General features: G+C 67.7%; 111 protein-coding genes and 1 tRNA gene (2 of these 112 cut by a window edge). 49 read left to right on the top strand and 63 right to left on the bottom strand.

What is annotated here, in order from left to right; genetic code table 11:
- Positions 1-220, top strand: the end of a protein-coding gene (locus ACWFRF_RS13815) for an HNH endonuclease (RefSeq protein ID WP_378629923.1). It extends 494 nt beyond the left edge of the window; 220 of the gene's 714 nt are visible here — the last part of the coding sequence; the start codon falls outside the window, past its left edge; its stop codon occupies positions 218-220.
- A gap of 61 nt (positions 221-281) precedes the next feature.
- On the opposite strand, the gene ACWFRF_RS13810 is transcribed toward ACWFRF_RS13815, so the two are convergent.
- On the bottom strand, positions 282-851 hold the full coding sequence (locus ACWFRF_RS13810; RefSeq protein WP_101464034.1) for a helix-turn-helix domain-containing protein: 570 nt from the start codon (positions 849-851) through the stop codon (positions 282-284).
- 67 nt (positions 852-918) lie between these two features.
- On the opposite strand from ACWFRF_RS13810, the gene ACWFRF_RS13805 reads away from it, so the two are divergent.
- Positions 919-1611: an AzlC family ABC transporter permease gene (locus ACWFRF_RS13805; protein WP_378995562.1), complete on the top strand. Its 693-nt coding sequence runs from the start codon at positions 919-921 to the stop codon at positions 1609-1611.
- Positions 1608-1928 carry an AzlD domain-containing protein gene (locus tag ACWFRF_RS13800; RefSeq protein ID WP_378995560.1) on the top strand — a complete coding sequence of 107 codons (321 nt, stop codon included), beginning with the start codon at positions 1608-1610 and terminating at the stop codon, positions 1926-1928. Before ACWFRF_RS13805 ends, ACWFRF_RS13800 begins: the two co-directional genes overlap by 4 nt.
- 99 nt (positions 1929-2027) lie before the next feature.
- Here ACWFRF_RS13800 and ACWFRF_RS13795 read toward each other — a convergent pair whose 3' ends face one another.
- The 7 genes from ACWFRF_RS13795 to ACWFRF_RS13765 all read right to left on the bottom strand — a co-directional run bounded on the left by ACWFRF_RS13795 (position 2028) and on the right by ACWFRF_RS13765 (position 13755).
- Complete coding sequence (locus ACWFRF_RS13795) at positions 2028-2702, bottom strand: hypothetical protein (protein ID WP_379314295.1); 675 nt, start codon at positions 2700-2702, stop codon at positions 2028-2030.
- A gap of 4 nt (positions 2703-2706) precedes the next feature.
- On the bottom strand, positions 2707-3177 hold the full coding sequence (locus ACWFRF_RS13790) for an acyl-CoA thioesterase (protein WP_379314294.1): 471 nt from the start codon (positions 3175-3177) through the stop codon (positions 2707-2709).
- The gene (locus tag ACWFRF_RS13785; protein ID WP_387445199.1) at positions 3174-8060 is read right to left on the bottom strand and encodes an NAD-glutamate dehydrogenase; all 4887 of its coding nucleotides are present in this window, start codon (positions 8058-8060) and stop codon (positions 3174-3176) included. The genes ACWFRF_RS13790 and ACWFRF_RS13785 overlap by 4 nt, the downstream gene beginning before the upstream one ends.
- 233 nt (positions 8061-8293) lie before the next feature.
- On the bottom strand, positions 8294-9970 hold the full coding sequence (gene ettA, locus ACWFRF_RS13780) for an energy-dependent translational throttle protein EttA (RefSeq protein WP_378995554.1): 1677 nt from the start codon (positions 9968-9970) through the stop codon (positions 8294-8296).
- Between the two features lie 69 nt (positions 9971-10039).
- Positions 10040-10606 (bottom strand): single-stranded DNA-binding protein, encoded by a 567-nt coding sequence (locus ACWFRF_RS13775; protein ID WP_378995551.1) that lies wholly within the window; start codon positions 10604-10606, stop codon positions 10040-10042.
- A gap of 126 nt (positions 10607-10732) precedes the next feature.
- Positions 10733-11710 carry a serine/threonine dehydratase gene (locus ACWFRF_RS13770; protein ID WP_378995549.1) on the bottom strand — a complete coding sequence of 326 codons (978 nt, stop codon included), beginning with the start codon at positions 11708-11710 and terminating at the stop codon, positions 10733-10735.
- Positions 11707-13755 (bottom strand): cytochrome c oxidase assembly protein, encoded by a 2049-nt coding sequence (locus ACWFRF_RS13765; protein ID WP_452450185.1) that lies wholly within the window; start codon positions 13753-13755, stop codon positions 11707-11709. Before ACWFRF_RS13765 ends, ACWFRF_RS13770 begins: the two co-directional genes overlap by 4 nt.
- 136 nt (positions 13756-13891) lie before the next feature.
- Here ACWFRF_RS13765 and ACWFRF_RS13760 point away from each other — a divergent pair.
- Positions 13892-13968 (top strand) — tRNA-Arg (locus ACWFRF_RS13760).
- Between the two features lie 198 nt (positions 13969-14166).
- On the opposite strand, the gene ACWFRF_RS13755 is transcribed toward ACWFRF_RS13760, so the two are convergent.
- Positions 14167-14775, bottom strand: coding sequence for a helix-turn-helix domain-containing protein (locus ACWFRF_RS13755; protein ID WP_452450183.1), 609 nt, complete (start codon positions 14773-14775; stop codon positions 14167-14169).
- A 108-nt stretch (positions 14776-14883) separates the two neighbouring features.
- Here ACWFRF_RS13755 and ACWFRF_RS13750 point away from each other — a divergent pair, with 108 nt between their 5' ends.
- Positions 14884-15702, top strand: coding sequence for an MBL fold metallo-hydrolase (locus ACWFRF_RS13750; RefSeq protein ID WP_452450181.1), 819 nt, complete (start codon positions 14884-14886; stop codon positions 15700-15702).
- A gap of 118 nt (positions 15703-15820) precedes the next feature.
- Here ACWFRF_RS13750 and ACWFRF_RS13745 read toward each other — a convergent pair whose 3' ends face one another.
- Positions 15821-16792 (bottom strand): antibiotic biosynthesis monooxygenase, encoded by a 972-nt coding sequence (locus ACWFRF_RS13745; RefSeq protein ID WP_452450180.1) that lies wholly within the window; start codon positions 16790-16792, stop codon positions 15821-15823.
- A gap of 1 nt (position 16793) precedes the next feature.
- Complete coding sequence (locus ACWFRF_RS13740; protein WP_378995523.1) at positions 16794-17360, bottom strand: nucleoside deaminase; 567 nt, start codon at positions 17358-17360, stop codon at positions 16794-16796.
- 411 nt (positions 17361-17771) lie between these two features.
- Here ACWFRF_RS13740 and ACWFRF_RS13735 point away from each other — a divergent pair, with 411 nt between their 5' ends.
- From ACWFRF_RS13735 to ACWFRF_RS13720, 4 genes are all read left to right on the top strand, one after another.
- Positions 17772-18305: an OmpA family protein gene (locus ACWFRF_RS13735; RefSeq protein ID WP_378995521.1), complete on the top strand. Its 534-nt coding sequence runs from the start codon at positions 17772-17774 to the stop codon at positions 18303-18305.
- A gap of 275 nt (positions 18306-18580) precedes the next feature.
- Complete coding sequence (locus ACWFRF_RS13730) at positions 18581-19444, top strand: ABC transporter permease (protein WP_378995519.1); 864 nt, start codon at positions 18581-18583, stop codon at positions 19442-19444.
- Positions 19437-20270 (top strand): ABC transporter permease, encoded by an 834-nt coding sequence (locus tag ACWFRF_RS13725; RefSeq protein WP_266298325.1) that lies wholly within the window; start codon positions 19437-19439, stop codon positions 20268-20270. Before ACWFRF_RS13730 ends, ACWFRF_RS13725 begins: the two co-directional genes overlap by 8 nt.
- Before the next feature lie 2 nt (positions 20271-20272).
- Complete coding sequence (locus ACWFRF_RS13720; RefSeq protein ID WP_378995517.1) at positions 20273-21265, top strand: ABC transporter ATP-binding protein; 993 nt, start codon at positions 20273-20275, stop codon at positions 21263-21265.
- 2 nt (positions 21266-21267) lie between these two features.
- Here ACWFRF_RS13720 and ACWFRF_RS13715 read toward each other — a convergent pair whose 3' ends face one another.
- Positions 21268-21588 (bottom strand): hypothetical protein, encoded by a 321-nt coding sequence (locus ACWFRF_RS13715; protein WP_378629895.1) that lies wholly within the window; start codon positions 21586-21588, stop codon positions 21268-21270.
- A gap of 335 nt (positions 21589-21923) precedes the next feature.
- On the opposite strand from ACWFRF_RS13715, the gene ACWFRF_RS13710 reads away from it, so the two are divergent.
- Positions 21924-22454: a DUF4254 domain-containing protein gene (locus ACWFRF_RS13710; protein WP_378995515.1), complete on the top strand. Its 531-nt coding sequence runs from the start codon at positions 21924-21926 to the stop codon at positions 22452-22454.
- A 4-nt stretch (positions 22455-22458) separates the two neighbouring features.
- Here the strand turns inward: ACWFRF_RS13710 and ACWFRF_RS13705 are convergent, their stop codons facing one another.
- Genes ACWFRF_RS13705 through ACWFRF_RS13695 form a run of 3 tightly spaced genes read right to left on the bottom strand, consistent with a single transcriptional unit; the run spans position 22459 to position 25053 of the window.
- Entirely contained in the window at positions 22459-22776 is a 318-nt protein-coding gene (locus ACWFRF_RS13705; protein WP_378995513.1) for a hypothetical protein, read from the bottom strand.
- Positions 22777-23925, bottom strand: a complete 1149-nt coding sequence (locus ACWFRF_RS13700; RefSeq protein ID WP_379312841.1) for a fatty acid desaturase family protein — start codon at positions 23923-23925, stop codon at positions 22777-22779.
- Between the two features lie 36 nt (positions 23926-23961).
- The gene (locus ACWFRF_RS13695) at positions 23962-25053 is read right to left on the bottom strand and encodes a ferredoxin reductase (protein ID WP_378995509.1); all 1092 of its coding nucleotides are present in this window, start codon (positions 25051-25053) and stop codon (positions 23962-23964) included.
- A gap of 155 nt (positions 25054-25208) precedes the next feature.
- Between ACWFRF_RS13695 and ACWFRF_RS13690 the strand changes: the two genes are divergently transcribed.
- Positions 25209-25856, top strand: a complete 648-nt coding sequence (locus tag ACWFRF_RS13690; protein ID WP_379312844.1) for a TetR family transcriptional regulator — start codon at positions 25209-25211, stop codon at positions 25854-25856.
- Between the two features lie 52 nt (positions 25857-25908).
- Here the strand turns inward: ACWFRF_RS13690 and ACWFRF_RS13685 are convergent, their stop codons facing one another.
- A complete protein-coding gene (locus ACWFRF_RS13685; RefSeq protein ID WP_379312839.1) occupies positions 25909-27246 on the bottom strand; it encodes an MFS transporter in 1338 nt (445 codons plus the stop codon).
- A 109-nt stretch (positions 27247-27355) separates the two neighbouring features.
- Here ACWFRF_RS13685 and ACWFRF_RS13680 point away from each other — a divergent pair, with 109 nt between their 5' ends.
- From ACWFRF_RS13680 to ACWFRF_RS13670, 3 genes are all read left to right on the top strand, one after another.
- Complete coding sequence (locus ACWFRF_RS13680) at positions 27356-27910, top strand: PadR family transcriptional regulator (RefSeq protein ID WP_379312838.1); 555 nt, start codon at positions 27356-27358, stop codon at positions 27908-27910.
- Positions 27907-29937, top strand: coding sequence for an FAD-dependent oxidoreductase (locus tag ACWFRF_RS13675; RefSeq protein ID WP_452450177.1), 2031 nt, complete (start codon positions 27907-27909; stop codon positions 29935-29937). Before ACWFRF_RS13680 ends, ACWFRF_RS13675 begins: the two co-directional genes overlap by 4 nt.
- A 242-nt stretch (positions 29938-30179) precedes the next feature.
- Positions 30180-30458 (top strand): DUF4190 domain-containing protein, encoded by a 279-nt coding sequence (locus ACWFRF_RS13670; protein ID WP_378990714.1) that lies wholly within the window; start codon positions 30180-30182, stop codon positions 30456-30458.
- Between the two features lie 3 nt (positions 30459-30461).
- On the opposite strand, the gene ACWFRF_RS13665 is transcribed toward ACWFRF_RS13670, so the two are convergent.
- The 7 genes from ACWFRF_RS13665 to kstR form a co-directional block, all read right to left on the bottom strand.
- Positions 30462-31265, bottom strand: a complete 804-nt coding sequence (locus ACWFRF_RS13665) for an enoyl-CoA hydratase/isomerase family protein (protein WP_378631577.1) — start codon at positions 31263-31265, stop codon at positions 30462-30464.
- A 14-nt stretch (positions 31266-31279) separates the two neighbouring features.
- Complete coding sequence (locus ACWFRF_RS13660; protein WP_378631579.1) at positions 31280-32455, bottom strand: acyl-CoA dehydrogenase family protein; 1176 nt, start codon at positions 32453-32455, stop codon at positions 31280-31282.
- 71 nt (positions 32456-32526) lie between these two features.
- Positions 32527-33393, bottom strand: coding sequence for a metal ABC transporter permease (locus ACWFRF_RS13655; RefSeq protein WP_378990712.1), 867 nt, complete (start codon positions 33391-33393; stop codon positions 32527-32529).
- Positions 33393-34154, bottom strand: coding sequence for a metal ABC transporter ATP-binding protein (locus ACWFRF_RS13650; protein ID WP_378990808.1), 762 nt, complete (start codon positions 34152-34154; stop codon positions 33393-33395). The genes ACWFRF_RS13655 and ACWFRF_RS13650 overlap by 1 nt, the downstream gene beginning before the upstream one ends.
- 95 nt (positions 34155-34249) lie before the next feature.
- Positions 34250-35134 (bottom strand): metal ABC transporter solute-binding protein, Zn/Mn family, encoded by an 885-nt coding sequence (locus ACWFRF_RS13645; protein ID WP_452450174.1) that lies wholly within the window; start codon positions 35132-35134, stop codon positions 34250-34252.
- Positions 35135-35267: 133 nt separating this feature from the next.
- Positions 35268-37838 (bottom strand): trehalose-phosphatase, encoded by a 2571-nt coding sequence (gene otsB, locus ACWFRF_RS13640; protein WP_452450172.1) that lies wholly within the window; start codon positions 37836-37838, stop codon positions 35268-35270.
- A gap of 343 nt (positions 37839-38181) precedes the next feature.
- Positions 38182-38799 carry a cholesterol catabolism transcriptional regulator KstR gene (gene kstR / locus ACWFRF_RS13635; protein WP_378631587.1) on the bottom strand — a complete coding sequence of 206 codons (618 nt, stop codon included), beginning with the start codon at positions 38797-38799 and terminating at the stop codon, positions 38182-38184.
- Between the two features lie 147 nt (positions 38800-38946).
- Between kstR and ACWFRF_RS13630 the strand changes: the two genes are divergently transcribed.
- From ACWFRF_RS13630 to ACWFRF_RS13600, 7 genes are read left to right on the top strand one after another with little or no spacing between them, the layout of a single operon-like run.
- The gene (locus ACWFRF_RS13630) at positions 38947-41070 is read left to right on the top strand and encodes an acyl-CoA dehydrogenase family protein (RefSeq protein ID WP_452450171.1); all 2124 of its coding nucleotides are present in this window, start codon (positions 38947-38949) and stop codon (positions 41068-41070) included.
- A gap of 4 nt (positions 41071-41074) precedes the next feature.
- Positions 41075-42157, top strand: a complete 1083-nt coding sequence (locus ACWFRF_RS13625) for an acyl-CoA dehydrogenase family protein (RefSeq protein WP_379312350.1) — start codon at positions 41075-41077, stop codon at positions 42155-42157.
- Entirely contained in the window at positions 42142-43305 is a 1164-nt protein-coding gene (locus ACWFRF_RS13620; RefSeq protein ID WP_387446226.1) for an acyl-CoA dehydrogenase family protein, read from the top strand. The genes ACWFRF_RS13625 and ACWFRF_RS13620 overlap by 16 nt, the downstream gene beginning before the upstream one ends.
- 14 nt (positions 43306-43319) lie before the next feature.
- The gene (locus ACWFRF_RS13615; RefSeq protein WP_452450169.1) at positions 43320-44279 is read left to right on the top strand and encodes a bifunctional MaoC family dehydratase N-terminal/OB-fold nucleic acid binding domain-containing protein; all 960 of its coding nucleotides are present in this window, start codon (positions 43320-43322) and stop codon (positions 44277-44279) included.
- A gap of 20 nt (positions 44280-44299) precedes the next feature.
- Entirely contained in the window at positions 44300-44722 is a 423-nt protein-coding gene (locus tag ACWFRF_RS13610) for a MaoC family dehydratase (RefSeq protein ID WP_452450167.1), read from the top strand.
- Positions 44719-45909 (top strand): lipid-transfer protein, encoded by a 1191-nt coding sequence (locus ACWFRF_RS13605; protein ID WP_378990703.1) that lies wholly within the window; start codon positions 44719-44721, stop codon positions 45907-45909. Before ACWFRF_RS13610 ends, ACWFRF_RS13605 begins: the two co-directional genes overlap by 4 nt.
- Positions 45910-45934: 25 nt before the next feature.
- Complete coding sequence (locus ACWFRF_RS13600; RefSeq protein ID WP_449971597.1) at positions 45935-46372, top strand: NUDIX hydrolase; 438 nt, start codon at positions 45935-45937, stop codon at positions 46370-46372.
- Here ACWFRF_RS13600 and ACWFRF_RS13595 read toward each other — a convergent pair.
- Positions 46345-46983: a TetR/AcrR family transcriptional regulator gene (locus tag ACWFRF_RS13595; RefSeq protein WP_452450165.1), complete on the bottom strand. Its 639-nt coding sequence runs from the start codon at positions 46981-46983 to the stop codon at positions 46345-46347. The genes ACWFRF_RS13600 and ACWFRF_RS13595 overlap by 28 nt on opposite strands.
- A gap of 65 nt (positions 46984-47048) precedes the next feature.
- Here ACWFRF_RS13595 and zapE point away from each other — a divergent pair, with 65 nt between their 5' ends.
- From zapE to ACWFRF_RS13565, 6 genes are all read left to right on the top strand, one after another.
- The gene (gene zapE / locus ACWFRF_RS13590) at positions 47049-48182 is read left to right on the top strand and encodes a cell division protein ZapE (protein ID WP_452450163.1); all 1134 of its coding nucleotides are present in this window, start codon (positions 47049-47051) and stop codon (positions 48180-48182) included.
- Between the two features lie 138 nt (positions 48183-48320).
- Entirely contained in the window at positions 48321-49250 is a 930-nt protein-coding gene (locus ACWFRF_RS13585) for a DUF4129 domain-containing protein (protein ID WP_452450162.1), read from the top strand.
- A gap of 64 nt (positions 49251-49314) precedes the next feature.
- Entirely contained in the window at positions 49315-49809 is a 495-nt protein-coding gene (locus ACWFRF_RS13580) for a hypothetical protein (protein ID WP_101464691.1), read from the top strand.
- Between the two features lie 17 nt (positions 49810-49826).
- The gene (locus ACWFRF_RS13575; RefSeq protein WP_056818940.1) at positions 49827-50789 is read left to right on the top strand and encodes an AAA family ATPase; all 963 of its coding nucleotides are present in this window, start codon (positions 49827-49829) and stop codon (positions 50787-50789) included.
- On the top strand, positions 50786-52060 hold the full coding sequence (locus tag ACWFRF_RS13570) for a DUF58 domain-containing protein (RefSeq protein WP_452450160.1): 1275 nt from the start codon (positions 50786-50788) through the stop codon (positions 52058-52060). The genes ACWFRF_RS13575 and ACWFRF_RS13570 overlap by 4 nt, the downstream gene beginning before the upstream one ends.
- Positions 52057-52506 carry a hypothetical protein gene (locus tag ACWFRF_RS13565; RefSeq protein ID WP_378990697.1) on the top strand — a complete coding sequence of 150 codons (450 nt, stop codon included), beginning with the start codon at positions 52057-52059 and terminating at the stop codon, positions 52504-52506. Before ACWFRF_RS13570 ends, ACWFRF_RS13565 begins: the two co-directional genes overlap by 4 nt.
- A 7-nt stretch (positions 52507-52513) precedes the next feature.
- On the opposite strand, the gene ACWFRF_RS13560 is transcribed toward ACWFRF_RS13565, so the two are convergent.
- Both ACWFRF_RS13560 and ACWFRF_RS13555 read right to left on the bottom strand, forming a co-directional pair.
- Positions 52514-53344 (bottom strand): GNAT family N-acetyltransferase, encoded by an 831-nt coding sequence (locus ACWFRF_RS13560; RefSeq protein WP_452450238.1) that lies wholly within the window; start codon positions 53342-53344, stop codon positions 52514-52516.
- A gap of 69 nt (positions 53345-53413) precedes the next feature.
- Entirely contained in the window at positions 53414-53761 is a 348-nt protein-coding gene (locus ACWFRF_RS13555) for a winged helix-turn-helix transcriptional regulator (protein ID WP_379312357.1), read from the bottom strand.
- Positions 53762-53832: 71 nt separating this feature from the next.
- Between ACWFRF_RS13555 and ACWFRF_RS13550 the strand changes: the two genes are divergently transcribed.
- A complete protein-coding gene (locus ACWFRF_RS13550) occupies positions 53833-54585 on the top strand; it encodes an SDR family oxidoreductase (RefSeq protein WP_452450157.1) in 753 nt (250 codons plus the stop codon).
- Positions 54586-54688: 103 nt separating this feature from the next.
- On the opposite strand, the gene dmpG is transcribed toward ACWFRF_RS13550, so the two are convergent.
- From dmpG to ACWFRF_RS13535, 3 genes are read right to left on the bottom strand one after another with little or no spacing between them, the layout of a single operon-like run.
- Complete coding sequence (gene dmpG / locus ACWFRF_RS13545) at positions 54689-55738, bottom strand: 4-hydroxy-2-oxovalerate aldolase (RefSeq protein ID WP_387446239.1); 1050 nt, start codon at positions 55736-55738, stop codon at positions 54689-54691.
- Between the two features lie 14 nt (positions 55739-55752).
- Positions 55753-56658 (bottom strand): acetaldehyde dehydrogenase (acetylating), encoded by a 906-nt coding sequence (locus tag ACWFRF_RS13540; RefSeq protein ID WP_378990693.1) that lies wholly within the window; start codon positions 56656-56658, stop codon positions 55753-55755.
- 23 nt (positions 56659-56681) lie between these two features.
- Positions 56682-57467, bottom strand: a complete 786-nt coding sequence (locus tag ACWFRF_RS13535) for a 2-keto-4-pentenoate hydratase (RefSeq protein WP_378990692.1) — start codon at positions 57465-57467, stop codon at positions 56682-56684.
- Between the two features lie 172 nt (positions 57468-57639).
- Here ACWFRF_RS13535 and kstD point away from each other — a divergent pair, with 172 nt between their 5' ends.
- Together kstD and ACWFRF_RS13525 are read left to right on the top strand one after the other, a co-directional pair.
- Positions 57640-59343 (top strand): 3-oxosteroid 1-dehydrogenase, encoded by a 1704-nt coding sequence (gene kstD, locus ACWFRF_RS13530; protein ID WP_452450155.1) that lies wholly within the window; start codon positions 57640-57642, stop codon positions 59341-59343.
- Between the two features lie 125 nt (positions 59344-59468).
- Positions 59469-60329, top strand: coding sequence for a MaoC/PaaZ C-terminal domain-containing protein (locus tag ACWFRF_RS13525; RefSeq protein WP_452450153.1), 861 nt, complete (start codon positions 59469-59471; stop codon positions 60327-60329).
- A gap of 55 nt (positions 60330-60384) precedes the next feature.
- Here ACWFRF_RS13525 and ACWFRF_RS13520 read toward each other — a convergent pair whose 3' ends face one another.
- Both ACWFRF_RS13520 and ACWFRF_RS13515 read right to left on the bottom strand, forming a co-directional pair.
- Positions 60385-60762 (bottom strand): YdeI/OmpD-associated family protein, encoded by a 378-nt coding sequence (locus ACWFRF_RS13520; protein WP_452450151.1) that lies wholly within the window; start codon positions 60760-60762, stop codon positions 60385-60387.
- 48 nt (positions 60763-60810) lie between these two features.
- A complete protein-coding gene (locus ACWFRF_RS13515; RefSeq protein WP_452450149.1) occupies positions 60811-61407 on the bottom strand; it encodes a TetR/AcrR family transcriptional regulator in 597 nt (198 codons plus the stop codon).
- A 31-nt stretch (positions 61408-61438) separates the two neighbouring features.
- Between ACWFRF_RS13515 and ACWFRF_RS13510 the strand changes: the two genes are divergently transcribed.
- The gene (locus ACWFRF_RS13510) at positions 61439-62635 is read left to right on the top strand and encodes a saccharopine dehydrogenase NADP-binding domain-containing protein (RefSeq protein WP_452450148.1); all 1197 of its coding nucleotides are present in this window, start codon (positions 61439-61441) and stop codon (positions 62633-62635) included.
- A gap of 66 nt (positions 62636-62701) precedes the next feature.
- Here ACWFRF_RS13510 and hsaB read toward each other — a convergent pair whose 3' ends face one another.
- Genes hsaB through hsaA form a run of 4 tightly spaced genes read right to left on the bottom strand, consistent with a single transcriptional unit; the run spans position 62702 to position 66237 of the window.
- Positions 62702-63277 carry a 3-hydroxy-9,10-secoandrosta-1,3,5(10)-triene-9,17-dione monooxygenase reductase subunit gene (gene hsaB / locus ACWFRF_RS13505; RefSeq protein ID WP_378990686.1) on the bottom strand — a complete coding sequence of 192 codons (576 nt, stop codon included), beginning with the start codon at positions 63275-63277 and terminating at the stop codon, positions 62702-62704.
- 18 nt (positions 63278-63295) lie between these two features.
- Complete coding sequence (hsaC, locus tag ACWFRF_RS13500) at positions 63296-64201, bottom strand: iron-dependent extradiol dioxygenase HsaC (protein WP_378990685.1); 906 nt, start codon at positions 64199-64201, stop codon at positions 63296-63298.
- Entirely contained in the window at positions 64201-65070 is an 870-nt protein-coding gene (gene hsaD / locus ACWFRF_RS13495; protein ID WP_452450147.1) for a 4,5:9,10-diseco-3-hydroxy-5,9,17-trioxoandrosta-1(10),2-diene-4-oate hydrolase, read from the bottom strand. Before hsaD ends, hsaC begins: the two co-directional genes overlap by 1 nt.
- Positions 65071-65073: 3 nt before the next feature.
- Positions 65074-66237: a 3-hydroxy-9,10-secoandrosta-1,3,5(10)-triene-9,17-dione monooxygenase oxygenase subunit gene (gene hsaA / locus ACWFRF_RS13490; protein WP_378990683.1), complete on the bottom strand. Its 1164-nt coding sequence runs from the start codon at positions 66235-66237 to the stop codon at positions 65074-65076.
- A gap of 194 nt (positions 66238-66431) precedes the next feature.
- On the opposite strand from hsaA, the gene ACWFRF_RS13485 reads away from it, so the two are divergent.
- Positions 66432-67607: a Rieske 2Fe-2S domain-containing protein gene (locus tag ACWFRF_RS13485; RefSeq protein ID WP_378990681.1), complete on the top strand. Its 1176-nt coding sequence runs from the start codon at positions 66432-66434 to the stop codon at positions 67605-67607.
- A 1-nt stretch (position 67608) separates the two neighbouring features.
- Positions 67609-68031: a hypothetical protein gene (locus ACWFRF_RS13480; RefSeq protein WP_452450146.1), complete on the top strand. Its 423-nt coding sequence runs from the start codon at positions 67609-67611 to the stop codon at positions 68029-68031.
- Here the strand turns inward: ACWFRF_RS13480 and ACWFRF_RS13475 are convergent, their stop codons facing one another.
- The 8 genes from ACWFRF_RS13475 to ACWFRF_RS13440 all read right to left on the bottom strand — a co-directional run bounded on the left by ACWFRF_RS13475 (position 68032) and on the right by ACWFRF_RS13440 (position 76563).
- Positions 68032-68781, bottom strand: a complete 750-nt coding sequence (locus tag ACWFRF_RS13475) for a DUF427 domain-containing protein (protein WP_452450144.1) — start codon at positions 68779-68781, stop codon at positions 68032-68034.
- A 113-nt stretch (positions 68782-68894) separates the two neighbouring features.
- Positions 68895-70136 carry an MFS transporter gene (locus tag ACWFRF_RS13470; RefSeq protein WP_452450142.1) on the bottom strand — a complete coding sequence of 414 codons (1242 nt, stop codon included), beginning with the start codon at positions 70134-70136 and terminating at the stop codon, positions 68895-68897.
- Between the two features lie 17 nt (positions 70137-70153).
- The gene (locus ACWFRF_RS13465) at positions 70154-70606 is read right to left on the bottom strand and encodes a MarR family winged helix-turn-helix transcriptional regulator (protein WP_378990677.1); all 453 of its coding nucleotides are present in this window, start codon (positions 70604-70606) and stop codon (positions 70154-70156) included.
- Between the two features lie 128 nt (positions 70607-70734).
- Positions 70735-71784 carry an acyl-CoA dehydrogenase family protein gene (locus ACWFRF_RS13460; protein ID WP_452450140.1) on the bottom strand — a complete coding sequence of 350 codons (1050 nt, stop codon included), beginning with the start codon at positions 71782-71784 and terminating at the stop codon, positions 70735-70737.
- 132 nt (positions 71785-71916) lie between these two features.
- Complete coding sequence (locus ACWFRF_RS13455; protein ID WP_452450139.1) at positions 71917-72933, bottom strand: acyl-CoA dehydrogenase family protein; 1017 nt, start codon at positions 72931-72933, stop codon at positions 71917-71919.
- 49 nt (positions 72934-72982) lie between these two features.
- Positions 72983-74125 (bottom strand): acyl-CoA dehydrogenase family protein, encoded by a 1143-nt coding sequence (locus tag ACWFRF_RS13450; RefSeq protein WP_449967983.1) that lies wholly within the window; start codon positions 74123-74125, stop codon positions 72983-72985.
- Positions 74126-75001 carry an enoyl-CoA hydratase gene (locus ACWFRF_RS13445; protein ID WP_378990671.1) on the bottom strand — a complete coding sequence of 292 codons (876 nt, stop codon included), beginning with the start codon at positions 74999-75001 and terminating at the stop codon, positions 74126-74128. It lies immediately after the preceding gene.
- On the bottom strand, positions 74998-76563 hold the full coding sequence (locus tag ACWFRF_RS13440) for a FadD3 family acyl-CoA ligase (protein WP_379312272.1): 1566 nt from the start codon (positions 76561-76563) through the stop codon (positions 74998-75000). The genes ACWFRF_RS13445 and ACWFRF_RS13440 overlap by 4 nt, the downstream gene beginning before the upstream one ends.
- A gap of 79 nt (positions 76564-76642) precedes the next feature.
- Here ACWFRF_RS13440 and ACWFRF_RS13435 point away from each other — a divergent pair, with 79 nt between their 5' ends.
- From ACWFRF_RS13435 to ACWFRF_RS13415, 5 genes are all read left to right on the top strand, one after another.
- Complete coding sequence (locus ACWFRF_RS13435) at positions 76643-77830, top strand: acyl-CoA dehydrogenase family protein (RefSeq protein WP_379312271.1); 1188 nt, start codon at positions 76643-76645, stop codon at positions 77828-77830.
- Positions 77827-78648 carry an SDR family oxidoreductase gene (locus ACWFRF_RS13430; protein ID WP_452450138.1) on the top strand — a complete coding sequence of 274 codons (822 nt, stop codon included), beginning with the start codon at positions 77827-77829 and terminating at the stop codon, positions 78646-78648. The genes ACWFRF_RS13435 and ACWFRF_RS13430 overlap by 4 nt, the downstream gene beginning before the upstream one ends.
- A 46-nt stretch (positions 78649-78694) precedes the next feature.
- Positions 78695-79315: a TetR/AcrR family transcriptional regulator gene (locus ACWFRF_RS13425; protein WP_378990668.1), complete on the top strand. Its 621-nt coding sequence runs from the start codon at positions 78695-78697 to the stop codon at positions 79313-79315.
- Between the two features lie 46 nt (positions 79316-79361).
- Entirely contained in the window at positions 79362-80525 is a 1164-nt protein-coding gene (locus tag ACWFRF_RS13420) for an acetyl-CoA C-acetyltransferase (protein ID WP_378990805.1), read from the top strand.
- Positions 80526-80673: 148 nt separating this feature from the next.
- Positions 80674-82635: a molybdopterin-containing oxidoreductase family protein gene (locus tag ACWFRF_RS13415; protein WP_452450136.1), complete on the top strand. Its 1962-nt coding sequence runs from the start codon at positions 80674-80676 to the stop codon at positions 82633-82635.
- Between the two features lie 9 nt (positions 82636-82644).
- Here the strand turns inward: ACWFRF_RS13415 and arcA are convergent, their stop codons facing one another.
- From arcA to ACWFRF_RS13385, 6 genes are all read right to left on the bottom strand, one after another.
- On the bottom strand, positions 82645-83895 hold the full coding sequence (gene arcA, locus ACWFRF_RS13410; protein WP_378990664.1) for an arginine deiminase: 1251 nt from the start codon (positions 83893-83895) through the stop codon (positions 82645-82647).
- A gap of 27 nt (positions 83896-83922) precedes the next feature.
- Complete coding sequence (locus ACWFRF_RS13405; RefSeq protein WP_452450135.1) at positions 83923-85362, bottom strand: basic amino acid/polyamine antiporter; 1440 nt, start codon at positions 85360-85362, stop codon at positions 83923-83925.
- A 369-nt stretch (positions 85363-85731) separates the two neighbouring features.
- Complete coding sequence (locus ACWFRF_RS13400) at positions 85732-86817, bottom strand: NAD(P)H-dependent flavin oxidoreductase (protein WP_378990662.1); 1086 nt, start codon at positions 86815-86817, stop codon at positions 85732-85734.
- A complete protein-coding gene (locus ACWFRF_RS13395; RefSeq protein ID WP_378990661.1) occupies positions 86814-87560 on the bottom strand; it encodes a CoA-transferase subunit beta in 747 nt (248 codons plus the stop codon). Before ACWFRF_RS13395 ends, ACWFRF_RS13400 begins: the two co-directional genes overlap by 4 nt.
- Positions 87557-88447: a CoA transferase subunit A gene (locus ACWFRF_RS13390; protein ID WP_266297857.1), complete on the bottom strand. Its 891-nt coding sequence runs from the start codon at positions 88445-88447 to the stop codon at positions 87557-87559. The genes ACWFRF_RS13395 and ACWFRF_RS13390 overlap by 4 nt, the downstream gene beginning before the upstream one ends.
- Positions 88444-89208, bottom strand: coding sequence for an enoyl-CoA hydratase family protein (locus ACWFRF_RS13385; RefSeq protein ID WP_056818882.1), 765 nt, complete (start codon positions 89206-89208; stop codon positions 88444-88446). Before ACWFRF_RS13385 ends, ACWFRF_RS13390 begins: the two co-directional genes overlap by 4 nt.
- Positions 89209-89278: 70 nt before the next feature.
- Here ACWFRF_RS13385 and ACWFRF_RS13380 point away from each other — a divergent pair, with 70 nt between their 5' ends.
- From ACWFRF_RS13380 to ACWFRF_RS13360, 5 genes are all read left to right on the top strand, one after another.
- Complete coding sequence (locus tag ACWFRF_RS13380) at positions 89279-90055, top strand: SDR family oxidoreductase (protein WP_452450133.1); 777 nt, start codon at positions 89279-89281, stop codon at positions 90053-90055.
- A gap of 221 nt (positions 90056-90276) precedes the next feature.
- Entirely contained in the window at positions 90277-91188 is a 912-nt protein-coding gene (locus ACWFRF_RS13375) for an SDR family oxidoreductase (protein ID WP_378990659.1), read from the top strand.
- Between the two features lie 202 nt (positions 91189-91390).
- Positions 91391-92644, top strand: coding sequence for a hypothetical protein (locus tag ACWFRF_RS13370; protein WP_452450131.1), 1254 nt, complete (start codon positions 91391-91393; stop codon positions 92642-92644).
- Positions 92645-92655: 11 nt separating this feature from the next.
- Positions 92656-93171 carry an ImmA/IrrE family metallo-endopeptidase gene (locus ACWFRF_RS13365; RefSeq protein WP_378631659.1) on the top strand — a complete coding sequence of 172 codons (516 nt, stop codon included), beginning with the start codon at positions 92656-92658 and terminating at the stop codon, positions 93169-93171.
- Positions 93168-94202, top strand: coding sequence for a hypothetical protein (locus tag ACWFRF_RS13360; protein WP_379313932.1), 1035 nt, complete (start codon positions 93168-93170; stop codon positions 94200-94202). The genes ACWFRF_RS13365 and ACWFRF_RS13360 overlap by 4 nt, the downstream gene beginning before the upstream one ends.
- 129 nt (positions 94203-94331) lie before the next feature.
- Here ACWFRF_RS13360 and ACWFRF_RS13355 read toward each other — a convergent pair whose 3' ends face one another.
- Both ACWFRF_RS13355 and ACWFRF_RS13350 read right to left on the bottom strand, forming a co-directional pair.
- Positions 94332-94748, bottom strand: a complete 417-nt coding sequence (locus ACWFRF_RS13355; protein WP_019044759.1) for a helix-turn-helix domain-containing protein — start codon at positions 94746-94748, stop codon at positions 94332-94334.
- Between the two features lie 365 nt (positions 94749-95113).
- The gene (locus ACWFRF_RS13350) at positions 95114-96277 is read right to left on the bottom strand and encodes a steroid 3-ketoacyl-CoA thiolase (protein ID WP_378990655.1); all 1164 of its coding nucleotides are present in this window, start codon (positions 96275-96277) and stop codon (positions 95114-95116) included.
- 132 nt (positions 96278-96409) lie between these two features.
- Here ACWFRF_RS13350 and ACWFRF_RS13345 point away from each other — a divergent pair, with 132 nt between their 5' ends.
- Positions 96410-97699, top strand: a complete 1290-nt coding sequence (locus tag ACWFRF_RS13345; RefSeq protein WP_378990654.1) for a cytochrome P450 — start codon at positions 96410-96412, stop codon at positions 97697-97699.
- A 54-nt stretch (positions 97700-97753) separates the two neighbouring features.
- On the opposite strand, the gene ACWFRF_RS13340 is transcribed toward ACWFRF_RS13345, so the two are convergent.
- The 5 genes from ACWFRF_RS13340 to ACWFRF_RS13320 are packed head-to-tail and all read right to left on the bottom strand — an operon-like array spanning position 97754 to position 102233.
- The gene (locus tag ACWFRF_RS13340; RefSeq protein WP_379313556.1) at positions 97754-98176 is read right to left on the bottom strand and encodes a nuclear transport factor 2 family protein; all 423 of its coding nucleotides are present in this window, start codon (positions 98174-98176) and stop codon (positions 97754-97756) included.
- Positions 98173-99063, bottom strand: coding sequence for a TIGR03619 family F420-dependent LLM class oxidoreductase (locus tag ACWFRF_RS13335; RefSeq protein WP_379313557.1), 891 nt, complete (start codon positions 99061-99063; stop codon positions 98173-98175). Before ACWFRF_RS13335 ends, ACWFRF_RS13340 begins: the two co-directional genes overlap by 4 nt.
- Positions 99060-100229 carry a thiolase domain-containing protein gene (locus ACWFRF_RS13330; protein WP_379313559.1) on the bottom strand — a complete coding sequence of 390 codons (1170 nt, stop codon included), beginning with the start codon at positions 100227-100229 and terminating at the stop codon, positions 99060-99062. The genes ACWFRF_RS13335 and ACWFRF_RS13330 overlap by 4 nt, the downstream gene beginning before the upstream one ends.
- Positions 100226-101221, bottom strand: coding sequence for a thiolase domain-containing protein (locus ACWFRF_RS13325; protein WP_378632448.1), 996 nt, complete (start codon positions 101219-101221; stop codon positions 100226-100228). The genes ACWFRF_RS13330 and ACWFRF_RS13325 overlap by 4 nt, the downstream gene beginning before the upstream one ends.
- A 46-nt stretch (positions 101222-101267) precedes the next feature.
- Entirely contained in the window at positions 101268-102233 is a 966-nt protein-coding gene (locus ACWFRF_RS13320) for a Zn-ribbon domain-containing OB-fold protein (RefSeq protein ID WP_379313560.1), read from the bottom strand.
- Between the two features lie 60 nt (positions 102234-102293).
- On the opposite strand from ACWFRF_RS13320, the gene ACWFRF_RS13315 reads away from it, so the two are divergent.
- Both ACWFRF_RS13315 and ACWFRF_RS13310 read left to right on the top strand, forming a co-directional pair.
- The gene (locus ACWFRF_RS13315; RefSeq protein WP_378658154.1) at positions 102294-103331 is read left to right on the top strand and encodes an LLM class F420-dependent oxidoreductase; all 1038 of its coding nucleotides are present in this window, start codon (positions 102294-102296) and stop codon (positions 103329-103331) included.
- Between the two features lie 21 nt (positions 103332-103352).
- A complete protein-coding gene (locus ACWFRF_RS13310) occupies positions 103353-104885 on the top strand; it encodes an acyl-CoA synthetase (protein WP_378631673.1) in 1533 nt (510 codons plus the stop codon).
- Between the two features lie 13 nt (positions 104886-104898).
- Here the strand turns inward: ACWFRF_RS13310 and ACWFRF_RS13305 are convergent, their stop codons facing one another.
- Positions 104899-105897: a sigma-70 family RNA polymerase sigma factor gene (locus ACWFRF_RS13305; RefSeq protein WP_378990649.1), complete on the bottom strand. Its 999-nt coding sequence runs from the start codon at positions 105895-105897 to the stop codon at positions 104899-104901.
- A 150-nt stretch (positions 105898-106047) separates the two neighbouring features.
- Here ACWFRF_RS13305 and ACWFRF_RS13300 point away from each other — a divergent pair, with 150 nt between their 5' ends.
- Positions 106048-106464 carry a VOC family protein gene (locus ACWFRF_RS13300; RefSeq protein ID WP_449968013.1) on the top strand — a complete coding sequence of 139 codons (417 nt, stop codon included), beginning with the start codon at positions 106048-106050 and terminating at the stop codon, positions 106462-106464.
- Between the two features lie 51 nt (positions 106465-106515).
- Here ACWFRF_RS13300 and ACWFRF_RS13295 read toward each other — a convergent pair whose 3' ends face one another.
- Positions 106516-107298, bottom strand: a complete 783-nt coding sequence (locus ACWFRF_RS13295) for a crotonase/enoyl-CoA hydratase family protein (protein WP_378913823.1) — start codon at positions 107296-107298, stop codon at positions 106516-106518.
- Between the two features lie 61 nt (positions 107299-107359).
- Between ACWFRF_RS13295 and ACWFRF_RS13290 the strand changes: the two genes are divergently transcribed.
- Entirely contained in the window at positions 107360-109003 is a 1644-nt protein-coding gene (locus ACWFRF_RS13290) for an acyl-CoA synthetase (RefSeq protein ID WP_378990646.1), read from the top strand.
- A gap of 90 nt (positions 109004-109093) precedes the next feature.
- On the opposite strand, the gene ACWFRF_RS13285 is transcribed toward ACWFRF_RS13290, so the two are convergent.
- Positions 109094-110272, bottom strand: a complete 1179-nt coding sequence (locus tag ACWFRF_RS13285; RefSeq protein WP_379315300.1) for an FAD-dependent oxidoreductase — start codon at positions 110270-110272, stop codon at positions 109094-109096.
- Positions 110273-110371: 99 nt separating this feature from the next.
- Between ACWFRF_RS13285 and ACWFRF_RS13280 the strand changes: the two genes are divergently transcribed.
- A complete protein-coding gene (locus ACWFRF_RS13280; protein ID WP_379315299.1) occupies positions 110372-110956 on the top strand; it encodes a TetR/AcrR family transcriptional regulator in 585 nt (194 codons plus the stop codon).
- 79 nt (positions 110957-111035) lie between these two features.
- Here the strand turns inward: ACWFRF_RS13280 and ACWFRF_RS13275 are convergent, their stop codons facing one another.
- The 4 genes in view from ACWFRF_RS13275 to ACWFRF_RS13260 are tightly spaced (at most 52 nt apart) and all read right to left on the bottom strand, a layout consistent with a single transcriptional unit that may run on beyond the window.
- A complete protein-coding gene (locus ACWFRF_RS13275) occupies positions 111036-111425 on the bottom strand; it encodes a type II toxin-antitoxin system death-on-curing family toxin (protein ID WP_379315298.1) in 390 nt (129 codons plus the stop codon).
- Positions 111422-111661 (bottom strand): type II toxin-antitoxin system Phd/YefM family antitoxin, encoded by a 240-nt coding sequence (locus tag ACWFRF_RS13270; RefSeq protein WP_378990641.1) that lies wholly within the window; start codon positions 111659-111661, stop codon positions 111422-111424. The genes ACWFRF_RS13275 and ACWFRF_RS13270 overlap by 4 nt, the downstream gene beginning before the upstream one ends.
- Positions 111662-111713: 52 nt before the next feature.
- Positions 111714-112811, bottom strand: a complete 1098-nt coding sequence (locus tag ACWFRF_RS13265; protein ID WP_378990640.1) for an acyl-CoA dehydrogenase family protein — start codon at positions 112809-112811, stop codon at positions 111714-111716.
- A 22-nt stretch (positions 112812-112833) separates the two neighbouring features.
- Positions 112834-113375, bottom strand: the 3' portion of a protein-coding gene (locus ACWFRF_RS13260) for an acyl-CoA dehydrogenase family protein (RefSeq protein ID WP_378990639.1). The gene runs 652 nt beyond the window's last position; only the last 542 of its 1194 coding nucleotides appear in the window; the start codon falls outside the window, past its right edge; the stop codon is at positions 112834-112836.

The following is a 113375-nucleotide window of genomic DNA, read 5'->3' as shown; positions in this document are numbered from 1 at the left end:
CGTGATCCCCCGCAGTCGCGGCGGCGAGCACTCGTGGGAGAACTGCGTCGCCAGCTGCGCCCCCTGCAATCACCGCAAGGCCGACAAGATGCTGGCCGACCTGGGCTGGCACCTGCGCCACCCGCTGGTCTCGCCCAAGGGCCCGCATTGGCGGTTGCTGTCCACCACCGCCGATCTGGATCCGATCTGGTTGCAATACCTCGGCGAAGGGGCCGCCTGATAGGCACAGCCGCGCATGGCCGGAACGCAGGCGAGCTACGCCTGACCCGCGCTCGATCGGCTCAGGCGCTCTCGATGACCATCGTCGCCCACGTTCCCGGCTCGAGCGCTTCGAAGATGTGAGGGAGATCGCCCAGGTAGCGGATGTAGTCGCCGGGGCGCATCTCCACGGGCTCGTCCGCCGGGCCCGCCATGGCGCGGCCCGCCGCCAGGACGACATGCTCGACGACGCCCGGGCTGTGCGGATCGGAGCGACGAGTGTGGCCGGGTTCGGCCGCGATGCGGTACACATCACAGCGAGTGTGTGACTGGCCCGCTGCGAGCAATGTCACCCGATAGTCGGCGTCGGCCGAGGGGACGGGTGCGCCCTCGTCGGCGCGAATCACCTGAACATTGGCCCGCGGCGGATCGAGCAGCCGGGAGAACGGCATTTCGAGGGCGACGCACAGCGCCCACAGGGTTTCCAGGCTGGGGTTGCCGGTGCCCGATTCCAGTTGCGACAGCGTGGATTTCGCGACGCCCGCCCGATGAGCGACCTCGGTGAGCGAGAGGCCGGCGCGGGCGCGCTCACGACGCAGCGCCGCGGCGATCACCGCCTGGGGCGGTCCGACGACGGGGTCCTGCCGGTCCATCTACGCCTCCTGAGGGCTGGCGATACCGCGTTGACTTTACCCACCCCGTGCGTTCAATATAAACAACATGCGTTCGATTTGGCGAACACTCGACCGGAGAACCGTGGCTGCCGTAGCCGCGGCGTGCCTTGCCGTCGGCCTGTTCGGGGTGTCCTATGGCGCGTCGACGATCGCGGCCGGGTTCCCGATGTGGATGCCGATCGTGATGGCGGTCACGGTGCTGGCAGGCGGCTCGGAATTGCTGTTCTTCGGGATCGTCGCGGCCGGCGGTAGTCCGCTGGCGGCGGTGGTGGCCGGACTGCTGCTCAACGCGCGCCACCTGCCGTACGGATTGTCGGCGCCCGAGGTGTTCGGGCGCGGCTGGAAGCGAGCGCTCGGCATCCACGTCCTCAACGACGAGTCGGTCGCCTTCGCCACGGCCCCCGGTGATCAGGAACGCAAACGCGCCGCGTACTGGGCCTGCGGTATCGGCGTCGCACTGTGCTGGCCGCTGGGCGCCACCCTCGGCGCGGCACTGGGTTCGCTCGTACCCGATACCTCGGCGCTCGGCCTGGACGCGGTGTTCCCGGTGATCCTGCTCGCGCTGATCCTGCCCGCCCTGCGCGACCGGGCAACATTGCGGCCGGTACTGGTCGGTGCCGGGTTGGCGGTAGCGGTCGCACCGTTCGTGCCTGCCGGGCTCCCGGTGCTGATCGCCCTGGGCGGACTGGTCTTCGCTCTACGCCCACCGACCCCCACCGGCGAACCGGTGGCGGCATGAACGCGCCGTATCTGCTGCCCGCCATGTTGGCGCTCGCTGTGGGAACCTACGCACTGCGATGGACCGGCCCCGCGATGCGCCATCGGCTGCGGCTGTCCCCCCGGGCAATCCACCTCCTGGACACCGGCGCCCTCATTCTGCTCGCCGCGCTGGTAGCAACAGCCACGCTGCCGACCGGCTCCGGCCACCTCGGCGTCGCCCTACCCGCCGGTGTCGGCGTGGGCGGAGTCCTCGCGTGGCGGCGCGCCCCTCTACTCGTCACCGTGCTGGCAGCAGCCACGACAACGGCGCTGCTACGCCTCGTCGGCGTGCACTGACTCACTGCCAACCACGCTGCGCCACGACGGCACCCTCAGCCCGCCCCGCGACCCCTCGGGTGCGGGGTTACCGCGACCCGAGACTCTGATCTGCCCAACTCAACTGGGCGACAACGGAATCCCGCCACCCAATCGCCGCGCGACAGACCCGTACCGAGCATCCAACCGCAACCACGTCCGCGTAGCCCGCACCCGCACCAGCTCCGACGGCTGAATCCGACGCGACTCCGCCTTCTCCCCCGCATGCGGAATGAAATCCATCGCAGTGAGCGCGAAGACGACGCGCATCGGCACCTGCACCTCGAGATCACCGGTCCCGGTAACCGTAAGAACCGACTGGTCGAGAAGAGACGCGGGCGGCCCTTTGGGACCGCCGTGTTCGCGCGCCACATCCGCGCCACGTTCGGCCAGCTCCACCAGGGTGCGCGCCGGAACGTCATCCACATGCGAGAAGCCGTCGGTCGGCGGAAGGGCACCGCGCCAGGCGGAGTCCATCGAGTAACCGAGGTCGATCGGATGGCCGGTACCCAATCCCGCGAGCACCGTGTCCGCACCGACGGTGACATCGTCGACACCGAGTTCCGCGGTGATCGTGCGCACCGCCAGAGTCTCGAACCCCGTTGCCACCCACGCGGATACGAGACTGGAACCACGCCGCCGCAATCGGACGACAGCGGCCGGGTCCAGCCGGAGGGCTCGGCTGAGGAAGGTGGCCAGGTTTTCGCGTTCGGCCGGGTCGGGCGTGTGGAGCACCCGTTGTTCGGAGGAGCTCACGTAATCAGGCCCGCCACAGTGTCAGGTAGTCGCGCTCGGACTCGCTGAGCCTGCGCAGCCGCTGGGTATCGATGTCGAACGCGGCGAGCTGGGTGGTCGCGATCACCGCGGGCGGCGAATCGGGAGCCGCGCCGTTGGCCCGCACCTCGTAACCGATGGTGAAATCGACCGCGCGCAATTGCTTGACCCACATGGCGATGTCGAGCGGGGTGTCCTCGTGCCGCAACTGCCCGCGGTACTTCACATGCAGGTCGACCAGCACACACCCCTGCCGCCCCATCGACGCCGTCGGCTTGTCGTCGTCGAACAGCCACGGAATCCGCGCCTCTTCCAGCAGGGTCACCATCCGAGCGTGGTTGACGTGCTGGAACACGTCCATATCCGACCAGCGGATCTCGACCTTCGCGTGAAAACGCTGCGGCAACACCAGCTCCGGTGCGGGCGTGCCGGTGTTGCCGTTCGGCGAACTCGTCACCGTGGTACCTCCGATTGGGCGCCCACCCCGCTCACCATGCTCCGCACCTGTCGCGCGGCAACCGACAGTGTGGCGAGGTCGTGGGTCCCGGACTCGAACAGCTCCGACAGGGCCGCGCGCGCACGACCCAGCCTGGACTGGTTCTTCGACTCCCAGTATGCAATTTTTTCGTCGGGAGTTTCCTCCGGGTCACCCGCGGACAGCACATCGAGGGTGAGCGAGCGCAACGAACCGTACATGTCGTCGCGCAGAGCGAGCCGGGCCAGCGCGTGCCAGCGATCACCGCGTTCGAGATGGCTCACCGCCTCGAGCAGCCAGTCGATCTTGAGATGGTCGTTGAGCGCGTAGTACAGGGCGCCCACCTCGGCGCCGTCGCGATCGGTGATGTCGGCGATGTCGACGATGTCGAGCAGCGGGAACAACCCGAGCAGCCCGAACACCTCGGTGGCCAGGTCGGTCGGCGCACCGCGGGCGATCAGCTCGGCGGCGCCCTGGGTGAGGGAGGTGACATGGTGCCCGCGCAACCAGCCCGGCACCTGCGGCGCCAGTTCCTGGACCCGGCGGTGATAGCGGTTGATCTCGGCGCCGACCGCGATCGGCTGCGGCCGGTTGCTCAGCAGCCAGCGCGATGCACGGTCCAGCGTCCGCTTGGATTCCAATTCGAGCAGGTCACAGACTCCGGCGGCCGCGTCGGCGCCGCGGATGCGCGACCACACGTCATGGAGCTGGAAGATCTCGGTGGCCGCGGCGAACGCACGCACCGTATCGGTGGTGGTGGCGCCGACCTCTTCGTTGAGGCGGTGGGCGTAGGTGATGCCGCCGTAGTCGACGACCTCGTTGACGATCATCGTGGTGACGATCTCGCGGCGCAGCCGGTGCTTCTTGATGGCGGCGCCGAACTGCTCCCGCAGCGGCGTCGGGAAGTACAGGGGCAGCTTCCTCGCGAAGTAGGCGCTGTCGGGCAGGTCGGTGTCGAGCAGGTCGGCCTTGAGGCCGAGCTTCACGTGCGCGAGCAGGTTGGCCAGCTCGGGTGAGGCGAGCCCGGCGCCCTCCTCGCCACGGCGAGCCAGCTCGGCGGTCGACGGCAGCGCTTCGAGCTCCCGGTCGAGGCCACGTCGCTGTTCGAGGTCGGCGATCACACGACCGTGCACATTGAGCATCTGGGGCGCGTCGGTGCGGGCGATACCGATCAAGGTGTTCTGATCGACGTTGTCGTGCAACACCATTCGAGCGACCTCGTCGGTCATCGAGGCCAGCAGCGGATTGCGGTCGGCGGGTGCGAGACCGCCCGCGCTGACCACGCCGTCGAGCAGGACCTTGATATTGACCTCATGGTCGGAGCAGTCGACGCCCGCGGAGTTGTCGAGTGCGTCGGTGTTCATCTTGCCGCCCGCACGGCAGAACTCGATCCGGCCGAGCGCGGTGGCCCCCAGGTTGCCACCTTCGCCGATCACCTTGACCCGCAATTGGTTTCCGTCGACGCGCACCGCGTCGTTGGACTTGTCACCCACCTCGGCGTTGGATTCGGTGCTCGCCTTCACATAGGTGCCGATGCCGCCGTTCCACAGCAACTGCACCGGTGCGAGCAGGATCGCGCGCACCAACTCCGGCGGCGAGAGCGTCTGCACCGAGTCGGGCAGGCCGAGCGCCGTCCGTGCCTGCGGCGAGATCGGCACCGACTTCACGGTCCGTTCGAACACGCCGCCGCCCTCGCTGATCAGGCTCCGGTCGTAGTCGGCCCACGAGGATCGCGGCAGCGCGAACAAGCGCTCACGTTCGGCGAAGGAGCTCGACGCGTCGGGGTTCGGGTCGAGGAAGATGTGCCGGTGGTCGAACGCGGCGACCAGCCGGATGTGCGGCGAGAGCAACATGCCGTTGCCGAATACGTCACCGCTCATGTCGCCGACGCCGACCACGGTGAATTCCTGGCTCTGGGTGTCGATGTCCATCTCACGGAAGTGGCGTTTGACCGCTTCCCACGCCCCCTTGGCGGTGATGCCCATCGCCTTGTGGTCGTAGCCCGCCGAGCCACCGGAGGCGAAGGCGTCGCCGAGCCAGAAGCCGTAGCGGGTGGCCACATCGTTGGCGATATCGGAGAAGCTGGCGGTGCCCTTGTCGGCGGCGACCACCAGGTAGGTGTCGTCGCCGTCGCGGCGGACCACCCGATCGGGCGGCAGCACCGCGCCGGTGGCCAGGTCGACGTTGTCGGTGACGTCGAGCAACCCGGAGATGAAGGTGCGGTAGCAGGCGACGCCCTCGGCGATACTCGCCTGGCGGTCGACGGCCGGGTCACCGATCGGGGCGGGCGGACGCTTCACCACGAAACCGCCCTTGGCGCCGACCGGCACGATCACCGCGTTCTTCACCGCCTGCGCCTTCACCAGCCCGAGGATCTCGGTCCGGAAGTCCTCGAGCCGGTCGGACCAGCGCAGGCCGCCACGCGCTACCGAGCCGAACCGCAGGTGCACGCCCTCGACCCGCGGCGAGTACACGAAGATCTCGAATTGCGGTCGCGGCTTGGGCAATTCGGCGATCTCGCGCGGCTCGACCTTCAGTGCCAGGTAGTCGCGTGGGCGACCTTCGTCGTCGAGAACATAGTTGTTGGTTCGCAGCGTGGCTTTGATCAGGCCGAGGATGGCACGCAGGATGCGGTCGGCGTCCATGCTGACCACCTCGTCGATCCCGGCCCGCACCCGGGTCTCGAGCTCGACGGCGGCCTCGGCGGAGACGATGGCCGGATCGAAGCGGGCGGCGAACAGGTCGACGAAATCGCGCGCGACCTCCGGGTGGGCCAGCAGCACGCGGGCGATATTGACCTGGGAGTACGGGAATCCGGCCTGCTGCAGGTATTTCGCGTACGCGCGCAGGATCGCGACCGACCGCCACGGCAGGCCGGCACGCAGCACGAGTTCGTTGAGACCGTCGGCTTCGGCCCGGTCGTACCAGACGGCCTCGAAGGCGTCGGTGAACCGGGTACGCAGGGCGTCGAGCTGGCCGGGGGCCTCGAGCAGTGCGGCGTCGAGATCGCCGCCCAGTGCGTTGCGCAGCAACTCCGGGCGAGCCTGCAATCCGAAATCGTAGATCCAGCGCTCGGTGCCGCCTTCGTGTTCGAGCTGGTAGGGCCGTTCGTCGACCACCTCGACACCCAGGCTCTGCAAGACCGGGAGGACCTGGCTCAGCGAGACACCGGAACCGGCGATGTAGAGGCTGAAGCGCCACGAACCGGGCTCCGCTTCGGGCCTGCGGTAGAGGTGCTGCCTGATGCCGCCTTCGGTGAGTCGCTCGAGACGCACGATGTCGGCCAGCGCGCGGGCGGGCGCGAAGTCCTCTTTGTAGCTTTCGGGCAGCGCCTCCGAATACCGTTTGACCACAGCGGGATCGAGCACGGTAGAGGAGGCGACCGCATCACCGATCCGGTCGTCCCAGGTGTGGCTGGCAGCGTTGAGCAGGCCCTGCAAACGCAGCCGGTTGTCCTCGGAGGTGTCGGGACCTGCCTCGCCGGTGGCCTCGGCGGGCATCATCACCGTGAAATACACACTGGCGAGCTCACTTTCGCTCACCCGCGCCGAGTAGTCGATATCCACGCCACCGAGTTCGGCGACCAGGATCTCCTGCATCTCCAGGCGTACGGCGGTGGTGTAACGATCGCGCGGCAAATACACCATGCAGGCCACGAAGCGGCCGTAGCCGTCGCTGCGCAGGAAGAGCCGGACCTGCCTGCGCAGGCCGACGCCGAGGACCGCGACGGCGGTGCGGCGCATGGTTTCGGTGTCGGCCGAGAACAATTCGGTGCGCGGGAACGACTCGATCACCTCGAGCATCGCCTGCCCGGAGAAGGAGTCCTTGTCGAACCCGGCGCCCTCGATCGCGGTCCGCACCCGGCGATTGATCACCGGGATGTCGAGCACGTTCTCGTGCACCGCGCTGACGGTGAACACGCCGATGAACAGGTGCACCCCCACCTCGGCGCCCGTCTCGTCGACATCGGCGACACCGACGAAGTACGGGTACACCGAGCGGTGCACGGTCGCGCGCACCAGGCCCTGGGTGAGCAGCAGCAACGGGCGGTCTTCACCGTTGATGGGCACTTTGAAATCGGTGCCGACATCGGGCCGGAGCACACCCAGGCTCGCACCGGGCACCACGGTCGAGACCGTGTGGCCGTCCTCGACGCCGCGCCGGTAGCGGGCATACCCCAGCAGGGTGAAGTTGCCCGCGGCCAGCCACCGCAGCAGCTGGGCGCAATCGGCCACATCGACAGCGGGGAACGGCGTGGAGCCCTGGGCGGCGGACCGGTCGAGCGCGTCGGCCAGCGAGCTCTGCACCGCGGCCATGGCCTCGGTGTCGTCGATCACCTGGCGGACATCGTCGATCACCTCGGGCATGGTGCGTTCGATGTGATCGAGCTGGGCCCGGCCGGTCGACGGGTGCAGCTGCAGGTGCATCCACGATTCGGTCAGCCCGGTCGCGCCGTGGCCGTCCACCTCGTGCGCCGCGGCGCCGGTGAGGTGGCCCTCCTCGTCGCGGATGACCTCGAAGATCGGGTGGATCACCTCGGAGACGCTCACCTGCATCCGGCCCAGCGCCGCGGTGATCGACTCCACCAGCAGCGGCATGTCGTCGGTGACGACCTGCACCGCGGCGCCCATCCCGGTCCCGTCGTCGGGATGGTGCACCCGCACGCTGGCCTTACCCGGCATCCGCACGGCGGCCAATTCCATGTGGTGCCGGAAGATCTGGGTGATTCCGGGGATCGGGAAGTCCACGTCACCGGCATCGACGTGTCGGAAATACGCCTCCTCGAGGGTCGCGAGATCGCCGCGCAAGCTCTGCGGCATTCCCGCGGCCCACGCCGCGCTGGAGATTTCCGACGAGACCGTCATCGTTTAGCCCACTCCCATGGATTGTGGTTCGCTTCGATTTCGCAACGCAGGTGACGCATTTTCGAGACTAGCTCCGGGTACTCGAACACGCTGAGGGAATTCGGGCTTGCCGCGCCGGTAACTTGAAGAATGCTGGGTGAACGCCAGGGAGCACCGATCGGCACAACGCCGACGGCCCGGCGGAGCGACCGTTCACAGATCGTTCCACCGGGCCGTCGTGCGGGCCGCGCGTATCAGTCGCGCGTCAGCTTGCGGTGCGTAACACGGTGCGGGCGAGCGGCTTCGGCGCCCAGACGCTCGATCTTGTTCGCCTCGTACGCCTCGAAGTTGCCCTCGAACCAGTACCACTTGGCGTCATTGTCGCTGTCACCCTCCCACGCCAGGATGTGGGTGCAGGTGCGATCGAGGAACCACCGGTCGTGGGAGATCACGACGGCACAGCCGGGGAACTGATCGAGCGCGTTCTCGAGCGAACTGAGGGTTTCGACGTCGAGGTCGTTGGTCGGTTCGTCGAGCAGGATCAGGTTGCCACCCTCCTTGAGGGTCAGCGCCAGGTTCAGGCGGTTGCGCTCACCACCGGAGAGCACACCCGCCGGCTTCTGCTGGTCCGGCCCCTTGAAGCCGAACGCGCTGACGTAGGCGCGCGAGGGCATCTCCTGGTTGCCGACCTGGATGAAGTCCAGACCTTCGGAGACGACCTGCCAGACGTTCTTCTTCGGGTCGATGCCGCCGCGGTTCTGGTCGACATAGCTCAGCTTGACCGTCTCGCCGACCTTCACCTCACCGCTGTCGGGTGATTCGAGACCGACGATGGTCTTGAACAACGTCGTCTTACCGACACCGTTGGGTCCGATGACGCCGACGATACCGTTGCGCGGCAACGTGAAGGACAGATCCTTGATGAGCTGACGATCGCCGAAGCCCTTGTCCAGGTTCGACACGTTGACCACGATGTCGCCCAGTCGCGGACCCGCGGGGATCTGGATCTCCTCGAAGTCCAACTTGCGGTGCTTCTCGGCCTCGGCCGCCATCTCCTCGTAACGGCCGAGGCGAGCCTTGTTCTTGGCCTGCCGGGCCTTGGCGCCGGACCGCACCCAGGCCAGTTCGTCCTTGAGGCGCTTCTGCAGCTTCTGGTCCTTCTTGCCCTGGACCTCGAGACGCTGTGCCTTCTTCTCCAGGTAGGTGGAGTAGTTGCCCTCGTAGGGGTAGGCACGCCCGCGGTCGAGCTCGAGGATCCACTCGGCGACATTGTCGAGGAAGTACCGGTCGTGGGTGACGGCCAGCACGGCGCCCGGGTAGTCGGCGAGGTGCTTCTCGAGCCAGAGCACACTCTCGGCGTCGAGGTGGTTGGTCGGTTCGTCGAGCAGCAGCAGATCGGGCTTGCTCAGCAGCAACTTGCACAGCGCGACGCGGCGGCGCTCACCACCGGAGAGGTTGGTGACCGGCTCGTCCGGCGGCGGGCAGCGCAGCGCGTCCATGGCCTGCTCGAGCTGGGAGTCGACATCCCAGGCGTCGGCGTGGTCGAGGAACTCCTGGAGCTTGCCCATTTCGTCCATGAGCTCGTCGGAATAGTCGGTGGCCATCAGTTCAGCGATCTCGTTGAACCGATCCAGCTTGACCTTGACCTCGCCGAGGCCCTCCTCCACGTTGCCGCGGACGGTCTTCTCCTCGTTGAGTGGCGGCTCCTGCTGCAGGATGCCGACCGTGGCGCCCGAGCCGAGGAACGCCTCACCGTTGTTCGGCCGGTCCAGTCCCGCCATGATCTTCAGCACGCTGGATTTACCCGCGCCGTTGGGACCCACCACACCGATCTTGGCGCCGGGAAGGAAGTTCAAGTACACGTCGTCGAGGATGACTTTGTCGCCGTGTGCTTTGCGAACCTTGATCATCTGATAAATGAACTCAGCCATACGCGGAAGCCTATCGGTGGGAGAAACGGGGACGGGATACGGAAGGGTCGAGTGCCGCGGAAACGACCCTCATGCGTCAACCTGCTCGGCACCGTTGGTGCTCGACACCACGTCCGGCGATCGCGCGGGGACAGGATCCGCCACGGTCGTACAGGCTACGGCAACGGCCTCGGTCGACGCATACCCGGTGGCAGCGTCGTCGGCCTTCGGTAGGGCAGCGCCGCGGGCGTCGGAAATATTCCGCACCGCGGCATGCGGCAATGATCGCAGGCCCTCGGACCGGCGAACAACGCTCGCGTGGCAGCGCGCCAGATCGGGCCCGACCGCCACCGCGCGCATCTCCAGATCCCGCCGCTCGGTTCCGTCCTTGCCGCGGTACTCGTGCGAGCGGAGTTGCCCGTAGGCGATCACCGGGTCGCCACGATGCAACGATCGATCCACCCCTGCCACCAGCCTGCGCCAGCACGAGACCGTGAGATACAACGTGCCGTTGTCGGTCCACTCCCCCGTTTTGACGTCGAATCGCCGCGAATTACTCGCCATCCGGAACGTGAGCATCTGCTCACCGTTGCTGAGATCGCGCCGCACCGGATGGGTGATGACGGTCCCGATCACCGTCGCGTGTGCCTCGTACATCGTGCTCGCCCCCGCTCGAATCCACCGTTTTCGCTCTGACCACCCAAGAATGACCTGGCAAACGGGAGTGTGGGGCGCGCGCAGTCGATCTGTGGATGAATCGGGCAGTTGTGGACAACGTCGGTGTCAGAGCACGGGAAGCTCGGTGTTCGCTCCGCACAGCACCACGATCGGCCGTACGCCGGGCTCCGGTGTGTACACACCGCTCTGCACGGCGGCCAGCGCGGCGGCACCTTCGAGCTCGACCACCACGCGGAACTCCCGCCAGAGGTATTCGCGGGCGGCGGCGACCGCGTCGTCGGCCACCGCGATCGCGGGCATCTGGTGCCGCTGGGCGATGTCGAAGGCGATGTCGCCGACCCTGGTCGCGCACAGCAACTCGGTGGCGCACGAGGCCACGTCGATATCGACCGGCGCGCCCGCCGCGAGTGCCGCCGAGAGCACCGGTATGTGCTCGGATTCGATGCCGACGATCTCCCTGCGTTTGCCCAGTGCCGCCCCGAGGCCCGCGATCAGCCCGCCGCCGCCGACCGCGGCCAGCACCGGCGGCCTGCCGCGCACCTGTTCTTCCAGCTCGAGCCCGATGACGCCGGCGCCCGCCACCACGGCGGGCATGTCGTAGGCATGCAGATGGTCGGCCCCGCGCTCGGCGGCCAGGGTGAGCGCCCGGCGTTGCGCCTCGGCGTACGTCGTTCCGTGCCAGAGCACTTCGGCGCCGTGCGCCCACATCGCGGCCACCTTGGTGTGCGGCGCGGATTCCGGCACGACAACCGTGCATTCCTTGCCGAGCTGTGCCGCGGCCAGCGCCACCGCGATACCCGCGTTGCCCGCCGAGGCGACAACCACATGGTCGGCGCCGCTGCCGGCCGACAACAGGGCGTTGAGCGCGCCACGCACCGTGAATGTGCCGCCGTGCTGCAGGAATTCCATTTTCAGTGACACCGGCACCGGCCCGTTCGGCCCGTCCACACTCGTGTGGAACACCGGAGTCTTGCGTACCCGACCGGCCAGCCGCCGCCGCGCCGCCCGCACATCGGTGCGCAGCACCCGCTCCGGTTCGGCCCGCTCGGTCGATTCGCTCGACGGCACACCGAATCCGCTCACCGGCGGACCTCGCCGTCACGCCGCGCCAGCTCGGCGTACATCGCGTTGTAGGCGGTCAGGTCGGCGTCGTTGTCGCGATCGGCGGCCCGGTCGGTGCGCTTGGCCAGCTTGGTGTCGCTGCGTGACCACTGGATCAGCAGGGCGAGCATCACCACCACCAGCGGCACCTCACCGCTGGCCCAGGCGAAACTGCCGCCGTTGCGCTGGTCGGCGAGCAGGTCGATGTTCCAGCCGAGGTCGAGGGTGCGATAGAACCAGTCGCCCAGCACGGTGGTCATGCTCATCAGCGCGATGCCGAAGAACGCGTGGAACGGCAGCGTGCCGAACACCATCGCGAGCTTGGTCAGCGGTGCGACCTCGCGCGGCTTGGGATCGATGCCGATCACCACCCAGTAGAACAGGTAGCCGCTGAGCAGGAAGTGCGTGTTCATCATCAGGTGGGCGGCGTGCGAGTCGACGTAGGTGTCGAAGATTCCGCCCAGATACAGCGCGTAGAACCCGGCGACGAAGATCAGCGACGCCACCACGGGCTGGGTGAGGAACCGCGAGACCGGGTTGTGCACGGCCGCCAGAATCCACTCGCGCGGCCCCGGCACACCACCGCGGCCCGCGGGCGGGAGCGCGCGCAATGCCAGGGTCACCGCGCCGCCGAGGGCGAGCAGGATCGGCGCCAGCATCGACAACGCCATGTGCGCACCCATGTGCACGCTGAACATCGCCGGCGCGTAGCGCCCGACCCCCGACGACGTGGCCAGCAATAACACCAGGCAGCCACTGCACCAAGCGATGGTCCGCCCGATCGGCCAGGCATCGCCGCGCTTGCGCAGCCGGTGGACGCCGAGCAGATAGAGCGCGGCGAGCACGATCGCCAGGGTTCCGAAGATCAGGTCGAAGCGCCAGTCGAACAGCAGGCGACTCACCGTCGGCGGGCCCGCGAGGGTGTAACCCAGCTCCACTTCGACCGGCGTCGGCACCGTGGTCGGCGGCGGTGGCGGGGTGCGGCCGAGGCCGACTGCCAGGCCGATGGTCGCCGCGAAGATCAGCATCTCCACGCCGGCGAAACGGATGAGCGCGCCGCGGTCGCGCGAGTCGGCGGCCAGTGCGGGCAGCGCGGCCCGGCGCTGCAAGTAGCCGATGGCGCCCAGCACCAGCAGCGCGGCCGCTTTCGCGAGCACCAGCCTGCCGTACGTAGTGGTGAACAGGTCCGAAACGGGCACCCGCACCCAGGCATTCACGACGCCGCTGAGGCCGATCACCACGATCGAGATGGTCGCGGCCACCGAGAACCGGCGGGCGGCGATATCGGTGTTCGCGCCGCCACGCATCGCGTGCGCCAGCACCGCGATCAGCCCGCCCACCCAGACCGAGGCCGACACCATGTGCAGGATCAGGGAGTTGGTCGCCACGTCGTGGGAGCCACCGGAGGACGAGTGCCCGGTCAGCGCCAGCGGCATCATGGTCACCAACGCGCCTGCCAGCAGCACCGGTGTCCAGCCCCAGCGCAACGCGCACCGGCAGCCGATCGCCACGATCAGCGCGAACAACACCGTTGTCCGCCAGGCGCCCGCGACCTCGACCTGCGTGATCACCGGCCACAGCACTTCGGGTCGCCAGATGGCACTCACCGGCTGACCGGTCGTATCCGACACGGTCAACGGCACCAGCAGCGCCGCGCTCGCGGCCCACACCAGCGCGGCGTCGGAGGCGCGGCGCACCGCCCGATAACCGCCGACCTCGAGCAGCCCGCCGTCGCGCGGGGGCAGCAGGAACGCCGCGAACAACAGGGAGCCGACGGTCATCGCGGCGGCCAGATCGGCCACCGCGCGCAACGCGGGCAATCCATATGTTGTCAACGCCCCCGGATCGGGTATACCGAGCAAGCTGAGCGCGTGCGCCGCCGACAACCCGACCACCATGGCCGCGACAACCGCGGCGATACACCCGGCCACAACGCTGAGTACACCGAACGGCGCCGCCGGACCCGTATCCGCCGGCGGTCCGCCGTCGACGGCGGGTCCAGCGGTGGGGTCCTGCGATAACGACATGACAACGAGGGTAGTTCGACGTGCCCGGCGACGCCCCGAGGGGGCGCTCACCCGAGCCTGCGCTCGACGATCCGGTCGGTCGCTATACTTTTCGAGCTGGACAGCGTGGCCGACTTCGGCCAAGGTTGATGCGACTGCCTCCGTAGCTCAGTTGGATAGAGCAAGGGCCTTCTAATCCCTAGGTCGCAGGTTCGATTCCTGCCGGGGGCGCCAATGGCTCCTGACCCGCATAGATTGCCGGTCAGGAGCCTTCTTGATTCTCGGCACAATGCTTCAACAGCTAGGGACTTTGCAGGTAGATCGCGTGATGGCGAGCGAGAATTTCTGCTCGCAGATCTGCGAGCCCGAAGAATGCCGTGGGTGTGGCGATGCCCTGGCCAGCTTTGTCCGGGGCCCGCGAGCCGCGGCCGGTCAGGTTCTGCGCGAGATGACCATGATGTATTCGCAGGGCGCGTCCGTTCGGTTGGCGAAGCCGTGGTCCGCGTCGGCCTGGAAGAACAGGGAGTCGCCTGCATTCAGGATTTCGATGATCCCGCCGATCGCGACGGTGAGGGTGCCTTCGAGCACCACGAGCTGCTTCTCCGTACCCGGCGGATACGCGGGCAGCAACCCGGTAGAGACCTGTGCGGGGAGGTAATGGACAACCATCTCGCCGCCTCCCGCCCCCGGGGCCGCCGACACCATGTGCCGTTCGAAGCCGGTTTCCGGGTCACGGAAAACGGGGCGATCGTTCTTGCGCAGGACAACGGCGACACCGGACGCGGCAGCAGCTGCTCCACCGACCAGGTCCGAGAGCGACGCGTCGAGCGCGTGGGCGATCCTGGACGCGACACCAATTGTCGGGCTCTTCTCACCGCGTTCGACCTTGGACAGCATCGCCCGGCTGACCGACGACTGTGTGGACAGCTGTTCCAGCGTCAGGCCCGCTTCCTCACGGCGTCGCCGTACGTTACGGCCGAACGCGCCTGCCAGGTCATCACGATCCTGTGATTCGGCCACGTTTGCGTCTTGCTCGACCACCGTGCTCCTCGATCGATGGATACCTCGCTGCAGTGTAGACTTTCTCCTAAAGAAGATTTAGTCTTCCATCGGAGAGGCGCGATACGCGCCCAACACGATGGAGGCTCCATGCGTTTGATCTCGAGTGGCCGGCACCATGCCACGTTCGAATTCGGCGGTCTGCAGGTGATCTCGTTGCGAGACGGGTACATCGACATGCCACCGACACGGCTCCGCGGCGAGGACGGGCGCCCGCTCCCCGCGCTGCCGACCGCCGTGCCGCTGGCCGGCGACAACTTGCGGCTGTCGGTCAACGCCTTCTTCGTCACCGACGGCACGCGGTCGGTTCTCATCGACACCGGCGCGTCCGACGTCTGGCACGACCCCACCATGGGATTGATCTACGACGCACTCGCCGAAGCGGGAATCGACCGGGCGCAGGTCACCGACGTCGCCATCACCCACAACCACGAAGACCACGTGAGCGGCCTGATCACGCCGGACGGTTCGGAGGCGTTCCCCGAACTCGAGCGGGTGTGGATCGGCGCGGGCGACACCTCGGTGTTCACGGGGCGGCTCGAGCCGATCCGCGACCGGGTCGTACCCGTGTCCGAGAAAGTCACGATCAACGACTGGGTCACCGCGATTCCGACACCGGGCCACACACCCGGTCACACCGTCTACGACGTCAGCAGCGCCACCGGCCACCTTCTCGTCTGGGGTGACACCGTCCACGTCCCCACGCTCCAATTCGATCAGCCGAACGTGACCTGGGAGTTCGACGGCAACCAGTCCCAGGCCCGCGCCGCGCGAGCGGCCCTGCTCGAACAGCTGACTCAACCGGACCACTTCGTGGCAGGCGCCCACCTCGACTCACCCGGCATCGCCCGCGTAACCCCCTCCGGCGGTGGTTACGCGCTGGAATATCTCGCACCACCGATCGGCTGATCGAGCCTGTCGGCGCGGGGCCACGCTCGTCATGGCGGCCCAGGAGGCCGAACTCGCCTGCCAGCCGAGACGAACCGGGAACAGTTGGACTTCACCGGGCCTATTGACGAAATCGACGTCACGGGAGCGTCCAGAACACCCTTGTCACCAGATAGAAGAAGATCGCGGCGAGCGTCAGGAAACCGACCGAGCAGGCGAGACCGACCAGGTCGGTGCGGGGATCGGGGCGGGGGTCCGATCGCATCCAGAATCCCAGCGCGCGGGTGACGACCGGCATCACCACCCAGGTCAGCAGGCTGACCGACAGGATGTTCCCGACCAGCAGGCTGATCCACAGCTGCGCGCCGGGCCAGATCTCGGCGATGATCACGGTGAGGATCACGACCGTCGGATACAGCCCTACCAGGACCGACAGGGCCGTCTTCCACGATGCCGGACCGCCGTCCTCGCCGGTCCGGCTCGGCGGAAACCACGACCCGTAGGGGTTGGCGATTCGGTGAACCTCGAAGTCCCTGAAGTCCGGCGCCTCTTCGAGCAGGGCCTTGCGCTGGGGCGATTCGAGCCAATGGTCGAGATATTCGGCCGAAGCGAAGGAATAGATGATCGTCCAGTCACTCTGAACACCGGGGATCGGCCGGTGCAACCCGGATCCGCGAAAACCTCGAAATGTCCGTTCGACCTCGGTCATCCGGTCCTGCCACGCGATGAACTCCGTTTCGCGGTCGGCCGCCACGGGATGGGAGACGACGACGGTCGCTACCTCTTCGGCCGGCTCGTCGACCAGCACATGCTGCGTCGACGGCCGTTCGAACAGCCCGGTTCCGCGGGCGAGAAGTTCGTCGCGCGTATCGCTGGCGAGCCAGCGCTTGAGGTTGACGATGTCGTCGAACCGATAGACGACCGACCAGTCGGACTGAGCGTCGCCCGGTGGAGTCACGTCGGCACCGAGGAATCCGGGGAAGGCCGCCGCAGCGTCGTTCACTTCCGCCTGCCACCGCCGGAACTCGCTCTCGCGGCCGACTCGGGGCTGCTGAGTGATAACCACCGTCGCCGCGGCGGGCCTCGGCGACGGTGCCTTCGAGGCCGTCATGTCAGTACGGGTGCTTATCGGCCTTTTCGGCCCAGGTCTTGTACGCTTCAGCGCCCAGATCCCTGCGGAACTGTTCGATTTTCACGGACCGCTCGGGCAGGGGCCTGGTGAAGTCCTCGTATTGATACGCGTCGTCGAAGCCGATTTCGCTGGTGTCGGCCAGGTCGCTCGCGAAATGCACTGCGTCCAGACGTGCCCAATAGATTGCGCTCATACACATGGGACATGGTGCGCCGCTGATGAATATTTCCATCCCCATCAACATTTTCGCGCGTTCCGGGACCTTGTCGGGTGATCCTTCAGGTCGCGGGACCAATTCGAGCGTCGACTCGTTCTGATGCTCTTTGGAAATACTCGGGGCCTCGCCGTTGAGGACCTGGGTGGCCTTGCGGATGGTTTCTATTTCGGCGTGTGCGGTGGCATCACCGGTGAGCAGCACCCGATTCTGCCCGCGCGCGACGATCACTCCGTCCTTCGCGATCACCGCGCCGAACGGTCCACCCCAATCGTTGTCGACAGACTCTTTCGCCAGCCTGCATGCTTCTTCCATGAGTTCATCCGGTGTCATAGGTATTGCACCTCGAATTGTGGTTCGGACGCACTTGACAGGCACACGGCATATTCTCCCGGCGCCACACCTGACGGCTTTTCGATGCCGTCGCGGCCCGACCGCACACGCAATTCAGCCTCTGCCGCATATCGAATCTACCTCCGGCCCGACCGCTGCGGAACAGCGTGCGCAATGGCGACGCATTTGCCTGGTTTTGGACACCGCTCCGTGTCCTGAGGCAGGGCGCGGCCGACGGCGACCGTGCCGAGTTCGCCATGTTCGGCCGACTCACCCTTTTCGGGTGAGCCGCACACGCCGCCGCTGTGTGACTCTCGCCATCGCGGCACTGTTCTGCGATCCAGCGAACCGGCCGAACCGCAGCTCTTCCGCACGACCCACTGTCCGGCATTCACACACAAGGAGAATCCGTTGAAACTCAGAAACAGCGTCTGTGGGATCGCCTCGATCGCGGTGGTCCTGCTGATGACCGCGGCGTGTAGCTCCGATGACGACTCCTCCGCACCGGCAGCCACCACGACCACCCAGACCACCCAGACCGACGCCATGCGCAGCAGCGTCGCCGCGACGGCATCCTCGATGATGAGCACGGTGCGCGACACCGCGGAGCAAGCGGTGCAGGACGCGATCAACACGGTCTTGGCCGCCGCACCGATCACCTTCGACGCGGGTAGTTCCGATCTCAGCACGGCTGCCGTCGCGACTCTCAAAGCGGTAGCCGTCCCGTTGCGGGGCAACGACACCGAGATCCAGATCACGACCTACGCCGAGGATTCGAATACCGCCTCGGCGAAATCCCTGGCCGAGGCGCGCGGTGACAACATCGCGGCCGCCCTCGAGAGCGACGGCATCGACAAGTCGCGCATCACGGTGAAGGCCGACGCGAATCCCTCCGACCCGGAGGTCGACGCGAACGAGGCCGCGATCACCGTGGTCGACAAATAGCGGGCTGCCGCCGACCTCCCAGACACCGCCGTGACCTGCACTGATGCCGGTCACGGCGGTGCGATGCCGGGGTGGTGCCCCCGGCCGGGTAATCTTTCGCCCCATGTGGATCATCCTTGCCATCTCCGTGGTCAGCTCGGTCGCCATCGCGATCTTGTTCGCGACGGGCTTCCCCAAGGACTGAGCATGTGCCGATAGCCCGGTGCGCGGCGGGCGTCGGCGATCCGTGCCGTTCTCGTCCTGATTCGTGGCGATCGGCCTAGAGTTGACTGATTGTGCGGGGCAATGTGGCGGGGGATGGTGGGCTTGCCTTCGCGGTGCGGCGACGTCGCAAGCCCGGGGCTTTCCGGGTGTATTGGACGCTGGCGCGGGCGGGATTCAAGCGGCAGGCCCAATACAAGCTGGCGATGTTCGCCGGGCTGTTCACCAACTGTGTGTTCGGGTTCGTTCGTGCGGCGGTGATGGTCGCGGCGGTGCGTGCCGCCGGTGATTTCGGCGGGTACGACGAGGGCACCATCGGGGCCTATGTGTGGTTGTCGCAGGCGTTACTGGGCGCCACTCAGTTCATGGGACCGCAGATCGACCTGGTCGACCGGATCAAGACCGGTGACGTCGCGATCGATTTCCTGCGTCCGATCGACGTGCAACTCGGCTACCTGGCCACCGACATGGGCCGCGCCGCCTGCACGATCCTGCCGCGCGGGGTACCGAGCATCGTCATCGGCGCCGCCACCTTCGGTTTGTCGATGCCGAGTACGCCGGTGGCCTATCTGCTCGGTCTGATCAGTGTGCTGCTCGCGGTGGCTCTGTCGTTTCTGTGCCTGTTCGCGGTGGCGCTGATCGGGTTCTGGGTGGTCGAGATCCGCGGCATCCGGGTGCTGTATCAGATCGTCGGAACGTTCCTGGCCGGGCTTTTCGTCCCGGTGCACATGTTCCCCGACTGGTTGCGTGTCGTCGCCATGTCTACGCCGTTTCCCTCCATCCTGCAGGCGCCGATCGATACGCTGTCAGGGCGCGCCGCCGGGTCGGATGCCTTGATCATCGTTGCGATACAAGGCTTCTGGGTGTTGGTGATCGGACTGCTCGGCAGGGTGTTGCTGCGGGCGGGACAACGCAGGCTGGAGGTACAGGGTGGCTGAACCGGATTCCGCGCGCGTTGTTGCCGGGACCTGGTTCACTCCCTATCTCGCAGTATTGCGTTCGCGTGTGAAAGCACAGCAGGTGTACCGCCTTTCGTTCGCCACCGAGGTGTTCAGTGCCTTCCTGATCGGGCTGGTGGAGTTCGCCGAGGTGTGGGTCATCTTCCACAACGTGAAGACCCTCGGCGGCCTCGATGTGGATGCCGCGCTGCTGCTGTTCGGGCTGTCCAACACCTCCTTCGCGCTGGCCCAGGTCGCGGTCGGGCATCTGGATTCCCTGCCCTCGATGATCAGGATGGGCACCCTCGACGCGTATCACCTTCGGCCACAACCGTTGCTGTTGCAGCTGGTGACCAGTGATATCTCGTTACGCAGACTCGCGCGGGCCGCGGTCGCGGTGATCGTGCTCGGGATCGGGCTGTGGCGCAACGATATCGACTGGGGCATCGCCCCGGTTACCTTGATCGTGATCACCCTGATCAGTGGAATCGCGCTGTTCTGTGGCCTTTTCGTATGCGCGGCCGGACTACAGTTCTTCTTGATCGACGGTGCCGAGCTCACCAACAGCTTCACCTACGGCGGTTCGTTCGCCGCGATGCAGCCGGCCTCGGTGTTCCCGACACCGCTGAAACTGTTGTTCGGGTTCGCGATTCCCGTCGCGTTCACGGCATACGTGCCGACGATCGCCCTGCTCGGTTTGCCGGGCCCACCACTGTTGCCCGCGTGGTCGGCGTGGCTGACGCCACTCGCCGCGGCGTGGGTGTGGCTGCTCGCATCGGCGGCATGGCGGATCGGTACGAGGCACTATCAGGGAGGAGGGGGATAACGATGGACGAGCACGAGCACCAGGATCCGATCATCGACATCGATGACCTCACCCGGCAATTCACCGTCTATCGCAAGAACGGCAGCCGCTGGCGCCGACATCGCGACACCATCACTGCCGTCGACCGGATGAGTTTCCGGATCGAACGCGGCTCGGCGGTCGGCTATATCGGCGCCAACGGCGCGGGCAAGTCGACGACCATCAAGATGCTCACCGGCATCCTGGTGCCGACCACCGGAACCGTGCGTACCTGCGGCCTCGAGCCGGTGCGTCAGCGTAAGGAGCTCGCCTCGCGCATCGGCGTCGTGTTCGGGCAGCGTTCGCAGCTGTGGTGGGACCTGCCGCTGCACGAATCGTTCGCGATCCTGGCCGCGATCCATCGCCTCGATCCCGATATCGCCGACAAGCGGACCCACGAACTGGTGGAACAGCTGGAAATGGCCGACACCCTCGACACCCCTGTCCGCCAGCTCTCGCTCGGTCAGCGCATGCGCGCGGAAGTTGCGGCCGCACTGTTGCATTCGCCCGAGCTGGTGATTCTCGACGAGCCGACGATCGGCCTGGACGTGCTGTCCAAACAACGATTACGGGAGTTCCTGCGCGCCGAACGGATCGAGCGCGGCACCACGCTGCTGCTCACCACCCACGATATGGGCGATATCGAACGACTCTGTGATCGGGTGCTCGTCGTCGATTACGGCAGGCTGGTGTACGACGGTTCACTGGCCGGGCTCGGCGCCACCGTCGGCGCGCGCCGGGTGCTGGTGGTCGACCTGGCCGCTCCCGCACCGGATCTCGATGATCTGCCGTGTGGGGCACAGTTGCTGTCCAGCGAGGCGGGCGGCATGCGCCAGCGCCTGGCGTTCGACGCCGAGAAGACCACTGCCGCGGCTTTACTGGCGGCGGTGTCGGACCGGGCGCAGGTGCGCGATCTGTCGATCGAGGAACCCGATATCGAGGACGTGGTCCGCCGGATCTACGAGTCGACCCGCTGAATTCAGCTCGGTCCGTCCGGGTTTCCCGAGTACATGCTCACCTCGCCGCCCTCCCCCAGGAAGGCGTTGACCAGCATGATCCGCTGCGCGCGCAGTTCCTCGTCGTCGGGGGCTCCGGTGGTGATCGAAATCTGCGGGATGGCAGCCCAGTTCACGACGTAGCGCTCGGGGGGGCCGTCGTCGTCGGACAGGCGCGCGAGCCGGAACACCGACACCGCACGGCGTTCCATGAGGCCGCGCACGACATCGGCGATGCGCTCTGGGTCCTCCAGGGCGAACAGGAACCCGAAGGTCAGCTCGGGCGATGAGACGTAAGCGGGCACAATTATCGAGGTTAGTGCATTCGGCGCCGAAATGATTGCCGGAAATGTGCCACCGCGGTTACCCGGGAGTGCTCGTGGGGAGACCCGGCCGTAATTTTGGATAACAATTTCTGCCGACCACCGGGTTTGTCCACCACACTATTGCGCGTCGGCGCCGAATCGCGCTTTCCTGAAAGGGTCCCGATTTCCCCCGGGCCGTCTTCTCTACCCGCAGCGTCGCGGACTCTTGTCGACGTCCGGGCGGGGCTACGCCGGTGCCGGGGAGTGCACCCCCACACCCATCCTCCTCGGCTCTGGCGTATCCATGCACAACAGTGTTATCAGGGGGCGTGCCCATGCCGATCGATCACGGCCACCGTTTGGATGCCGCACAGCTGCCGACTCCTTCAGCGCTGTTGCGGGCCTTTCTGGAAACCGACCACCCCGACCCGGCACCGCACCGGGTTCTCGACGCCGCCCGCGGGCTCGCGAGCTGCCACGATCGCCGGCGCAGAGTGCTGGAGCAGGCACGCGACCCCGCCGCCTCGAGCAGCACCGGGGCGGCGTGCGCGCGCCTGGTCGACGACATCGACAACGACCGGGGTGCGCTGATCGCCCGCATCGACGGCTGGGTCGCCGCCCATGTGGAACACCGCGACGGCGCCTCGCTGCACACCGAGACCCTCGGCGCGGTGATCGACCGGATGGCGGCGAAATGGATCGCCGCCCAGCAGGCCATCGCAGGACCGGCCCCAACGACGACGACACCACGGCAGCGGGAGGCTCGCACCCATCTGCAGTGGTGTCGTCTTGCCGAATTGACCGACGGCTACCGGGATCTGATCACCGATGTCACCGAACACCGCAGGCGGTTGCCGGTGTGGTGAATGGTCAGGCCTTGTCGCCCGGCTCGGCGAACACGGGCGCCGAATCGAGATCGCCGTCGGTCGCGGTGTCGAGGTCGACCGGGTCGGTCTCGACATCGCGCGCCTTCGCGAACTCCGCCTCGGCCCGGTCCTGCGCCGCGTCGCGACGAGCGGCAGCCGCGGCTTCTCGCATCTCGATCGCGTCGGTGACGAACTCACCGATCTCCCGAGCGACCTCGGCGACCGTTCCGGTGATCAGAGTCGCGATCTTGCCGACCCGCTGGGCACCGGAGGACGTCAGTTCCTGGACCAGATCTTTATTGCTTTCGAATTTGCCGACCATTTACACGCCCACTTCGGTTGCCTTCCGATTACGCATAACGATAACACCGGGCTTGGGCGCCCTCTTCACGAAACGATCGGGCAGCGCGAGCTGGAAGATCTTGCCCCAGACCGAACCGATCTGCTTGGAGAAACGACCGGTGTTGTAGGGCAGGCCGTACTTCTCGGCCAGCGCCTTCACCTCGGGCGCGATCTCCGGGTACCGGTTCGCCGGGATATCGGGGAACAGGTGGTGCTCGATCTGGTGCGACAGGTTGCCCGACATGATGTGGAACAGCCGCGAGCCGTTGATGTTGGCCGAGCCGAGCATCTGGCGCACGTACCACTCACCGCGGGTCTCGACCTCGGTCTCCTCCTTGGAGAACGTCTGCACGCCCGAGGGGAAGTGACCACAGAAGATGATCGAGTAGGTCCACACATTGCGCACCAGGTTCGCGGCCGCGTTGCCTGCCAGCGTGTGCAGGAACAGCGGGCCGGTGAGCGCCGGGAACATCACGTAGTCCTTGAGGACCTGCTTGCCCGCCTTCTTGCCCTGCCCCTTGAGCAGCGGCTTGAGGTCGGACCACTTGCGCTTGCCCTTGATGATGTTGTCGGCTTCGAGGTCGTGCAGCATCACGCCCCACTCGAAGAACGTCATCAGCAGGAAGGCGTAGAGCGGGTTGCCCAGGTAGTAGGGGTTCCACTTCTGCGCCTCGTCGATCCGCAGGATGCCGTAACCGATGTCGCGGTCCATGTCGACGATGTTGGTGTAGGTGTGGTGCATGTAGTTGTGCGAGTGCTTCCACTGGTCGGCCGGGCAGACCGTGTCCCAGTCGAATTCGCGGGAGTTGATGCCGCGCTCACGCATCCAGTCGTACTGGCCGTGCATGACGTTGTGGCCGATCTCCATGTTGTCGAGGATCTTCGACACACCGAGGGCGGCGACGCCGGCCAGCCAGAACGGCGGCAGGAAGCCCAGGTACATCAGGCCGCGGCCGGCGATCTCGAAGCCGCGCTGGGTCTTGATGATGTTGTAGATGTAGTCGCGGTCGCGTTCGCCGAGATCGTCGACGACGCGGGCGCGGATCGCGTCGAGCGCGGCGCCGAGTTCTTCGACCTGCTCCGGGCTCAGGATGACCGGACCGTCTTTGCCTTCGGTGAGGATCGTCATGGCTGTATCTCCCCTTGCTGGTATTTCGGTGTCGTTCTACAGTGCGATGTCGACGTCGCCGACAGCTGTGTTGATGCAGACCTGGATCTGCTTGTCGGGCTCGGCGTCGAGTTCGCCGGTGCGGATGTTGCGGGTGCAGCCGGAGACCTTGGTCGCGGTGCAGGAGAAGCAGATCCCCATGCGGCAGCCGTATTCCGGGGTCAGGCCGGACGCTTCGGCCTGCTCGAGCAGCGTTGCTCCGGTGTTGTCGGCGGCGACGTCGCTGCCGGAGAAGGTGACGGTGCCGGTGGCCTCCGACGGATCCGACGGGACCGTGGTGAGCGTGAATTCCTCACTGAGCACCCGGTCTTGCAGACCCTCGGCCTCGAAGATCGTGTGCACCGCGCGCATCAGCGGCGGCGGCCCGCATACGAAGGTCTGCGCGTCGGCGAACCAGGGTGCCACCCGCTCGAGCTCGTCGTAGTCGAAGAATCCACTGCCGGTGGAGGTTTCACCGTCGATCACCGTGCCCGGCTCGACCGGGTAGCGGTATTCGATGCGGAAGTTGGCGCGACGCTGCGCGATCGAGGACAGCTCGGCCCTATGCGGCACCATCTCGGGCTGACGGGCGTAGTGCAGGAAGGTGACCTGCCCGGTGTATCCCTCGGCGTCGAGGGTCCGCAACATCGACAGTACCGGCGTGATCCCGCTGCCACCGCTGACCAGCAGTACCTTGTCGGGCCGACGCTCGGGCAGGTGGAACACACCGGAGGCGGGCGCCAGGTCGACGACCATGCCCGGTTTCGCGTTGGCGTGCAGGTAGTTCGAGACGAGCCCGCCCGGGTGCGCCTTGACGGTGAGCTGCAGGTAGCGCTCGCCACGACTCTCCGGGTCGATCGGCGAGTAGCAGCGGGTGTGGCGCACGCCGTTGATCGAGACGCCGATCTGCACGTACTGACCGGCGGCGTGGCCGCGCCACTGCCGCGAGGCGCGCAGGGTGAGCGTCACCGAGCCGGGCACCGCGTGGGAGACATGAGTGACCTCGGCGCGCAGCTCCCGAGCGGTGAGCCCGGGGCGGACGAGCTCCAGGTACCGGTCCAGCGGGTGCGGCGTCGTCAACGTCTGCACCAGATCGATCAGTCCCACCATGTCGTGTTGCCCCTTATTGCGAAGTACGGAGAAGTCCTGCGACGTGCGCTTCAAATTTCAGTGCACGTCTGTACACTCACCAGTGTGCCCGATGACCCCGGGCCACTGTCAACCGGCAATAATGTGAGGCGGACAACATCATGACGAAGGCCGCTATGGTGAACGGATGTATGCTCACCGATGTGACTGAGCAGGCAGGAACCCGCAACGAGCGCAAAGCGCATACCCGGGCAGCCCTCCTCGACGGCACCCTGGCCTTGGCCTCGGAGCGCGGATTCGCGGCATTGAGCCTGCGTGAGATCGCCCGTTCGGCCGGCATCGTGCCCACCGCCTTCTACCGCCACTTCGCCTCGCTCGACGACCTCGGCGCGACCATTGTCGACGAGGGCGTCACCGCGCTGCGGCTGGCATTGCGCGAGGTCAGGCGGAAACCGGACGCGCATCTGGCCGATACGGTCCGCTTCGTCTTCGAGCAGGTTCGCGCCAGACGCGCCCTGTTCGGTTTCCTCATTCGCGAGCGTCACGGCGGGCCTGCTCCGCTGCGTCAGGCGATCGCGATGGAGATGCAGCTCATCGTGCGCGAGATCGTCGCCGATCTGTCGCGCCTGCGTGCACTGGATTCGTGGAGCACCACCGAGCTGGAGATCGCCGCGGATCTACTGGTCACCACCGTGACCGACGGTATCGCTGCGTTCGTCGCGTCCACCCCCCGTGAGGAATCGGCGATCGTGGAGCGCACCGTGATGCAGATGCGCCTGATCGCGTTGGGCATCGCGGGCTGGGTACCCAAAAACGCGGACTGAACTCAGAGTACGGGCGTACACACAATTCGAGGGGCGCCCCACCGGTGAGGTGTCACATATCGGCGGATACCGCGCGCGAGGGCGCACGCACCGGGAGCAGCACCAGCAGACCCGCCGCCAGCACGACCAGAAGTCCGGCGATGCCGGCGCGGTCGCTGTGGAAGGTCGAGACGAACACCCCGAACAGGGCGGGCGCCAGGAACGACACCGCCCGGCCGGTCGTGGTGTACAGACCGAACAGCTGACCCTCCCGTCCCGGCGGTGCCAGTCGCGCCAGGAACGAACGGGCCGAGGCCTGCGCGGGACCGACGAACACCGTGAGCGCGAGCCCGAAGATCCAGAACATCGTCGAGCCCGACACCATCAGCAGCGCGAGACCGCACCCGAGCATCCCGACCAGTGACGCCACGATCACCCGCTTGGGCCCGATCCGGTCGTCGAACCGCCCGGCCACGACCGCGGCCGCCCCCGCGACGACGTTCGCGGCGATCCCGAACAGCAGCACATCGGCGTCGGCGAACCCGTACACCGTCACCGCGAGCACCCCGCCGAAGGTGAACACGCCTGCCAAACCGTCGCGGAACACCGCGCTGGCCAGCAGGAAGTACACCGTGTGCCGATCCTGACCCCACAGCTCCCGCACGTCCCGGGCGAGCACCCGGTAGGAACCGAGGAAGCCGACCTTCGCGGCGCCGGGGTCGGCGCCGGTGCGCGGCATCTCGGGGACCGCGAACAGCACCGGCAGCGCGAACACCGTGAACCACACCGCCGCGAGCACGATGACGAGCCGGACATTGAGGCCCTGATCGGTGGGCATCGCGAGCAGTCCGCGGGTGTCGCCGTCCCCGGCCAGGAACCCCGCGTAGCAGATCAGCAGCAGCACGATGCCACCGAAATAGCCCATCGCCCAGCCGAATCCGGAGACCCGCCCCACCGTGGCAGGTGTCGACACCTGCCGCATCATCGCGTTGTAGGGAACGCCGGCGAGTTCGAAGGTGGCCGAGGCGAACGCGAGCAGTGCCAGGCCGAGCCAGAGATCGTGATAGTCGTCGCGGACGAAGAACATCAGCGACATCGCGCCGACCGTGAGCGCCGTCAAGGTCGCCAAGGCCCGTTTACGGGAACCGACCGCGTCGAAGTACTGCCCACAGACCGGCGCGGTCAGCGCGACGATCAGCCCCGCTCCCGCCAGCGCCCAGCCCAGCCACGCACTCGCCGGGGTCGACCCCGGCAGATCATCGCCCACCTTGTCGGTGAGATACACCGCGAAGACGAAGGTCAGCGTCACGGCCTGGAACGCCGACGATCCCCAGTCCCAGAGTCCCCACGCCAGCACCTGCCCGCGTCCGGCCGCCTCGCCGACGGTTTCGGCCGCGTTCACCTCGGTCATAAGCCGAAGAGTAACGGCGAACCGGCACCCACGCCGTCTATTACATCCGCGCCGTCAGTTCATATGAACCTGGTTGCATAGTACCCAGCGTTCCGGATACTCTCGTGCCATGGCACTGGAGCACGCGCTACTGGTCTCGCTCACCGAGCGGGCCGGGTCGGGGTATGAGCTCGCTCGCCGATTCGACAAGTCGATCGGCTACTTCTGGAGTGCCACCCACCAGCAGATCTACCGGGTGCTCAAGCGGATGGAGTCCTCCGGCTGGGTCACCGTCGAATCGGTGAACCAGCAGGGCAAACCTGACAAGAAGGTGTACTCGGTGGCTCCGGCCGGTCAGGCCGAGATCGCCCGCTGGCTCGCCGAGCCCACCGATGCCACCCCCGCCCGCGACGAACTGGGCGTGAAGATCCGCGCCGCCGCGTACGGCGACATCGATGCCGTCTGCGCCGAGGTGGAGCGCCATCGCGGCCAGCACGCCCAGCGCCTCGACGAGTACCGCCTCAGCGAAAAGAAATTCTTCCCGGTGCCGGACCAGCTCTCCGGCACCGCTCTGCACCAGTATCTGGTGCTTCGCGCGGGCATCCGCGCGGAGACCGGCTACCTCGAATGGTGCGACGAAGTACTGCAGGCCCTGCGACCGCGAAAAGGTGACGACCGCCCATGACTGCCTATCCCCATCTGTTCGAGCCACTCGACCTCGGCCACACCACGCTGCGCAACCGCGTGGTCATGGGCTCCATGCATACCGGTCTCGAGGACCGTGCCTGGGACACCAACAAACTGGCCGCCTACTTCGCCGAGCGTGCCCGCGGCGGTGTCGGCCTGATCATCACCGGCGGCTACGCCCCCAACCGCACCGGCTGGTTGCTGCCGCTCGGCGGCAAGCTCACCAACAAGACCGAGGCATATCGGCATCGCACGATCACCAAGGCGGTGCACGCCGAGGGCGGCAAGATCGCCATCCAGATCCTGCACGCGGGGCGCTATTCCTACATGCCGACCAGCGTTTCGGCATCGGCGATCAAGTCCGCGATCAACCCGTTCAAGCCGCGGGCGCTGTCGTCGAAGGGCGTGGAGCGCACCATCGACGATTACGCGCGCTGCGCGGGCCTGGCCAAGTTCGCGGGGTACGACGGCTGCGAGATCATGGGCGGTGAGGGCTATTTCCTCAACCAGTTCCTCGCACCGCGGGTGAACAAGCGCACCGACAAATGGGGAGGCACCCCGGAGAACCGGCGTCGGCTGCCCGTCGAGATCGCCCGCCGCATCCGCGCCGAGGTGGGCCCCGATTTCATCATCGTGTTCCGGTTGTCGATGGCCGAGCTCGTGGAGAAGGGCCAGACCTTCGACGAAATCGTCGCCCTGGCACAGGAATTGGAGGCTGTCGGCGTCGACATCCTCAACACCGACATCGGCTGGCACGAGGCGCGGGTGCCCACCATCGTCACCTCGGTGCCGCGCGCGGCGTTCGTGGAGTTCACCGCCAAGATCGCGCGCAAGGTGAACATCCCGGTCTGCGCCTCGAACCGGATCAACATGCCCGAGATCGCCGAGGAGATCCTGACCCGCGGTGACGCGGCGCTGATCTCCATGGCCCGCCCGCTGCTGGCCGACGCCGAATGGGCCAACAAGGCCGAGCAGGATCGGGCCGACGAGATCAACACCTGCATCGCCTGCAACCAGGCCTGCCTCGACCACGCCTTCGGCAACAAGAAGGTGTCGTGCCTGGTCAACCCGCGTGCGGGCAGCGAGACCACGTTGAACTTGCTACCGACTCGGCGCGCCAAGCGAATCGCCGTCGTCGGCGCGGGCCCGGCCGGGCTGTCGGCCGCGGTGAGTCTGGCCGAGCGCGGCCACCGCGTCGACCTGTTCGAATCCGACGACAAGATCGGTGGCCAGTTCGACATCGCCCGCCGCATCCCCGGCAAGGAGGAGTTCGACGAGTCGATCCGCTACTTCCGCCGCAAGATCGACGTCACCGGCGTCACCCTGCATCTCCAAAAGCGGGTCACGGCTGAGGAATTGATCGCGGGCAAGTACGACTCGGTGATCCTGGCGACCGGTGTGCGTCCGCGCATCCCCAACATCCCCGGGATCGATCACCCGATGGTGCTCTCCTACGCCGAACTGGTGAAGGAGGAGAAGCCGGTCGGCAAGAAGGTCGCCGTGATCGGCGCGGGCGGCATCGGCTACGACGTGAGCGAATACCTCACCGTCGAAGGACATCCCACGCTCAAGCTCGACGAGTGGAAAGAGGAGTGGGGCGTCGATTCCGAGAACGAGCAGGCGCCCGGCCAGCTCAAGGAGCCCAAGCCCTCCCCCGCGGCGCGCGACGTGGTGCTGTTGCAGCGCAAGTCGACCCCGTTCGGCAAGGACCTCGGCAAGACCTCCGGGTGGGTGCACCGCGCGGCCCTCAAGGCCAAGGGTGTCGAGCAGGTCGGCGGCGTGAACTACGACCGCATCGACGACGCGGGCCTGCACATCAGCTTCGGCGAGAAGCACGAGAACCCGCGCGTGATCGAGGTCGACAACGTGATCGTCTGCGCCGGACAGGAATCCGTGCGCGAACTCGAAGAGCCGCTGCGCGCCGCGGGTGTCGACCTGCACCTCATCGGCGGCGCCGACCTGGCCGCCGAACTGGATGCCAAGCGCGCGATCAACCAGGGCACCCGCCTGGCGGCTGCGTTGTAGGAGCGCTGGCGCGCTCGAGCGCGGCCCCTGAGGGCCGCGAGTTAGCCACCGTTGCTGGCGGCTGCGCCGCGGACGCAACGACGGCTAACTCGCGGCCGGGCCGCTACGCCGCTGCGCGGCGGACCCTCCTCGGGGTCGGGTCGTGGGGGTTGGGGGTTGGGGGTGCGGTCATGGCGGCTGACTTCGTTTTGCAGGCCGTGTAGTGGGGGTCAGCAGCCTTCCGGCACAGTAGGATTCGACGGGTGGCGATCCCTAATCAGCCGATCGGCGAAACGGTCGAGCACCCGCAGGCTAACCTGATCCTTGTGCTCGGGCTGCTCAGCCCGTTCTGCTGTGGGATCTTCGGGCCGATCGCGTGGGTGCTCGGCAAGCGGGCACTCAACGACATCGACGCGTCCTACGGTGCGCTCAGCGGCCGGTCTCAGGTGTTGATCGGCTATATCGCGGGCATCTTCGGCACCATCTGCATGCTGCTGTTCGCGATGCTGTACCTGGCCGGGTCCTGCAACGGGAACTTCTGAGGCTCAGTCCAGGCTCGGGCGCACGCCGGGCGCGTCCCAGGCGGGCCATTCGCCGCTGACGCTGCCGGTCCAGTTCGGCGGGCGGCGCTCCTTGAACGCCACCATCGCCTCGCCACCGTCGACACTCTTGGCAACCTGCGCGTTGAGCTCGGATTCGAGCTGCCCGACCACCGCGGGCGTCATGCCGAGGCTCTCCCAGATGAGCCGCTTGGTGAGCGCGACCGGCAGGGGAGCGGTCCCGGTGGCGATGTCGTGGGCCACCGCCATCGCGGTCATGAGCACCTCGTCGGCGGGCAGTGCGGCATTGGCCAGTCCGAGTGACTTGGCTTCGTCACCGTCGAAGGTGCGCCCGGTGAGCATGATGTCGGCGGCGTTGGCCAGGCCGGCCAGGCGCGGCACCGTCCAGTGCGCGAACCCGTCGGCGAGCACCCCGCGACGCACCTGGTTCAGCCCGTATACCGCGTCGCGAGCGAAATAGCGCAGGTCGCACTGCAGTGCGAGCGCCAGCCCGATACCGACCGCATGCCCGTTCACCGCGGCGATCACCGGTTTACGGACCTGCCAGGGGGGCGGATCGAGCGTGGCGCTCACGTCGCCACCGCGCGCGGCCAGGTCGGCGCCGGCGCAGAACGCAGGCGGGGTGCCGGTGATCACGACGGCGCGGATCGCGTCCTCGGTATCGCACCGGCGAAGGGCGGCGCTCAGCTCGGCCGCCATCGTCGGGGTGACGGCGTTCTGCTTGGCTGGCCGGTTGAGCGTCAGTAGCGCGACGCCGCCTTCGACATCGACGAGCAATTCCGAACTCATGGGATGGAATCGTACTAGCGACCGGCCAGCAAGTGTCTGCCGATCGCGTACTTGTGCACTTCCGTCGGCCCATCGTAAAGACGGAACGCGCGCATGTCCCGGAACAACATCTCCACCACCGTCTCGTCGCTGATCCCGATCCCGCCGAGCACCTGCACACAGCGATCGGTGACCTTGAACAGCTCCTCGGACACATACGACTTGGCCATCGACGATTCGTGTCTGGCCTGCTGTCCCTGATCCATCAGCCAGCAGGCGTGCCAAATCGTCAGCCTGCACTGGTGCAGCGCCACCTCGTTGTCGGCGAGCATGAACGACACGCCCTCGTGTTCGCCGATCGGCTTGCCGAACGCGGTGCGCGTACGCGCGTAGTCCAGCGCGATGGACTGGGCGCGGGCCGCCGCGCCGAGCCAGCGCATGCAGTGTGTGAGCCGAGCGGGGGCGAGCCGTAATTGCGCGTACCGCAGGGCTTGTCCGGTGCGACCGAGCACGGCCGTCGGCGGCAGTGTGAGATTGTCGAACCGGACGACCGCGTGCCCGCCGACGTAGTTGCGGTCCATCGTGTTCATGATCCGCTCGATCACGATGCCCGGCGCGTCACCGTCGGCGAGGAACAGGGTCGGCCCGGCGGGCAGGTGGGGGTTCTCGGCGAGCAGGGCCATGATGATCCAGGTCTTGGCGCCGTCGGCGCCGGTGATCAGCCACTTGAGGCCGTTGATCACGAAGTTCTCGCCGTCGAACACCGCCTCCGTGCTGAGCTGCCCGGGGTCCGACCCGGCCCCGCCGGGCTCGGTCATCGCGAACACCGAGCGCTGTTCACCACGAATCACCGGCATCAGATACTGGTCGACCTGCTCCGGGTCGGCGACCTTGCCGAGCAGGAACATGTTCCCCTCGTCGGGCGCGGCGCAGTTCATGGCGACCGGTCCGAGCGTGGACCACCCCGCCGCCTCGTACACCAGCGCCTGCTCGACGTGGCTGAGTCCGAGCCCGCCGTATTCCACCGGCGCCTGCACGGTCAGCAGCTTCTCGGCGCGGGCCAGTTCGACGAGTTCGGCCCGCAGGTCGTCGTTGGGGCCGTGCGCGGTGAGCCGGGGATCGCGCTCGAACGGCACGATCTGCTCGACGACGAAGGCGCGAACCCGATCTCGCAGTGCGGCCAGATCATCCGGAACGGTGAAGTCGATCATGCTGGCCATTCTGCGCGCCGACCTCCGTGGTTCGCGGCCGTTCGGGCATCGGAGCGGGATCCGGCGCGGGTTCAGCGCGCGTGCGCGAGTTGCCGATTGCGATGTCCGACGACCCGGCACACCAGGTAGATGCCGAACGAGATCGCGGTGACGAAGGTCGACACCGGAACACCGGGGGCGAGCGACAGCAGCAGCCCGCCGACCGCGGCGACCTCGGCGAAGATCACCGACAGTACGGTCGCCCGCATCGGGCTCGAGGTCACCTGCGCGGCCGCGGCGGCCGGGGTGATCAGCAAGGCGAGCACCAGCAGTGCGCCGACGATCTGCACGCCGAACGCGGCGGTGATGCCGAGCAGTACCGCGAACACCACCGACAGCGCCCGCACCGGCACCCCGCGCGCGATCGCGACCTCGGGATCGGAGCTGGCGAACAACAGCGGCCGATACACCACGGCCAGCACGGCGAGCACGCCCGCGGTGCAGGTGACCAGCAGTGCGAGCCCGTCGTAGCCGACCCCGGCGACCTGCCCGGTGAGCAGGGAGAACTTCGACCCGGCCCGCTCCGGCGCCAGCCACAGGAACAGCACCGACAACCCGAGCCCGAACGACAGCACCACCGCGATCACCGAATCACGTTCGCGCGCACGAGAACCCAGCCACCCGAACAGCACGGCCGCGACCACCGAACCGGCGATCGCCCCGAATCCGACCCCGACCCCGACGAGCAGCGCCGCCGACGCGCCGGTGAGCGAGAGCTCGCTGGTGCCGTGCACGGCGAACGACATCTGCCGGGCGACGATCAGCGGTCCGATCAAGCCGGCCAGCAACCCGAGCAGGGCACTCGCCAACAGCGCCTGCTGCACGAAGTCGTAACCCAGCAGGTTCGCGGTGGTGGTGAAGTCGAACATCTGCTGGAACACCTTGGTGAGCTTTTCCATCAGGCGGTACCGCCGAGGGCGTCCATATCGTCGCCGGTTCCGACGACCACCAGGCGGCCGCGTACCCGCAGCACCTCGACCTCGGTGCGGTAGAGCTCCGACAGCGTCTGCGAGGTCATCACCTCATCGGGCGTACCGATCCGGAAGCCACCGTCCACCAGGTACAGCACCCGGTCCACCAGCGGCAGGATCGGGTTGATCTCGTGGGTCACGAACAGCACCGCGGTGTCGTGTTCGCGGCGGCGCCGGTCGACCAGCTCGGCGACCAGGCGCTGGTTCGCCATATCCAGGCTCAGCAGCGGTTCGTCGCACAGCAGTACCGACGGGTCGCCGACGAGGGCCTGCGCGACCCGCAACCGCTGCTGCTCCCCACCGGACATCGTCTCCAGCGACGCGTGCGCGAACGACCCGGCGCCCACCGCGGCGATGGCGCGCTCGACCTTCGCTGCCCGGCTGCGGCGACCGCGCCATCCGAGCCCCCACCGATGCCCGTCCACGCCGAGGCCGACCAGGTCGACGCCGCGCAGCTGCACGCCCGCGTCGATGGTCTTCTGCTGCGGGATGTAGCCGATGCCCGGATTGCCCACCCCGGCTCGCCTGCCTGCGATCTCTGCGCTGCCCGAGCTCAGGTCGAGGGTGCCGAGCAGGGCGCGCAGCAGCGAGGTCTTGCCCGAGCCGTTGGGTCCGAGGACGGCGATGAACTCACCCGGCCGCACGTCGAGGTCGAGGTCGCGCCAGAGGGTGCGGTCGCCGAAGGCCATGGTGGCCCCGCGCAGCCGGATCGCCGCGTCGGCGGTCTCGATGTCCGGTGCGGCGGTGGTGTCCGACAGTGCGGTTGCCTCGGTCATGGGGGTCCTCAGCGCAGGGCCGCGGCGAGCGCCTTGGCGTTGGCGGTCTGCCACTGGATGTAATCCATTCCGGCAGGCAGGGTTTCGGTGACCTCGACCACGGCGATGCCCGCGGACTGCGCGGTGGCCCGCAGGTCCTGGGTGATCTTGTCCTCGGTCTGAGTGTTGTAGATCAGTGCCTTGACCTGCTTGGCGGTGATCAGGTCGCGGGTGGCGGCGACGGCGGCCGGGGCCGGGTCGGTCTCCTGCTCGATCGCTTCCTGGAACTCGTGCGGGGTCTTGTCCTGCGCGGTCGCGGCCGTGAGCAGGTAGTGCGCGAGCGGCTCGGACTGGGCGACCGGCGCGTTCGGTGTCTGGGTGGCGATGGTGCCGGTGATGGTGCTGACGCCGATCAGCTGATTCTTGAAGGCGACCGCGCGCTCGGTGTAGGCATCGGCGTGCGCGGCGTCGACCTGGCCGAGCTGGGCCGCGATCCGATCGGCGACGGCGGCGACGGTGCTCACGTCGTACCAGACGTGCTCGTTGTCGTCGTTCTTGTCCGCGCGCTGCTCGAACGCGTCGACGGTCCGCTTGTCCTTGCCCGAGATGGCCTTCTCGATGAACTCGTCGTAGTGCCCACCGTTGAACACGACGAGATCCGCGTCACTGATCTTGGCGGTGTCGGTGGCCGAGGTCTCGAACGAATGCGGATCGGCGGCGGGGTCGCTGATGATCGAGGTCACCTGGGCATCCGGCCCGGCAACGGCAGAGGCCACCGAACCCCACACATTGGTGGAGGCGACGATCTGGGGGGTATCGGAATCGCTGGAGCTGGTACCGCAGGCGCTGAGGACGACCACGGCCGCCACCCCCGCCGTGAGACCGGCGAACAAGCGGGCGAATCGAGGGTTCACGCGGCACTCCTGGCGAGCAAGCTCTAGATCGTAATGGAAATCGTTACCGTTTTAGATTAGCAGCTACGAATACCCAGTACGAACCGCATCGAAAAGCCGGGCTCGAAATTCGAACCCGGCTTGTCGAGCGTTGTCAGACCAGGGCGTTGACCGGCTGGCTGAGCAACTGGGCGCACCGGAGCAGGCCCAGGTGGCTGTACGCCTGGGGGTGGTTACCGAGGGAACGCTCGGCGACCGGGTCGTATTCCTCGCTGAGCAGGCCGGTGGGTCCCGCGGCGGCGACCAGCTGGGCGAACAGGGCCTCGGCGTCGGAGCGCCTGCCGATCAGCAGGTACGCCTCCACCAGCCAGGCGGCACACAAGTGGAAGCCACCCTCGCCGCCGGGCAGCCCGTCGTCGTGGTGGTACCGGTACACCGTGGCGCCGCTGCGCAGTTCGGCCTCGGTGGCCACCACCGTCGCGGCGAAGCGCGGGTCGGCGGGATCGATCAGGCCGCTCAGGCCGATGTGCAGGGTGGCCGCGTCCAGGTCGGTGCCGTCGTAGGCGGCGGTGTAGGACTGGACCTCGTCGTTCCAGCCCTTCGCCTTCACCTCGTCGGCGATCGTGTCGCGCAAGCTCACCCAGTCGGGATCGGCGGGGCGGTCGAAGCGATCCGCCAGGGTCAGGGCGCGGTCGATGGTGAGCCAGCCCATCACCTTCGAGTACACGTGGTGGCGCGGGTTGCCGCGGATCTCCCAGATGCCGTGGTCGGGTTCGGTCCAGCGGCGCTGCACCGCCGACACCATCGCGTGCACCAGTTCCCAGTCGGCATCCGGCAGGGCCTTGGCCGGTGCGGTGATGCCCTGGCGCTCGCGTTCGTGTGACATCGAGGTGATCAGGTCGACGATCGGCCCGAACACGTCGAGCTGCACCTGCATGTTGGCCGCGTTGCCCACTCGCACCGGCCGCGATCCGGCATAACCGGGCAGCGCGTCGATCACGGCCTCGGGCGGCAGGGTCTCGCCGTAGATCGTGTACAGCGGGTGCAGGCGCTCCGGTCCCGGCAGGGTGTCGAGCACCTTGTGTACCCAGCCGAGGAACTCCTCGGCCTCGGTCAGCGAGCCCAGGGTCACCAGTGCCTGCGCGGTCAGCGACGCGTCACGCAGCCAGCAGTAGCGGTAGTCCCAGTTGCGCACGCCGCCGATGTCCTCGGGCAGCGAGGTGGTGGCCGCGGCCAGGATCGAGCCCGACGGGCGATGGACCAGCCCGCGCAGGGTGAGCGCCGAACGCTTCATCAGATCCGGCTTGAGCGGCGGCAGCAGCAATTCCGAGGCCCACTGCGACCAGTACTGCTCGGCGAGCTGGCGGCGCTGCGGCTCGGGCGTCATCGAGGGCGCGAGATCCGCGGTTCCGCACCGCAATTCGAGCACGACCGGCCCGAGCGAAGGGTCGACCACCGCGCGCGCCTGCTCGTTGGTGCCGTCGGACAGGATTTCCCACTCCACACCGGGGGAGCGAAGCACCATCGGATCATTGGTGCCGCTGACCTGAATTCCGCTGCGTACGATCTGCATTCGCACCGGCACCTGGCCGAACTCCGGTTGTGGCGCGAAGGTGACCACGGCCTTCGCGGCGCCGGTGATCACCCTGGTCAGATCGGTGCGATCGGGTGCCACGTCGTGCGGCAGGTAGTCGGCCACTTGCAAACTGGCCCACCGTGTTTCGACCGTCATCGTGCCGTCCACATACCGCTGCGACAGCGGCAGGCTCGGCCGCTCCGGCGCCACCGTGAAGTGTCCGGCCGCCGCGCCGCCGAGCAGATGCGCGAACACCGCCGCCGAATCCGGTTCGGGGTGGCAGAGCCAGGTGACCGTCGCGTCGGGGGTGAGCAGCGCGACCGAGCGCGGGCTGGCCAGCATGCTCAGCCGCTCGATCCGGGGGGCGCTCGCCCCGGCCAGCCAGGTGCGCCGCTCCTCGACGAGGAACGCCAGCGCGCGCGCCACCTCCTCGGTGGAGTTCACATGCAGCTTGGCGATGCTCTCGCCCTCGCCGACCTTGATGCCGACATCCGGTCCCGAGAGCACCCGGAACGCCTTCTCGTCGGTCACGTCGTCGCCGAAGAACACTGCGGCGGAAGCGCTTTCCTGATGGCGAATGGTGTCGAGCGCGGTGCCCTTGTCGGTGGGGATCACCGCGAGCTCGATCACCGCCTTGCCTTCGGTCACCTGCACGCCCACCCAGCAGGCCGGGCCTTGGCGAACGGAAGTCAGTGCGCGCCTGCCGATTTCGGGGCTGGCGTTGCGCACGTGCAGCGCGGCGCTGGCCGGCTTCATCTCGACGGTCACACCCGGGTTCTCGGCGGAGATCTTCGAGAACGCGGAATTGATCTCTGTCAGTAGCTGTTTGGCGTCGTTGTCGATCGCGTGCACGAAGCCGACGTCGAACTCCGAGCCGTGACTACCGATCAGCTGCACCTCGACCGGCAGGCGCGACAGCGCCGCCAGGTCTCGGAGCGCTCTACCGGAAATCACTGCCGCAGTAGTGTTCGACAACCCCGCCAGCGCGCGTAGCGCGCTCACCGATTCCCGCTGGGGAAACGCTTTCGACGGGTCGGACACGATCGGGGCGATGGTCCCGTCGTAGTCCGAGGCAACCAAGAGCCGTGGCACGCGCGCAACCGACGCCAGTGCACGGCGGACATCCAAGGGCAGTTCCTGTGCGCTCACGCATCCAACCTAGTGATGGGAGGAGTTGATCAGGGGGCGCGAAAAACAATACTGCGTCAATTTTGCCGCGCGAGCGGCGCGGCGGGTTGTGCGCACGACCCCCGGTCGTTTGCTCGCGACCTTACGGCAAATTTCGTACCGGCGGCCCACCACCGTCTGCCGGATTCGTCGAGCTCACCGGGCACATGAGGGCGCGGCGAGGCACGCGCTCCCGGTAGATGCGCTGTTTCGCATATGCGGCGTCGGCTATGCATCTTCCTACTGGAAGGCGCACAGCCGACGGGTGTCAACAGCGATGGGCGATTTGTGATGTTGCGGTAGTGAGCTTTGCCGGGTTGCTGGGTTATCCGCGATCGCCCAGCAACAGGTCGACCGTGAGCTCGAGCCGTTCCGTGACATCGGTCGCGGACGCGCGCCGGGTGAGCCAGGCCACCAGGTTCGACAGCCACACATCGGAGATGACGCGGGCGATGGCGAGCTGACGGTCATCGGGTTCGCCGTCGCTCATCGCGCGGGCGAAGACCCGGTCCATCACCTTGCCCACCCGATCCACTTCCGCGGCGGCCGAGGCGTCGGCGAACATGAACGCGCGCGTCATCGCCTCGGTGAGCAAGGGGTCGCGCTGCATCATCCGGGTGATCTGGGTGAGCAGGGTGTGCATGCGCTCGGACGGGCCGTCGCCGTCGGGTAGTGGTTTGCGCTTGCCTTCGAACATCTCGAATTCCCTGGCCAGCGCCGAAACGAGCAGGTGAACCTTGGACGGGAAGTAGCGGTACAACGTGCCGACGGCCACGTCGGCGCGCTCGGCGACCGCGCGCATCTGCACGGCGTCGTAGCCGCCCTTGGAGGCGAGCGCGAGGGTCGCGTCGAGGATGCGCTTGCGCCGGTCGCGCTGTGCGCTGGAGCTGAGCTCGTCCTCGGACAGCGTCGTCACGGTGGGCGTTGGTGCGGGACTGTCCATCGTGGAAACCCTTTCGCTTCAGTGGCAATTCATCGGCCGAGCCGTGCCCGGAGCTTAGTGCGAGTGTAGGTCTCTTGACTTATACCCGGCTTAGATATTAGAACATGTTCTAGAAGTGTGAACCACGCCGGAAGGGCGGATCTTCTTGTGACCATCGCCACCACTGACGAGCACAAAGCCGTCGCGGCGTCGCTGCGGGGCTGGGCGAGCACGGTCGCGCCGATTGAAACAATGCGGACCGGCGGCTCGGCCGCCTGGCGCGGGTACTGGACCGGGCTGAGCGAGTTCGGGCTGTTCGAGGTCGCGCTACCCGAGGACAATGGCGGTCTCGGCGGCACGGTCGCCGACCTGGCGGTCATGCTCGAGCAGACCGGCGACGACCTGGTCGGCGGTCCGGTGCTGGCCACCGCGCTGGCCGGGCTGATCACCGAGGGAGCGTTCGCCGACGGCACACCGTGCGCGGTCGCGGTGCCCGGCGACGAGCAGTCCGCGAAGGCGGTCGCCACCGATACCGGCTGGAGTGTCTCCGGCACTTGGGATTTCGTCTACGGCGCCGATGAGCGGACCCGAGTTCTCGTGCCCGCCAACACCATCGACGGCACCCGTTGGCTGCTGCTGCCCGCTGAAGCGGTGACGGTGACGTCGCTGGCACACGGCGACCACACCGTGCCGCTGGCGCGGGTCAGCGCCGCCGAGGTGGCCGTACCGGCCGATCACGGCTTCGCGCCGGCGGCTGATGTCACCGATCTCTTCGTAGCGCTCGCGGTAGCGGAACTGGCGGGCATCGCCGGTTGGACCCTGCGTACTGCGGTCGAATACGCCCGTGTGCGTGAACAATTCGGCAAGCCGATCGGCAGCTTCCAGGCGATCAAGCACCTGTGCGCCTGGATGCTGTGCCGCACCGAGCTGATCCGCGCGGTCGCCGCCGACGCCGCCGCCGCGATCGACGAGGGCGGCGACGAGCTTCCGATCGCCGCGGCCGTGGCCGCCTCGGTGGCCCTCGATGCCGCCGTCGACAACGCCAAGGACGCCATCCAGGTGCTCGGCGGTATCGGCTTCACCTGGGAACACGACGCGCACTTCTACCTGCGCCGGGCGAGCTCGCTGCGCCAGCTCCTCGGTGGTTCGGCGCGCTGGCGCGCCCGGGTCGCCGAGCTCACCAGGGCCGGTCGGCGCCGCACCACCGGCGCCGAACGAGTGCTCGGTGACGCCGCCGTCGACACCGCGCTGGCGGACGAGGTCGCCGCGATCGCCGCGCTCGAACCCGCCGACCAGACGCGCGCGCTGGTGGAAGCGGGCATGGTGATGCCGCATTGGCCGCGGCCCTACGGCCGTGCCGCCGACCCGATGACCTGCCTGCAGATCGCCGAACAGCTCCGTCGCGCCGAGCTGACGACCCCCGACCTCGCCGTCGCGGGTTGGGCCGTGCCGACGCTGTTGCGCTTCGGCACCGAGGAGCAGATCGAACGCTACGTCTGGCCGACCCTGCACGGCGAGGTCATCTGGTGCCAGCTGTTCAGCGAGCCGGGCGCGGGTTCCGATCTGGCCGCCCTGCGCACCACCGCCGAGAAGGTCGACGGCGGCTGGGTGCTGCGCGGCCAGAAGGTGTGGACCTCGCTCGGCTCCACCGCGAACTGGGGCATCTGCCTGGCCCGCACCGATCCGGCCGCGGCCAAGCATCGCGGCATCAGCTACTTCCTCGTCGATATGCGCGCCGCGGGCGTGCAGGTGCGGCCGCTGGTGCAGATCACCGGCGAGGAGAAGTTCAGCGAGGTCTTCCTCGACGACGTGTTCGTGCCCGACGACTGCCTGGTCGGCGCGCTGAACAACGGCTGGAAGATCGCGCGCACCACGCTGTCGGCCGAACGGGTCGCCATGGGCGGCGGCGGTATCGGTGGGGCGCTCGAAGCCCTGCTCGACCGTTTCCCGGTCGGTGGATGGGGAACGGAACTGCGTGAGGACCGCTTCGGCGCGCTGATCACATCTTCGGTTGCTGGATCATTGCTGGAACAGCGGATCGCGGTAGCGACAATGGCGGGCGTCGACGCGGGCGCCCAAGCTGGTGTTCGCAAACTGGTCGGTGTCCGGCATCGGCAGGAGCTGGCGGAATACGCGCTGGAACTTGTCGGCCAAGAAGGTTCCCTGGACAGTGATGCTCTGAAAGAATTCCTGCTTACGCGGTGTCTCTCGATTGCGGGCGGTACCGAGCAGATCCTGTTGACCGTGGCCGCCGAACGGATTCTCGGCCTGCCGCGCGATGCGGACAGTTAGCTCGATGAGGGAGGACGCCGTGGATTTCACCCGCGACGAAAGCGCCGACGCCGTAGCCGAGGTAGTGGTAAGCCTGCTCGAACGTGAGCCGGCCAGGGATATGGCCCTGTGGCCGAGCCTGGTCGACTCCGGTCTGCTGGCCGTGCCGGTGCCGGAACGGTTCGGCGGCGACGGTATGGGACTGCTCGAGGTATCGGCCCTGCTCATGGAGCTGGCCACCGACGCCGCGGCGGTCCCGGCGCTGCCGACCTTCGGGTTCGGTGTGCTGCCGCTGCTCGGTGTGCTGTCGGACGAACTGGCCGAACGGGTACTCGCCGAGGTCGGCAAGGGCACCGTGCTCACCGCCGCGCTCAACGAACCGGGCGCGCCGTTCACCACCGCGCCCACCACCAAGGCCGTGCGCGCGGGCGACACGGTGCGGATCACCGGACGCAAGTCCGGCGTGATCTACGCCGAGCAGGCACGGTGGATTCTGGTGCCCACCGATGCCGGGGTGGCACTGGTCGATTCGGTCGCGCCGGGGCTCGAGATCATCCCGGTGGCGGGGTCGGCGGGTATCCCGGAGGCGACGCTGGTCCTCGACGACGTCGAGATCCCGGCCGACCAACTGCTCGCCGATGACGCGCTGCCCGTCCTGCACCGCCACGCACTGGCCTGTATCGGCGCGGTCGCCGACGGCCTGCTGAAGGGCGCGATCACGCTCACCGCCGAGCATGTGCGCACCAGGGAGCAGTTCGGCAGGCCGCTGGCCGAGTTCCAGGCCGTGGCGCAGCAGATCGCGGACCTGTACGTGGTCTCGCGCACGCTGCACGTGGCCGCGGAGTCGGCTTGTTGGGCACTGGCGCAGCCGGACCTCTCGCCCCAGCACCAGTACCGCATCGACGAGGACCTCGACGTGCTCGCCTACTGGGCCGCGGCCGAAGTTCCGCGCGCCATGCAGAAATGTCACCACCTGCACGGTGGACTGGGTGTGGATATCACCCACCCGATGCACCGCTACTACTCGCAGGCCAAAGACCTCGCCCGGCTCCTCGGCGGTGCGGGTCTGCGGCTCGACCTTCTGGGAGCAAGATGTTCATCGATCTGACCGCCGAACAGCGGCGGTTGCGCGAAGAATTGCGTTCCTATTTCGCCGATCTCATCAGCCCGGCCGAGGCCGCGGCGATGGCGGTGGACCGGCACGGCGACACCTACCGCGAGGTGGTGCGCCGGATGGGCCGCGACGGCTGGCTCGGTGTCGGCTGGCCCAAGGAGTTCGGCGGCCAGGGTTTCGGCCCGATGGAACAGCAGATCTTCTTCAACGAGGCTGTCCGCGCCGATGTCCCGCTGCCGCTGGTCACCCTGCTGACCGTGGGGCCGACCTTGCAAAAATACGGCACCGACGCGCAGAAGAAGAAGTTCCTGCCCGGAATCCTGTCCGGCGATATCCATTTCGCCATCGGCTACTCCGAGCCGTCGGCGGGCACCGACCTCGCCGCGCTGCGCACCACCGCGGTCCGCGACAGCGACGGTGACTGGATCGTCAACGGGCAGAAGATCTTCACCACCGGCGCACACGAGGCCGACTACGTCTGGACGGCGTGCCGTACCGGCACGGTCGAGTCCCGCCACCGCGGCATCACGATCCTGATCGTCGATACCAAGGACCCCGGCTACTCCTGGACTCCGATCATCACCTGCGACGGCGCCCACCACACCAACGCCACGTACTTCGACGACGTGCGGGTGCCCGCAGACATGTTGGTCGGCGAGGAGAACCGCGGCTGGCGGCTGATCACCACCCAGCTCAACCACGAGCGCGTCAGCCTCGGCCCGTCCGGCAAGATCGAACAGCTCTACGACCGCCTGCACGACTGGTCGGCGGAGCACGGTCTGCTCGGCGAGCCGGAAGTGCGTCGCGCACTCGGCCGGGTGCGCACCATGGTGCGGCTCAACGAGTTGCTGAACTGGCAGGTCGCCGCCGCCGACACCTCCGCGGCACAGAACGCGGTGATCGCCGACGCCTCGGCGACCAAGATCTTCTCCACCGAATCGCTGCAGGAAGCGGGCCGCGTGGTCGAGGAGATCATCGGCCGCTACGGCGACCCCGCCGAGCCCGGCACCGCCGAACTGCTCGGCTGGCTGGACCGGCGTACCAAGCAGAACCTCGTCGTCACCTTCGGTGGCGGCGTCAACGAGATCATGCGCGAACTGGTCGCCACCGCGGGCCTCGATCTGCCGCGCGTCCCCCGATGAACAAGGAGCGGCGCGTGCCGGACAGCATCACCCCCGAGGACATTCCCGAAGCACTGGCGAAATTGTCGGCGGCGGGTGAGTCCGCGCCGCGTGCCGGTCGTGACCCGGTGAACCGGCCGATGATCCACAACTGGGTCGAGGCACTGGGGGACACCAACCCGATCTACGTCGACGCCGAGGCAGCGAGGGCGGCAGGTCATCCCGGCATCGTCGCCCCGCCCGCCATGGCGCAGGTGTGGACGATGAACGGCCTGCGCGGGGTGCGCACCGCCGACGACCCACTCGGCCTGGCGACCCAGCTGCTCGACGACGCGGGTTACACCTCCGTTGTCGGCACCAACTGCGAGCAGACCTACCACCGCTACCTGACGCCGGGGGAGGAGGTGACGGTCAGCAGCAGGCTTTCGGAGTTCAAGGGCCCCAAGCGAACCGGGCTCGGCGACGGCTGGTTCCTGACCTTCACCACCACCTGGTCGGTCGGCGACGAGGTCGTCACCGAAATGCTGTTCCGCATCCTGAAATTCGTGCCGGCTTCCGCCGCTGCGACAGCGGAGCAGACGTCGGCATCGCCCGGCATCGCGCCCGCTGGTCGCGTCAGCCCGGTCATCTCGCGCGATACCGAGTTCTTCTGGGCGGGAACCGAAATCGGCGAGCTGCGCCTTCAGCGTCTGCCCGACGGCACGCTGCGCCACCCACCCGTTCCCGCGCTGTGGCAGGACAAGGCGGAGACCACCGACTACGTGGTCGCCGCGGGCACCGGCACGGTGTTCAGCTTCGTCGTGCACCACGCGCCGAAGGTGCCCGGTCGCGATCTGCCCTTCGTGGTCGCCCTGGTCGAACTCGACGAGGGTGTGCGCATGCTCGGTGAACTGCGTGGCATCGACCCCGCCGATGTCGCCATCGATCAGCCTGTCCGCGTCGCGTTCGAAAAGCTCCCCGACGGCACCGTGCTGCCGTACTGGCAGGCCGTGTGATGACCACAAAGGACGCCCCGATGACTCCCACCGTCGAACTCGCCACCCTCGCGGTGGGAACCACCCTGCCGCAGTTGGTGATCCACGCCGACCCCACGTTCGTGATCAGCACCGCCCTGGCCACCAGGGACTTCCAGGATGTGCACCACGACCGCGACAAGGCGGTCGAGCGCGGGTCGAGCGACATCTTCGTCAACATCCTCACCGACACCGGTCTGGTGCAGCGCTTCGTCACCGACTGGGCCGGTCCGCGTGCGCTGGTCAAGCGCATCGCTCTTCGTCTCGGCGTGCCGCTGTACTCCGGTGACACCCTGACCCTTTCCGGCACGGTCACCGAGATCGACGGCACCCAGGTCACCGTCGACGTGCACGGCACAGACAGCCTCGGCGAGCACATCACCGCCACGGCCGTCATCGCCCTTCCCGATCTGGAGCCGAAATGAGCACCACCTCCGCCGAATCCGCCGGCCTTTCCGGTCGCGCCGCCATCGTCGGCATCGGTGCCACCGACTTCTCCAAGGACTCCGGACGCAGCGAATTGCGGTTGGCCGCGGAGGCGGTCGGCGCGGCGCTGGCCGACGCCGGTCTCACGCCCGCCGATGTCGACGGCCTCACCACCTTCACCATGGACACCAACACCCAGGCCGCGGTGGCCAGGGCGGTCGGCATTCCGAGTCTGAAGTTCTTCAGCCACATCGGATACGGCGGCGGCGCGGCCTGCGCGACCGTGCAGCAGGCCGCGATGGCCGTGGCCACCGGGGTGGCCGATGTCGTGGTGGCCTATCGCGCGTTCAACGAACGATCCGGCGCCCGATTCGGTCAGTTCTCGCCCGCGCTGGCCGCCGCGCCCACGTCGTCGGGGATCGACGCGGGCTGGGCCTACCCGCAGGGGCTCGGCACGCCCGCCGCGCAGGTCGCGATGGTCGCCCGCCGGTACATGCACGTCACCGGCGCGACCAGTGCCGATTTCGGCGCGGTGGCGGTGGCCGACCGCAAGCACGCCGCGGTGAACCCCAACGCTTTCTTCTACGGCAAGCCGATCACCCTGGAACAGCACCAGGATTCGCGCTGGATCGCCGAACCGCTGCACCTGCTCGACTGCTGCCAGGAATCCGACGGTGGTGTCGCCATCGTGGTCACGAGCGCCGAACGCGCCCGCGACCTCCCGCAGCGTCCGGCGATCATCGCGGCCGCCGCGCAGGGCAGCGGCGCGGACCAGTACGTGATGACCAGCTACTACCGCGACGCCATGACCGGGCTGCCGGAAATGGGTCTCGTCGGCGACCAGCTGTGGGCGCAGAGCGGCCTGACCGCCGCCGACATGCAGGCCGCGATCCTCTACGACCACTTCACCCCGTTCGTCCTCATGCAGCTCGAGGAGCTCGGCTTCTGCCCCCGTGGCGAAGCCAAGAACTTCATCGCCGACGGCGCCATCGAGCTCGGCGGACGCCTTCCGCTCAACACCCACGGCGGCCAGCTCGGTGAGGCCTATATCCACGGCATGAACGGCATCGCCGAAGCGGTTCGCCAGATCCGCGGCACCTCGGTCAACCAGGTCGACGCCCTGGAACGCATCCTGGTCACCGCGGGTACCGGCGTCCCCACCTCCGGACTCGTCCTGACGTCGTAGCCTCGGCTCTCGTACGCTCGACCGGGTGACTCCCCGCCACCTGGTCGACGTGCACGTCCTGCTGATCCGCGGTGACGAGGTTCTGCTGAGCCTGCGCCGCAGCGGCGACGAGTTCGATCACCGCTGGCACCTGCCGTCGGGAAAGGTCGAAGCCGGCGAATCGGTGGCGGCGGCCGCGGTCCGTGAGGCCGCGGAGGAGGTCGGGGTCGACATCGATCCCACCGCCCTGCGGTTGTTCCACGTCGCCCACGTCACCGCCCCCGGTCGCGACGCCCGGCTCGGCCTGTTCTTCCGCGTCGAGTCGTGGCGCGGTGAGCCTTTCAATCGGGAACCCGATAAATGCTATGCATTGCAATGGTTTCCGCTGACCGAGTTGCCCGCCGACCTGATCGAGTATTCCGCGCTCGGATTGGCCGCGCTGAATTCGACCGCCACCTATTCCGAATTCGGCTGGCGGGACTGACCGCTCGTCAGGAAATCGGCCAGCGGTCGCGCGAGCTGGTCGACGGTGCCCGCTGTTCCCGCGCGCAGTCCCGCGAACCGATCGAAGACGAGTCCTTCCAGCAGTGCGAGGAAGTCGTGCGCCCACTCGCGTGGTTCGGCGGCGCCGAGGGCGCTGAACAGGTCTGTCGCGCGGTCCAGGGAGAACAGGCTGCCTGCCAGGCGGCCGTGCAGTTCTGGGTCGGACAGGACCTCGATGATCAGGGCGTGCCGCGCGATCAGCTCGCTACGGCGATGGACGAGTAGCTGATCGAGCCAGGTCGCGATGTCGTGCGCGACCTGCACGGGATCCATCGGCCGACTTGCTGATTCCGCGCGCGCGACCCGCGTCAGGTCTTCCGGGCCGGTCGATGATTCGTCCTGCGCGGCCACGAAATCCGCGCGTGAGCGGGTGGTGATCCCGTCGGCCACCGCCTCGATCAGGGCTCGTCGCGTGCGGAAGTAGTACGAAGTCGAACCCGCGGGCAGGGCCAGCTGGGTGTCCAGCGCGCGGTGGGTGAGCGCGCGGATGCCCCGGGTCGCGATGAGTTCGATGGCGCCCGCCACGATCTGTGCCCGCCGGTCTGTGGACATCGTCACCTCTCCTGGCCGTCGGCGACGCCCGTCCTCTACAACTGTAGAGGAACGAGGAGGTTCGCATGAAACCCGACACCGTGGTGCTCGATCCCGCACAGCAAGCGGCCCTACACGCGCTCGAATCACTGCTCGATCCGGTCGACGGGCACCTCGCACACGGTGGGCACCTCGCTCGACGCACTGGCCGGTTCGGCCTCCCGCGCCTCGCTGAAAGCGGCGGTCGGAGATCGGGCGCTATCGCCGCCCTGCGCGGGCGCCCGGCCGCACTCGGCAACCAGCAGGCAGATCGCCCCGGGGGCTCCGGCGACCCGAGGGCCGATCGCGGCGGCATCTACCTGCACGGCCGACCGGGCCGCGGCAAGACCATGGTGATGGACCGGTTCTTCGGCGCGGTCGAAACACGGCGCAAGCGCCGCTTCCACTTCCACAGTTTCTTCGCCGCCCTCCATACCGCCACGCACACCCTGGGTTCGATCGAACGGGCCATCGACGAACTCCTCGGCGACGCCGACCTGGTGTGCTTCGACGAATTCCACGTCACCGATATCGGCGATGCCATGCTCGTCGCCCGCATGCTCGAAGCCCTCTTCGCCGACCACCGCATCCTCGTGGTCACCTCGAACTACCGGCCCCAGGAGCTCCTGCCCAACCCGCTGTTCCACGACGCGTTCCTGCCCACCATCGAGTTGATCCTCGCCCACCTCCGCCCGGTCGCTCTCGATGGACCACTCGACTACCGCACCCGCACGTCACACCGCGACACCGGCTTCCTCGCGGGTCGCTACGTGCTCACAGTGGGTGCCGGACCCCTGACGGGTGCCGGCCCCGTCGACGTGTCCCTCGGCAACGGCCGGACCATCCGCGCCCAAGCCGCCACCGCTGCCATCACCCTCGATTTTCACGACATCTGCGCCGCCCCCACCAGTGCCGCCGACTACCTCCGACTCACCGAGCGCTACCGCCACTGGACCCTGCGCGAGGTCCCGCCGCTGCGCCAGGTCCCGCCGGACTCGTCGATGCGCCTGGTGAATCTCGTCGATGTCCTCTACGACGCCGATCTCCCGTTCACGATCCACGCTCCGGAGCCCGCGCACGACCTGACAGCGGGCGTCCCGGCGATCCCCGATCTGGCTCGCACCGCCAGCCGCCTCGGTGAGTTGCCATTAACTGGCGTGTCGGACGTTCGCACTGCTTAGCAAGCCCTTGATCGCGGGGGGACAATAAGAGGGGAGGGGTCCAAAAGCATCGATTTCCTCTCGAGCGGACCACTCGGCATGTAACTATGTGGCTGTTTTGTGCAGTCTCTGGGGTTTGGTGGTACAGCTGTGATCGGGGTGAATCAGCCCATTACGCGGGCGATCGTCGTGATCGCACTGGTCGTCGCTTCGACGATCGCGTTGCAGGGCACGCTGCCCGGCTCCGGCGCGACCTCGACCGGAGCCCCTTCTGCGCTGCTCGTCGCCGTGATGCCGGTACTGCTGCTGGTCTCGATCGTCATCCTGGTCGCGGGCGTGATCGCCAGTCAGCATCGCCTGCCGCTGGCGATGCCGGAAGCCGAACGCGAGGCCATGCCGCGCATCCAGTGGCGCAGGATGGCGCTGCTGGTCCCGGTCGCCGTCGCCGCGGTGGCGCTGATCTTCGCAGGCGGGGTCACCGCACTGTTCCTGCTGCCCGGCGCCCGCCCGATGCGCCCGGCCTCCGAGACGCTGACCGAGGGCTCCGGCCCCGTCCCCACGACCGACACCCATGCCGCGGATCCCACCACCGGACCCACCGAACTCACCGGCACCGCCCTGGTGATCGCGGCGATCCTGGCCATCGTGCTGATCGTGGTCGCGCTGGTCGGCCTGGTCGTCGTGGCTGTCGCCGCGCGTCGTGAACCGGCCCCCGTCGCGCCCGTCGAGGACGAACCGACCTCGAGCGAAGTCGACTCCCTCACGCGCGCCGCCGAAATGGGCCTCGCGGCGATGAACGCCCCGGGTCAGGACCCGCGCACCGCCATCATCGCCTGCTATGTGGCGATGGAGCGCGGTCTGTCCAGCGACCGCGCCGCCCGCCCGCTGGCCTCGGACACCCCGATGGAGGTGCTGGCCAGGGCCTTCGAAAGCGGTGTGCTGCACGATGCTTCGGCCCGCGAGCTGGTCGCGCTGTTCGAGGAGGCGCGGTTCAGCCCGCACTCGATGCTCGAATGGCAGCGCATGCGCGCCGAACAACTGCTGCGCATCGTCCTCACAGACCTGCAGCGCAGGCTGGTGACGGCATGAGCGGACCGGAGGCGGTAGCTCGCGTCACCACGCAGGCCACCGGAGCATGCCAGGAGGGCTCAGCGTGAACCGGACTTCGGTGATTGTGACGGCCGTGCTCGCGGTCGCGGTGATCGAAGTGACGCTGGTGCGTCTTGATCGTGACTCGGTGCTGCTCGCGGTCGCCGTGCCGGTGGCCGCGGCGCTCGCGATGCTGGTCTGGTCGCTGCGGCACCGCGTGATCCGCGAGGAACCGCTCACCGAGTACATCGACAACGGTCCGGCGGAGATGCTCGGTCGCTGGCACGCGCGCGCCGAGATGCTCACCGCCCGCGCCGACGGCACCCGCGCCGACTGGGACCGCCACCTGCGGCCGCTGCTCGCCAAGGAATTCGAGCTGTCCACCGGGCTGAGGGTTTCCAAGAATCGCCGGGCCACCGAGGCCGCCGGTCAGCTGCAGTTCGGACCTGAACTGTGGCGCTGGGTGGATCCGGCGAACTCCGCGTTGCGCGATCACACCGGTCGCGCACCGGGTAGAGAGGCGCTGGATGAGATCCTGCGCCGTTTGCAGACGATGTGAGGGGTTAGAGGCCACCGATGACAATGCCGTTGAACGTGACCGTCCAGCGCTCCGATGCCGTACTGCGTGAGCTGGGCCGTGTCGTGGTCGGCAAGCGAGATGAGATGCAGCTCATCATGATTGCCGTGCTGGCCGGAGGCCACGTACTCATCGAGGACCTGCCGGGCCTCGGAAAGACCCTGATCGCGCGGTCTTTCGCGGCCGCGCTCGGCCTGGACTTCACCCGCGTGCAGTTCACGCCCGATCTACTGCCCGCCGACCTGCTGGGTTCGACGATCTATGACATGGCGTCGGGCCGGTTCAACTTCCGTCGCGGTCCGGTGTTCACCAATGTGCTGCTCGCCGACGAGATCAACCGCACGCCGCCCAAGACCCAGGCCGCGCTGCTGGAGGCGATGGCCGAGGGCCAGGTGAGCATCGACGGCGAAACCTTCCTGCTCCCACAGCCGTTCGTGGTGCTGGCCACCGACAACCCGATCGAGTACGAGGGCACCTACCCGCTGCCCGAGGCCCAGCTCGACCGCTTCGCCATCCAGCTGCGTCTCGGTTACCTCTCCGAGGCCGACGAGACGCAGATGATCCGGCGCAGGCTCGAACGTGGTTCCACCGCACCGCAAGTGGGCCAGGTGGTCGACGCGCAGGGGCTGATGGAGATGCGTCAGTCGGTCGAGTTCGTCACAGTGCACCCCGACGTGGTGAGCTACGTCGTCGCGCTGGCCTCGGCCACCCGCAGCCATCCGCAGGTGGAAGTCGGCGCCAGCCCACGTGCCGAACTCGATCTGGTGCAGATGTCGCGGGCGAGGGCGCTGCTCCTCGGGCGCGACTATGTGATTCCCGAAGACGTGAAAGCCCTCGCGGTGGCGGCGATGTCGCATCGCATCACGTTGCGCCCCGAAATGTGGGTGCGTCGTATCCGTGGCGAGGACGTCATCACCGAACTACTCCGCCGGCTACCGGTGCCCCGCGCCACGAGCACATGAAGCATCGCGACGAATCCAGAACGGTCGAGGTCGACCTCCGGTGGCGGCCCGCGCCACTGGTGTTCATCCTGGCCGGTTGCGCGGCAGCGGCACTGGTCGTCGCGGTGCTGCTGGGGCAGTGGCAGCTGGTCGTCTTCGCGGCGCCGATGCTCGGTGTGCTCGCCACCGCGCCGTGGCAGCAGGCGCCGACCAGGGTCCAGGTCGACGGCAGCGGCACCGTGCGCTGTTTCGAGAACGAGGTGATCGGTTGCAACGCGGTCGCTTTCGTCGAGAGCGGGCACGCGCTGCTGCGGATGACCGCCCTGCCGGTGCCCGGCCTGGAGCTCGAGGTCGAGGAAGCCCACGATTCCGGTGGTGCGCCCGCGGGCATGCGCCTCGGGCTCTCGGCCACCCGCTGGGGCCGGTATCCGGTGCAGGTGAAGGTGTCCGCGCTGAGCCCGGCCGGTCTCGCGGTCGCGACCACCGAGCTGCCCGCGGCCAAGCTCTACGTGTATCCCATCGCCGATCCGCAGCGAATGCGCATGCCGCGCACCGAACTTCCCGACCGCATCGGCACCCACCTGACCCGCAGGCACGGCCCCGGTGTCGAATACGCCGACATCCGCGCCTACACGCCGGGCGATCAATTGCGCGCCGTCAACTGGCCGGTGAGCGCGCGGCGCGGCAGGCTCTACGTCACCCAGCGGTTCACCAACCGCTCCGCCGACGTGGTCGTCATGGTCGACACATCTTTGCAGGCGCCCGGCCCCGCCAGCGCTTCGCTGGAACTGTCGGTGCGCGGCGCCGCCCAGGTGGTGCAGTCGACCCTGCAATCCGGCGACCGCACCGCCGTGGTCTGCCTCGGTGAATCGCCCCGCTGGCTGCGCCCCGACATCGGCCGCAGACAGTTCTACCGCATCGTCGACACCGTTCTGGGCGTCGGCGACGAACACGTCGAGACCACCGGCACCCTGGCGCCGCACGCCGCCGTTCCGATCGGCGCGATCGTGGTGGCCTTCTCCACCCTGCTCGACACCCAGTTCGCGCTGGCCCTGATCGACCTGCGCAAACGCGGCCACGTGGTGGTCGCGGTCGACGTCCTGCGCGGTACACCCTTCGAGGACGGCCTCGACCCGACCATGGCCAAGATGTGGCAGCTCGAACGGGCCTCGATGTATCGGGACATGGGCACCGTCGGCGTCGACATCATCGCCTGGCCCGAAGACACCCGCCTGGACCAGGCCATGCGCCTGCTCCCCGAACATCGCCGAGCAGTACGGGTGCGCCGATGACGAGATTCCTTGCTCTGCTGGCCGGTCTGCTCCTGGTCGCCGCGGTCGCGCTGATCAATCCCCTCGCCGGGGTGCCCGCGCTGGCGCTGGTGATCGCGAGCTGGTGGTGGCGCCCGGCCTCGGTCGGCGCGGTGCTGATCACCGTCGCCGCTCTTGCTTTCGCCGATGTCGGCGTAATAGCCGCAGCCGCAACAGGTTTGGTCGCCACCACCTACCTGCTCAACGCGGCCGTTCTGCACGCCCCCGAGGGCGTGGTCCCCACCACCATCCCCTCGGTGGGCGGCGCGGTCCTGTTCACCATCGCCGCCGCCACCGCGGCCTGGGTCCCCGTCCAGCTGATCTGGGCGCCTCTGGCCGCGCCCATCCTCATCGTCGCGATCTACGCGCTCCTGGTGAGCGGCCTCTCGGCCAAGGGCCCCACCGTCGAAGAGATCCGCATCGAGTAGGTCGTGGTCAGGCGGGATCTTTGACCAGCACTGCGCGGGTGTAGAGCAGGGCGAAGCCTTGGGCTTGGGAGTTCTGCTGGGATTTCGATCCGGGCTGGGTGGTGACGACCGCGAGGTCGCAGTCGGCCGCGGCCGCCGCGTTGAGCCGGGTGGAGAGCAGCGCTGTCTGGACGCCTTGTCGACGATGCTCGGGGAGCGTCGCCGCCCCGGCGAGAGCGGCGATGCCGCCGGCCAGGCGAAGGCTCGCGCCGCCTGCGGGCTCGCCTGCGCGGTAGGCCAGGTAGCGATGGGTGTTGTTGGTGGCAGCCAGATCTCGGACGGCGGAGGCGAGGATGTCGCGAGGGAAGTCCTCGGTGGCGGGTAGGCCGTCGTCGTCGGGGTGGGCGAAGCCGTCGACGACGATATCGAGCCAGGTATCCATGTCGTCGTCATCGCGGCGCACCTCGACCGACTGCGGAATCTGCCACGCACGGCCGCGCAGGCGCAGGCCGAGCACGTTCTCGAACGATGTCAGCCGATACCCGCGCGCGGTCAGTTCGGCGCCGATCCGCGGGTCGGCGAGATGGGCCAGCTCGACCTGGACCGGCGCCCCCACCTCGGCATAAGCCTGTTCGACCGCCTCCCACTGCGCCGTCGAGGGCACCCCGGCGAAGCCGACGCCGACCACTTTGTTCAACGGCGAGTTCGGGCCGGCGAAACACGCTGCGCCACCGGCGATCTCCTGTGTGAACCCGCCGGTCGTCGTGGTCGCCCTGCGGAGTCCCGCGTTCACCCCACCGGCAATGGCCTCGGTCTCCATCCGCTCGATTCGACCGGCCATGCCGGTATCGCAGAACAACGCCGCCGCATCCTCGCTCATCAGCCAGTTATATCGCCCGTGTCCAGCGAGTTTCCGAGGGTCGGCGGACTAGCGGTCGGGCCGCCAGGGGATTCGCCCGTCGCCGTCGCCGGTGGGGGTCCGGTTCTCGGACCAGTCCCACAGGGGCTGGAGAGACTCGGCGAGGAGGGCGCCTTCGGTGGTGAGCTCGTAGGCGCCGCGCTGGCCGTTCTTGCGGATCAGCGCCGCGGACTGGAGCTGCTGGAGGCGGTCCGAGAGCATGCTCGACGAGCAGTTGCCCATGCGCCGGCGCAGGTCGAGGAAGCCAAGCGGGCCTGGCTCGAGTTCCCAGATCACGCGCAGCATCCAGCGCTGGCCGAGTAGGTCGATCGCGGCCAGGATCGCTTGCGAGGGTTCGTCGCCGGTTGCGCTTCTCATTCAGAAGCACGATAGTTGCTTCTGAATCAGAAGCGTTATGACCGGTCGGGGATGTGGCGAGGAGATCGACGATGGATTCGACAATTCAGCGAATCGTGCTGGTGACCGGGGCCTCGCGGGGCATCGGGGCGGAGGCGGCCGCGCAGTTCGGGGCGGCGGGAGCGCATGTCGTCGTGAACTTCCGGGAGAAGCGCAAGCGGGCGCAGGATGTCGTGGACGGGATCGTGACGGCGGGCGGCAGCGCCTCGGTGCTCGGCGCCGATGTCTCCGATCCGGCGGCTGTCGAGGCGATGGTCGAGGAGGTCGGCCGGACGTTCGGCCGGCTGGATACCTTGGTGCTCAACGCGTCCGGCGGACTCGAGCGGGACGCCGATGCCGGGTATGCGCTCCGACTCAACCGGGATGCGCAGGTGAACCTGGCGACGGCGATGCTGCCGCTGATGCCCGAGGGCGGCCGGATCGTGTTCGTCACCAGCCATCAGGCGCACTTCATTCACGAAAACGACAACGTGCCACAGGGTTACACGCCGATCGCACGGAGCAAGCGGGCCGGCGAGGATGCGCTGCGAGCGCTGATCCCCGAATTCCGTGAGCGCGGAGTCGGTTTCACGGTGGTGTCCGGCGACATGATCGACGGGACGATCATCGTCCGCCTGCTGGAACGGCGCGACCCGGGCAGTGTCGAATCCCGCCGCGCGGCAGGCCCGTTGCCCACGGTCGAGGACTTCGCGCGCGTGATCGTTCGGGCCGGAACCGACGCGGTCGCGGACGGCCACACGTTCTACGTCGGCGGTCACGACTACCAGGCTGCATCGCGGTGGTGACGGACTCGATCCAATTGGATCGAGTCGAACCCAGAGGCTGTGCACAAAGAAACAGCACCGGGCCGGCAGGATGTCTGCCGGCCCGGTGCTGGGTGGGGAACTATCAGGCCGTGACCGAAGCTTCGCGCTGGAGTTCCAGGGCGATGTCGATGAGCTGGTCTTCCTGTCCGCCGACGAGCTTGCGCTTGCCGGCGCGGACGAGCATTTCGGCGGCGGAGACGCCGTAGCGTTCGGCCTGGCGTTCGGCGTGGCGCAGGAAGCTGGAGTAGACGCCCGCGTAGCCCATCATCAGGGCCTGACGGTCGAGCAGGCATTCCGACGGCATGGCCGGGCGGACCACGTCCTCGGCGGCGTCGGTGACGGCGAAGAAGTCCACGCCGGTCTTGACACCGAGCTTGTCGCAGACGCCGATGAAGGCCTCGACCGGCAGGTTGCCCGCGCCCGCGCCGAAGCGGCGAGCCGAGCCGTCGATCTGGGTGGCGCCCGCGCGCACGGCGTAGACCGAGTTCGCCACGGCGAGGCCGAGGTTCTCGTGGCCGTGGAAGCCGACCTGGGCGTCGTCGCCGAGTTCGGCCACCAGCGCCGAGACGCGGTCCGAAACCTGTTCCAGCACAAGCGCGCCCGCCGAGTCGACGACGTACACGCACTGGCAGCCCGCGTCGGCCATGATGCGGGCCTGCTTGGCCAGCAGCTCCGGGGTGGTGCTGTGCGCCATCATCAGGAAGCCGACGGTCTCCAGGCCCAGATCCCGCGCGTAGCCGAAGTGCTGAATGGACACATCGGCTTCGGTGCAGTGGGTGGCGATGCGGCAGATGGACGCGCCGTTGTCCTGCGAGATCTTGATGTCCTCCTTGATGCCCACACCGGGCAGCATCAGGAAGGCGATCTTGGCCTGCTTGGCGGTCTCCGCGGCGGCCTTGATCAGTTCCTGCTCCGGGGTCTTGGAGAACCCGTAGTTGAACGAGGACCCGGCCAGGCCGTCACCGTGGGTGACCTCGATGACCGGGACACCGGACGCGTCGAGCGCGCCGACGATGTCGCGAACCTCGGTCACGGTGAACTGGTGACGCTTGTGATGCGAGCCGTCACGCAGCGAGGTATCGGTAACGCGCACATCGAGTTCGCCCGAGTAGGGCTTGCGCACATTGCTCATGATTGAGTTCTCCCTTACACCCGAGCCGAGATGATTTGATCGGCCAGCACATCGCCGACCTTGGTGGCCGCGGCCGTCATGATGTCGAGGTTGCCCGCGTACGGCGGCAGGAAGTCGCCCGCACCCTCGACCTCGACGAAGATCGACACCTTCGCCAAGCCGCCGGATACCAGCGACGGGTCGTCGAACTGCGGTTCGTTGAGCAGTCGGTAGCCGGGCACGTACTCCTGAATGGACTTCTCCATCCGGAAGATCGACTCGGAGATCGCGTCGCGATCGGCATCCTCGGGGATGGCGCAGAAGATGGTGTCGCGCATGATCATCGGCGGCTCGGCCGGGTTCAGGATGATGATGGCCTTGCCGCGTTCGGCGCCACCGATGGTCTCCACACCCTTGGAGGTGGTCTTGGTGAACTCGTCGATGTTCGCGCGGGTACCCGGACCGGCCGACACCGAGGACACCGAGGCCACGATCTCGGCGTAGGACACCGGGACAACCCGCGAGACCGCGTTGACCATCGGAATCGTGGCCTGGCCACCGCAGGTGATCATGTTGACGTTCGCCGCGTCCCGCAGCGAATCCAGGTTCACCGGGGGGATCACGGCCGGGCCGACGGCGGCCGGGGTGAGATCGACGGCGCGGATACCCGCGGCCTCGTATTTCGGCGCGTACGCGCGGTGCACGTAGGCGGAGGTGGCCTCGAACAGCAGATCGGGCTTCTCGTCGAGGGCGAGCAGCCAGTCCGCGCCCTCGGCGGAGGTTTCCAGACCCAGCCCGCGTGCCCGCTTCAGCCCCTCCGAATCCGGGTCGATGCCGATCATCCAGCGCGGCTCGATCTTGTCCGAGCGCAGCAGCTTGTACAGCAGATCGGTGCTGATGTTGCCGGACCCCACGATCGCGGCGGTGACTTTGCTGGTCACGGTGTACTCCTAGGAAGTCTGGTTCAGCGGAAACGCAAACGGACAGAACCGAGTCCGGTGAACTCGGCGAGGAAGTCGTCACCGGGGCGGGCGTCGATGGCGCGGGTGCAGGAACCGGGGAGCACGATGTCGCCCTTCTTCAACCGCACCCCGAAGGTCGCGACCTTGCGCGCCAGCCACGCGACGGCGATCACCGGATCGCCCAGCACCGCGTCGCTGCGGCCCTCGGCGATGACCTCGCCGTTGCGGGTGAGCACGGCGTCGATGGCCTTGATGTCGATGTCGCCGGGTGCGACGCGCTCCTTGCCGAGCACCCACCCGGCCGAGGAGGCGTTGTCGGCGATGGTGTCGGTCAGGCCGATCTTCCAGTCGTTGATGCGCGAGTCGATGAGTTCGATCGAGGGCGCGTACGCGACGGTCGCGGCCAGCACGTCGGCCTCGGTGCAGTCCTCGCCGGGCAGATCGGCGCCGAGCACGAATCCGACCTCGACCTCCACGCGCGGCAGCAGGAACTTCGAGGTGTCGACGGGGACGTCTTCGTAGACCTCCATGTCGGCGAGCAGGTGTCCGTAGTCGGGCTCGTCGACGCCCATCATCTCCTGCATCGCCTTCGACGACAGCCCCACCTTGTGCCCGACGACCTTCGCGCCGGACCGGAGCCTGCGCTGGATGTTGAGCAGCTGGATCTCGTAGGCGTCGACCACATCGATATCGGGGAACCGGTCGACGAGCGGCGACACGGCGACCCGGTCGTCTTCGGCGCGGGCGAGTTCGTCGGCGAGTTGAGTTCGTACCGCGTCAGGCAGCACGCGGACCTCCTTGGCAGCACGGTCGGAAGGATCTAGATGCCAAAACTGTAACCGGTTTTCCAGTTCAGCATCAGCCGTTCACCTGACAATACAACGCTACATCTGGTGATTTCTGCAACATGTTCTACTGAGTTCTACTTTTATCTGTCCAACGACCGGACCCTTCTATAACGTGTTCTACATGACTGATCGGGAATACGATGTCGTGGTCGTCGGTAGCGGCGCCGCCGGGATGACCGCCGCCCTCGCGGCGGCGCACAAGGGACTGAGCGTTGTGCTGCTGGAGAAGGCCGCGCACTACGGTGGATCGACGGCCCGATCCGGCGGTGGCGTCTGGATTCCGGGCAACAAGGCGTTGCTCGCCGCGGGCCGCCCCGACGACCGCGAGGACGCGCGCACCTACCTGCACAGCATCATCGGCGACGTGGTGCCCGCCGAGAAGATCGACACCTACCTCGATCGTGGCGCCGAGGCGTTCGACTTCGTCCTCGACCACACCCCGCTGAAGATGAAGTGGGTTCCCGGCTACTCCGACTACTACCCCGAGGCCCCGGGCGGGCTCGGCCAGGGACGTTCGTGCGAGCCCACGCCGTTCAACGGCAAGGTGCTCGGCGCGGAACTGGCCAATCTGGAACCGCCCTACGCCAAGGCGCCGCTGAACGTGGTCGTCATGCAGGCCGACTTCGTACGGCTCAACCTGATCCGCCGTCATCCCAAGGGCGCGATGCGGGCGCTGCGCGTCGGCGCCCGCACCTACCTGGCCAAGTGGACCGGCAAGCATCTGCTCGGCATGGGGCAGGCCATCATCGCCGCCATGCGCAAGGGCCTGCTCGACGCGGGCGTGCCGGTGCTGCTCAACACCCCACTCACCGACCTGGTGGTCACCGACGGCAAGGTCACCGGGGTCAAGGCCACCGTCGATGGCGAACCGGTCACCTTCACCGCGCGCTACGGCGTGGTCCTCGGCGCGGGCGGGTTCGAGCACAATGCCGACATGCGGGCCAAGTACCAGCGTCAGCCGATAACCACTGAGTGGACAACCGGTGCCGCGGCCAACACCGGCGATGGCATCGTCGCGGGTATGGCAGCGGGTGCGACGGTCGGATTCATGGAGGACGCCTGGTGGGGTCCGACGATCTTCAAGGGCGGCAAGCCCTGGTTCGCGCTGGCCGAGCGCAACCTGCCCGGCACCATCATGGTCAACGACCGGGGCGAGCGGTTCGGCAACGAGTCCGCCCCCTACGTCGAGGCGGTGCACACCATGTACGGCGGTGAGTACGGGCAGGGTGCGGGCCCCGGCGAGAACGTGCCGTCCTGGCTGGTGTTCGACCAGCGCTACCGCAACCGCTACATCTTCGCGGGCCTGCAACCGGGACAGCGCTTTCCGTCGCGCTGGATGGAGAACGACTACATCGTCAAGGCCGACACGATCGGGGAGCTCGCCGAGCGCATCGGCGTGCCCGTCGACAACCTGACCTCGACGATCGAGCGTTTCAACGGCTTCGCCGCCGCGGGCAAGGACGAGGACTTCGGTCGCGGCAACAGCCACTACGACCGCTACTACGGCGACCCGACCGTGAAGCCGAATCCGTGCCTGGCCGAACTGTCGCAGGGCCCGTTCTACGCGGCGAAGATGGTGCCCGGCGACCTCGGCACCAAGGGCGGCCTCGTCACCGATACGGCCGCACGTGTGCTGCGCGAGGACGATTCCGTCATCGACGGCCTCTACGCCGCGGGCAACACCAGCTCGCCGGTGATGGGCCACACCTACGCGGGCCCCGGCGCCACCATCGGCCCCGCGATCACCTTCGCCTACCTGGCGGTCCTCGACATCGTCGCCAAGAAGGCGACCGACTCGACGAAGGCGACAGCATGAGGGTCAGCCCGACGATCACGATCGGCTACCTGGCGGTCATCGACGTCTCGACGACCGGGTCGGCGGACGAGGTCGACGGATGAACGAGCCATTCGTACTGTTCAGCAGACATGCAGGAGTAACCCATGCCCATTGATCTGGCGACCGCGCTCGGCGCGACTCTGCCCGCGCGCGAGTTCAGCTGGACACCCACCGACGTGCAGCTCTACCACCTGGGTCTGGGCGCGGGCGCCCGCCCGACCGACCCGGCCGAACTGGCCTACCTCGACGATCGCGCACCCCAGGTGCTGCCGACGTTCGCGACGGTGGCGCCGACCCTCGGCGAAACCGAGCCGCCGCGAGTGAGCTTCCCCGGTATCGAGATCGACCTGGCCAAGGTCGTGCACGGTCACCAGGAAGTAGTGGCGCACAAGCCGATTCCGGCTGCGGGTAAGGCGCTTTGGGCTGGTCGGATCGTCGAGATCTGGGATAAAGGCGCCAACGCGGTGATCGTGCAGGAGCACACCATCACCGGATCCGACGGTGAACCGCTGTGGACCGCGCGGTCCTCCATTTTCGCCAGGGGTGAAGGTGGCTTCGGCGGCGAGCGTGGCCCGAGTGCCCGTACCGAACTGCCCGATCGCGCCCCCGACGCGGAGCTGCTCACCCCCACGTTGCCGCAGCAGGCCCTGCTGTACCGCCTCTCCGGCGATCGCAACCCGCTGCACTCGGACCCCGAATTCGCCCGTGGCGCAGGTTTTCCCGCCCCGATCCTGCACGGGCTGTGCACCTACGGCACGGTATGCAAGGCCATCACCGATGCCCTGCTCGACACTGACGCGGGCCGGGTCGGCGGGTTCCGGGCCAAGTTCGCCGGCGTGCTCTACCCGGGCGAGACCTTGCGCACCAAGGTGTGGCGCGAGGGCGACCAGTTGATCGCGGTCGTCACCGTGGTCGAACGAGACGATGCCCCCGTCCTCAGCGATGTGGCCCTGCGTATCGCCTGATCCGAACCACTGATCACCAGGTCGCCGGAGCGTGAGAACGCCGGTGGCCTGGTGATCATTCTTCGAGCGCGGTGATCGCTTGGGCGATGCGGCCGTCGGCGCACGCCGATTCGATGGCCGCGAACCCGGCCGACCGCATCCGCCCCGCGGCGATGAGGGCTTCGGCCTTGGCGACGTTGACCTGCGACCAGGGGCTCCGTGCTCGACGCGGCGAGTATCGCTGCAGGTAGTGGTGAGTGTCGAGGCTGCGGCGATGGCTGTCGATCCAGCCGTAGCAGAGTGCGCCGTCCAGGGTTTCGCTGATCGTCACCGATTTCTCGGGGGCCTTCTTCTTTGCGATCAGCACCCACACCTCGCGGGCGTCGGCGTGGTTCGCCGCCAGCCACGTGTCCCAGGCTTCGGCGTCGGGGCAGGTGATGAATTCGATGTCCATGCCACCTATCCTCCGACTCAAAGTGCTCACCGAATGAGCACTTTGAATTCACGCCGGTTCGAGTGTCGCCAGTAGGGCGTCGGCGGCTCGGGTGGCCTGCTCGGTCCGTCGGGAATCGACGACTCCTTGCAGGTGAAACGCCCAGTGCGCCTCGAACAGGCACGCGAGCCCGTAGGCGCTGGTCGCGACGCGATCCGCCGGGGCGGCCGGGTACGCGGCGGCGAGCTGTCGCTCCAGTTCGGGTAGCCACCGCTCGGTCCACAACTCCCGGAGGCTGTGCCGGACCACCTCATCGCGCGCCGCGAGATTCACCAGTTCGCTCCACACCACCAGGTCGTCGCGGTTTCCGTAAGCGCCCGGTGCGAACATCCGTGCCACTCGATCCTCGATCGTCCCCTCGGCGCCCAGTCGCAGTTGCGCGTCACCGTACGCGGCGACGGCTTCGGTGACGAAGGCCCGCATCAGCCCGTCTCTACTGCCGAAATAGTGCAGCACCAGCGTGCGCTGCACCCCGGCCGCCGCGGCCACCCGCGACAGCGTCGTATCGGCGAAACCGTCGCTCGCCACGACGGAATGAGCGGCCCGCAGGATCTGACCGATGCGCTCCTTGGCCTTGCTCGGCCGCCCGACTTTATTTACTGTCATGTTAGTAAATATATTCGACGGGGAGGCAGTCATGCGAGTTCTGGCACTGGGTGGGGCAGGGGAGATGGGCAGGGTCGCCGCCCACATCATGCACGGCGACGACAGAGTGACAGCACTGACGATCGCCGACCGGGACGAGGCCGCGGCGCGCGCGCTCGCCACCGAACTCGGCGCCACCGCTTGTCGACTGGACGCCACCGACGGCCCGGCGCTGACCGCGGCGATGCGGGATTTCGACCTGGTGGTGAATACCGTCGGCCCATATTTCCGCTTCGGCCCACCGATCCTGGCGGCGGCGATCGCCGCGCGCTGCGACTACATCGACATCTGCGACGATCCCCAGCCGACCATCGACATGCTGGAACTGGACGCGGCGGCGCGCGCGGCGGGGGTGACAGCGCTGGTCGGCATGGGCGCCAGCCCCGGTATCGCCAATCTGCTCACCGTGCTGGCGGGCCGGGAACTCGACCGGGTCGACTCCGTGGTCACCGGCTGGAACATTCACTCCGCGCACACCGAACCGGCCGGTCCGGGGGCGACCGCGGCCGTGGTGCACGGCATGCGGCAGATCGCCGGTGACATTCCGGTCATCCGCGACGGCGTGCGCGCCCAGCGCCCGGCGCTGGAACGGATGCGCATCGACTACCCGGGCCTGCGCACCGGCGAAGGCCGCAGCTTCGGTCACCCGGAAGCGATCACCGTGGCGCGAGCCTTCCCCGAACTCCGCGACGCGACCACCGTGGTCGTCGGCGACCGCTCGACCTCGGCGGCGCTGCTGGCACTGCGCTGGGTAATGGGCACTCGCCTGTTGACGCTGGATCAGGCGGCCGGGGTGGCAGCCCGCGTCGAACGACTCCTGCCCGCCGATCCGGCGAAACTGATCACCGCCGGTGGCCTGCCACCGCTGTTCGCCGTCGCGACGGGCCTGCGGGCTGGAGTCGCCGCGACCGCCGCCACGGCGCTGTGTCAGGTCCCCGGTCTCACGATGGCCGACAACACCGGCGTGCCGTTGGCGGTCGCGGCACTGCTGCGGTCGAAGAGCCCCGGCGTCCACACGCCGGAGACCCTGCTCGATCCGCACGAATTCTTCACCGCGTTCGCCCCGCACTGTCTCGGTGCACCGCGCCCGGCCGCGATGACGGTCACCACGCGCAGCTGGGACACCGAGGAGGACAACGCCGCGGCACTGTCGTCCGCGCTGCTGACCGCACTGCTCACCGCGAGATGAGCTGCCGGCAACAGTGCACGCCACGGTGCCGACCGAGGCCGTGACCGCCTGCTCAGGCCGGTCGATTCACAGCCAGGTGTCGAGACTGGTGGTGGTGAGGAAGTGGTCCAGGTCCGCGCGCCAGGGGGCGGGGGTGGTCTTGTCCGGCTCGATGCCGGTGTACTGGCCGCGGTAGAACAGCAGCGGACGACCACCGGTGGTGGCCGACTCCGCGAGCGCGTGGACCCGGCCGATGACGATGTAGTGGTCACCGCCGTCGACGACGGAGTCGACGGTGCATTCGATGGTGGCCAAGGAATCGTCGAGCACGGGGACGCCCAATGCGGATGTCCGCCAGCCGACTCCGGCGAACTTGTCGGTCTCGCGTGAGCCGAAGCGCGCGCACGTCGGCTGCTGTTCCTCGGAGAGCACGTTCACGCAGAACTTGCCCGCCGCCTCGATCGCCGCCCACGACCGCGACCCCTTGGTGGGGCAGAACAGCACAAGGGGCGGGTCGAGGGAGAGCGCGGCGAAGGACTGGCAGGCGAACCCGATGGGCTCACCGTCCGGATCGAGCGCGGTGATCACGGTGATGCCGGTGCAGAACTGCCCCAGCACGGTGCGGAACTGCCGGCCGTCGATCGCCGGTATCTGTTCAGTCATGTCCTTCGCCGCCCGTTCCTATTGCTGTTTGAATCCGACAGTGAAGTCGTGACCCCACAGGCTCACCGCGGTCGATTCGCGGGCGATCCAGTCGTGGTCGTCGACTTCCAGTCCTTCACAGCCGAATTCGATGTCGAATCCGCCGGGAGTCTTCATGTAGAAGGACAGCATCTTGTCGTTGATGTGGCGGCCGAGAGTGGCCGACATCTTCACCTTCTTGCGATAGGCGCGGTCCAGGCAGAGACCGACGTCGTCGGAGTTCTCCACCTCGACCATCAGGTGCACGATGCCGGTGGGGTTCGGCAGCGGCAGGAACGCCAGCGCGTGGTGGCGCGGGTTGCAGCCGTAGAAGCGCAGCCAGGCCGGGTCGCCGTCGGCGGGACGGCCGACCATCTGCGGCGGCAGCCGCATGGAGTCGCGCAGCCGGAAGCCCAGGATGTCCTGGTAGAACGCCTGTGCCGCGGCATCGTCGGTGCAGGTGAGAACCACGTGGCCCAATCCCTGCTCGGCGGTGACGAACTTGTGGCCGTAGGGGCTCACGAAGCGGCGGCCCAGGTACTGCGCGCCGTAGAACGCCTCGAGGGTGTTCCCGGACGGATCCTGGAACCGGATCATGCCCTCGACGCGTCGCTCACCCAGCTCTTCCTTGGTGCCCTCGGTGAAGGCGACCCCGGCCTTGCTCAGGGTTTCCCGCAGCTGTTGCAGGCCGGGCCCGTCGGTGACCTCCCAGCCCGAGACCAGCAGCCGGTCCTGCTCGCCGGGAACGATCACCAGTCGGGCGGCGAAATCGTCCATGCGCAGGTAGAGCGCGTCAGGGTTCAGCCCGGTGCCCTCCATCATGCCGAGAACCTTGAGGCCGTACTCGCGCCAGGCCGCCATGTCGGTGGCCTCGATGCGCATGTAGCCCAGGGCGCGAATGCTCATTACTTCTCCCCGAGGAAATCGACGGTGAGCCGGTTGAACTCGTCGAACTTCTCCAGCTGTGCCCAGTGCCCGCAGCCACCGAACACGTGCAGCTGGACGCGCGGGATCACCTTGGTGGCCACGAGCGCGCCGTCGAGGGGGTTCACCCGATCTTCGCGACCCCAGATCAACAGCACCGGCTGACGCAGCTTGTACGCGTCACGCCACAGCATGCCCTTCTCGAAGTCCGCGCCGGCGAAGGACTTGCCCATCGCCTTCATCGCGGCCAGCGACTCGGGGGTACTCGCGAAGGCGAACCGCTCGTCGATGAGTTCCTCGGTCACCAGGGACTGGTCGAAGACCATGATCCGCAGGAACTTCTCCAGGTTGTCCCTGGTCGGTTCGTAGGTGAACTTCGAGAGCAGCTTCACGCCCTCGGTGGGGTCGGGCGCGAACAGGTTGGTGCTCAGCCCGCCCGGACCCATCAGCACGAGTTTGCCCGCGCGCGTGGGGTGGTCGAGTGCGAACCGCACCGAGGCGCCGCCGCCGAGAGAATTGCCGAGCAGGTGCACCCGGTCGGTGATCTCGAGGTGATCGAGCAGCGCGAGCAGTGCGTTCGAGCTGTGCACGAAGTACTGCGGGTGGTCGATCGGCTTGTCGGACTTGCCGTAACCCGGCTGATCGGGCGCGATCACGTGATAGTGCTCGGCGAGCACCGGGATGTTGCGGGCGAAGTTCGACCACGCCGAGGCACCGGGTCCACCGCCGTGCAGCAGCACGATCGTCGGCCCGTTGCCCACTCCGGCTTCGTGGTAGTGCAGCTTCAGATCGGGGGTGACCTGCGCGAAGCGTGAGGTCGATGCGTAGGTCAGTTCAGCGGTTCGGGTCATCGGCTACACCATGGCGTCGGTGACGGGCAGGCCGAACTCGTGCGTGCCGTACATCACGTAGGCGCGCTCGGGATCGTTGGCCGCGTGGACCCGCCCGGCATGCGCGTCACGCCAGAAGCGTTGCAGTGGCGTGCCGTTGGCCAGGGCGGTGGCGCCCGAGGACTCGAAGAGCTTGTCGATCGAGGCGATCACGCGACCGGTCGAACGCACCTGGTCGCGACGGGCGCGCACGCGCAGATCGAACGGCACCTCCTCGCCCGCCAGCAGCAGTGCGTACTCCTCGGCGACATTGCCCGAGAGCTGACGCCACGCGGCGTCGATATCGCTGGCCGCCTCGGCCACGCGCACCTTGGCGAACGGATCGTCCTTGGCGTTCTCGCCGGCGTAGGCGGCGCGCACGCGCTTGCCCTGGTGCTCGACGTGCGCCTCGTAGGCGCCGTAGCCCATGCCGACGATCGGCGCGGAGATGGTGGTGGGGTGGATGGTGCCCCACGGCATCTTGTAGACGGGGTCGGTGTTCTGCTCGAGGCCGGGCGCGCGGCCTTCGCTCATCGCGCGGAAGCTCAGGAACCGGTGCGACGGGACGAAGATGTCCTCGACGACGACGGTGTTGGAGCCGGTGCCGCGCAGGCCGACGACGTTCCAGACGTCATCGATGCGGTAGTCCGAGCGCGGGATCAGGAAGCTGCCGAAGTCGACCGGCTTGCCGTTCTTGATCACCGGACCGCCCAGCACCGCCCAGGTGGCGTGATCGGAACCCGAGGACCAAGCCCACGAGCCGCGCACGATGTAACCACCGTCGACGGCCTGTCCCGCTCCCATCGGCGCGTACGAGGACGAGATGCGCACATCGGTGTCCTCGCCCCACACGTCCTGCTGGGCCTGCTGATCGAACAGCGCGAGGTGCCAGTTGTGCACCCCGATGATGCCCGACACCCAGCCGGTGGAACCACATGCGCTGGCGATCTTGCGCACGGTGTCGTAGAAGACCACCGGGTCGGCCGCGTGGCCGCCCCACTGCTTGGGCTGGAGCAGCCGGAAGAAACCGGTCTCCTGCAGCGCCTTCATGGATTCTTCGGGAATGCGGCGCAGGTCTTCGGCCTCCTGCGCACGCTCACGCAGCGTCGGCAGCAGTGCCTCGACCCGTTCGGTCACTTCTTGCGTCATTTCGGAGCCCGCTCCTGCCCTTGTCGGATCGACAACCGGTTCTTTTCGTCTCTGAGATTAGAACAGGTTCTCGTTTCTGTCGAGAAGATCGCCCTACCTCGGATATAACAGGAGTCAACAAGGAAGTTCGCTGGACAACTGGCGTGAAGTGGCTCAGTTTTGTAACGTGTTCTAGTGAACGAGGAGGGTTCGGGATGGCGATCAACCCCAAGGTGAGGGAACTCGATGTCGGTGCACCGCCGACGAGGTTCGCGCGTGGCTGGCACTGTGTCGGCCTCGCGTCGACGTTCCGCGACGGTAAACCGCACGCGGTCGAGGTCTTCGGTACCAAGCTCGTCGTGTGGACCGATACCGACGACCAGATCCGCGTGCTCGACGCCTACTGCAGGCATATGGGCGGCGACCTGAGCATGGGAACGGTGAAGGGCGATGACATCGCCTGCCCGTTCCACGACTGGCGCTGGGGTGCCAGCGGAAAGTGCACCGCGATTCCGTACGCGCGCCGCGTTCCGCCGCTGGCCCGCACCCGGAAGTGGACCACGCTCGAGCGCAACGGTCAGCTGTACGTCTGGCACGATCACGAGGGCAACGAACCGCCCGCCGAGGTCACGATCCCGTATATCGAGGGCCCCTACACCGACGAACAGGGCAATCCGACCGAGGCCCACAACAGCGGCTGGACCGACTGGACCTGGGACTCGTTGCTGATCCAGGGCGCCAACTGCCGCGAGATCATCGACAACGTCGTGGACATGGCGCACTTCTTCTACATCCACTACGCCTTCCCGACGTTCTTCAAGAACGTCTTCGAAGGGCATGTGGCGACGCAGTTCCTGGAGACCAAGGGCCGCCCCGACGTCGGTATGGCCGCCAAGCACGGCGGTGACACGCTGCTGAAGTCGGAGGCGTCCTACTTCGGGCCGTCCTACATGATCAATCCGCTGGTGAACATCTACAGCGGGTACGAGATCAAGGTTCAGCTGATCAACTGCCACTACCCGGTCGACCAGGATTCGTTCGTGCTGCAGTGGGGTCTGTCGGTCGAGAAGCCCAAGGGCCTGCCCGACGAGGCCGCGAAGAAACTGGCCGACACGATGGCCAAGTTCTTCGGCGACGGCTTCCTGCAGGACGTGGAGATCTGGAAGCACAAGTCCAAGGTCGAGAACCCGCTGCTCTGCGAGGAAGACGGGCCGGTCTACCAGCTGCGTCGCTGGTACGAGCAGTTCTACGTCGACGTCGCCGAGGTGACCGAGAAGATGACCCAGCGCTTCGAGTTCGAGGTCGATACGACCAAGGCGAATCAGGCGTGGGAGGCCGAGGTGGCGGAGAACCTGCGCCGCAAGGCCGAATCCGAGGAAGCAGGCGTCTGATATGAGCCAGAGCGAGCCGCAAAGGTCCGGCGATCCGTCGCAGCTCGCTTCGGCGGAGCCGGGGTCGGGCGAATCCTCGCAGCGTGCGGGGACTCGCCCGACCTGGGCCAAAGCGCCCGATTTCGCTGATCAACCCGCGCGGCAAGCCGCGGTGCGGGCGCAAACTGTGGTCGACAAACAGCATTACCTCGACACGGGTCTCACACCACTGCGGTGCCAGGCGTGCTCGGCACAGGTGCTGGTGCGCAAGGCGAGTCAGCACCAGACCTCGGTGCAGTGGACCGAGCGACCCGACGCGCACTGCCCGATCTTCGCGCAGCTGACCGCGCACGGTGCGCGGCCGGGTCGGCCCGAATCGTGTCCGTCACTGGAGAAGTCGATCAAGTGGGCGGTTGACGAAGGCGTGCTCGACGTCGGCGAATAGTCAGCCGAACGGGGTGTGCGGGCGATCCTGTCGCACCCCGTCGAGGTAGATGTCGACCTTCTCGTTGTAGAAGCACGCCAGCCCCGCCACCTTCTGGCTCTCCGGCAGCGGCGTGCGGTAGATCCAGACGAGGTCGGCGTGCTCGGTGTCGCCGACGCGCACGTTCCAATAGTCGGCGGTGCCCTTGTACGGGCAGCTGGTGTGGGTGTCCGATGCGGTCAGCAGATCCATCCGGACATCGGTCAGCGGCAGGTAATACCTTGCGGGCAAACCGGTTTCGAACAGGATTCGGGGCGAATGCGAGTCCGCGACGGTCACTCCGTCGATCTCCACCCGCACGTGCCGGGAACTGCCGAGAATGTCCACGCGCGAATACGGGTCGCGCGGATGGACGAAGACCTGCTCGTCTTCCTCGAACCAGTCGAACGCGGCGATGTCGAGCCGCACAGCGTCTTTCAGCTCCGACAGCGGTGAGTCGAGATAGCGCAGCGCCGCACCGTCGGCGCGCAGACCCTCGACCGTCACGTCGTAACCCGTCGCGTCGCCGCGGCTGGGGGAGTGCTCGGTGACCCCGTTCGGATCGAGGTCGGCGCGCACGTCGGTGAGTGGCACGTAGTAGGTCGGGTAGTACGGGATCTCCCAGACCAGCAACGGCCGGAGCGTGTCGGCCACCAGCTTCCCGCGCAGATAAACCCGTACTCGCTTCTGTCCGGTCTCAACCTTGACACGTCCACGTCGGTCCTCGGTCATGCACCAACGCTACCCGAATTCCGAACCCCGAACCCCGACCCTTAGGGAGGGGCCGGACGCGCAGCGGCCGGGTTCGCGAACTCGAGCGCGCCAGCGCTCCAAAAATAGAGCTCTCAATCGCCGACGGTGATGGCCTGTGCTTCCTCGATCGAGTGGGGGGCCGGGTCGTGGTCGTCGATGTGGGCCAGGGCGCCGCGGCCGATGTAGAGGACCGCGACCGCGGCGGCCGTGCAGACCGCGCCGAGCCAGAACGGCAGCGACATGTTGTGCTCGCCGAGTTTGCCCGCCACCCACGGGGCGGCCGCACCGCCACCGAATCGGACGAAGCTGTACGCCGCCGACGCGGTCGAGCGCTCGACCGGCGCCGAGATCATCACGGCCTCGGTGATCAGCGTGTTGTTCACGCCGAGGAACGCACCGGCGATCACCACACCGACGATCAGCACGACCTTGTGTTCGGTGAACATCCCCATCACCGCCAGGTCGACTGCGAACAGGCCCAGCGACAGGGCCATCATCGGCAGCGAACCGAAGCGCGCCTGCAGTTTCGGGGCGAGGAACACCGAGGACAGGGCGAGCAGGATGCCCCAGCCGCAGAAGATGAAGCCGATCGCGTAGGTGCCCATGTCCAGTGGGAACGGGGTGAACGCGAGCAGGGTGAAGAAGCCGAAGTTGTAGAGCAGCGCGGTGATGCTCACGGTGAGCAATCCTCTGTGCCGCAAGGCTTTGAACGGCGCGGTGATCGAGGTGGGGTGCGCGGCCTTCGGCGTTTCGGGCAGCAGCACGACGATCGCGATGAAGGCGACGGCCATCAGCACCGAGACTCCGAAGAACGGTCCGCGCCAGCTGATTCCACCGAGCACGCCACCCAGCAGCGGGCCGGTCGCGATGCCGATGCCGAGCGCGGCCTCGTAGAGAATGATCGCCTTGGCGACGCCGCCGGTGGCCGCGCCGACGATGGTGGCCAGTGCCGTCGCGATGAACAGGGCGTTGCCCAGACCCCAGCCCGCGCGGAAGCCGATGATCTCGCCGATGCTGCCGGACATGCCCGCCAGCGCGGCGAACACGATGATGATCGCCAGCCCGGACAGCAGCGTCTTCTTCGCGCCGAAGCGGCTCGAGATCACGCCGGTGACCAGCATGGCGACGCCGGTGACGGCCATGTAGCTGGTGAACAGCAACGACACCTGGGACGGCGTCGCGTTCAGCTGTTCGCCGATGGGCTTGAGAATGGGATCGACCAGGCCGATGCCCATGAACGCGATGACGCTCGCGAAGGCGACGGCCCACACGGCTTTGGGCTGGGAGTTGGTGGTTGCGGCGTTGTCGTCGCGAGTCAGCTGGGGGGTGCTCACTGGCGCTCCTGGTTGCATCACTGATGACCGCGGGCAACCGAGCGAAGGGCTGTCAGCAGGTCGTTCATGTCGGTATCGAGGCGGATCAGCCGATCGAGATCGAAATCGGCCAGTCCGGGTGCCATGGCGGCGGCGAACGCGCGTCTGGCCTCGGTGAGGCGGGACCGGCCGGCCGGGGTGAGCTCGATGAGCACTGCCCGGGAGTCGTGCGGGTCTTTGGTGCGGGATGCGAAGCCGTCGGTGACGAGTCGACCGATCAGCGCCGTTGCCGCCGGTTGGGAACATCTGTCGATCCGGGCGAAATCGCTGACCCGCAGCCCGCCGTGCTCGTCGAGCACGGAAAGGGCCCGCAGGACCGCGCGGGGCAGGTCGTCGTTGCTGATCGCCCCGGCCAGTCGGGTGAGCCGACCAGCGGTGACCAACAGGTCGACCACGATGTCGTCTGCCGATGGCTGCGCTGTCTGCTTCACAGGAGATAATATTACATAAGCTAATTATCTAAAACCAGACCGGTCCGCGCCCAAGCTCGGTGAAATGGCGCACAGCATGCCGAAAGCCCTGGTCGCGGAGCTGCGACCAGGGCTTTCGATGAATACAGCTAGGCCGCGACCGGGCGACGCCCGGTGCCGAACAGCTCGGCGGTGGCGTGCGCCCGCTTGAAATAGAGGTGGGCGTCGTGTTCCCAGGTGATAGCGATGCCGCCGTGCAACTGGATGGTCTCGGCCGCCACCGTGGAGAAGGTCTCGGTGCAGTGCTTGCGCGCGACCCACACGTCCTCCGCGGCAGACGGACTGTCCTCGGCCACCGCGAGTGCGGCGGCCAGCGCCGCCGATTCGGCCGACTCGACCAGCACGTACATATCGGCCATCCGGTGCTTGAGCGCCTGGAAGCTGCCGATCGGACGACCGAACTGCACGCGCGAGGCCGTGTACTCCACCGTCATCTCGAGGCAGCGCCTGGCCGCGCCGACCTGCTCGGCGGCCAGTGCCGCCCAGGCGATCTCGCGCAGCCGGCGGCGCAGCGCGGCGGGGTCGCCGGTGCCGATCCGGGTGGCGGAGGCATCGGTGAAGGTGATGGTGGCGAGCTTGCGCGTGGGATCGAGCGCGGGGGTCGCGGTGACAGCCACGCCGGGGGCGTCCGCTGTCGTCTCGAACAGTCCGTCATCGGTCAGCACCAACAGCAGGTCGGCCTGAGCTCCGTGCAGCACGTAATGGGCCGCGCCACTGAGCTTCCCGCCGGTCGCGCTGACCCCGGCCGCATCCCACCCGGCGGCGTCCGCCCAGCACAGGGCCGCCGAGCGTGACCCATCCGCCAGATCGGGCAACAGCCGGGCGCACGACTGCTCGTCACCGGCCAGCAGAATCGCCTGCACCCCGAGCACCGCTGACCCGAGCATCGGCACACCGCTCAGCGTTCGCCCCAATTCGCCGACGACCATGAGCGATTCGACGAGCCCGGCGCCCGCGCCACCCCACTGCTCCGGCACCGCGAGCGCGGCGACCCCGACCTGCTCGCACAGCATCCGCCACAACTTCGGGTCGTACCCGAGGTCGGTGTCCATCGCGGTACGCAGCGCGGCCGACGTGGCGTGCTTGCCGAGCAGGGCCCGCACGGAGGTCCGGAATTCGAGTAGTTCATTCGATGACATGGGGTTCCTCGTAAGGCTCGGTGATGGCGGCGGCGGTGGGAGAGCGTCGGCTGCGGTTCGGCGGGACTCGGCTGCCATCGCGACACAGACCCGCGCGGCATTCGGCCGGTGTCGTCGGTGGCATCGCGGGTCTCAGCTCGTTGCGGCCGCAGGTTCGGCGGCGCGTAGCGCGTCGGCGATTCTGCCGCGATGGAAGTCGGCTGTGCCCCACGCAGTTCGCAGGGCTGCGACCTTGGTCAGCCACAGCGACAGGTCGAATTCCGCGGTGTAGCCGATGGCCCCGTGCACCTGAAGCCCGGCACGCGCGGCGCGATGGGCGGCGTCGCCGCAGGTCACCAGGGCTGCCGAGACATCGCGAGCGCGGTCGTCCGAATCCAGTGTGAGGGCCGCGCGGTACACCAGCGGCTCGGCCAGATCCAAGGCGATCAGCACGTCGGCGAGTTGCTGTTTCACCGCCTGGAATTCACCGATCGCACGACCGAACTGCTTGCGCTGCTTCGCGTAAGAGGTGGTCTGCTCGAGAATCGAGCGGCCCGCACCGAGGAGCTGTGCGGCACAGGCGAGAACACCGATGTCGAAGGCGTAGTCGATGGCGGCTTCGGCCTCGGGGCCCTCGGCGATCACTTCCTCGGCCCGCACGCGAAACAGCTTGCGGGCGGGGTCGATCGAGGTCGCCGAATCCGTCGGCGCGACGCCGAGTGCCAGTCGGCCGTCGGCGGCGACGAGGACAGGCTCGGCGATATCGGCGTCGAGGGCGATGCCGCGCTGCGCCTCGAAGGTGATGGTGCCGAGCGCCTCGCCGCTCGCGAGCGCGGGCAACCATCGCTGAGCGGGTGCGTCGTCCGGAAGACGTTGCAGCAGAGTGGGAATCACGGCGGCGGACTCGATCACGGGCCCGGGCGCGGCGCCGCGGCCCAGTTCGATCAGCGCGACCACGAGATCGACGGTGGTGGCGTCCGCCCCGTCGTACTTCTCGTCGACGATCAGACCGAAGACGCCCATGTCGGCGATCTGCCGCAGCAGGGCGCGCCCCTTGGTGGTGTCACCGTCCGCCCAGGCCCGCACCGCCGCGGGCACCTGTCCGGCATCGAGAATCTTGCGCAGTTCGGCGGCGAAGTCGAGCTGTTCGGTACTGAGCGCGAATCTCATCGCAGACCTCCTGTGTTCGCAAGGGCGATTCGGCCCGAGAAATTGACGTTCATCGCTTGCTCTCGCGGGGCAGTCCGAGGATGCGTTCGGCGATGATGTTGCGCTGGATCTCGTTGGTGCCCGCGTAGATCGGACCCGAGAGCGAGAACAGATAGCCGTCGGTCCAGGTGCTGCGCTGTTCGGCGGCCGAGCCGAGCAGGTCCAGCGCCGTCTCGTGCATCGCGATGTCGAGCTCGGACCAGTACACCTTGGTGATCGACGACTCCGCGCCGAGCTGGCCGCCGTCGGTGAGGCGGGTGACGGTGCCGAAGGTGTGCAGGCGGTAGGACTCGGCGCCGAGCCAGGCGTCGACCACCGAGTTCCTGGCCGCGGTGTCGCTCGGGTCGGCGGTCTCGCGCCACAGGTCGATGAGGCGCTGCGCGGTGGCGCTGAACCGGCCGGGGCTGCGCAGCGAGAGGCCACGTTCGTTCGACGAGGTCGCCATCGCGACCCGCCAGCCCTCGTTCACGCCGCCGATCACATCGTGGTCGGGCACGAAGACGTCGTCGAGGAAGATCTCGGCGAAGCCGGGTTCGCCGTCGAGCTGGGGGATCGGCCGCACGCTCACGCCCTCGGCGGTGAGCGGGAACATCACGTAGGTGAGTCCGTGGTGGCGCTGTGCCTCGGGATCGCTGCGGAACAGGCCGAACGCCCAATCGGCGAACGACGCACGCGAACTCCACGTCTTCTGGCCGTTGAGCAGCCAGCCGCCCTCGGTGCGCCGTGCGGTGGAGCGCAGGCTCGCGAGGTCGCTGCCCGACTCGGGTTCCGACCAGGCCTGCGCCCAGATGTCGTCACCGCGCGCCATGCGCGGCAGGATCCGCGCGAGCTGTTCGGGGGTGCCGTGCTCGAACAGCGTCGGCGCGAGCAGGAAGATGCCGTTCTGCGCGACCCGACCCGGTGCGCCCGCGGCGTAATACTCCTGCTCGAACAGCACCCACTCGAGGATCGACGCGTCACGCCCGCCGAACTCGCGCGGCCACGAGACCGCGGACAGCCGGGCCTGCGCCAGCTTCGCTTCCCATTCCCGATGCGCGGCGAAGCCTTCCGCGGTATCCATCGACGGCAACGGCTCCGCCGGTACGTTGGCGGCGAGGAACTCGCGCACCTCCAGCTGGAATTCCCGGGCAGCCGGGTCGATCTCGAGATCCACTTACTTCGTCCCGTTCTGTTCGGTAGAGGTGGCGGTGGCCTTCATCGAGCGGGCGTTCATCCCGCCGAGTGAATCGGCGCCGACCTCGGCGTTGTGCGCGTGTGCGAAATGGTGCAGCCCGAAGACCGAGTCCATGCCGGAGCGCATGCCCATCAGATCCTCGGCCTGGTTGACAGCCTTCTTGGTGAGCGCGAGCCCGAATTGCGGCATGGCGGAGATCTTCTCCGCGAGCCCCATCACCTCGGCCTCCAGCTGCTCGCGCGGCACGACCCGGTTGACCATGCCCCACTCTTTGGCCTGGGCCGCCCCGAACCGGTCGCCGGTGAACAGGAACTCCTTGGCCGCGCGCGGCCCCATCACCCACGGATGCGCGAAGTACTCCACACCCGGAATGCCCATCCGGACCACCGGATCGGAGAAGAACGCGTCATCGGAGCAGACGATCAGGTCGCACACCCAGGCCAGCATCAGCCCGCCCGCGATGCACGCGCCCTGCACCATCGCCACCATCGGCTTGGGGATCTCCCGCCAGCGCCTGCACATGCCGAGATACACCTCGGACTCGCGCGCGAAGCGCTGGTCACCACCGGGGCGATCGAGGTGGTCCCACCACAGCGCGGCCTTGTTCTCGTAGTGCACGTCGTGGTCGCGGCCCGGGGTACCGATGTCGTGGCCTGCGCTGAAGTGCTTTCCGTTGCCCGCCAGCACGATCACCTTGACCTCGGGATCCTCGACCGCGCGCACGAAGGCGGCATCGAGGGCATAGGTCATCTTCGAGTTCTGCGCATTGCGGAAATCGGGCCGGTTCATGGTGACGACGGCGACCGATCCGCGCACCGCGTAGGTGACGACCTCGGTCTCGGTTTCGGAACTCACGACTTCTCCTCACGTAGCTCACGCTTGAGCACTTTGCCCGCGGCGCTGTAGGGCAGCTGGTCGCGGAACTCGACAAGCCTGGGCACTTTGAAGTTCGCCAATTTGCCCGCGGCGAAGGCGATGACCTCGTCGGCGGTCAGCGTCGATCCGGCCTTGCGGACGACGACGGCCTTGCCGACCTCGCCCATCCGCTCGTCGGGCACGCCGATCACCGCCGACTCGGCGACGCCGTCGAGCCGGGCCAGGGTCTGTTCGATCTCGGCGGGGTACACGTTGAACCCGCCGGTGATGTACATGTCCTTGAGCCGGTCGGTGATCTTCAGATAGCCGCGCTCGTCGACGATGCCGATGTCGCCGGTGTGCAGCCAGCCGTCGGCGTCGATGGCCTCGGCGGTGGCCTCGGGGTCGTCGAGGTAGCCGAGCATCACGTTCGGTCCGCGCAGCAGCACCTCACCGGCGTCGGACAGGCGCAGTTCGAAGTCGGCGATCGGCCCGCCGCAGGTGTTGGCGATGGTGGCCGCGTCGTCGGACGGACGGCACATGGTGCCGAAACCGGCCGTCTCGGACAGGCCGTAGGCGGTGATCACCACCTCGAACGCGAGATCGTCGCGCATTCGCTCGATCAGCACCACCGGCACGGTCGCCGCGCCGGTCACCGCCACCCGCAGCGAGCTCAGGTCACGCTCGGTGCGCTGGGGATGCTCGAGGATGGTCTGGTAGATCGTCGGTGGCCCGGTGAGCACGGTGATCCGCGCGGACTCGATGAGCGCCAGCGCGGCGGGCACGTCGAAGGTGGCCTGCGGCACGATCGTGGCCCCGGTGACCAGGCACGCGAGAATGCCCGCCTTGTAACCGAAGTTGTGGAAGAACGGCGGGATCACCAGGTATCGGTCGCCCGCGCGCAGGGTCGAGCACTCGACCCAGCCGCGCACCACCCCCAGCGCCTGCCGGTGCGCGACGAGGGTGCCTTTGCTGCGGCCGGTGGTGCCGGAGGTGAACAGGATGTCGGAGATGTCGTCGGGGGAGACCTGGGCCGCCCGCTCCTCGCCGATTTCTTCGGACACCGTCGCGGCCTGTGCGAGCAACTCGTCCCACGTCACCGTCGCGCGTGCGGGCTCGGCAGTGGCCGGGGCCGCTTCGCTCTCGATCGGAATGACGACGACGGTCCCGATACCCAGTTCCGGTGCCGCCGCCGCGAGTTCCGCCGCCCGATCGCGGCCGAGGAACGGACCGGCGACGAACAAGGCCTTCGCGTCGACCCGGGCCAGCACGTCGACGGCCTCGGCCGCCACGTAGCGGGTGTTCAGCGGCACCAGCGCGGCCCCGGCGGAGTGCGCGGCCAGGGCGGCGATCACCCAGTGATAGGTGTTCGGCGCCCACATCGCGACCCGGTCGCCGGGGGAGATGCCGCGGGCGATCAGGGCGCGGGCGGCCACCCGGACCTGGTCGAGTAGTTCGGTCCAGTCCAGGCGGATCGCGCCGTCGATCAGGGCAGGCTCGTGCGGATGCGCCGCTGCGATGTGGCGCAGCGCCTGCGGAGTGGTTTGTGCAGGGGGTGTCACGGGGTCCTCACCGTTGTGCGGTTCGCTGTTCTTCCGAAGCAGCTAACAAAGCAAGTGCTTGGTAGGTTATCCTACCGAGGTGGGCGTGATCCAGACCTCAGATTCCGATACCGCGACTTCCGACGCGGAGTTTCGCGCGGAAATACGCGATTGGCTCGCCGAAAATCTTTCGGGCGAGTTCGCTGACCTGCGCGGCACCGGTGGACCCGGCCGCGAACACGAATTCTTCGACGAGCGGCTGGCCTGGGACCGCCACCTCGCCGCGGCGGGCTGGACCTGCCTCGGCTGGCCGGTCGAATACGGCGGTCGCGGCGCCAGTGTGCGTCAGCAGGTGATCTTCCACGAGGAATACGCCAAGGCCGACGCGCCGGCGCGGGTCTCGCACGTGGGCGAGGAACTGCTCGGCCCCACCGTGCTGGCCTTCGGCACCGAGGAGCAGAAGAAGCGCTTCCTGCCGGGCGTGCGCTCGGTCGGCGAACTGTGGTGCCAGGGCTATTCCGAGCCCGGCGCCGGTTCCGACCTGGCCGCCGTCTCGACCACCGCGCGCCTGGACGGCGACAAGTGGGTGATCAACGGCCAGAAGATCTGGACCTCGCTCGCGCACGTCGCCGACTGGTGCTTCGTCATCGCCCGCACCGAGCGCGGCTCGAGCCGTCACAAGGGCCTGTCCTATCTGCTGGTCCCGATGAACCAGCCGGGCATCGAAGTGCGGCCGATCGAACAGCTCACCGGCACCTCCGAGTTCAACGAGGTCTTCTTCGACGATGCCGTCACCGATGCAAACCTGGTGGTCGGCGCGCCGGGCGACGGCTGGCGAATCGCGATGGGCACGCTCACCTTCGAGCGCGGCATCTCCACCCTCGGCCAGCAGATCCGCTTCGCGCGCGAGCTCTCCGACATCGAAGATCTGGCCCGGCGCACCGGCGCCGCCGACGACCCGCTGATCGCCGATCGCCTCGATCGCGCCTGGGTGGGACTGCGGGTGCTGCGCGCGCACGCGCTGCGCACCATGAGCGAGGACCACGACGACGCGGGCGGCGCCTCGGTGTCGAAGTTGCTGTGGGCCAACTGGCATCGCGACCTCGGCGAACTGGCGATGGCCGTCCAAGGCGCGACGGGCCTGCTCACCGGCCCCGACGACATGACCGCATGGCAGCGGCTGTACCTGTTCAGCCGCGCCGACACGATCTATGGAGGTTCGAACGAAGTGCAGCGCAACATCATCGCCGAGCGTGTGCTCGGTCTCCCGCGAGAGGCACGCCCGTGAGTGAGCAGACCCATTCGGGCGCGAACAAGTCCCTGTCGATCGCGCCGGCTTCGATCCCCGGACACGGCCTGCTCGCGGGCCGGACGGCCGTGATCACCGCCGCCGCGGGCACCGGCATCGGCTCTGCGACCGCGCGCAGGCTCCTCGAAGAGGGCGCCGACGTGGTCGTCTCCGACTGGCACGAGCGCCGGTTGACCGAGACCGCCGAGCTGCTGGCCAAGGAGTTCCCCGAGCGCCGGGTCGGTGCCGTGGTCTGCGATGTCCGCGACACCGCGCAGGTGAATCAGCTGCTGGCCGACGCGGCCGCCGAACTCGGCCGGATCGACATCATGGTCAACAACGCGGGCCTCGGCGGTGAGACCCCGGTGGTCGACATGACCGACGAGCAGTGGGACCAGGTTCTCGACATCACCCTCACCGGCACCTTCCGCTGCACCCGTGCGGCGCTGGGGTACTTCCGCGGCGCGGGCCACGGCGGCGTGATCGTGAACAACGCCTCCGTCCTCGGCTGGCGTGCCCAGCACGGCCAGGCGCACTACGCCGCCGCCAAGGCGGGGGTGATGGCGCTGACCAGGTGCAGCGCGATCGAAGCCGCCGAATTCGGGGTGCGGATCAACGCCGTCGCGCCGAGCATCGCCCGCCACCCGTTCCTGGACAAGGTGAGCTCGACCGAGCTGCTCGACTCGCTCAGCGAGCGCGAGGCCTTCGGTCGCGCCGCCGAACCGTGGGAAGTAGCGGCGACGATCGCCATGCTGGCCAGTGACTACACCTCGTATCTGACCGGCGAGGTTGTCTCGGTGAGCAGCCAGCGCGCATGATCGCCGTGGCGGGTTCTCCGAAACCAAGCAAGTGCTTGGTTGTACGATGACGGGTGTGACCGCACCCGACACCGTGAAACGCACCCGCCGCGCCGAACTCCTCGACCTCGCCGCCGACCTGTTCGCCGAACGTGGACTGCGCGCCACGACGGTGCGCGATATCGCCGACTCGGCGGGCATCCTGTCGGGCAGTCTGTATCACCATTTCGACTCCAAGGAATCGATGGTCGACGAGATCCTGCGCGGATTCCTCGACGACCTGTTCGGTCGCTACCGCGAGATCGCGGGCGCGAGCATGAGCTCGCGAGACACCCTGGAGTCCTTGGTGATCGCGTCCTACGAGTCGTTCGACCGCCATCACGCCGCCGTCGCGATCTACCAGGCCGAGGCCAAGAACCTGCGCGACGCCGAGCGGTTCGGCTACATCCGCGACTTCAACACCGAGTTCCGCGACCTATGGCACCGCGTGCTCGCCGCCGGCGTGGCCGACGGCAGCTTCCGGCCCGAACTCGACGTGGAACTGGCCTTCCGCTTCCTGCGCGACACCGTGTGGGTCGCGGTCCGCTGGTACACCCCCGGTGGCCCGATCACCGTGCAAAACCTTGCCCAGCAATATCTCACCATCGTGCTCGACGGGCTGACCCTGCCCGGGAGCACCGCGAAATAGGAGTTCCATCATGACCGCATCCGCCGAGCGCCGCCCCTATGCCCCGTTGCGGGAGGCCTATGTGATCGATGCGGTGCGTACCGCGGTCGGCAAGCGCGGTGGCGCGCTGGCCGAGGTGCATTCCGCCGATCTCGGCGCGGCCGCGCTGCGTGGGCTCGTCGAGCGCACGGGCATCGACCCGGCCGTCGTCGACGACGTGATCGTCGGTTGTGTCGACAACCTCGGCCCGCAGGCGGGCAATATCGGCCGCACCATGTGGCTGGTCGCGGGATACCCCGAAGAGGTCCCCGGCGTCACCGTCGACCGGCAGTGCGGTTCCAGCCAGCAGGCGATCAACTTCGGCGCGCAGGCCATCATGAGCGGCACCGCCGAGGTCATCGTGGCAGGCGGCGTGCAGAACATGAGCGCCATCCCGATCGGCGCCGCCATGCTCGCGGCCAAGCCCTACGGCTTCGAGTCCTCGTTCATCGGCGCCAAGGGCTGGGACTCGCGCTACGGCACCGGCGAGGTCTCTCAGTTCAAGGGCGCCGAGATGATCGCCGAGAAGTGGGGCATCAGCCGCGAGGACATGGAGCGCTGGGCGCTGCAGAGCCATCAGCGCGCCAAGACCGCCATCACCGAGGGCCGCTTCGACAACGAGATCGTGCCGGTCGGCGACTTCACCGTCGATCAGGGTCCGCGCGAGACCAGCCTGGAGAAGATGGCGTCGCTGCAGCCGCTGTCGGAGGGCAGCCCGCTCACCGCGGCGGTGGCCAGCCAGATCTCCGACGGCGCCAGCGCCACCCTGCTCGCCTCGGAATGGGCGGTCAAGGAGTACGGCCTGACCCCGCGCGCCCGCATCCATCACGTCAGCGCGCGCGGCGCCGACCCGATCTTCATGCTCAGCGCGCCGATCCCGGCCACCCAGTGGGCGCTGGAGAAGACCGGCCTGACCATCGACGACATCGACGTCATCGAGATCAACGAGGCCTTCGCCCCGGTGGTGCTGGCCTGGATCAAGGAGATCGGCGCCGATCCCGCGAAGGTGAACGTCAACGGTGGGGCCATCGCGCTCGGCCACCCGCTCGGCGCGACCGGCGCCAAGCTGTTCGCCACCCTGCTCAACGAGCTCGAGCGGGTGAACGGCCGCTACGGCCTGCTCACCATCTGCGAGGGCGGCGGCACGGCCAACGTGACGATCATCGAGCGTCTGGACGCCGACAAGAAGTAGCTCCGCCGTTCGAAAAATGGTGGTCCTCGGCGGGTTTCGCCGGGGACCACTCTTCGTTCGCCACCATTGGGTCGCCACATCCCAGCGCCGCAGCGCGGCGGGCACGTCCGGCCCGGCGGGGGTGATTCATCCCACCTATGATGGCCTGGTGAAGGTGCTCGGTGCATGCCCGCTCGATTGCCCCGACGCGTGCTCGTGGGTGGTGACCGTCGAGGACGGGGTGGCCACGGGGCTGCGCGGGAACAAGGACCATCCGGTCACGCGCGGTGCGCTGTGCGTGAAGGTGAACCGGTATCTCGAGCAGGTCGGTGCGCCGGGCAGACTCCGGTATCCGATGCGCCGGGTGGGGCCGAAGGGGTCGGGCCAGTTCGAGCGGATCAGCTGGGACGATGCGCTCGACGAGATCGCCACGCGCGTCACCGGCATCATCGACGAATTCGGTGGTGAGGCGGTCTGGCCGTTCCACGGCACCGGCAGCCTGGGCTATATCCAAGGGCTGGAAGGCTTTCCGGGGCGCAGGATGTTCAACCTGCTCGGGGCGTCGCATCACGCGCCGACCATCTGCTCGGTCGCGGGCGGCACCGGCCTGCGCTACACCCTCGGCACCTCCGGCGGCATGGACCCCGAGGACTTCGCGCAGTCGAAACTGATCCTGCTGTGGGGCACCAACCCGCTCACCTCCGGCCATCATCTGTGGAAGTTCGTGCAGGACAGCGGCGCGTACCTGGTGTCGATCGACCCGGTGCGCACCAAGACCTCCGAACGCTGCGACGAGCACATCGCCCCGCTGCCCGGCACCGACGCCGCGCTGGCGCTCGGCCTGCTGCACGTGATCGTCTCGCTCGGCGCGCAGGACGAGGAGTTCATCGCCGAACACACCGAGGGCTGGCCCGAATTCCGGGACCGCATCACCGAATTCACGCCGGAACGCACCGCGGCGATCACGGGCGTTCCCGAAGATCAGATCGTCGCGCTCGGTGAAAGGATCGCGCGCACCAGGCCGACCGCGATCCGCGCCTCCCAGGGCATGCAGCGCCACGCCGGCGGCGGGATGGCCCTGCGCGTGCTCGCCTGCCTGCCCGGCGTCACCGGCGACTGGGCGATACCCGGTGGGGGACTGCACTATTCGACCAGCGGGCACTTCCGGCTCGACGAAGCCGCGCTGACCCGCGACGACCTGCTGGCGCACCCGGTCCGCACACTCTCGATGACCAGACTCGGTGAAGCCCTGCTCGAGACCGATGAGCCGCCGGTGAAGGCACTGTTCGTGATCGGGGCCAATCCGGTCGGCTCGAATCCCGACCAGCGTCGCGTGATCGAGGGGCTGTCGCGCGAGGACCTGTTCACCGTGGTCCTCGAGCACTTCGGCACCGACACCGTCGACTACGCCGACATCGTGCTCCCCGCCACGATGCAACCCGAGCACCTCGACGTGCTCGCCGGCTACGGCCACCTCTACCTGATCTGGAACGAGCCCGCTGTCGAGCCGCCGGGCGAATGCCTGTCCACGACAGAGACTTTTCGCAGACTCTCGCATCGGCTGGGTCTGACCGAACCGGCGCTGTACGACTCCGACGAAGAATTGGCCGGGCAGCTGCTGAAGGGCTACGACCTCGACCGGCTCAGGGCCGAGGGGTTCCTCAAGGTGCAGGCCGGTCCGGTGCCCGCAGGCAAGCTCCAGTTCGTCTCCGCCAGAGCGGAATCGGCGGGTCACGACCCGCTGCCGGACTACACACCCCCCGCCGATTCCGGCGACGGTCTGGTGCTGATCTCCGCCGCCTCGCACTACTTCCTGAACAGCTCCTTCGGCTCCAACCCGGAATTGCGGCGTCGCGCAGGCGAATCCAGCATCACCCTGCACCCCGGCGACGCCGCCGCGCGGGGCATCGCCGACGGCGCCGCGGTGGTCGTCTCCAACGATCGCGGCTCGTTCGAGGCCGTCGCCGAGGTATCGGACCGGGTGCGGCCCGGAGTCGCGGGCACCACCAAGGGCCGCTGGGCGAAGTTCACCGGCGGTGCCACCGTGAACGCCACGATCGCCGAACGAGATTCGGACTACGGCGGTGGCGCGGTGTTCCACGACAACCGCGTCGAGGTGCGCCCCCGCTGATCGCCGCGTTCAGAACTCGACGGCGTCGCGGATCAGCGGACAGGTCATGCAGTGGCCGCCGCCGCGGCCGCGGCCGAGTTCGGCGCCGACGATGGTGATCACCTCGACGCCTTCCTTGCGCAGGGCCGCGTTGGTGTGGGTGTTGCGGTCGTAGGCGAACACGACGCCGGGTTCGACCGCGACCAGGTTGTTGCCGCTGTCCCACTGCTGGCGTTCGTTGGCGTAGTAGCCGCCGCCGGTCTCCACCACCCGCAGCTTCGGCAGGTTCAGCGATGCGGCCACCACGTCGAGGAACGGCGCGGTCTCCTCGGTCACCTCGACACCGGGTGCGCGGTCGCTGGGCCGCAGGGAGAACGGGTGGATGTTGTAGACGATGTCGGGATACACCGTCACCAGGTCGCGGTCGGCGAAGGTGAACACGGTGTCGAGGTGCATGGCCGAGCGCAGCTTCGGCATCCCCGCCACGATCACGCGCTCGGCGGCACCGGCGGCGAACAGCGACGCGGCGACCTGGGTGATCGCCTGCCTGGACGTCCGTTCGCTCATCCCGACCAGCACCACCCCGTTGCCGACCGGCATCACATCGCCGCCCTCGAAAGTGGCCAGTCCCCAATCCTGTTCGGGATCTCCCCACCAGACCTTCGCGCCGGTGAAGTCGGGATGGAACGCGTAGATCGCCGCCATCAGCAGCGTCTCGTCGTGCCGGGCGGGCCAGTACAGCGGATTGAGGGTGACGCCGCCGTAGAGCCAGCAGGTGGTGTCGCGGGTGTAGAGCGTGTTCGGCAGTGGCGGCATCAGATACTCACGGACCCCGGCCTGCTCGCGCGCCAGCGCCAGGTAACCGGAACGGAATTCGGCGGGCAGGTCCGCGGTCGCGAGTCCGCCGATGAGGTAGGTCGCCAGGGTCCGGTCGTCCACCGAGTCCAGGTAGGCCCTGGTGTCGTCGATCAGCCCGAGCCCGACTTCGTTGGCCACGATCTTGCGGTCGAGAATCCAGTCCTTCGCGCCGGGCACGGCGAGGGTCTCGGCGAGCAGATTGTGCAGCTCGACCACCTCGACGCCGCGGTCGCGCATCTTCGTCATGAAATCGAAGTGGTCGCGCTTGGCGTTCTGCACCCACAGCACGTCGTCGAAGAGCAGGTCGTCGCAGTTGGTCGGAGTGAGCCGTTCGTGCGCCAGGCCGGGCGCACAGACCAGCACCTTGCGCAGCGTGCCGACTTCGGAATGGACGCCGAACGCGGTGGCGGGGGTTCCGGTCATTTCTGCTCCTCGAAAGATCGGGCGGACTCAGATCGAGATGGCGCCGGTCGCCAGGCCGACGATGCCGACAACAGCGCCGAGGGCGACGGCGCCGAACAGGACCGCCTCCCAGAGCGAGAAGATCCGCTTGCCCGCCTCGCGACGGGTCAGGGCGAACAGGATGGTGCCGGGCGCGTAGATGATGCACGACAGCAGCAGGAATTCGAGGCCGGCCGCGACGAGCATGAACGCGGTGTAGAAGGTGGCGACGAAGGCGATGACGAGCTCTTTGGTGCGGTCGCCCGGCTGGATCCGCTCGTAGGTCTCTCTGGTGTAGGCGAGTTTGAGCGCGTAGGCCGCGGCCAGCAGGTACGGCATCAGCGACAGCGAACTGCACAGCTTGAGGGTGAAGGTGAACGCGTCGTCGGAGAACAGCGTGGTGACCAGCACGATCTGGATCAGCACGGTGGTGAAGATCAGCGCGACCACCGGCACATTCGCGGCGTTGACCCGGGCCAGGAACGACGGCATGTCCCGGTCCTTCGCCGCCACGAACAGCACCTCCGCGGCCATCAGCGTCCAGGCCAGGTAGGCGCCGAGGACCGAGATGATCAGTCCGATACTGATGAACCAGGCACCCCAGGTACCGACGGCGGATTCGAAGACCGGCGACATCGACGGCTGCTGCGCCACGGCGAGTTCGTCACGCGGCATGATGCCGAACGACACCATGGTCACCGACGCGAAAATAGCCAGCACGCTGAGGAATCCGAGCACGGTGGCGCGACCGATGTCCTCGCGCTTGCGCGCGTACCTGGAGTACACGCTCGCACCCTCGATGCCGAGGAACACGAACACTGTCACCAACATGGTCGAACGCACCTGTTCGACCAGCGATTCGGAATACGCGTCGCCGCCCCAGAAGTTGTCGGCGAAGACACCGGGGTCGAAGTAGAACAGCAGCACCACGATGAACACCAGGATCGGCACCAGCTTGGCCACGGTGACGATCTGGTTGATGGTGGCGGCTTCCTGGATCCCGCGCAGCACCATGAAATGGAACGCCCAGATGCACACCGTCGACAGCAGCACCGCGGGAACGGTGTTGCCCTCACCGAAGATGGGCAGCACCTGCCCGAGGGTGGACTTGATCAGCACCCAGTAGCTGACATTGCCGACACAGGCGCTGGCCCAGTACCCGAACGCGGAGAAGAAACCGAGGTACTCACCGAAGCCGGCCTTCGCGTAGGCGTAGACACCGGCGTCGAGGTCTGGTTTGCGCACGGCCAGCGTCTGGAAGACGAACGCCAGCATCAGCATTCCGGTGCCGGCGATCGTCCAGGCGATGATCGCGCCGAATCCGCCGGTGGCCTGGCCGAAGTTGCGCGGCAGCGAGAAGACGCCCGCACCGACCATGGAGCCGACCACCATCGCCGACAAGGTCAGCAGCGGCATCTTCTTGGTCGCGGTCTGTTCCGAGGCTGTCATCGCGCTGCTCCTGCGGGTCGGTGTGGCGATGGGGCGGACACGGGCCGAGGGGCGCGGCGAGGAGGGTGGCAATCATCGCGCATACCGGCACCGTAGAGTCGTGGACCTGCCGTGAGAACTCGGCGTCCATGCGACCTCCCGGTGCGATGTCGATGTCCGGCAAACTTTAGGCGACCGGGCACCGTCGGGAGCGGGTTCGAGCGCGTGTCGCGACCACGAGACGCCCTGAACCGAAAATGCACCGGACCCGATGCGCACCTCGTGAGTGCGGCATCGGGTCCGGTGCTCGATCGCCCCCGTGGGACCGACGGTTGGCTCAGGGCCGTCGATCGGGGCGAGTTCGTGGCGGGAGCCGGGTACGGCTCCGGGTCAGTGGGCTTCGGCGGCGGACTCGACGGTGAGCGCCGAGACCGCCTCGATCCGGACGATGGCGTCGGCGACGATCCCGTCGATCAGCTCCGCCACCGTCGGCAGGCTGTCGATGATGCCGGTGACCTGGCCCGCGGGCAGCACGCCCGCGTCGGTGCGACCCTCGACGAGACCGGCCTTGGTCAGCATCGCCGAGTTCGCCGCCATCACGACCTGAGACCAGCTGAGGTCCTTGGTCTTTCGCATGGCCAGACCGTCACGCATCAGCGTCGACCATTTCATGCCGGTCATGCTCTTGAACTTGGCCGCGTTCGACACCGCCGCCGACAGGCCGCGCCAGCCGCCGGAGTGCTCGAGCTTGGTCACCAGTTCGGTGTTGAGCATCCGATGCGGCATGCCGTCGACCTTCACCGACACCACCGTGTCCCCGAGGCCGCGCGCCAGGTACTCCTGCTTCACGGCCTCGGGAACGGTGCTCTCCTGGGTGAGCAGGAAGCGGGTGCCCATCGCGACACCGGCCGCGCCGTAGGACAGCGCGGCGGCCAGGCCGCGACCGTCGAAGAAGCCACCCGCCGCGATCACCGGGATATCGACCGCGTCGAGCACCGACGGCAGCAGCAGCGTGGTGGCGACCGGGCCGGTGTGCCCACCGCCCTCACCGCCCTGCACGATCACCGCGTCGGCGCCCCAGGACGCCACCTTCACCGCGTGCTTGGCGGCACCGATCGACGGAACTACCACGACACCGGCGTCTTTGAGCCGGGCGATGAGTTCCTTCTTCGGCGCGAGCGCGAAGGACGCGACGCGTACCTGCTCGCGGATGAGCAGCTCGATGCGCTCGCCCGCGTCGGTGGCGTCGGCGCGGATGTTCACGCCGAAGGGTTTGTCGGTGAGCGACTTGGTCTTGGCGACCGCCGCCTCGAGCTCCTCGAACGTCATCGTCGCCGAGGCGAGAATGCCGAGTCCGCCCGCGTTGGCGGTGGCCGCGACCAGTCGTGGGCCGGCGACCCAGCCCATGCCGGTCTGTACGACCGGGTGCTCGATGCCGACCAGCTCGGTCAGCGGAGTCCGCAAGCGCGCGCTCATGCCGCTACTTCCTTCTCCCGGAAACCCTTGGGATCGAGCACGGTTCGGATGATCCGCAGCTCTTCCTCGGTCGGCAGCCTGGTCTCGCCCGCCGAACCCAGCTCGGCGATCTCGAAGGAGGTGTTCTCCGCGACCTCGGCCGCGCTCACGCCCGGGTGCAGCGACAGCGCGCGCAGGGTGTGGTCGGGACCGTTGAAGTCGAACACGCCCAGGTTGGTCACCACCCGGTGCAGATGATGGAAGCGGTACGCGGGGTTCTCGGGATCGATTCTGTCGTAACCGATTCCGGAGATGATGTCGACCTTCTCGACGAACACCCGGTTGTTGTGGCGGGGCACGAAGTAGCTGGTCGCGTGGTTGATGGTGTTGCCGGGCGCGCCACGCACACCGAACATCTGCCTGGTCGGCTGCTGGAGCGGACCGAAGGCCGACAGGTTCTGATTGCCGAACCGGTCGATCTGGTTAGCGCCCATCACCACATGGCGACGGCCCGAGGCGACCACGTCGAACACCCGGGAGAACGGAATCCAGCCCTCAACAGGGGCTTTGGCCCCGATCGCCGGTACCTCGGCGAAGAACAGCGCCTCGCCGTCGGACAGCAGCAGGTCGGGTTCGAAGGTGAGCCGGGCCAGCCGGGCGCCGATGGTGGTGACCGTCGACATCGGGCTGGCCATGATCTCACCGGCCCCGCGGAAGATCTCCGCGGCGGCGACGACGCAGACCTCGGCACGAGTAATTGTCATAGCTTCTGCTCCTCAGCGAACGCGGCTACCGCGGACTGGTATTCCTCTTCGGAGACATCCAGGTAGCGGGCCTTGAACTCGGCCCACGACTCCGGCGTCTTCGCGGCCGCCACATAGTGCTTCTGAAACTTCTCGTCGCGCCCGTAGCTGCCGGAGAAGGTGAAGTGCGCGCCACCGGGTGACTCCACCACACCGTCGACCAGCATGCGGTTGAGGATGATCGACTGTTGCGGAACGGCTTTCACCAGTTCCTCGGTCTCGACGATGCGATCCACCGAGACGTAGCGACGCTCCGCCGCCAGGCAGTACAGATCGTCGAAGTACGGGTCGACGCCCGTGTAGGCGGCGTTGCCGTGCTTGTCGGCCAGATCCAGGTGCACGAACGACGCGTCGAGATTCAACGCCGGCATCGCGACCAGGGTCTCGACGCGACCGTCGGCGGCGGGATACGGCGACGCGACGGTCTTCAGCTCGCCCTCCCAGAAGTCGAGCACCGCCGATCCGAGCCCGGCCCGGATCGGCAGGAAGGGCAGTCGCGCGGCGGCCGCTTGCAGCCCGCACTTCACCATCCCCTCGTCCATCTCGCGCACGGTGATCGCGCCCTCGGTGCGCGCCTTCGCGAACCACGGGTCGTAGAACGGCGCCGAATCCAGCGACACGAATCCGTAGTACGCCTTGCGGACCTTGCCCGCCGAACACAGCAGACCCAGGTCGGGGCCGCCGTAGGTGACCACGGTCAGGTCGGTGACGTCGGAGCGCAGCAGGGCGCGCACCAGCGCCATCGGCTTGCGTCGTGAACCCCAGCCGCCGATCCCGATGGTCATGCCGCTGCGCAGCTCACCGACCACCTCGTCGAGGGTCATTCTCTTGTCGCGCATGGCTTTCAGCTCTCCTTCTTCTGCGCGGCGAGATCGTCGTCGAAGCGCGCCCTGATCTCGTCGGCGACACCGGCGAGGTTGAGCTCCATCGTGAAGCCCTGCTCGTAGCGGTAGGAACGGTGCACGTCCTGCACGTCGATGCCGTTGAGCGCGCGTTTGGCGGCGCGGATCACGCGGCCGTCCTTGTTCGCGATGTTCTTCGCCACGTCCATCGCGGCGGCGTCGAGTTCGGCGCGCGGCACCACCTTGTACACCGAGCCGAAGTGGTGCAGCTGCTGGGCGGTGAGCTTGCCCGCGGTGTAGAACATGGTGCGCATCAGGTGCTGGGGGACCAGCCGGGACAGGTGCGTGGCGGCGCCGAGCGCGCCACGGTCCACTTCGGGCAGGCCGAAGGTGGCGTCGTCGGAGGCGACGATGACGTCGGAGTTGCCGACCAGGCCGATGCCGCCGCCGAGGCAGAAGCCGTTCACTGCGGTGACCACGGGCACCTCGCAGTCGTAGACCGCGGCGAAGGCGTCGAAACAGCCGTGGTTGGCGCGGATCAGCGCGGTATGGCCGACGTCGGCGTTCATCTCCTTGATGTCGACGCCCGCGTTGAATCCGCGGCCCTCCGCGCGCAGCACGACCACCCGGGTCTCCTGGTTGCGGCCCGCTGCCCGGACGGCGTCGGCCAGTGCGAACCAGCCGTCCGAGGGCAGGGCGTTGACCGGCGGGTAGTCGACTGTGACGACCTCTACCCCGTCGGCTTCGGTGTGACGGTTTATCCCCATCGCGATGTCTCCTCGTGCGCGCCCCGGCGAACCCGAGACAAAGCAAGCAATTGCTTGGTAGGTTAACACGGTGGCTGTAGAAATCGACCTTTCCGAGCAGATCGTTCTGGTGACGGGTGGCGTCCGAGGTGTCGGCGCCGGAATCAGCCGGGCCTTCCTCGCCGCGGGCGCGACGGTGCTGACCTGCGCACGCAGACCGGCCGACGAGCCGATCGCGGTAGGGGACCGCGGCACCGAACACCTCACCTGCGATGTGCGCGATGTCGACGCGGTGCCGGCGATGTTCGCCGAGATCGTCGCCAGGCACGGCCGGATCGACCATGTGGTGAACAACGCGGGTGGTGCGCCGTTCGCGATGGCCGACGCCGCGAGCCCCAAATTCCACGCCAAGATCGTGGAGCTGAACCTCCTCGCGCCGCTGCTGATCTCGCAGCAGGCGAACGCGTTGATGCAGAAGCAGGACGCGGGCGGCTCGATCGTGATGATCACCAGCGTCAGCGGCCACCGCCCCTCACCCGGCACCGCCGCCTACGGCGCGGCCAAAGCGGGCCTGGACAACCTGGTCTCCTCGCTGGCCGTCGAATGGGCCCCGAAAGTCCGGCTCAACTCCGTCGTCGTCGGCCCGGTGGAAACCGAACTCAGCCACCTGCACTACGGCGACGCCGACGGAGTCGCCGCCGTAGCGAAGACCGTCCCCCTCGGCCGCCTGGCCAACCCCGCCGACGTCGGCAACGCCGCACTGTTCCTGGCCTCCCCCCTGGCCGCCCATATCAGCGGCGCCGCCCTGCTCGTCCACGGCGGCGGCGAACGCCCCGCCTTCCTGGACGCCGCCAACACGAACAACTAGCCGCCGATGCGAACCCGCAGTAGCCATCCCGTCCAGCGACTGAACATTCCCCACCTGCCGCAACCAACGCCACCCACCCACCCCAACCACCACGATTTTCGGCCGCCTCGCATCCGAAGGGCGAGACGGAACGCCGAAGGCGCAGTATCGCCCTTCGGATGCGAGGCCCTCAGGGCCGAAAATCCCGCGGCGCCAGCCGCCAACAAACACAGGAGCTACACATGACTGACCAGGTGATCTGCGCAGGCCGCACCGTAATCGTCACCGGCGCAGGCCGCGGAATAGGCCGCGCCCACGCCCTGGCCTTCGCCGCGGCGGGCGCCCGCGTGGTGGTCAACGATGTCGGCACCGCCCTCGACGGCGCAGCCACCACGGAAACCCCCGCTCAGCAGGTCGTCGACGAGATCGTCGCGGCCGGTGGCGAGGCCGTCGCCAACTACGACGACGTCGCCGATTGGGAAGGCGCCCGCCGCCTGATCCGTCAGGCCGTCGACACCTTCGGCGGCCTCGACGTGCTGGTCAACAACGCGGGCTTCGTGCGTGACCGCATGCTGGTGAACCTCGGCGAGGACGAGTGGGACGCTGTCGTGCGCGTGCACCTCAAGGGCCACTTCGCCACCATGCGGCACGCGGCCGAGTACTGGCGGGGTGAGTCGAAGGCGGGCCGCCCGGTGGACGCCCGCGTGATCAACACCAGCTCCGGCGCCGGTCTGCAGGGCAGCGTCGGCCAGGGCAATTACGGCGCAGCCAAGGCAGGTATCGCGGGTCTCACACTGACCGCGTCGGCCGAGTTCGGGCGCTACGGCGTGACCGTGAACGCCATCGCTCCCGCCGCCCGCACCCGGATGACCGAGACGGTCTTCGCCGACACCATGTCCGCCCCCGACGCGGGCTTCGACGCGATGGCTCCGGAGAACGTCTCACCGCTGGTGGTGTGGCTCGGCAGCACCGAATCCGCCGGGGTGACCGGCCGGATGTTCGAGGTGGAAGGCGGAAAGGTGGCGCTGGCGCAGGGCTGGATGCACGGCACCCCGGTCGATCGCGGCGCTCGCTGGAACCCCGCCGAACTGGGTCCGGTCGTCAAGGAACTGATCGAGAAGAGCACCCCGCCGGAGCCTGTGTACGGTGCATAGCAAACTTTGAGGCGTGCGGCCGGGGAAATGTCCCCGGCCTGCACTTATGGCATGTCACACACGTCCAGGGGGCTGGACGACTCTTGCTCTCTTCTGCGGTCCCGGGACCGTGGGTTTACTATGGGCTACTGTTCGTCGATCCCGGAATGTGTCGCGACCGGGGGTAATTCTGCGCTGAATAACTAAGGGGATGATCTAGCGCATGGCCATTGGTCGCATGTTGCGCGTGTTTGCCGCTGCGAGTGTGCTGGCCGGCTGTGCGTTGTTAGGGCCCGCGGTCGCCACGGCGGCCCCGGAGAAGCCGCCGACGCCTGCCGCGCAGGCCCCCGGCAGCGGAAGCTCGGGGCAGGGCAACGGCAGCGGTGGCAACGGCGGTCAGAGCACTCCGACTCCCAAGCCCGATGAGCTCAGCCTGCCCGGTCAGGGGCAGACCCAAGGCAACGGCAACGGTCAGGCGACCAACCCGGCTCCCGGTTCCGACCCGGTTGCTCCGCAGGCGGGCGCCCCGGTCGCCGGTGAAGGCGAATGGACCCCGCTCACCATCCCCGGCCAGTCCAGCGCTGACGTTCCCAGGAAAGAAGTCGCGGGCCCGCTCTCCGGATCGGCCGCCGCGGGCTCGGCCGCGGCAGGCGCGGGTTCGGCCGCCGCGGGCGTGGTCCTCGGCACCGGTTCCGCGGGGCTCGGAGTGCTGCTCGGTACCGGTTCGGCAGGTCTCGGGGTGGTTCTCGGTACCGGTTCCGCTGGCGTGGCCGCCGTCCTCGGCACCGGCTCGGCAGGCGCCGCCGCAGTGCTCGGCACGGGTTCGGCCGGTGCCGCGGCGGTACTCGGCACGGGTTCGGCCGGTGCCGCCGCGGTACTCGGTACCGGCTCGGCCGCAGTCGGCTCGGCCGCCGCGGGTACCGGTTCGGCCGCCCTCGGCGCGGGCTCGGCTGTCCTCGGAACAGGTTCTGCCGCAGTGGGTTCCGCTGCCGCCGGTTCCGCCGCGGTAGGTTCCGCGGGTGCGGGCTCGGCCGCTGTCGGTTCCGCCGCTGTCGGTTCGGCGGCGGTCGGCTCGGCCTCGCCCCTGCTGTTGTTGCTGATCCCGATCCCTTCGGTCCCGGCCGTTCCGGCGCTTCCGTCGATCGCGATCCCACCCACTCCCGCGGTCCCCGGTGTTCCGAATATCGCTGTGGCAGTACCCATTCCAGCCGCCGCACCATCGGCGGCCGAGGCTCCGGCCCCCGCCGCACCACCCGCCGCGGCGGCACCGGCACCGGCGGCCAAGCCGAACCACGAGTTCAAGCCGACCAGTGACAACAGCGGCCTGCCCGAACCCGAACTCCTGTCGGTGATCGGCGGCCTGATAGCGCTCACATTGGCCGGAACCGGTTCGGGCGCAGTGAGTTTCCAAGGTGCCGCGGCAGCCCAAGCGCGGGTGAACGCGGCGCGTGCCGAGTTCTTCGGACCGAGGTCGTGAGGGGATCTTCGATGAGTAAGAGCAAGACCCAGAGCACCTCCCGGTCCTATCGCCGCGTCGCCGCCGCCGTCGACGCGGTGTGCGCGGTGGCCGCCGACTCCGACGCCACCAGCCTCGACGAGGTGGTCCATGCCATCTCGCTGGAGCGCAAACGCGAAATCGAGATCACCAGCGCGAACCTCGGCCCCGGCGTGTGCGGTCAGCGCCGGTTCTACCCCGAACGCGACATCATCGTGCTCGCCGACGCTCTCCCGAGTCGCGATCACACCCTCGCCCACGAACTCGGCCACATCGTCTTCGACCACGAGGGCGCGCCCGCGGTGGAGACGACCCTCGAGGTCAGCGACGATCTGATCGCCTACATGCTCAGCCAGCGCGCCCACGCGCAGATCGTCGACGACGGCGCCGACGATCTCGCCGAATGGGAAGCCGAGACCTTCGCGGCCATGCTCATGACGCGCCTGCGCGTATTCAGCAACCGGGGCGCAGGCGTCTCGGTCCTTCGATTCGATGAGGCACTCGGATGACACTCTGGTTGACAGCCCTGCTGGTCTGGGTTGCCGCGGGTGCGCGAGTGGGTCGCGTGCTGGTGAAGCCCGCGACGACCGCCCGCGTGGCCATCGTCGTCGCGGTCGCCGCCGTGGCACTCGCGGTCACCGTCGCCATACCCGAGATGGCTGTTGCCATCGACAACCTGATGAAGGGCGGTGTGCACAGCGGCTGGCTGTCCACCGGTCTCGTGATCTCCGCCTGGATCCTGTTCACCACGGCCACCTCGGTGGTGGCCTCGGCGGCGTGGCCGGTGGTCTCGCGGCGCAACCTGCGCCAGGTCGCGATGGTCGTGTACGGCATCGGCGCGGTGGCGATCGCGATCACCCTGGCGTGGTCGTTCACCTTCGGCTGGATCGCCGTCGCGCTCGGCGCGGTGTTCATCGTCACCACCGGTCTGCGCAACCTGGACTGGACGATCCTCGGTCGTGGCATCGCCATCTACATCACGGGCACCGCGATGGTCGCGGTGCTCGCGGTCGCCAATGTGGGCCGCGCGTTCCAGAATGCCGCGCCGACGCCGCCCAACGAACCGCTGTGGGGCTGGGCCGCGTGGGAGATCGCGGCGCTGCTGATCGCGCTCGGTGCCGTGTCGATCGTGATCGAGCTGTGGTGGCGGGCCAAGCTCCTGCTGCGCAAGATCCGTCCGCTGCACCAGTTGATGGTCGGCCGGTTCCCCGAGGTGGTCGCGCCCGAACAGAACGCCACCTCGGCCCAGCTCAAGGCTTCCGATCACATGGCACAGGTGATGGACGCGCTGTATCTGCTCTCCGGCAGCGGCATCGTGATCCCGGCGGCCGGTGAGCCGCCGAGTTCGGTGCCGCAGCGGGCCGCGGTGGTGGCCGAGTGGGCGCGAAATCCGTTGGGGGACTTGTTCGTCGACGCGCGATGGATCGCACCGCCGCCCGGCATCAGCCCCCGCGGCTGGGTGCTGGCGCTGTCGAATCAGTACGAGTACGCGGTGGCCGACGCGAAGACGGCACCGCAGAACGCCGCTTCCTCGACCTAGGTCGATACGCAGAAAACGGGCCTGAGCTGGTGATTTACACCGTCTCAGGCCCGTTGTCTGCGTATCCGACCTATTTACGGCCGTACCCAGGACACCATCAGGTGCGTCAGGCCGGCCGCTGCGTGGATCCTATTCTGTTCCGTCCGGAGGAATTTCGGGCAAGCCTTCGCTGGCCCGTAGCTTCTCCGCCATCGAGGTGAGCAGATTCTGTGATTCTTCGGACAGGTCGAATGCCCTACTCGACAGTCGACGAAGTCCATAACCCTGCAGCTGCGCGAGCAGCTCCAGGTCGTGATCGATCTTGGCCGCGTAGATATCGTTGAAGAAGTAGTCAGGCTTGACCTTGAAGAACTTCGCCAGGGCGGCCACCGTCTCGTCGGACGGATTCGTTCGTTGTCCCGACCGCAACTGCGAGAGATACGGCTTCGAGATCGGATGCCCGGAGGCAGTCAGCGCAGCCGCAACCTCTGCGTTGGTGTGCGGCTTGCGCCCCGGGGGATGCACGGTTTCGAACAGCTTGTTCAGCCGCGCCGCGAAATCAGCCATTGTGAGCCGCCCAATTCCCTTCACTGTACTAACAGTCGTTATCTCGGATACGTATCATTGATATTAGCGGCTCAGTAACTGAAAACCTACGCCTGATTGGGGATTTCTCTACGATTTCCGACGCTCACCTGCGTGCAGGGGCGGCGGCGGTCGCGTTTGCGGGTCGCGCCAACGACTCTTGTGGAGCGCTGGGGTGCCCGGGTTCGTGCCCGTCGCGGGGTTCTTCCACCATGCCCCCATGATAGCCCAAAGATAGCTGACATCTCATGATCCCCCTGCCCCCCGTGACTTTGTGGCGTACGACACGTTCCGGGCGCCCTGGGATGAATGTTCAACCTGGGCGCCCGGTTTCGGTAAGGGTCAGTCTACAGGCGCTCGATGATGGTGCCCGTCGCCAGTGCGCCGCCTGCGCACATCAGCACCATGGCAGTGCCCTGACCTGTGCGTTCGAGTTCGTGTAACGCGGTCGTGATCAATCGGGAGCCGGTAGAGCCCACAGGATGCCCGATTGCGATCGCGCCGCCGTTGACATTTACCCGTTCCATGTCAGGTTGATGTACGGCAGCCCACGAAAGTGCGACCGACGCGAATGCTTCGTTGATCTCGAATAGATCGATATCGCCAATCGTCATTCCGGAGCGCTCGAGCAGTCGGGTGCACGCCTGCACCGGACCGTCCAGATGGAACTCCGGTTCGGCGCCGACGAGTACCTGGGTGTGAATCCGGGCGCGCGGACGCAAACCCTTTCGGCGCGCGACGGTTTCGTCCATCAGCAGCACGGCGGCGGCGCCGTCGGAGATCTGGGACGAGGTGCCCGCGGTGTGGATGCCGTCGGCCACGACCGGTTTCAGCGCCGCCAGCCCTTCGCGGGTGGTCGCCCGCAGGCCCTGATCGCGGGCGACCTCCACCTTTTCGCCGGTGGCCACGCCCTCGCCATCGAGTACCGGCGCCGAGACCGGAAGTACCTCGCGGTCGTAGCGGCCCTCGGCCCACGCCTTGGCCGCCAATTGCTGGGAGCGCAAACCGAATTCGTCGATATCGGACCGGGTGATCCCGCGCCTGCGGGCGATGCGCTCGGCGGCGCCGAACTGGTCGGGCAGATCGATCGACCACGACGCGGGCCGTCGCGGCCCCGCCTCGGTGCCGACATTGGCGCCGAGCGGCACCCGGCTCATCGCCTCGACGCCGCACGCGACGCCGACGTCGATCGCGCCGGTGGCGATGAGGCCCGCGATGAGGTGGTTGGCCTGCTGGGCCGAGCCGCACTGGGCGTCGATCGTGGTCGCGCCGGTCTGCCACGGCAGGCCCGCGTGCAGCCAGGCGACGCGGGTGACGTTGTTGGATTGCTCGCCCGCCTGGGTGACGCAGCCGCCGATCACCTGCTCGACCTCGGCCGGGTCGAGACCCGCCCGGTCGAGTAGTCCGCGCTGGGCCAGGCCGAGCAATTCGGCGGCGTGCAGTCCCGAAAGTTGCCCTCGACGTTTGCCGATGGGGGTCCGCACGGCCTCGACGATCACGGGTGTGCCCATGTGATTCTCCCTTATAACTGCAACAGGTTCTGATCTTGAGCTCAGGGTAAAACCGCGAGGTTCTTCCGTCGCGGCGACCGCTATGCTTGAATGATTATAGAACGTGTTTCAGTTTGTCGAAGGAGACATCTGGTGGTAGATCCGAGCACCGCACACGCCGGCCCCGTGACGGGTGCCCGGCCGAACCTGCCGGACGGGTTCGACGTTACCGACCCGGCGATCTACGCCGAGCGGATTCCGGCCGAGGAGTTCGCCGAACTGCGTCGTACGGCCCCGATCTGGTGGAACCCGCAGTCGCCCGAGGTGGGCGGGTTCCATGACGACGGCTTCTGGGTGGTGAGTAAGCACGCCGACGTCAAAGAGGTGTCGCGCCGCAGCGATGTGTTCTCCACCTTCGAGAACACCGCGATCCCGCGCTTCAACGACGACATCCAGCGCGAGCAGATCGAACTGCAGCGCTTCGTCCTGTTGAACAAGGACGCCCCCGAGCACACCAAGCTGCGCAAGCTGATCGCCAAGGGCTTCACCCCGCGCGCGATCAACGGCCTGCGCGCCGAACTCTCGGCCCGTGCCGAGGGCATTGTGAAGCGAGCCCTCGAGTCCGGCAGCGGTGACTTCGTCACCCAGGTGGCGTGTGAGCTGCCGCTGCAGGCGATCGCCGAACTGATCGGTGTGCCGCAGGAGGACCGGATGAAGGTCTTCGACTGGTCCAACGACATGACCAGCTACGACGATCCCGACAGCACCGCCGATCCGGTCGCCGCGTCGATGGAGATCCTCGGCTACGCCTACCAGATGGCCGAAGCCAGGAAGGCCTGTCCGGCCGACGATCTGGTGACCACGCTGATCGAGGCCGACGTCGACGGCGAGCACCTCACGCCGGAGGAATTCGGCTTCTTCGTGATCGTTCTGGCCGTCGCCGGCAACGAGACGACCCGCAATGCCATCACCCACGGCATGATCGCCTTCATGGAGAACCCCGACCAGTGGGAGTTGTTCAAGAAGGAGCGCCCCGCCACCGCGGCGGACGAGATCATCCGCTGGGCCACCCCGGTGACCTCCTTCCAGCGCACCGCGCTCGAGGACACCGAACTCGGCGGCGTGCAGATCAAGAAGGGCCAGCGGCTCGTGATGCTGTACCGCTCGGCAAACTTCGACGAGGACGTGTTCGAGAACCCGGAGACGTTCGACATCACCCGCGCCGACAACCAGCACCTGGCCTTCGGCGGCACCGGCGCCCACTTCTGCGTCGGCGCGAACCTGGCTCGGCTCGAGGTCGATCTGATCTTCAACGCGATTGCTGATCATCTGCCCGATATCACGCAAATCGGTGATCCGAAGCGGCTGCGTTCGGGTTGGCTCAATGGGATCAAGGAGCTGCCGGTCGATTACAAGCCCGCCGGCTGCCCCGTCGCGCACTGAGTCGCTGACAACGAGAACAGCCCGAGACCGAAAGGTCCCGGGCTGTTCTCGCGTTTACTGCTGAACGACGGGACGCGTGGTCGCGACCGCGCGGTCCACTTCCCAGAACGCGCGCAAAGCGGCGATCTTCCCGTCGGCATCGACCTTGTAGGTGAACACGCCCTCGGCGTCGATGACGTGGCCGGCCATGGTGGTGCGGATCAGGCCGGTGAAGGCGATTTCGTTCCCGCAGGCGAAGGAGTCCTCGAAGCGGAATTCGATGGATTCGGTCAGGGCGATGGCCTTGTCCCAGAAGGCGCCGATGGCCTCGTGGCCGCGGTGGCCGACGCCCTCCGGATCGAAACCCGAAGGACCGACGGGATCTTCGACGATGCCGTCCTCGGCGAACAGGGCGACCCAGGCCGCCCGGTCCTTCGCCCTGACCGCGGCCTGAGATGCCAGGCCCGCGGCACGGGCGGTGCGTTCGATGGTGGTCATGGCTGCACCTTCGCGATGATGGGGTCGGCGATGTACTTCTCGGCGAACTTGCGCAGCGAGTCCTGCTTGGCCGCCAGCTCGCCGTCGAACCCGATGCCGTCGGCCAGCCACGGCACCACGATGTTGTCGGTGACGCCCGCGTCGGCCAGGTCCTGATAGCCGTCGCGGCCGAACTTGTCGATACAGACGGACTGGATCTCGAAGGGCTCCTCGGACCGGCCGTATTCGGCACGCAGATCGCGCAGCGTGCCGATGGTGGTGACCAGGTCGTCGAACTTCATCATCGCCGAGGTCCAGCCGTCACCGATGCGGGCGGCCCGGCGCAGCGCCGGGCCGGTGTGCCCGCCGATGTAGAACGGCACCCGCTCGCTCGGCGCGGGGCTCATCTGCAGCTGGTCGAAATCGAAGAACTCGCCGTGGAATTCGACCATGCCGCCGTCGAGGACGAGCCGGATGACCTCGATCATCTCGTCGACTCTGGCGCCGCGACGCGCGTACGGGACACCGCACCATTCGAATTCCTCAGGTGCCCAGCCGATCCCGATACCGAACCCGAACCGGTTGCCCGACAGGTTGGCGATCGAGCCGACTTGACGGGCCAGCAGCAGCGGATTGCGCGAGCCGAGCTTGAGGACATTGGTGTAGAAGCGCAGGTTCGTGGTGACCGCGGCCATGGACGCGGCGGCGATCAGCGGATCCACCCACGGAGTCTCCGGCCCCCAGAAGCGGCTGCCGTCCGGGGTGTACGGGTAGTCGGCGGCCTGTGACTTCATGTAGAACAGCGAATCGGGCAGGCCGATGGAGGTGAACCCGCATTCTTCGGCCGTCTTGGCCAGCTCGGTGAGCTGATCCAAGGGGCTCAGTGCGACACCGAGGGTGAATTTCATGCCGGACGCTCGCTTCCCACGACCCACATCGAAAAGTACTGGGAGCCACCGCCGTACGCATGGCCGAGGGCCTTGCGCGCGTTCGGCACCTGGTACGCACCCGCGCGGCCCATCACCTGCTTGGCCGCTTCGGCGAACCGGATCAGGCCGGAGGCGCCGATCGGGTTGGACGAGAGGACGCCGCCCGACGGGTTCACCGGAATGCGCCCGCCGATCTCCGTCTCACCCTTGTCGGTGAGCTTCCAGCCGTCGCCCTCGGCCGCGAAGCCGAGATTCTCGAGCCACATCGGCTCGAACCAGGAGAACGGCACGTAGATCTCGGCGACGTCGATCTCTTCCAGAGGATCGGTGATCCCGGCCGATTTCCACAGGGCCGTGGCCGCGTCCCGGCCCGCCTGCGGATTCACCTGGTCGCGACCCGAGAAGGTGGTCGGCTCGGTGCGCATCGCGGTGCCGTGTACCCAGGCCACCTTCTTGCCCTCGGCTTCGACCACCGCGGCGGCCTCGGCATCGCCGATCACCACGGCGCACGCGCCGTCCGACGACGGGCAGGTCTCATCGAAACGGATGGGATCCCAGAGCATTTGGGAGGCCAGCACCGACTCGAGCGTGATGTCGGGCTGATGCAGGTGTGCGAGCGGGTTCTTCGCGCCGTTGCGTCGATCCTTCACCGCCACCATGGCGCCGATGTGCAGTGGTGCGTTCGAGCGACGGATGTAGGAGCGCACGTGGGGGGCGAAGTAGCCGCCCGCGCCCGCGCCGACCGGCATGGTGAACGGCACCGGAATCGACAACGCCCACATGGCATTCGACTCCGACTGCTTCTCCCAGGCGATGGCGAGGACGCGCTTGTGCACCCGACCCTGCACCAGGTTGGCGGCGACGACGCCGGTCGAGCCGCCGACCGAGCCCGCGGTGTGCACGCGGATCAACGGCTTGCCCGCCGCACCGAGCGCCTCGGCCATGTACAGCTCGGGCATCATGACGCCCTCGAAGAAGTCGGGGGCCTTGCCGACGACGACAGCGTCGATGTCGGCGATGGTCAGACCCGCGTCATCGAGTGCGCGATCGATGGCCTCACGGCACATGCCCGACATGGACACGTCCGTACGTTTTGTCACGTGATGGGTTTGGCCGGTGCCGAGCACCGCTGCGGGGAAGCTCACTTGACCTCCATGACGGCGACCAGATTCTGTTGCAGCGCAGGGCCGCTGGTCGCATGAGCGAGGGTCCGGTTCGCGGTGCCGGACATGATGGCTTGGGCGGCGCTGCCGATTCGTTCGAGACCCGCGGCGAACATCGGATTGGCGGCGAGGGCGCCACCGGAGGGATTGATCCGGGTGTCCGCGGACAGCCCGATCGCTTCCGCGAGGATCAACTGCTGGTGACTGAACGGCGCGTGCAGCTCGGCGACGTCGAAGGTGGTGTTGCCGCCGGTCGCCACCGCGGCCGCCTTGGTGGTGGAGGGGGAGCGGGTCAGGTCGCGACCGCCGAGCGCCTGGGCGTCGATGTTGTGCGCGATTCCGGTGATCCACGCGGGCCGCTCGCAGAGCTCGCGCGCACGGTCGCCGACCGCGAGCACGATCGCGGCCGCGCCGTCGGTGATCGGCGCGATGTCGTGGGCGCGCAGCGGGTCGGCTACGTAGGGTGCGCCGAGGTCACCGCCCGCGACCGCCGCCATGTCCTGCTCGGTCCACCGGCCGGAGTCCAGGCCGGCACGTGCCTGCAGACCCGCGATCGAGACCGCGTCGGGCCACATCGGCGCGACCAGGTAGGGGTCGAGCTGCATGGTCAGCACCTGGCGCAGCGTGCCTGCCGACGACTTGCCGAAGCCGTACACGAGTGCGGTCTGCGCCTGTCCGGAACGCAGCTTCACCCACGCTTCGTAGAGGGCCCACGCGGCGTCCATCTCCACGTGCGATTCGTTGATCGGCGGGACGGCGCCGATCGCATCGATCGCCGAGATGAACGAGAACGCGCGTCCGGCGAGGAAGTCGGAGGACCCCGAGCACCAGAAGTCGATGTCGGACTTGGTGATGCCGAGATCGGCGTAGAGCTGCTGGAAGCACGGCACGAGCATCTCGACGCCGTTGGTGGTGCCGTGGGTTTCGGGTACGTGTGGTGCGTGGGCGAAGCCCACCACCGCGATCTCGGGCAGGCTCGCGTCGCTGCCGGAGGATGCTGATGTGGTCAACGTCGCCTCTCTAGAGGTGGTGCTGGTAGGACTCGTAGGGAGCGTCGGGCTCCCCGGTGGGCCGGAAGTGGTCGATGTTGGCCAGCGTGTGGCCCCACTCCTCGCGGGGTTTCCACACCGCCTCGACCTGCATGCCCATCCGCACCTCGTCGGCCTCGCAGCCGAGGATCAGGTGCAGGACCGGGATGTCGGCGCCGTCGAGGAGCACATAGGCGGCCACGTACGGCGGCTTGATCCGCTGGCCGAGGAACGGCACGTTGACGATGCAGAAGGTGGTCACCGTGCCCTTGTCGGACAGCTCGACCAGATCGTCGGTGGGTCTGCCGTCGGTCGGGTTGGCGCCGCGCGGCGGGAAGTACACCCGCCCGCCCGCTTCGGAGCGGCCGCCGATGAGCTTGCCTTCGGCCAGCCCGCGCAGATAGACGCTCTCCTGCGGAGAGGCCGTGTGCTTGTAGTCGAGGTCGACGGGCGTGGTCAGGATGGTGATCGGTGTTTGTTCGGAGTAGTCGGCGGGGCTGGTGCGCTCGCCGGGTTCGAAGCAGGCGATGTCCTGGATGCGGCCGGAACGCTCGTCGGCCCAGCGGGCACTGACCCGCATTCCGGTGCTGAGTTGTCCTGGGTCGGTCACGTCCAGGGCATGCAGCAACGCCGTGTCGGCGCCGTCGAGCTGGATCAGCGCCCATGCGAACGGTCGGTCGAACGGCTGGCCGGGCAACGGCTCGGACACCCACGTCCAGGACGTGACGGTGCCGGTCGCCGCGACCTCGACCAGTTCGGCCAGCGCCGCGCTGGTGTGTGGATCGTATTCGGGCGGTGGCACGAGTATTCGCCCGTCGCTGCCGCGCGCGCCGAGTATCCGGCGTTCGCGCAGTCCGGTCAGAAATGCGCCGATGATGGGTCCGACGGACCTGGTGTAGTCGAATCGCACCCTCAGGGGTGCACTCAATACTTCCACTGCGGTATTCCCCTGGGTCACGATATCGAGTAGAACAGGTTCTTATTCTGCTCGCAAGGATTCGCCGAAAGGGCGCCGATCATGAAATTCGGATTGCAACTCGGATACTGGGGCGCGCAGCCGCCCGCCAACGCAGGCGAGCTGGTGGTCGCGGCCGAGGAAACCGGCTTCGACGCGGTGTTCGCGGCCGAGTCGTGGGGCTCGGACGCCTTCACCCCGCTGGCCTGGTGGGGGTCGTCCACCGAGCGCGTGCGGCTGGGCACCTCGGTCGCGCAAATGTCGGCCCGTACTCCCGCGGCGGCCGCGATGCACGCGCTCACGCTGGATCACCTCAGCGGCGGCCGGGCCGTTCTCGGCCTCGGCGTCTCCGGACCGCAGGTGGTGGAGGGCTGGTACGGACAGCCCTTCGCGCAGCCGCTGCGGCGCACGCGCGAGTACGTCGACATCGTGCGCAAGGTGCTGGCCCGCGAGGCGCCGGTGACCTCGGACGGCAAGCACTACGGTCTGCCCTACACGGGTCCCGCAGCGACCGGGCTCGGCAAACCGCTCAAGCCGATCGTGCATCCGCTGCGCGCCGATCTGCCGATCTGGCTGGGTGCGGAGGGTCCGAAGAACGTCGCACAGACCGCTGAGATCGCCGACGGCTGGCTCGCGATCTACTACGCACCCCGACTGGCCGGGATGTACAACGAGTGGCTCGACGAGGGCTTCGCGCGGCCGGGCGCGCGCCGTTCGCGCGACGACTTCGAGATCGCGGCGAGTGCGCAGGTGGTGATCACCGACGATCCGGCCGGCGAGATCGAGCGGATGCGCTGGGTGAGCGCGCTCTACATCGGCGGCATGGGCGCGCCCGAGCTGAACTTCCACGCTCAGGTGTACAAGCGGATGGGCTACGCCGCCGAGGTCGACGAGATCTCCGCACTGTTCCAGGCGGGACGCAAGGCCGAGGCCGCGGCGGCGGTGCCCGACGAGCTGATCACCGACACCGCGATCTTCGGCGACGAGGCCCATGTCCGCTCCCGCTTGAAGGAATGGGAGGACGCGGGCGTGACGATGATGCTGATCTCAGTCTCGGATGCCGAACAAATGCGTCGGCTCCAACCCCTTGTCACCATGTAGAACACGTTCTAAATTCGAGGGGTGAGCCAGCAGACAACGGAAGTCCTCGGACTGTGGAATATCGCCGAGGCCGATCCCGAACGGATCGCCCTCGTCGACCCGGACGGTAGAGAGATCAGCTATCGAGAATTGGCCACCCTCGCCAACCGGTACGCCAACGGGCTACGCGGCATCGGATTGCGCACCGGCGACGTGGTGGTCAGCATGCTGCACAACGGGGTCGAGGCCATCGCCGCGTACTTCGCCGCCTACCAAGCCGGTTTCTATATCGTCGCGGTGAACTGGCACCTCACCGCGCCGGAGATCGCCTACATCCTCGGCGACAGCGAGGCGTCGGCGTTCCTGGCCAGTGAGCGGTTCGCCGACACCGCAGCCGAGGCCGCCGACCTCGCGGAACTGTCCGCCGACGCCCGTTTCTCGGCGGGCACCATCCCCGGCTTCCGGCCGGTGTCCTGGCTCGGCGCCGCCGACACCGGTCGTCCGGACGAGCGGTCCATCGGCGCGCCGATGCTCTACACCTCGGGCACCACCGGTCGGCCCAAGGGCGTTCGCCGCCCGCTGACCGGTGCGGATCCCGATGTCGTTCCCGCGGCGAACCAGGCCTACTTCAGCCTGTTCGGCCTCGGTCCCTACGACGATCACGTGCACATCTGCGGTTCGCCGCTCTATCACACGGCCGTGCTGAACAACTCGACGATCTCGATCCAGATGGGGCACAAGCTCGTGCTGATGGATCGCTGGGACGCCGAAGGCATGCTCGCGCTGATCGAGAAGTACAAGGTCACCCACAGTCACATGGTGCCCACCCAGTTCAACCGGCTGCTGGCCCTGCCCGACGAGGTGCGGGCCCGCTACGACATGTCCTCGCTGCGCAGCATGATCCACGGTGCGGCACCGTGCCCGCCGGACACCAAGCGACGCATGCTCGAGTGGTGGGGACCGGTCGTCACCGAGTACTACGCCGCGACCGAAGGCGGCGGCACGGTGATCACCGGCGCCGAGTGGCTGGAAAAGCCGGGCTCGGTGGGCAAGGCGTGGCCGTGGTCGGTGGTGAAGGTGCTCGACGAGCAGGACGGCACCGAACTGCCCGCGGGCAAAGAGGGCCTGATCTACATGAAGATGGGCGCATCCAGCTTCGAGTACCACAAGGCCAAGGAGAAGACCGAGGAGTCGCGCGTCGGTGAGATGTTCACCGTCGGCGACATCGGCTACTTCGACGCCGACGGTTACCTGTTCCTCTGCGACCGGCGTTCGGATCTGATCCTGTCCGGTGGGGTGAACATCTACCCGGCCGAGATCGAGGGCGTGCTGATGAGCCACCCGAAGATCGCCGATGTGGCGGTTCTCGGTGTGCCCGACCCGGATTGGGGTCAGCAGGTGAAGGCGTTCGTGCAACCGGTGCCCGGCACCGAGGGCAGCGACGAACTCACCACCGACATCCTCGAATTCGCCGCGAGCCAGCTCGCGAAGTACAAGCTGCCCCGCACGGTGGAATACCGTGCGGAGCTGCCCCGCGATCCCAACGGGAAGCTGTACAAGCGCCGCCTGCTCTGAATTTCGTTCCCGCTCAGACGGGCTCGCGCCACTCCGGCTCGAGCCCGAAGAGCGGGAACAGGCGCTGGGTGTCGAGGAAGAAGTTGAGGCCGGCGATGGTGTCGCCCTCGAGTTCGAGCACCGTGATCGACCACGGCACCCAGACGCCGGGCTCCTCGCTCGGCTTGTAGTGGCCGAAGGCGGGCGAACCGTTGGCGCCGACCAGCGGCACCATCCGCGAATTGCGGCACGCGCTGCCCGTGCTGAGCATGAACGCGGCCACGTTCTCCGGGCCCGAGATCCAGAGATCGAACGGCGGCATCGACAGCGCCACATCGGCTTTGAGCAGGGTGGTGAGCGCGTCCATGTCGTAGGCCTCGAACGCCTTGACGAAATCGTCGATCAGTTTGCGCTGATCCGGATCGGTCTCGTCGAAGCTGTCGGACACGGTCGGCTGCACCTTCGACATGGTGGCCCTGGCCCGCTGCAGCGCGCTGTTCACCGACGCCGGCGACATCATCAGCGCCTCGGCGGTCTCACCCGCGGAGAAGCGCAGCACCTCGCGCATGATCAGGATCGCGCGCTGAGTGGCGGGCAGGTGCTGGCAGGCCGCGACGAACGCCAGGCGCAGCGTGTCCCTGGTGGAGGCGTGGTCGGCCGGGTCTGCGCCGAAGGCCAGCGCGTTCGGGATCGGCTCGATCCACACGTAGTCGGGCTGGGGCATGGGCAGCGGTGAATCCGGGCGGCCCGGCCCGTTGAGATCCATCGGTCTGGCACGACTCTGGGGACGGTCGAGCATGTCCAGACAGATATTGGTGGCGATCTTGTAGAGCCACGAGCGCAGGCTCGCGCGGCCCTCGAAGGAATCGTAGGAGCGCCAGGCGCGGGTAAAGGTTTCCTGCACTGCGTCTTCGGCCTCGAAGGAGGACCCGAGCATCCGGTAGGCATACGCGCACAACTCGCGCCGATGCGTCTCGAATTCGGCGAGTACAGCGGGATCGGGGCCGGTGGTGGCGGTTGTGGCGTCGCTCATAGTTTCACGATGCCACAGGGGTCCGACAGCCGACAGAGGCGAAAACGGACTATCGCGATTTCGCGAACTTCGCGCCGATGCGATGAATCCGCGTCGACCGCCACGTCTACATGTTCGAGACCGCAACGACGCCCCGAAAGGCTGAATCCCATGAGCAACAAGATGATCTTCATCAACCTCCCCGTCGCCGACCTCGACCGCTCGAAGAGCTTCTACGAGGCGCTGGGCTGGAAGGTCAACGAGGATTTCACCGATCAGAACGCGTCGTGCATCGTCATCGACGACAACATCTGCCTGATGCTGCTGACCAAGCCGTTCTTCTCGACCTTCAGCACGCGTCCGATCGCCGACACCATCAACACCGCCGCCGCCGGGTACGCGCTGTCGCTGGCCAGCGCCGAGGAGGTCGACGCGCTGACCGGCGCCGCAGTCGCCGCGGGCGCCACCGAGCAGACCAACGAGGACAAGCGCGCCCAGGAGGCCCAGGTCGGCATGCACGGCCGCACCTTCCTCGACCCCGACGGCCACCAGTGGGAGCCGTTCTACATGAACTACCCGGGCGCGTAGGCCCCACCGCCATCAGGGCGCCGGGCGCCGAGCCCGGCGCCCGGCGGCGTGTCAGGAGCCGGTGAAGTTCGGCTTGCGCTTCTCGGCGAAGGCTCGCGGCCCTTCCTTGGCGTCGGCTGATCGGAACACCTCGATGCCGATCTTCGCCTCGATGGGAAACGCCTCGTTCTCCGGCATGGCCTCGGTTTCACGCAGGGTGCGCAGCATCGCCTGGACGGCGAGCGGGCCGTTGTCGGCGATCTGGCCTGCCAGTGCCATGGCCTTGTCGAGGGCGGTTCCGTCGGGGACGACGTGTCCGATCAGGCCGATCTCCTTGGCCTCGGCAGCGGTGATGTGCCGACCGGTCAGCAGCAGATCAGCGGCCACCGTGTACGGGATCTGCCGGGCCAGCCGCACCGCGGAACCACCCAGCGGGAACAGGCCCCAGCGGGCCTCGGAAACGCCGAACTTCGCGCTTTCCCCGGCCACGCGCAGGTCGGTGCCCTGCAGGATCTCGGTGCCACCGGCGATAGCGGGGCCCTCGACGGCCGCGATCAGCGGCTTGGCCAGTCGCCGTCCCTTCAGCAGCGCGGGGAGGTAGGCGGGGTCCCAGCTGCCGGAGGAGGCGGTGTCCCCGGGATGCTGCGAGCTCATCGCCTTCAGATCCATTCCCGCGCAGAAGGCCCCGCCCGCACCGGTGAGGATCGCGACGCGGATGTCGGGATCGCTGTCCACCTGGTCCCAGGCGTCGCGCATGATCGCCATCATCTCGCCGGAGAGGGCGTTGCGCGCCTCGGGGCGGTTCATGGTGACGATGAGGACATGGTCGCGTTTCTCGACCAGGCAGTGGGCCATTTTCGTACTCCTGACAAGTTGAGTCTTGTCAGAAACAGTAACACGTTCTATTTTTGTCCTTGTGAGCTACAACATAGCCGATCTCGTCGAACATGCCGTCGACTTGATGCCCGACCGGATCGTGCTGGTCGGCGAACATCGAGAGTCGACCTACGCCGAACTGGAGGAGCGGGCCAACAAGTTGGCCCACTACCTGCTGGAACAGGGTGTGCGTCCCGGCGACAAAGTCGGAATCTATTCCAGGAACACCGTCGAGGCCGTCGAAGCGATGGTTGCCGTCTTCAAGGCGCGGGCGGTGATGATCAACGTCAACTTCCGCTACGTCGAGAACGAGTTACTGCACATCTTCGACAACTCCGACATGGTCGCGCTGATCCACGAGCGCCGCTACACCGACAAGGTGGCGGCGGTTCGGGAGAAGGTCCCCGCTCTGAAGACGGTGATCGTCGTCGAGGACGGCACCGATGGGCCCACCGGCGCGGACACTGTGGAGTACGAAGCGGCCTTGGCCGATTCGTCGGGTGAACGTGACTTCGGGGAGCGCTCGCCCGACGACATCTACATGCTCTACACCGGCGGCACCACCGGCCTGCCCAAGGGCGTGATGTGGCGGCACGAGGATGTCTGGCGGGTGCTCGGCGCCGGCATCAACTTCGTCACCGGCGAGTACACCAAGGACGAGTGGGAGCTGGCCAAGGTCGGCGCGGCCAACCCGCAGATGGTGCGCTTCCCGATTCCGCCGATGATCCACGGCGGCTCGCAGTGGGCCACCTTCCACAGCCTGTTCGGCGGTGGCAAGGCCGTGATGATTCCCGAGTTCAGCGGGCACGGAGTGTGGCAGGCCGTCGACAAGCACGGCATCAACCTGATCTTCATCACCGGCGACGCGATGGCGCGCCCGATGCTCGACGCGCTGGCCGAAGGCAACCCGGAAACCGGTGAGCCCTACGATCTTTCGACCCTGTACGTGCTGGCCAGCAGTGCGGCGCTGTTCTCGCCGTCGCTCAAGGACAAGTTCCTCGAGGTGCTGCCCAACCGGATGATCTCCGACTCCATCGGTTCCTCGGAGACCGGTTTCGGTGGACTCTCCCTGGTCGCCAAGGGCGCCACCCACACCGGTGGTCCCCGGGTGAAGATCGACGCGGCCACCCAGGTGCTCGACGAGGAAGGCAATCCGGTCGAACCGGGTTCCGGCGTCGTCGGCCTGCTGGCGCGCAGCGGGCACATCCCGCTCGGTTACTACAAGGACGAGGTCAAGTCGGCCGCGACGTTCAAGGAGTTCAACGGCGTTCGCTTCGCGATCCCCGGCGACTACGCGCGCGTCGAGGAGGACGGCTCGGTCACCATGCTCGGCCGTGGTTCGGTGAGCATCAACAGTGGTGGCGAGAAGATCTACCCCGAAGAGGTGGAGGGCGCCCTCAAGGCGCACCCCGAGATCTTCGACGCGCTGGTGGTCGGGGTCGAGGACGCCCGCTGGGGCCAGCGTGTCGTCGCCGTCGTCCAGTGTCGTGGCGAGAACCGCCCCACCCTGGCCGACCTGAAACCGGTACTGGCCCAGGAGATCGCGTCGTACAAGCAGCCACGCAGCCTGTGGTTCGTCGACGAGATCAAGCGCTCGCCCGCGGGCAAGCCGGACTACCGCTGGGCCAAGTCGCAGACCGATGAGCGGCCTGCGGACGAGCACGCGGAGGCAGGCTCGGCGTAGTACCCGCACGATACGAACAAGCCCGCCCGGCAGCGTCGCCGGGCGGGCTTTCGTCGTGTTCGGAATCGGTGGTGGGGAAACGGGTTCCGGTCAGCGGTTGCCGAGTTCGGAGAGTTGGTAGGCCAGCTTGGCACGGACCGCGGGGATGCGGGTGAGCAGGCGGAAGGCGGTGTTGCGGGCGGTGCGTGCCGGGGCGGACTGGAGGGTCGCCATCGAGGTCATGCGGTGGGTGAAGGCGACGACGTCGAGGGCGATGGGCCTGCGGGTGGTTTCGTAGGTGTCGAGAATCGAATCCGGTTCGCCTGCGTCGACTTTCGCCAGCAGAGAGCCCAGGAGTGCCGCGTCCTGGATGCCGGTGTTCATGCCCTGGCCGCCTGCGGGGCTGTGGACGTGGGCGGCGTCGCCCGCGAGGAGGACGCGGCCTGCGCGGTAGTGGTCGGCTACGCGGTGGTGGACCCGGAATCGGGAGCTCCACAGCACCTCGTCCACATGGATCTCGCCCGCTGGGCCGCGGGTGTTCAGCAGGGTCTGGATATCGGTGCGGGTGGGGTGTTCCGGGGCGTCGTCGACGGTGGCGACGACGCGGTACCGGTTGTGCGCGTCGTCGGGGAGGGGCGCGACCACGGTGACGCCTTCGGGGGAGAGGTGCAGCGACACTTCCGAACGCGGGGTAGGCCAGCTCATGCGGACGTCGGCGAGGACGAAGGAGGCGGGGTAGGTATCGCCCGTGAAGCCGATGCCCGCTTGCTCGCGCACGACGCTGTGCATGCCGTCGGCGCCGATGACATAGTCGGCCTCGATCTCGCCGCGCTGGTCGTTCTCGTCGACGTATTCGACAGTGACGCTGTCGTTCTCGTCGCTGACCCGGGTGACGGTGAGCGGCCGGTGCACCGTGCCGCCCAGCTCGTGCAGCCGGTCCAGGAGCACCTGCTCGGTGACGTCCTGCGGCACCATCAGCGTGTACGGGAAGGCGGTGGGGAGATCGCCGAACTCGATGGTGGCCAACGTCTTCGCGCCGTCGTGGAGCTTGAAGGTGGGCACCTGGATTCCGAGTTCGACGAGCTTGCTCGTGATGCCGAGCCCGTCGAGCACCTCGAGTGTCCTGGCGTGCACCACCGCGGCCCGAGAAGTGTTGGCGCCCTCGCCGAGTCGATCGATGAGCACATGGTCGACGCCGGCTTCGGCGAGCACGATCGCGGCGGTGAGCCCGGCGGGACCCGCGCCGACGATGACGACGGAGGTGGCTTCGGGAAGTGAGGTGGCGGGCATTTCGACTCCTGGTCAACGCTTGTTTGCCAACGCTTGTAGGCATAACGGTAAACCCGCTCACGGATGAAAGTCAACAGTTGTTGGCCTACAATTGTTGACATGCCTGACCAGGAGATTCCCGCCCGTCGTTCCGACGCAACGAAGGCCGCCATCCTCGAGGCCGCCCGCGCCCGCTTCGCCGCCGACGGCTACGCCAAAGCCACGATCCGCGCGATCGCCGCAGACGCCGAGATCGACCCGTCGATGGTGATGCGCTATTTCGGCAGCAAGGACGGCCTCTTCGCCGCCGCCGCTCAGATCGACCTGGACCTCCCCGACCTGAGTGCCGCCGACCCGAACGCCATGGGCGAGTTGATGATCCGCCGCTTCCTCGAGATCTGGGAGGGCAACGACAACACCGTTCTGCTGATCCTGCTCCGCTCTTCGATCACCGACGAGGCGGTCGCGGCCCGCTTCCGCGAGATCTTCGCCGACCAGGTCCTGCCCGCCGTCCTCCGCTTCGGCACCCCCGCAGACGCCCCGCGTCGTGCCGCGCTTATCGTCACTCAACTCCTGGGCCTGGCCCTGTGTCGGTACGTCCTGCGGCTGCCGCCGGTAGTCGCGCTTACGCCACAGCAGATCGTCACCGACCTCGCCCCCACCCTGCAGCGCTACCTGACTTCGGGGTTGGATCTCCATCGGTAGGCAGGAGTGCATCGGTGCCTTGCGACGCCATTTGAGGCGCGGCCGGCCTACGGCGTCAAGAGTCGGTGAGAACCGGTAATCAGTGCTTCAAAGCGGTAGCGAGACGGGATGCGATCTCGGGAACATCGATCACTGCGCCACTGGCGACGTCGATCATGAGGTTGTACGTGAGGTCTTCGTCGAGAGAGCTCGTGTCGATGCCGTTGTAGGCCAGGAAGACGATCGCGCCAGCGATGGCAAGACGCTTGTTGCCGTCGACGAGTGGGTGGTTGGCTGCGATCGAATGCAGGAGCGCTGCGGACTTCTCCCAGATGCCTGGGTAGGCGTCGGTCCCGAACACGGTGGTTGCCGGGCGCGCGGCCGCCGAGGCGAGCAGTCCCGCGTCGCGTACGACGTACGGCCCTGCCACATCCTCGGCGATTGCTCGCAGGTCGGCGACCGTGAGGTAGTAGATCTCCGCTTCGCTCACTCGGCGAGCCTGTCGAGCAGGCTCCTGTGACGCTCGGCGAATTGTCGCGATAGTGCGCGGACTTGGCTGTTTGCGGTCTCGGCCATCGAATCCGGCACCACGGCCGCTACGCGGCGGCCATGACGGGTCAAGTGCACGACGGTGCCGCTCTCGGCGGCCGCAATCACCTCGGCGAGGCGCTCCCTGGCTTCACTTACCGGGAGTTCCCAGTTCTCGGGCGAGGGGGCTGCAGTCATGCTTTGAATTGTACATCTTGGCCGACAGTTCGTACGAACTGTCGGCCAAGAGTTAGTTCGCCAGTTCCGCGCCGAGGGCGAGGAGGTGGGGAGTTGCGCCGCCGAGGGCGAATTCGTGGTGCTTGGCGGCGGTGAAGTAGTTGTGGGTGATGTGGTCGCGGTCGATGCCGAGGCCGCCGTGGACGTGGACCACGGTGTGGGCGACCTTGTGGCCCGCTTCGGCTGCCCAGAACTTGGCGATATGGATGGCCTCGGCGGCGGGCAGGTCCTCCGACAGGCGCCAGGCGCCCTGGGTGACGGTGAGGCGAAGGCCACCGATGTCGATGTAGGCGTCGGACAGGCGCTGGGCGACCGACTGGAACGAGCCGATCGGCTTGCCGAACTGCTCGCGGGTACGGGTGTGCTCGGCGGTCAGCTCGAGTGCGCGCTCCAGCGTGCCGAGTTGCAGGGCCGAGAGGCCGAGCCAGGCGTGTTCGCGCAGCCAGGTGAGGATGTCGGCGCCCGCCTCGATGCTGCCGAGCAGTTCGGCCGGGGTGGCGGCGAGGTCGACGGCGAACTCGGGGCTCAGGTCGACGACCTGCTGGGCGGTGCGGGTGACCGAAGCGTGCTCCGGATCGACCACGAACACGCCGACACCGGTAGAGGTGATGGCGGGCACCAGGATTCGTTCGGCACGATCGGCGACGGCGACCGTGGTCGCGGTACCGGTGAGCGTCCATCCGGCGCCGGCGGCCTGGGCGACGATCCCGGGTGCGTCGGTGGTGGCGCGCAGTTCCTCGGCCAGCGCGGCGGTGAGCACGATCTCGCCCGCGCCCGCGCGCGCGGCCAGCTGCTGCTGGTCGGCATTGCCGAACTTCGCCAGCGCGCCCGCGCCGAGGACGATCGACCACAGGTAGGGCACCGCGGCGACGACGCGGCCGAGTTCACGCAGGATCGCGGTCTGCTCGAGCATGCCGAAATCGCTGCCGCCCAGGGCTTCCGGCAGCGCGGCGGCCAGCACGCCGGTCTCGGCGAGCGACTTCCAGAGCTGCTCGTCGAAGCGGGCGGCGGTGTCGAGTTCGCGCAGCCGATCGGCGGTGACCAGCTTGGCGCAGATCTCGCCGGTCAGCCGGGCGAGATCGGTCTGGGCTTCGGTGGGAGTGAAATCCATGGGGAGATACCGGCTTTCGGAATCAGCGGGCGGACGCGGGCTGGCGCAGGGCGGTCATGGCGATGATGTCGCGCTGGACCTCGTTGGTGCCGCCGCCGAAGGTGAGAATCAGTGCGGCGCGGTGCATCCGCTCGAGCCGGCCGAGCAGTGCGGCGCCGGGGGAGTCCTGGCGCAGGTACGCGTGCGGGCCGACGACCTCCATCAGCAGGCGATAGGCCTCGGTGGAGAGTTCGGTGCCGTAGACCTTGCAGGCGGAGGCGTCCCACGGCTTCGGCGCGGCCTCGCCGCCCTGATCGGCGCGGCTGGCGATCTCCCAGTTCAGCAGCTTGAGGTATTCGACCTTGGCGTGCACCCGAGCCAGGTTGAGCCGGGCCCACTCCTGGTCGATCACGCGCTTGCCGTTGGGCAGGGTGGTTTCCCGTGCCCACTCCACGGTCTGGGCGACCGCGAGGCTCAGCGGACCCGCCGAGGTGAGGGCGACTCGCTCGTGATTGAGCTGGTTGGTGATGAGCGACCAGCCGCCGTTCTCGGGACCGACCACCGACGAGGCGGGCACCCGCACGT

The sequence above is a fragment of the Nocardia sp. NPDC055165 genome (assembly GCF_053606985.1).
This window is presented reverse-complemented; position numbering and strand designations above follow the sequence as displayed.

Bases quoted from the DNA above. Each gene is read 5' to 3' on its own strand.
- ACWFRF_RS13805 (WP_378995562.1), top strand. From the start codon at position 919: ATGCGTTCGATTTGGCGAACACTCGACCGGAGAACCGTGGCTGCCGTA.
- ACWFRF_RS13270 (WP_378990641.1), bottom strand. From the start codon at position 111,661: ATGACTGCAGCCCCCTCGCCCGAGAACTGGGAACTCCCGGTAAGTGAA.
- ACWFRF_RS13515 (WP_452450149.1), bottom strand. From the start codon at position 61,407: ATGACAGTAAATAAAGTCGGGCGGCCGAGCAAGGCCAAGGAGCGCATC.
- ACWFRF_RS13680 (WP_379312838.1), top strand. From the start codon at position 27,356: ATGGCACTGGAGCACGCGCTACTGGTCTCGCTCACCGAGCGGGCCGGG.
- ACWFRF_RS13660 (WP_378631579.1), bottom strand. From the start codon at position 32,455: ATGATCGACTTCACCGTTCCGGATGATCTGGCCGCACTGCGAGATCGG.
- ACWFRF_RS13475 (WP_452450144.1), bottom strand. From the start codon at position 68,781: ATGACCGAGGACCGACGTGGACGTGTCAAGGTTGAGACCGGACAGAAG.
- ACWFRF_RS13710 (WP_378995515.1), top strand. From the start codon at position 21,924: ATGCCGATCGATCACGGCCACCGTTTGGATGCCGCACAGCTGCCGACT.
- ACWFRF_RS13370 (WP_452450131.1), top strand. From the start codon at position 91,391: ATGGCCATTGGTCGCATGTTGCGCGTGTTTGCCGCTGCGAGTGTGCTG.
- ACWFRF_RS13360 (WP_379313932.1), top strand. From the start codon at position 93,168: ATGACACTCTGGTTGACAGCCCTGCTGGTCTGGGTTGCCGCGGGTGCG.
- ACWFRF_RS13650 (WP_378990808.1), bottom strand. From the start codon at position 34,154: ATGGCCTTCGGCGACCGCACCCTCTGGCGCGACCTCGACCTCGACGTG.
- ACWFRF_RS13605 (WP_378990703.1), top strand. From the start codon at position 44,719: ATGAGCACCACCTCCGCCGAATCCGCCGGCCTTTCCGGTCGCGCCGCC.
- ACWFRF_RS13365 (WP_378631659.1), top strand. From the start codon at position 92,656: ATGAGTAAGAGCAAGACCCAGAGCACCTCCCGGTCCTATCGCCGCGTC.
- ACWFRF_RS13750 (WP_452450181.1), top strand. From the start codon at position 14,884: ATGCGTTTGATCTCGAGTGGCCGGCACCATGCCACGTTCGAATTCGGC.
- ACWFRF_RS13720 (WP_378995517.1), top strand. From the start codon at position 20,273: ATGGACGAGCACGAGCACCAGGATCCGATCATCGACATCGATGACCTC.
- ACWFRF_RS13690 (WP_379312844.1), top strand. From the start codon at position 25,209: ATGGTGAACGGATGTATGCTCACCGATGTGACTGAGCAGGCAGGAACC.
- ACWFRF_RS13745 (WP_452450180.1), bottom strand. From the start codon at position 16,792: ATGACGGCCTCGAAGGCACCGTCGCCGAGGCCCGCCGCGGCGACGGTG.
- ACWFRF_RS13705 (WP_378995513.1), bottom strand. From the start codon at position 22,776: ATGGTCGGCAAATTCGAAAGCAATAAAGATCTGGTCCAGGAACTGACG.
- ACWFRF_RS13700 (WP_379312841.1), bottom strand. From the start codon at position 23,925: ATGACGATCCTCACCGAAGGCAAAGACGGTCCGGTCATCCTGAGCCCG.
- ACWFRF_RS13480 (WP_452450146.1), top strand. From the start codon at position 67,609: ATGAGCCAGAGCGAGCCGCAAAGGTCCGGCGATCCGTCGCAGCTCGCT.
- ACWFRF_RS13520 (WP_452450151.1), bottom strand. From the start codon at position 60,762: ATGGACATCGAATTCATCACCTGCCCCGACGCCGAAGCCTGGGACACG.
- ACWFRF_RS13300 (WP_449968013.1), top strand. From the start codon at position 106,048: ATGAGCAACAAGATGATCTTCATCAACCTCCCCGTCGCCGACCTCGAC.
- ACWFRF_RS13785 (WP_387445199.1), bottom strand. From the start codon at position 8,060: ATGACGGTCTCGTCGGAAATCTCCAGCGCGGCGTGGGCCGCGGGAATG.
- hsaD (WP_452450147.1), bottom strand. From the start codon at position 65,070: ATGACCCGAACCGCTGAACTGACCTACGCATCGACCTCACGCTTCGCG.
- ACWFRF_RS13665 (WP_378631577.1), bottom strand. From the start codon at position 31,265: ATGAGTTCGGAATTGCTCGTCGATGTCGAAGGCGGCGTCGCGCTACTG.
- ACWFRF_RS13595 (WP_452450165.1), bottom strand. From the start codon at position 46,983: ATGTCCACAGACCGGCGGGCACAGATCGTGGCGGGCGCCATCGAACTC.
- hsaB (WP_378990686.1), bottom strand. From the start codon at position 63,277: ATGACTGAACAGATACCGGCGATCGACGGCCGGCAGTTCCGCACCGTG.
- ACWFRF_RS13620 (WP_387446226.1), top strand. From the start codon at position 42,142: ATGTTCATCGATCTGACCGCCGAACAGCGGCGGTTGCGCGAAGAATTG.
- ACWFRF_RS13455 (WP_452450139.1), bottom strand. From the start codon at position 72,933: ATGAGATTCGCGCTCAGTACCGAACAGCTCGACTTCGCCGCCGAACTG.
- ACWFRF_RS13395 (WP_378990661.1), bottom strand. From the start codon at position 87,560: ATGACAATTACTCGTGCCGAGGTCTGCGTCGTCGCCGCCGCGGAGATC.
- ACWFRF_RS13280 (WP_379315299.1), top strand. From the start codon at position 110,372: ATGCCTGACCAGGAGATTCCCGCCCGTCGTTCCGACGCAACGAAGGCC.
- kstR (WP_378631587.1), bottom strand. From the start codon at position 38,799: ATGGACAGTCCCGCACCAACGCCCACCGTGACGACGCTGTCCGAGGAC.
- ACWFRF_RS13510 (WP_452450148.1), top strand. From the start codon at position 61,439: ATGCGAGTTCTGGCACTGGGTGGGGCAGGGGAGATGGGCAGGGTCGCC.
- ACWFRF_RS13810 (WP_101464034.1), bottom strand. From the start codon at position 851: ATGGACCGGCAGGACCCCGTCGTCGGACCGCCCCAGGCGGTGATCGCC.
- ACWFRF_RS13740 (WP_378995523.1), bottom strand. From the start codon at position 17,360: ATGACACCGGATGAACTCATGGAAGAAGCATGCAGGCTGGCGAAAGAG.
- hsaA (WP_378990683.1), bottom strand. From the start codon at position 66,237: ATGACGCAAGAAGTGACCGAACGGGTCGAGGCACTGCTGCCGACGCTG.
- ACWFRF_RS13405 (WP_452450135.1), bottom strand. From the start codon at position 85,362: ATGACAGCCTCGGAACAGACCGCGACCAAGAAGATGCCGCTGCTGACC.
- ACWFRF_RS13550 (WP_452450157.1), top strand. From the start codon at position 53,833: ATGGATTCGACAATTCAGCGAATCGTGCTGGTGACCGGGGCCTCGCGG.
- ACWFRF_RS13625 (WP_379312350.1), top strand. From the start codon at position 41,075: ATGAGGGAGGACGCCGTGGATTTCACCCGCGACGAAAGCGCCGACGCC.
- ACWFRF_RS13335 (WP_379313557.1), bottom strand. From the start codon at position 99,063: ATGAAATTCACCCTCGGTGTCGCACTGAGCCCCTTGGATCAGCTCACC.
- ACWFRF_RS13295 (WP_378913823.1), bottom strand. From the start codon at position 107,298: ATGGCCCACTGCCTGGTCGAGAAACGCGACCATGTCCTCATCGTCACC.
- ACWFRF_RS13350 (WP_378990655.1), bottom strand. From the start codon at position 96,277: ATGGGCACACCCGTGATCGTCGAGGCCGTGCGGACCCCCATCGGCAAA.
- ACWFRF_RS13485 (WP_378990681.1), top strand. From the start codon at position 66,432: ATGGCGATCAACCCCAAGGTGAGGGAACTCGATGTCGGTGCACCGCCG.
- ACWFRF_RS13775 (WP_378995551.1), bottom strand. From the start codon at position 10,606: ATGTACGAGGCACACGCGACGGTGATCGGGACCGTCATCACCCATCCG.
- ACWFRF_RS13575 (WP_056818940.1), top strand. From the start codon at position 49,827: ATGACAATGCCGTTGAACGTGACCGTCCAGCGCTCCGATGCCGTACTG.
- ACWFRF_RS13285 (WP_379315300.1), bottom strand. From the start codon at position 110,272: ATGCCCGCCACCTCACTTCCCGAAGCCACCTCCGTCGTCATCGTCGGC.
- zapE (WP_452450163.1), top strand. From the start codon at position 47,049: ATGAAACCCGACACCGTGGTGCTCGATCCCGCACAGCAAGCGGCCCTA.
- ACWFRF_RS13375 (WP_378990659.1), top strand. From the start codon at position 90,277: ATGACTGACCAGGTGATCTGCGCAGGCCGCACCGTAATCGTCACCGGC.
- ACWFRF_RS13555 (WP_379312357.1), bottom strand. From the start codon at position 53,761: ATGAGAAGCGCAACCGGCGACGAACCCTCGCAAGCGATCCTGGCCGCG.
- ACWFRF_RS13460 (WP_452450140.1), bottom strand. From the start codon at position 71,784: ATGTCATCGAATGAACTACTCGAATTCCGGACCTCCGTGCGGGCCCTG.
- ACWFRF_RS13685 (WP_379312839.1), bottom strand. From the start codon at position 27,246: ATGACCGAGGTGAACGCGGCCGAAACCGTCGGCGAGGCGGCCGGACGC.
- ACWFRF_RS13800 (WP_378995560.1), top strand. From the start codon at position 1,608: ATGAACGCGCCGTATCTGCTGCCCGCCATGTTGGCGCTCGCTGTGGGA.
- dmpG (WP_387446239.1), bottom strand. From the start codon at position 55,738: ATGAGCAATGTGCGCAAGCCCTACTCGGGCGAACTCGATGTGCGCGTT.
- ACWFRF_RS13385 (WP_056818882.1), bottom strand. From the start codon at position 89,208: ATGGGGATAAACCGTCACACCGAAGCCGACGGGGTAGAGGTCGTCACA.
- ACWFRF_RS13305 (WP_378990649.1), bottom strand. From the start codon at position 105,897: ATGAGCGACGCCACAACCGCCACCACCGGCCCCGATCCCGCTGTACTC.
- ACWFRF_RS13265 (WP_378990640.1), bottom strand. From the start codon at position 112,811: ATGGATTTCACTCCCACCGAAGCCCAGACCGATCTCGCCCGGCTGACC.
- ACWFRF_RS13765 (WP_452450185.1), bottom strand. From the start codon at position 13,755: ATGTCGTTATCGCAGGACCCCACCGCTGGACCCGCCGTCGACGGCGGA.
- ettA (WP_378995554.1), bottom strand. From the start codon at position 9,970: ATGGCTGAGTTCATTTATCAGATGATCAAGGTTCGCAAAGCACACGGC.
- ACWFRF_RS13400 (WP_378990662.1), bottom strand. From the start codon at position 86,817: ATGAGCGCGCGCTTGCGGACTCCGCTGACCGAGCTGGTCGGCATCGAG.
- ACWFRF_RS13570 (WP_452450160.1), top strand. From the start codon at position 50,786: ATGAAGCATCGCGACGAATCCAGAACGGTCGAGGTCGACCTCCGGTGG.
- ACWFRF_RS13610 (WP_452450167.1), top strand. From the start codon at position 44,300: ATGACTCCCACCGTCGAACTCGCCACCCTCGCGGTGGGAACCACCCTG.
- ACWFRF_RS13655 (WP_378990712.1), bottom strand. From the start codon at position 33,393: ATGGAAAAGCTCACCAAGGTGTTCCAGCAGATGTTCGACTTCACCACC.
- arcA (WP_378990664.1), bottom strand. From the start codon at position 83,895: ATGACCGGAACCCCCGCCACCGCGTTCGGCGTCCATTCCGAAGTCGGC.
- ACWFRF_RS13340 (WP_379313556.1), bottom strand. From the start codon at position 98,176: ATGACCACCATCGAACGCACCGCCCGTGCCGCGGGCCTGGCATCTCAG.
- hsaC (WP_378990685.1), bottom strand. From the start codon at position 64,201: ATGAGCATTCGCGCCCTGGGCTACATGCGCATCGAGGCCACCGACATG.
- ACWFRF_RS13315 (WP_378658154.1), top strand. From the start codon at position 102,294: ATGAAATTCGGATTGCAACTCGGATACTGGGGCGCGCAGCCGCCCGCC.
- ACWFRF_RS13695 (WP_378995509.1), bottom strand. From the start codon at position 25,053: ATGGTGGGACTGATCGATCTGGTGCAGACGTTGACGACGCCGCACCCG.
- ACWFRF_RS13675 (WP_452450177.1), top strand. From the start codon at position 27,907: ATGACTGCCTATCCCCATCTGTTCGAGCCACTCGACCTCGGCCACACC.
- ACWFRF_RS13355 (WP_019044759.1), bottom strand. From the start codon at position 94,748: ATGGCTGATTTCGCGGCGCGGCTGAACAAGCTGTTCGAAACCGTGCAT.
- ACWFRF_RS13525 (WP_452450153.1), top strand. From the start codon at position 59,469: ATGCCCATTGATCTGGCGACCGCGCTCGGCGCGACTCTGCCCGCGCGC.
- ACWFRF_RS13425 (WP_378990668.1), top strand. From the start codon at position 78,695: ATGACGGGTGTGACCGCACCCGACACCGTGAAACGCACCCGCCGCGCC.
- ACWFRF_RS13565 (WP_378990697.1), top strand. From the start codon at position 52,057: ATGACGAGATTCCTTGCTCTGCTGGCCGGTCTGCTCCTGGTCGCCGCG.